Genomic DNA, 115,343 nt, shown 5'->3' with positions numbered 1-115,343 from the left:
TACCTTTGGTATCGGTGAAGCGCAGATCAACAAACTTCACTTCATGTTCGTTCAGCATCGTCAAAACGTGTTCAGCGGACATACTTAACTCTCCAGATTGGTCATTGTCGTCGTGGTAACGAAGTCTTCAAATTCTGTGTAAGGCAGGCGATGTTGCCCTTAGTTGCCGTATTTTTTATAAAGCGAAATCTGTGCCAACTTTTAAAACACCCCAAAAAGGCGCTATCATGCGCACCATAGTGCAAAAGGGCTGCACCATGATGGTTTTGTTGCACCAGTATAGTGCTTCAATGTGAACATTGAGCACCATATTGGTGCAATTTACGTTAAAGTGCCCTTTTACCGCTCCGTGAAAGCGATCACAAAGCATCTCTGCGATACTTGTTTGCGGGGGATGTTTGTGATCCTGTTTTGTAGTGCGATTAATCCGTGTACAATAACGCGCTATTTCTAAATGCCTGAGGCAAAGTTGTGATCGAAAATCTGCGTAATATCGCCATCATCGCGCACGTTGACCATGGTAAAACTACCCTGGTTGATAAGCTGCTGCAGCAATCCGGTACCTTCAGTAATGAGCGTGCTGAAGCCACCGAACGCGTGATGGACTCCAACGATTTGGAGAAAGAGCGTGGGATTACCATCCTCGCTAAAAACACCGCTATCAAATGGAATGACTACCGTATCAACATCGTTGATACCCCTGGGCACGCCGACTTCGGTGGTGAAGTTGAACGTGTAATGTCCATGGTAGACTCCGTTCTGCTGGTCGTTGACGCAATGGATGGCCCAATGCCGCAGACGCGCTTCGTAACCAAAAAGGCGTTTGCCCATGGTTTGAAGCCAATCGTGGTTATCAACAAAGTTGACCGTCCTGGCGCGCGTCCTGACTGGGTTGTGGATCAGGTCTTCGACCTGTTCGTTAACCTGGACGCAAGCGACGAGCAGCTCGATTTCCCAATCATCTATGCATCTGCATTGATGGGTATCGCGGGTAACGATCACACTGATATGGCGGAAGACATGACCCCGCTGTATCAGGCGATTGTTGACCACGTTAAAGCACCAACCGTTGACCTTGATGGTCCGTTCCAGATGCAGATCTCCCAGCTGGATTACAACAACTACGTTGGCGTAATCGGTATTGGTCGCATCAAACGCGGTAAAGTGAAGCCTAACCAGCAGATCACTGTTATCGACAGCGAAGGTAAAACACGTAACGGTAAAGTCGGTAAAGTACTGACTCACCTCGGTCTGGAGCGTATTGAATCCACCGAAGCCGAAGCGGGCGATATCATTGCTATCACCGGTCTGGGCGAACTGAACATCTCCGACACCCTTTGCGATCCGCAAAACGTCGAAGCGCTGCCAGCGCTGTCCGTTGATGAACCAACTGTAACCATGTTCTTCAACGTCAACACCTCTCCGTTCTGTGGCAAAGAAGGTAAATACGTTACCTCTCGTCAGATCCTTGACCGCCTGAACAAAGAGCTGGTGCACAACGTGGCACTGCGTGTTGAAGAAACCGAAGATGCGGACGCGTTCCGTGTATCCGGTCGTGGCGAGCTGCACTTGTCTGTACTGATCGAAAACATGCGTCGTGAAGGCTTCGAACTGGCTGTGTCCCGTCCGAAAGTTATCAACCGTATGATCGATGGCCGTATGCAAGAGCCGTTCGAGAACGTGACGCTGGATATCGAAGAACAGCACCAGGGTTCTGTGATGCAGGCAATGGGCGAGCGTAAGGGCGATGTCAAAGACATGATCCCTGACGGCAAAGGCCGTATTCGTCTGGATTACCTGATCCCGGCACGTGGCCTGATCGGCTTCCGTACCGAGTTCATGACCATGACTTCCGGTACTGGTCTGCTGTACTCCACCTTCAGCCACTATGATGACGTTAAGCCAGGTGAAATCGGCCAGCGCCAGAACGGCGTGCTGATCTCTAACGGCCAGGGTAAAGCGGTGGCATTCGCCCTGTTCAGCCTGCAGGATCGCGGTAAGCTGTTCCTGGGTCACGGTGCAGAAGTTTACGAAGGCCAGATCATCGGTATTCACAGTCGTTCTAACGACCTGACTGTAAACTGCCTGACCGGTAAAAAACTGACCAACATGCGTGCTTCCGGTACTGACGAAGCAACCACGCTGGTTCCGGCACAGAAAATGTCCCTCGAACAGGCTCTGGAATTTATCGATGACGACGAACTGGTAGAAGTTACTCCTACCTCCGTCCGTATCCGTAAACGTCACCTGACCGAGAACGACCGTAAACGTGCGGGCCGTGGTCCTCGCGACTAATACGGTTGCGTATGCCGGGTGAGCGTTATCGCCACCCGGAAAGCAAAAAGCCGCTGAGCGATCAGCGGCTTTTTTATTGGCAAAATTACGGTAAGACAACGGACGATACCTTCTCCTTATGCGCTTCTTCGGGCGCGCGGTACGCAGTACGCTTGCCCAACTCCGCGATAATAAACGCGAATCTGGCTTCATTAAGTTTATAAAACAGACCCATAACGATGGCCGCGATTATTGCCAGTGCGCAGGGCCAGAGGAAAATGAGTTGCCGCAGACCCAGCAGTGTTGTTGCGCTTTGTTCGATATGGGGCACATAGCCGATTTGCGTAAGCATTATCCCCGGCAGGAATCCGGCGAGGGCAGCGGAGATTTTACGGGAGAAGGTGTAGCCAGTATAAACCGACCCTTCGGCGCGAATACCGGTTTTCCACTCGCCGTAATCGACGGTATCGGGCACCAGTGCCCAGTTGAGGCTGTTCACAAACGCGGTACCGAAAAAGGCCATGCAGGAAAAGAGCACGAACAGCAGGGAGCTGGTGCCCCAGAAGAAGTTCATCACATCCCCCACGGCCCACAGGGCCAGCCCGCTGAGATAGACCGGCTTCTTGCCGAAACGCTTAACCGCGCCAGGCACCAGAAACACGCCCACCAGGATACAGCCCATACTGAAAAAACCCATCCACGACAGCAAATGCAGATCGTTCAGCACGTACTGGGTGTAGTAGACCTGAATGGCCAGCTTGATGTTAAAGGCCGCGAGGGTACAGAGATTGGCGATGCACAACACCAGCAGGGGCGGATTGCGGAAGATGGCACAAAAGGATTTCAGGATCCCAGGCTTATGATGATCGGGCGTGATCTCGACATAGCGCTCTTTCACACCGCTGTAGCACCACCACATGCAAAACAGGCCGCCGGTAACAAATATCAGCGCGGCTACCAGATAGCCGAGGGAGGGTTGATTCACGAACAATGCCTGAATGGGCATAAAGCCGACGGTGCAGAGCAACAGCCCCACCGTGGCGCCGCCCTGACGCCAGGCCGCAAGCTGCGCGCGCTCGTTCGGATTCTTGGTGATCGCCGGTACCATCGCCCCGTAAGAGCAGTTCATCAGGCTGTAGCAGAGGCCGAACATCATAAACAGCACGGTAGCAATGGCCGTTTTCACCGTCAGGCTAAAATCGTTGGCCATAAACTGGGCCGTGGCGACCAGGGCTACCGGAACGGAGGCATAGAGAATAAACGGCCTGAATTTCCCTCTGGAACCGATGCTGCGCCGGGAGTCCAGCAGCACGCCGGTCAGCATGTCGGTAAAGGCGGTGAAGAACTTCGCCACCAGGAAGATAATGCCGCCGTAAAACGCCGGCATGCCCAGCTCGTCAGTGTAAAATTTCAGCAGATACAGCGTGCCGATACAGAGCATCAAATTAGAGCCAAAATCGCCCATCCCGTAGGCGCACTTCTCGCGCAGGCTCAATTTCAGGGTTAACGGATCAGTATTGTGTGTCATGGTCGATCCTCATAGCGCCCCGCAGGGCGCTCGCTCAAGTCATTCATGCCGTACGTTTGCGCAGTTCAATCTCTTCCACAATGCGCACATACATTTTCTCGTTGAGGTTGTAGAAGCAGCCCATCGCCACGATGGTGATGACCGCCAACAGGCTCGGGTAGATAAAGATCAGCTGCCGCAGCCCCTCAACCGTGCCATTGGATTGCACCACGTTAGGCACATAGCCGATTTGCGTGAGCATGATCCCCGGGAAAAAGCCCGCCAGTGCCTGCGACACCTTGCGAAAGAAAGTAAACCCGGTATAGACCGTCCCTTCGGATCGCACCCCGGTGCGCCACTCGCCGTACTCCACGGTATCGGACACCAGCGCCCAGTTCAGGCTGTTCACAAAGGCGGAGCCAAAGAACGCCAGGCAGGAGAACGCTACAAAGCTCACCGACCCGCCGCCGAAGAAGTAGTTGAGCAGATCGCCTGCCACCCAAATCATCAGCCCGCTGATGTAGACCTTTTTCTTACCGAAGCGCCGCACCGCGCCGGGCATCATAAAGACGCCGATAAAAATACAGCCCATGCTGAAGAAGCCCATATATGACAGCAGAATCGGATCGTTGAGCACGTACTGCGTGTAGTAAACCTGTATGGCCAGTTTGACGTTAAACGCACCCAACGTGCACAGGTTGGCGATGCAGAGGATAAACAGCGGGCGGTTACCGGCAATGGCGCGAAACGACTGCAGCAGCCCGGGCTTATGCGTCGCACTGGCGGGCTGCACCTCAACGTAACGCTCGGTCACGCCTCTGTAGCACCACCACATAAAGAACAGTCCGAACAGCGAGAAGAGGGTGGCGGCAAAGATATAGCCCAGCTGGTCATTACCCTCAATCAGGTTCATCACCGGTACAAAGCCCACGGTACACAGCAGCAGGCCCAGCGTGGCACCACCCTGACGCCAGGCCGCCAGCGAAGCGCGTTCATCCGGGTTTTTAGTGATGGCGGGCACCATCGCGCCGTAAGAGCAGTTCATCATGCTGAAGAACAGGCCATACAGCATGAACAGCACCGTCGCCATCACCGTTTTTCCGGTCATCTCAAACGGTGTACCGACGAAATTCGCAATCGCCAGCAAGGTAACCGGGAACGCCGCGTACAGTACGAACGGGCGGAATTTCCCTTTGGGGCCGATCTTGCGCCGGGAGTCGAGCATGATCCCGGTACCCATATCGGTAAAGGCGGTGAAGAACTTGGCAATCAGGAAGATGATCCCACCGTAGGTGCCGGGCAGCCCCAGCACGTCGGTGTAGAACTTCAGCAGATACAGCGTGCCGATGTCCAGCAGGATGTTAGAGCCGAGATCGCCCATCCCGTAGGCGAGTTTTTCTTTAAACGGCAGGCGTAGGGTTGCCGGATCGGATGCGTGTTGACTCATTATTGTTCTCCGTCTGCCCGCAGGTCTCCCTGCGGGCGAGCCTTATCAGATATGACGTAAGGTGCCAAACAGGTCTGCCCATTCACTTTGCTGACGATAAAACACCGGTGGCTTGCCGATAGGGGCGGTGACGGTGATATCACCGCCCTGACAGGTTTCTCCCGTCCACGCATTTACCCAGCTGTCCTCTGGCAAATAAAGCGTCCAGTCATGACGACCCTCTTCGTGCACGGGCGCCACCAGCAGATCGCGGCCAAACAGATACTGATATTTCAGCGAGTAAGTCCGGGCGTCATCCTCGTAGTGCAGGAACAGCGGGCGCATCACCGGCAGGCCGCTTTTCGCGTTCTGCGCGACGGCATCTTTGATATAGGGTTTCAGGGTGGTGAAGACGGTGGTCATCCGCGCGAAGTGAGCGATCGTGTCGGCATCACCATCAAACTGCCAGTTATCACCCGGACGGTTGCCTTCATGGGTACGCATCATCGGGGTGAAGGCGCTAAAGTCGCACCAGCGCAGCAGCAGCTCTTTGCTGCGTTTCATCTCGAACAGGGTGGTGTACCCGCCGATGTCGCTGTGGTGCAGGCCATGCCCGGTCATCGCCAGCGAGAGCGCCGCCGGAACCACCGATGCCAGGCCGTCGTCCAGACTCCAGTCGACGTTTTGATCGCCCGCCCACATCATCACCGAGTGCTTCTGGCTGCCGGTGTAACCCGCACGCATAAAGAACAGGATCTCCCCAAGCTTGCCGGTCTCTTCCAGCGCCTCGTAGTTACATTTTGCCCACAGCGCAGGCCAGGCGTTATGCATGATCTCCGCGCTGACGCCGTTATGCAGGAAGGTGTCTGTCGGCAGATACTCACCGAAATCGGCCATCCAGCCGCTGCAGCCCAGCTCGATCAGGTTCTTTTTAATAACCTCTTTGTACCAGTCGTAAGCTTCCGGGTTGGTCAGGTCGATCACGCCCGCGTAGAACTCGCCGAACTCGACGTGGTAGTCCTGGCCGTCGGCGTTTTTGGTCAGATAGCCGCGCGACGAGGCCGCTTCGCACAAATCACGATCGCTGGCGACATAGGGGTTGATATAGGAGAGGAACTGCACCCCTTCCTGTTTCCACTGCGCAATTCGCTCATTAAGCTGTGGATAAAGCTCGCTGTTCCACTTCCAGTTCCACATCACCCGTTTGCCGAATGAGGTCATACGGATCCCGGACCAGTCCTGCGCCCAAATGCCGTTCACCTTCACGCCGCCGTTGCGCATGACATCGAGCTTTTGCTGGCACACGTCGGTGCCGCCCTGAATGCCCAGCGTCACGCCATCGTATACCCAGTCCGGCAGCTCGGGCTGACGGCCCAGCAAGCCGGTGAGTTTTTCCAGCAGATCGACATAGGTTTCGGCACAGTCGAAGCGCAGCGTGGCGTTATCTTCCCAGAACGCCAGCTCGTGGAAGTTCGGCGCACTGAAGTCGAAATTCATGTAGCAGCTGTTATCGACGTGGCAGTAGTACTTCTGGGTGCTGACGAAGGTCGGCTGCGGGAAGAAGGTCCAGTAGTAATCGCCGCCCGCGTTCTCTTTGCAGTCCGCCTGCCAGGTCACCAGGGTCTGCTTGTTACGGCCCACGCCCTGCTCGCTGGTCCACAGCGGGAACGGCTTGCCGCGCAGATCGAAGTACGAGAACTGCTCCCCGCAGCCGTAGATATGATCTTCAGGCTGAGCCGCCAGCCGCAGCCAGATACGGTTATGGCTGGTGGCATCATTTTTAAGCTTCAGCTCCAGACGGCCTTCCGTATCCACGCCCACCAGCAGCGTGGCGCTTACCGCATCGCCGCGGGTAAAGCGGATTGCCCAGCCCGAGGTTTGCTGCGTGACGGTGGCGTCCGTCAGGGCAATCTTTTCGTTAAGCTTGTCTTTAATGCTGAAATTGCCGCGGAACATCTCAATATCGGCCTCACCGGCGCCGATCCACAGGCAAGGGGCTCCGGCGGAGTGGGACAAAATCAGGCGGTCCTGCCAGCGCAGGGTGAAACCACTTTCGTTATTTTTCAGGTCAATATTGTGTAGGGTACGCATAAAAACTCCGACTTTATTATTTGGCCTGGCTATCCAGTAATCCGGCGGCAACGGCAGGGGCTAACCCCGGCGCCAGCGGCAATCGGGGGATCACCAGGCAGTGCAGCAGATGATAAATATCCTGCTTGCCGTCCCAGACCTTAGTGGTCACTTCGTTATTGGTATCCAGTTCCTGCCACCAGGAGCCATTTTCGTAATCCATCAGGTATTTGATGCAGTAATCCCACCACTTCTGATACCAGGCTTCGTACTGCGCCTCGCCGGTGACGGTATAGAGCGCCCAGGCTGTTCCCATCGCTTCGACGATCGGCCAGCGCACGCGTTCGCGGACGATCGGCTTGCCATCCCAGTCCACGGAGTAGACAAAACCATCTGCCCCGTCGGGCGCCCAGGCGTCACGAATGGTGGCGTGGAACAGCCCTTTGGCATCTTCCAGCAGCCATTCCGGCGGCGTTTCAAAGCGTGCTTCCAGCGCGGCGCGCAGGTGCAACATCAGGCGGCCCCACTCGATCCAGTGCCCCGGCGTACCGCCGTAAGCGCGGAAACGGTGCGCCGGGTTGTCGATGTTGTAGTCGCGGATCGGGTTCCAGTCGGTGTCGAAATGCTCGTTGACCCGATACTCACCTTTCCGGGCCACGTCGTGAATAATCACCGAGGCGATGCGCAGGGCACGGTCGAGCCATTTACGGTCGTGGGTCACGTCATAGACGATCAGGAAGGCTTCCACGGCGTGCATATTGGCGTTGCCCCCGCGGTAGTCTTCAGTTTTGCTGAAGGCTTCATCCCAGGACTCGAGGCACATCTGCTCCTGTTCGCTCCAGAAATAGCGCTCAATCACCTCGATGGCATCGTCCAGCAGCTTACGTGCCTGCGGATGACCGGTGGTGACGGCGCTCGCCGCCCCCAGCAGCACGAAGAAGTGCTGGTAGCCCTGCTTGGAGGCATCAATCACGCCTTCATCGTTGACGCAGGCGTACCAGCCCCCGTGTTGCTTATCGCGCAGCGGGCCATTCAGGGCGTTGATGCCGTGCTCCACCAGGGCGTAAGCGCCGGGGCGGCCCATGTTTGCGGCGACCGCATAGACGTGCAGCATGCGGGCGGTGATCCACAGATGGGTGCCCATATCGCTGCGGATCTGACCGTTGTTGCCCAGCCAGCCAAAACCGGTGGGGACTGCGGCGTTTTTGCCAAAATCGAGAATGCGGTCGGTCTCTTGTTCGAGCCAGCGGTTATGGCTCAGGGTATTAAACCATTTCATGTTCGGGTCCTTTCTTAACGGCGGGCCATCATTTCGTCGACGATCTCGCCCAGACGCTGCAATTTTGGTACGGAAATATCGCGGAGCATCAGGTCCGTGTCCGGCAGGCCAATCACCGATGACCAGACGGCGCGACCGGCTAAGAAGCCGGAGGCTCCCGCCTGCATCGCCACACTCACCGCGCGGGGGAACAATTTATCGTCCACCCCCGAGGAGAGGATCACCCACGGCATGGCGATGTTGTCGTTCAGCCTTTGTGAGGCGGCCAGCAGCGCCTGCTGCGTGCCTTTGCCGAACAGCGGCATCTCCACCTTATAGAGATCGGCCCCGCTGTCGCCCAGCTCTTTCGCCGCATCGATGATGGCCTGTTCGCGGTCAAAACCGGCACCGCGACGCGGCGGACGCACCACCGGCTCGATAATGCTGAGCAGCCCGTTGTCATGGCACAGCTGATTAAACGTCGACACCATCTCCAGACGCTGCTGCGGATCTTCATCGCTTCGCCACAGCACCAGCAGTTTCAGCGCTTTGCCACCATCGCGTCTGACCGCCCGGGCATCAATATTTTTATCAATCACCACGCTGTCGACGGGTATGCCGTTCCCGGGAATAAACTCATCAGCCGCCACAATCATCGCGCAGCTCCTGGCGACCGCCTGCTGCTCAACGATCTGGCGATAGCAGAACTGCTGGTCGACCAGGATAGCGGAGGCGTACGGCGACAGGATTTTGGCTGCGTTGACCTTAAAATCTGTCAGATGCTTATCGGTCACCGGCACTGGCGCACCTGCCGCAGCAAACATCAGGCGCATCGCTTCACGCTGGTCGACGGCCAGCATGGCAAAGCCGCCGGAAGGTCGAGTGATATCTTTCAGGGTGTACATCGTCATTCCTCAGTCCTTACTTATCTGTGTGATTATTCAGCCCGGCGGATGCGCGAACCTGTTCAAGAATGGCCGTCCAGTCTTCGCGTCCGCGTCCGGCGGCGCGCGCCTGGTTGTAGACTTCGCGGGAGGCAGCCCCCAGCGGCATCGGGACGTGGAGCTGGTTTGCCACGTCCAGTGCGATCCCCAGATCCTTATGCGCCAGATCGATCATAAAGGCCGGGGTAAGATCCCCTTTCAGGACCTTATTCGGCCAGGAGGTCGTGAAGTGGCCCTTACCTGCAGGGGTGCCGCTCATCACTTTCAGGGCCACATCAAAGGAGAGGCCGAGCGCTTCGCACAGGACGGCGGCTTCAGCAGAAAGTGCGTTCAGGGCGATACTCATATAGTTATTGATAAGCTTCACGCGGATACCCATCCCCGGTCCGCCAGCGTTAATCAGTTCATTGCCCATCGCCATTAAGACCGGTGTTGCACGCTCAACCTGTTGGGTCGTGCCGCCCGCCAGCAGAAGCAGCGTTCCGGCGATGGCATGGTCTGATGTGCGCCCGACAGGTACGTCCATCAGGCTGAAACCCTGCTTAGCCATGTCGCGGATCAGCGCGTCGGTCTGCAGCGGGTGGATGGTGGACATATCAATCGCCAGCGCGTCGCGGGATAGCCCCTCGCAAACGCCGTGCTCACCGAACAATACGGTGCGCACCAGGTCGCCGTTTGGCAGCATGGTGATGACAAACTCGGCATCGGTTGCCGCCTGCGCAGGGGTTGCCGCTGCCTGAGCGCCGCTGTCTGCCAGCGCCTGAACCGCCTGGGGGTTTACATCGAAGACGCGAAGCTGGTGGCCCTGTTTCAACAGATTCTTCGCCATTGGCGCGCCCATCTGTCCTAAACCGATAAAGGCAATTGCTGACATGCTTCTCTCCTGTCACATCGTGTCAATTATTGAGCGTTTGTGTTGTCTGTTTTTGATCGTATTTGTAATTTATAGTCAAAAAATTGACACGGGTCACTTTTTAAACATTTTGTGAAATTAAAATGAGAGCATCAGAAAACGCAGAAGGAATCACCATGACTCGCATTGTTTGTGTCGGCATTACCGTGCTGGATCGCATCTGGTATCTCGATGATTTACCGAAAGAAGGTGGAAAATATGTCGCAAAAGATTATACGGAAGTGGGCGGAGGCCCGGCGGCAACGGCGGCGGTGGCAGCTGCAAAACTGGGAGCGAAAGTGGATTTTATTGGCCGGGTGGGGGATGACGATACCGGCAGAAGATTACTCGCGGAGCTGGAATCCCTGGGGGTAAATACGCGTCACACCCTCGTCGTAAAAGGGGCCCGCTCGTCACAATCGGCCGTGCTGGTGGATGCAAGTGGTGAGCGTGTTATCGCGAATTACCCCAGCGCCGATCTTCCTGTGACGGCAGACTGGCTTAAGAATATCGACTTTTCGCAGTGGGATATGGTCTTAGCCGATGTACGCTGGCATGAGGGGGCCAGGCAGGCATTTACCCTTGCCCGTCAGCAGGGCGTGCCAACGTTGCTTGATGCAGATGTCACCCCGCAGGATATCGCTGAACTCGTTGTTCTGAGCGATCATGTGGCTTTTTCTGCACCGGGCCTGAAGCGTTTAACGCAGGTTGATGATCCACTCGACGCGTTAAAAAAAGCACAAACGCTCACAAATGGACATGTGTATGTCACCCAGGGCCGTGATGGCTGTTACTGGCTCGAGAATGGCGAGCTTCGCCATCAGCCCGGCTTTCCCGTTGACGTGGTTGATACGACGGGAGCCGGGGATGTTTTTCACGGCGCGCTGGCGGTGAGCCTGGCGCAACAAACCCCTTCAGCAGAGGCCGTGCGTTTTGCCAGTGCCGTCGCGGCACTGAAATGCACCAGGCCCGGTGGGCGCGCAGGTATACCCGACTGTGATCAAACCCGCTCTTTTTTGTCACTTTTTGTATAAAATGCGGGGCGTGATGGTTTTCAGAGGACAGCCCATGAGCCTTACCGAACTGACCGGCAACCCGCGGCACGATCAACTGCTGACGCTGATTGCCGATCGTGGCTATATGAACATTGATGAACTGGCGAATCTGCTGGATGTTTCCACGCAAACGGTGCGCCGGGATATCCGCAAACTGAGCGACCAGGGGCTGATAACACGTCATCATGGCGGTGCAGGCAGGGCTTCCAGCGTGGTTAACACGGCGTTTGAGCAGCGCGAAGTCTCCCTGACTGAAGAGAAGCGGGCGATAGCCGAGGCCATTGCTGACTATATTCCCGATGGCTCGACCCTGTTTATCACCATCGGCACGACGGTTGAACACGTTGCCCGGGCGCTGCTTAACCATAACCATCTGCGTATCATCACCAACAGCCTGCGGGTTGCGCATATTCTCTACAAAAATCCGCGCTTTGAGGTGATGGTGCCCGGCGGTACGCTGCGGCCACACAACGGGGGCATTATCGGGCCGGCGGCCACGGCATTTGTGTCTGGATTCCGGGCCGACTACCTGGTGACCAGCGTCGGGGCGATTGAACCCGACGGTGCGCTGATGGAATTTGATGTCAACGAAGCCAGCGTGGCGAAGACCATGATGGCCCACTCCCGGCATATTTTACTCGCGGCCGATCATACGAAGTATCACGCCTCTGCTGCGGTGGAGGTCGGTAACGTGGCGCAGGCCACGGCGCTCTTCACCGATAAACTTCCCGGCTCTGCCCTGCAAACGCATCTGAAATCCAGCAAGGTTGAGGTCGTTGAAGTGAATCCGGGTGATGAACAAGAGGCCGGTTAACGGTTTTTGCTTTCACGGCCTGCGGGCCGTGCCTTCCTTTCTCTAAGCTGGCGCTGGCGCATAGCCAAACATCTTCTTTCCCGCTACAGTTACTTTTCACGGCGAAAAGGAGAAACACATGCTCTATATCTTTGATTTAGGAAACGTAATCGTCGATATCGACTTCAATCGTGTGCTGGGAACATGGAGTGATTTCAGCCGCGTTCCGCTGGCGACGCTTAAGCAAAGTTTTACGATGGGCGACGCCTTCCATCAGCATGAGCGCGGTGAGATTTCGGATGAACAATTTGCCGAAAAGCTCTGCCATGAGATGGAACTCCCCCTCAGTTACGAACAGTTCTCCCACGGCTGGCAGGCGATTTTTGTCGGCATTCGTCCCGAGGTGATTGCCATCATGCACAAGCTGCGCGAGCAGGGGCATCGGGTGGTGGTGCTGTCCAATACCAACCGTCTGCACACGACTTTCTGGCCGGAAGAATATCCTGACGTGAAAGCGGCGGCGGACAAGATCTATCTGTCTCAGGAGATGGGGATGCGTAAACCGGAAGCGCGGATCTACCAGGCCGTTCTGCAGGCAGAAGGATTCTCTGCCGCCGACGCCATCTTTTTTGACGATAACGTCGATAATATAGAGGGAGCTAACCAGTTGGGTATCACGTCAATTCTGGTGACCGGAAAACAGACGATCCCCGACTACTTTGCGAAGCAGTTATGCTAAAAACCGTTCATCAAAAAGCCAGCCACCACACCCGACCGCTGCGTGCGTGGCTAAAACTCCTCTGGCACCGCATCGATGAGGACAACATGACCACGCTGGCAGGTAACCTCGCCTACGTGTCGTTGTTGTCGCTGGTGCCGCTGGTGGCCGTTATTTTTGCCCTTTTTGCCGCCTTTCCGATGTTTTCGGATGTCAGCCTGCAGCTCCGCCATTTTGTCTTTGCCAACTTCATGCCCGCCACCGGGGATGTGATTCAGAATTACATCGAGCAGTTTGTCGCTAACTCCAGCAAGATGACCGCGGTTGGGGCGTGTGGGCTTATTGTCACCGCGCTGCTGCTGATGTACGCCATTGATAGCGCGCTCAATACCATCTGGCGCAGCACCCGGGCACGCCCCAAAGTTTACTCGTTTGCGGTGTACTGGATGATCCTGACCCTGGGGCCGCTACTGGCCGGGGCCAGCCTGGCGATCAGCTCTTATCTGCTCTCGTTACGCTGGGCCAGCGAACTCAACAGTGTGATTGACGATGTGCTGCGTATCTTCCCGCTGCTCTTGTCCTGGCTCGCGTTCTGGTTGTTGTACAGCATTGTTCCTACCACGCGCGTACCTAACCGGGATGCGATGGTGGGGGCGATGGTGGCCGCTCTGCTTTTCGAACTGGGCAAGAAAGGCTTCGCGCTTTACATCACCATGTTCCCCTCCTATCAGCTGATTTATGGCGTGCTGGCAGTGATCCCCATTTTGTTCCTCTGGGTTTACTGGACGTGGTGTATCGTCTTGCTTGGCGCCGAGATTACTGTCACTCTCGGGGTATATCGCGAACTAAAAAAAGCGGCCGAAGCCGAAAAACGACGAGAAGCAGACCAACCATGATTGCATTAATCCAGCGCGTAACCCGTGCCAGCGTCACCGTGGAGGGAGAGGTGACGGGTGAAATTGGCCCAGGACTTTTAGTCTTGTTAGGTGTCGAAAGGGATGATGACGAGCAAAAGGCCAACCGCTTATGCGAGCGCGTGTTGGGGTACCGTGTCTTCAGCGATGCGGAAGGCAAAATGAACCTCAACGTGCAGCAGGCGGGGGGCAGCGTGCTGGTGGTGTCGCAGTTTACGCTGGCAGCCGATACCGAGCGCGGCATGCGCCCGGGCTTCTCAAAAGGAGCGGCGCCGGATCGGGCAGAAGCGTTATATGAATACTTTGTTGACCGTTGCCGTCAGCAAGAGATGCATACACAGACCGGACGATTCGCTGCAGATATGCAGGTCTCGCTGGTAAATGATGGCCCCGTCACGTTCTGGCTCCAGGTATGAGTGAGCTGATGGTACGGCCGCGGGTAACAAGAGAGAGTACAGCTATGTATCACCTTCGAGTACCGCAAACGGAAGAAGAGTTAGCGCTTTACTACCAGTTCCGCTGGGAGATGTTGCGTAAGCCCTTACATCAGCCGAAAGGGTCGGAACGCGACGCCTGGGACGCCATGGCGCATCACCAGATGGTGATGGATGAAGAGGGCAACCTGGTCGCCGTCGGGCGGCTGTACATCAATGCCGATAACGAAGCCTCCATCCGCTTTATGGCGGTGCACCCTTCTGTGCAGGACAAAGGTCTCGGCACGCTGATGGCGATGACGCTGGAGTCTGTTGCCCGTCAGGAGGGCGTGAAGCGCGTCACCTGTAGCGCGCGCGAAGATGCGGTGGAGTTCTTTGCCAAGCTGGGTTTTATCAACCAGGGCGAAATCACTACCCCGCAAACCACCCCGATTCGCCACTTTTTGATGATCAAACCCATCGCCTCGCTGGATGATATTCTGCATCGTGCCGACTGGTGTGGTCAGCTGCAGCAGGCCTGGTATCAGCACATCCCCCTGAGCGAAAAGATGGGGGTACGCATTCAACAGTATACCGGGCAAAAATTCATCACCACCATGCCGGAGAGCGGCAATCAGAATCCGCACCACACCCTGTTTGCCGGCAGCCTGTTCTCGCTGGCGACGCTCACCGGCTGGGGACTCATCTGGCTGATGCTGCGCGAGCGTCATCTTGGCGGCACTATCATCCTCGCCGATGCCCATATTCGTTACAGCCGTCCTATCAGCGGCAAGCCGAGCGCAGTGGCGGATTTAGGCTCGCTGAGCGGCGATCTCGACCGACTGGCCCGCGGCCGCAAAGCCCGCGTGCAGATGCTGGTGGAACTGTTCGGTGACGAGACGTCTGGCGCAGTATTTGAAGGAACCTATATCGTGCTACCCGCGAAGCCGTTTGGTGCGTATGAAGAGGGCGGTAACGAGGAAGAGTAGTGGTGCTAGCGGAAATGTCGTAAAGGGTCCATTTGCTGATGCAGGATGCGGATGACAAAAATAGCGTCATCCGCGTGCCGATAGAATATGGCATGCTGCCCGTAATCATGCCGACGCGCACCGTCAATCAGGTTTTGACAATCCCTTCCCATTAACGGATTTCTTGCCAGCAACTTCAGCAGTCCGTCCAGTTCATTTGTATATTTGTCGGCCTGTAACGGGCCGAAACGACGCCATGTGTATTCATAGATTGCTTCAAAATCTTCAGCTGCCAGATTAGAGAGTCTATACATTTAAGTTACGTTTTTTCCTTGCTGCTATCTCTTGTAACGTTAGCGAACTCTCTCCACTAAGCAGGCCCTCTTCAAGAGCTTCGCGGAGTTTACCGGTTCGCAATTCATGTTCTTCCAGCAAACGCAGTGCGGAGCGAACAACTTCGCTTGTCGAGCCATAACGTCCGCTTTCAATCATTCTGTTGATGAACTGGTCCAGGTTTTCGCCGAGGGTGATACTGGTTGTTCTGGGCATTGTGGTTTCCTGTTGTGTTATCTATTAACACAAAATAACACCAGCAGCGTAAAATGCGAATCCTTTTCCATAGGCTTATTTATGTCCTTTTTTCTGTATGAATATACAGCGTTATAGACTGGTTTTCGGCTGATGAAAACAGTGGGTTTTGTTGAGGATTCGAATCTGGAAAGCGGCTCGCAGAAACAAAATGTACTGAGCGGAACGAGTGGATTTGTCCACTTCAACTCAATAACGTAACAGGAGTGGGGTACGTCATTGACGTACATTTAACGTTTGATACTATAAGCCAATGGCGTACATTTAATGCTCTTCATTGAAACGGATATCTTTACCGAAGACGTCAAAGAATTACTGGATGACGACGAATACCATAAACTGCAGGTATTTCTGGCAACGCAGCCTGACTATGGCGATCTGATTCAGCACACGGGAGGCTTACGCAAGATTCGTTGGCTTGCCGGAGGGAAGGGAAAGCGTAGTGGTGTAAGAGTCATTTATTTTCATCGCTCGCGTGAGAATGAAATTCGATTGCTGCTCATCTATCGCAAAGGGATCAAAGATGACCTGTCAGCGAATGAGAAAGCAGTACTGAAAATGATTATTGAGAGGTGGTAAATGGATAAGGCGCTATTTGAGCGGTTAACCCAAAGCGTGGCTCAGATGAACGACATTGCCGAGGGCAAACGTGAGCCGTCGCGCACCTTTCAAATCGATGCCATGAAAATTAAAGAAATCCGTCAGGCATCCGGCCTTTCGCAGAGTAAATTCGCAAATTTAATCTCGGTGAGTGTCGATACACTGCGCAACTGGGAACAAGGCAGACGTTCACCTACAGGTCCGGCTAAGGCGCTACTACGTGCTATTGCTAACGATCCGCAGCATGTCATTCCTGCACTATCCCAGTAATTTAGCCCGGCAGCAAAATCTACCGGGCTAAAAGGGAATTACTCCCCTTCACCCGGGAACAGGAACGGGTTGATCGAGCTGCGGGCAAAGCCCTCCTGCTCCATTTTGGCGTCCAGGATCAGCGTGGCGAGATCGTCAGCGACGGCCTCCACTTTCGGGTCTTTTTCCTGATACAAAATCTTCAGGTAAGTGCCGCAGTCGCCACAGCTTTCGGCTTTCACCGCTGACTGCTCATTCTCCAGCGACCAGTAGTGCAGATCGCGGGTCTGCTCGCAGTTGCTGCATTTGATGCGCACCACGTGCCACTCGGTTTCGCACAGGTTGCAGTGCAGATAGCGCAGCCCCTGAGTGGTACCGATTTGCACCATGCTGGAGACCGGCATCGAACCGCACACCGGGCAGAACTGGCGTGCTTCACCGTATTCAGCGCGGGCTTTGCCTGGGATCAGACTGGCCATTTGCGCCCAGTAGAGCGACAGGGCGGCCCAGATAAATGGCGCTTTATCGCTACTGACTGAGGAAAAATCAGAGGCAAACAGCGCGCTCGCCATCTGCTCCAGCTCCTGCTCTGAGGCTTTCTCGAGATTCTCGATCACCGCCAGCGTAGGGCCGCTCATCTCAGGCTTCAGCTCGGCTATCAGCGAGTGCAGCAGTTTTTGCCAGTGCTTATCGCGCGGCAGGACGTGGATATCCAGCGGCGGCTTGCCCTGAACGTTCGCCTCTTTAATGCGCGCGGTCAGGTCCATCTGCAGCGGATGGTCGTACAGCACCACTTCCTGGGCATGAGCGATCAACCCGGCAAAGCGCAGATAGTCGCCAAGCGGGTTGTTCTCTGCCAGCTCACGCAGGCGTTCCGCGCGGCGGTTGTAGAGGTTTTTCAGTCTGGGGAACAGTAGCGGCGGAATCACTTCCGCCGTGCGTTTCTCGCTCGAACCCAGCTCATCTTGCGGGATTATGCGAATACTCATTCAGATGACTTTTCCTGTTTCTGGCGGACTTCACGGTACCAGCGCGGGTGATGTTTCTTCGCCCACGTCTTAGTGACCCAGCCTTCCACCATCGCGGTAATGGTGCCTTTCACCCAGAGGGCGGCGTAGATATGCACCATGATAACCACAATTAACGCCACTGCGGCAAATGAATGCAGCATTAACGCAAATCGGATCACCGGGATTGAGAAAGCAGGCGCAAAGTACGGACGCCAGATGATCACGCCACTTGCCAGCAACAGGACCAGGAAGATAATCGCCGCCCAGAATACGCATTTCTGGCCGAAGTTATAGCGTCCGGTATCACCCACTTCCTCGTTGACGACGATCTTACGAATATTCTTCGCCCAAAAGATATCATCCCGATTGATTAGGTTATGGTGCCAGTAGCGGAAAAACATGATGATGAACGAGGCGAACATCACCACCCCGACAAACGGGTGCAGGATGCGCGCCAGCTGCGGCGTACCGAGGATCTGCATCAGCCAGTTGAAGGAGGGGAAGAAGAACCCCAGCCCGCTTATCGCCGCCAGCATGAAGCAGAAGGCGGTGACCCAGTGGTTGATACGTTCCGGCGCCGTGTAGCGCACGATGGTGTCACGTCTTCTCATTTGCGCACCTCGTCTTTCTCTTCATGCAGGTTGTCATCTTCCTCTTCCGCGCGGTTCGGCCCGACCCCGACGTAGTGGAAGATGCTCGCGGCGAACGTCGCGGCAAACCCGACGGCGGCCAGCGGTTTCCAGATGCCTTTCCAGAATTTCACCGTGGCGCTGATCTCCGGGTTCTCCGGCAGGCCGTGATACAGGTTCGGCTTGTCGGCGTGGTGCAACACGTACATCACATGGGTACCGCCAACACCGGCCGGATCGTACAGGCCTGCGTTGTCGTAACCGCGGGTTTTCAGCTCGGATACGCGCTCGCCCGCCAGCGTTTTCATATCCTCTTTGGAGCCAAAATGAATGGCGCCGGTTGGACAGGTCTTCACGCAGGCCGGCTCCTGGCCGACATTCACACGGTCGACGCACAGCGTACATTTATAGACGCGGTTGTCTTCCGGGTTCAGGCGCGGCACATCGAACGGACAGCCCGCGATGCAGTAGCCGCAGCCGATGCACTGTTCGGACTGGAAGTCGACGATGCCGTTGGCATACTGAATGATCGCCCCTTCAGACGGGCAAGCCTTCAGGCAGCCCGGATCCGCGCAGTGCATACAGCCATCTTTGCGGATCAGCCATTCCAGTTTGTCGTTCTGCTCCACTTCCGAGAAGCGCATCACCGTCCAGGATTTGGCGGTCAGATCGGCGGGGTTGTCATACACCCCGACGTTGTGACCCACTTCATCACGGAGGTCGTTCCACTCCGAACAGGCCACCTGACAGGCTTTACAGCCGATACAGGTGGTCACGTCGATAAGCTTCGCCACTTCCTGCTGGTGGTCCCGCGCCTGAGGCGCGGGGGTGAAACTGTTAGTCGCGGAACGACGAATAATGTCTTGCGATTGATAAGCCATAAGTCGTCTCCGTTACACCTTTTCCACGTTCACAAGGAAGGCCTTGAACTCCGGCGTCTGCGTGTTCGCATCACCGACGAATGGCGTCAGGGTGTTGGCAATAAACCCTTTCTTCGCCACGCCCTCATAACCCCAGTGAATCGGAATACCGATAGTATCCACCTGCTGACCATGAACGTTCAGCGTGCGAATACGCTTGGTCACCACCGCCTTGGCCTTGATGTAGCCGCGGTTGGAGGAGACCTTGACGGTATCGCCCTGATTGATGCCGAGTTTATTCGCCAACTTCTCGCCGATCTCCACGAACTGTTCCGGCTGCGCGATGGCGTTAAGCCGCGCGTGCTTGGTCCAGTAGTGGAAGTGCTCGGTCAGACGGTAGGTGGTGCCGACATACGGGAACTTGTCTTTTTTACCCAGCGCCTCGAAATCGCCTTTAAAGATACGGGCGGCCGGGTTAGAGACCACATTCGGGTGCAGCGGGTTGGTGCCCAGCGGCGTCTCAAACGGCTCGTAGTGTTCCGGGAACGGGCCTTCCGCCATCTTATCGATAGCAAACAGACGTCCCATCCCTTCAGGCTGCATGATAAACGGCCCGACATCGCTGCCTGGTGCGGCAGTGCTATAGTCCGGAATATCCACGCCGCCCCATTTGGCGCCGTCCCACTTCAGCAGCTGACGCTTCGGATCCCACGGGTTTCCCTGCGGGTCAGCGGAGGCACGGTTATAGAGAATGCGGCGGTTCAGCGGCCACGCCCATGCCCAGCCCAGCGTATTGCCGAGACCTGACGGGTCGGCGTTGTCGCGGTTGGCCATCTGGTTGCCTTTCGGCGTCCAGCTCCCGGCAAAGATCCAGCAGCCACTTGAGGTGGTGCCGTCATCGCGCAGGTGCGCAAAGGTGCTGAGCTGATCGCCTTTCTTCGCCAGAACCACGCCGGTGGCCGGGTCGATAACATCCGCCAGCGCCTTACCGTTGCTCTCCATCGCCACTTCTTCCGGGGATGGGTTCTCCGGCGTCGAGTAGTTCCAGGTCATGTTCAGCACCGGTTCCGGGTTCGCGCCGCCTTCAGAGGCGTACATCTTACGCAGGCGTAAGAAGATGCCGGCCAGGATCTCGCCGTCGTTCATGGCGATGCCCGGGGCGTCCGCGCCTTTCCAGTGCCACTGCAGCCAGCGGCCGGAGTTGACGATAGAACCGTTCTCTTCCGCGAAGCAGGTGGACGGCAGACGGAACACTTCGGTCTGAATCTTCGATGGATCGACATCGTTCGATTCACCGTGGTTCTGCCAGAAGGTCGCCGTCTCGGTGTTGAGCGGGTCAATGGTCACCAGGAACTTCAGTTTCGACAGAGAGGCGACAACTTTGTTCTTGTTCGGGAACGACGCTACCGGGTTAAAGCCCTGGCAGATATAGCCGTTGACCTGACCCTGGTTCATCATCTCGAAGTACTGCAGAACGTCGTAACCCTTGTCCCACTTCGGCAGCCAGTCAAAGCCCCAGCTGTTTTCCGCCGTCGCTTTGTCACCATAGAAGGCCTTCATCATTGAGACGAAGAACTTCGGATAGTTGCCCCAGTAGTTCACCTGGCCTTCGAGCAGCGGTTTTGGTGTGCTGGCCGTCAGGTAGGTTTGCAGGTCGGTCTGTTTCTCGCTTGGCAGGTTCATATAACCCGTCAGGCTTTGCGACAGCAGACCGAGGTCAGTCAGACCCTGAATGTTGGAGTGACCGCGCAGGGCGTTGACGCCGCCGCCAGCCATCCCCATGTTGCCGAGCAGCAGCTGAACCATCGCCATGGTACGGATGTTCTGCGCACCGACAGAGTGCTGCGTCCAGCCAAGGGCATACAGGAACGAGGCGGTTTTATCGTGAGCGCTGGTTTCAGCGATCATCTCGCACACCTTCAGGAAGTCGGCCTTCGGCGTCCCACAGATGTTCTCCACCACGTCCGGCGTATAGCGGGAGACGTGCTCTTTCAGCAGGTTCCAGACGCAGCGCGGGTGTTGCAGGGTGGTATCGCGCTTCGCAAAGCCTTTCTCATCCAGCTCGTAGTTCCAGCTGGTTTTGTCGTACTTGCGTTTATCGGCGTCGTAACCGCTGAACAGGCCATCTTCGAAGTGATAATCCTCACGCACGATCAGGCTGGCGTTGGTATAGGCTTCGGTGTATTCGCGGTTATATTTTTCGTTGGTCAGCAGGTACAGCAGTACGCCTGACAGGAAAGTGATGTCAGTACCTGAACGAATCGGGGTGTAGAAATCCGCCACTGACGCAGTACGCGTAAAGCGGGGATCGATCACAATCAGTTTCGCACCGTTGTGGATTTTGGCTTCCATCGCCCAGCGGAACCCGACGGGGTGTGCTTCAGCGGCGTTACCGCCCATCACCACGATGAGGTTGGCGTTCTTGATGTCGACCCAGTGGTTGGTCATCGCACCGCGACCAAATGTTGGAGCAAGACTTGCTACCGTTGGTCCGTGTCAGACACGCGCCTGGTTGTCGACCGCGAGCATACCGAGTGCGCGCGTAAATTTCTGGGTTAAATAGCCGGTTTCGTTACTGGAGGCTGACGCACACAGCATGCCGGTGGAGAGCCAGCGGTTAACGGTGGTGCCTTCGGCGTTCTGCGCCATGAAGTTGGCATCGCGATCTTCTTTCATCAGCTTAGCGATGCGATCGAACGCTTCGTCCCAGCCAATTTGCTGCCATTTATCGGAGCCTGGCGCGCGATATTCCGGGAATTTCAGGCGGCTTTCTGAGTGGATGAAGTCCACCAGACCTGCCCCTTTCGGGCAGAGCGCACCGCGGTTGACCGGATGATCCGGGTCACCTTCGATATGGAAAATAGATGCTTTGGCGTTTTTTGCACCGTCACCGAGGCTATACATCAACAGCCCACAGCCGACAGAGCAGTACGTACAGGTGTTACGGGTTTCGCGGGTGCGCAGCAGTTTGTACTGCCGTGTTTCCGCCAGCGCTACGCCGGGCGCAAAGCCCAGTGCCGCCGCCGTGGTGCCTGCCATACCGCCAGCGCAGATCTTAAAGAACTGCCTTCTGCTGACCTGCATGGTCACTCCTTGTTTCGACATTGCTACCCTTCATTTCCTCGCGCCTGCGCGCGAATTATTGGGGGTAATTATTGTTTTACTTCACGGCTATTTTTTGACCGCAAAGTTGAAAATTTGCGTTAAACCCTCATTTCCACGAGGGGTATGCCAGAATACCACAATGTCGGTACGCTTGTTCCAACGGCGTTAAAACAAAGTGAACGTATTATCACGGTGATGATTATAAAATGTGATATTGATCACATGGTGCCCCGAAACTGTTACAAATCTGTTTCTCCCTCGGGTTTGAATCTCCGGTAAAGTTGCGCGGACAGGGCGGTAAAAATTGATCCATACTATGCGCCAGCCTGGAAAAGTATGGTGCAATAGCAGGCCTCCCCCGTGGTTGCTCAGGATATTCGTTGTGTTGAAACAAAATGGTGATACCCGCATTACGTCGCTACCTGTCGGCGTGGCAGAGCGCCGGGTACACAGACCCCCTCAGATTAGCCTCCCGACTCCCGATTTCCTGGCGGAAGAGGTGCCCGTCGCGCTGGTTTATAACGGTATCTCCCACGTGGTGATGATGGCCTCGCCGAAAGATCTGGAGCTCTTTGCCATCGGCTTTTCGCTGTCTGAAGGCATCATTGAGCACCCGCGTGAGATCTACGGCATGGAGGTGATATCCGTTTGCAATGGTCTCGAAGTGCAGATTGAACTCTCCAGCCGCCGCTTTATGGGATTAAAAGAACGTCGGCGGGCGCTGGCGGGGCGCACCGGCTGCGGCGTCTGCGGCGTGGAGCAGCTTAACGATATCGGCAAGCCCGTGGTGCCGCTGTCCTTCACCCAGCGTTTTAACCTTGCCCATCTCGATCGGGCGCTGGCGCATCTCAACGACGTGCAGCCCATCGGACAGCTGAGCGGCTGTACCCATGCCGCCGCCTGGGTAATGCCGTCGGGCGAGATCGCGGGCGGGCATGAAGATGTCGGACGCCATGTGGCGCTGGATAAACTGCTGGGTCGTCGGGCGGGAGAAAGTGACGCCTGGCAGCAGGGTGCCGCGCTGGTCTCCAGCCGGGCCAGCTATGAGATGGTGCAAAAGGCGGCGATGTGCGGGGTTGAGATTCTTTTTGCGGTCTCTGCAGCCACCACGCTGGCGGTTGAGGTGGCCGAGCGCTGTAACCTGACGCTGGTAGGGTTCTGCAAGCCAGGAAGAGCCACGATTTATACCCATCCGGAACGTCTGATTGTTGATCAATAATTTTGAATGTTGAGAGCAAATCCTTCCGCTATCAGTTAACGGTGATAAGGCCTATTATTTATCACATCAAGGCACAACGCCTTACAACAACAACTCATCGCAAGGATTTATATCATGAAAACCATCAAAACTTTTGTTGCAGTAATCGCTCTGGCTACCTCTTTCGGTTCTTTCGCTGCCCAGTCTGTTACCGCCTCCGCCAGCACCATTGATGGCGCAGAAGCGAAAATCGCGGCTCAGGCCGAGCAGGCAGGCGCATCGTCTTACACCATTACTCAGGCTTTCGCCGGTAACCGTGTACACATGACCGCTGAACTGAACAAATAACAGCACAGTATCTGTCGAAAGAGCGCCCCCGGGGCGCTTTTTTAGTTTATGCCTGCCAGGCGTAATAACGCCGTCACCACTGCCGCTGCGACGATCACGAAAATCAACGGCACCTTGCGCCAGGCGAGGAAAACCGCAAAGCCTACGCCCAGCACCCGCGCCATCCCGGCAAAATGTTCCCCTTCATAGAAGGTGGTCGCCAGCGCCACCGAAAACAACAGTACCGTTGCCGCATCCGACAGCAGCGCCTGGGAGCGTTCAGACAGCGCTAACCGGCTGCCCAGCTTCGCTCCGCCGAGACGCATCAGGTAGGTGCCCGCCGACAGCAGGGCGATGCCGAGAATAAAGACGGTCATGTTTTCCATTATTTCTTCCTCGTCGCGAGGCCAAGCAGGGAGAGCAGCACCGGCAGACCGACCGGGGCAAAGGGTACGGCGGCCAGGGACAGGGCCGCACCGCTGCAGGCGCGGATCAGCGTCGTGCGGTTCTTAAAGGCGGGCACAACCAACGCCAGTAGAATGGCCGGGAACACCGCATCCAGCCCGATGGTTTCCGGCTCTGGCAGCAGCTTGCCGACCATCGCCCCCAGCAGGGTGCCCAGCGGCCAGATAATTGCCACCCCCAGACCGCAGAGCCAGTAGGCGGCCTTGCGCTGCTCAGGTGTTTTTTGCGACAGGCCAAACACCACGCTTTCGTCATTCATAATGTGGCAGCCAAGGAAGCTGGCGCCGCGTTTTCCCACCAGCTCACGCACCGTCACGCCGAAGGGAACATGGCGGGCGTTGACCAGCAGCCCGGCCGCCGCTGCGGCAAGGGGATTGCCCCCGCTGGCGACGATGCCGATAAACATAAATTCCGAGGCGCCCGCCAGCACCGAAATCGAGAGCACAAAGGGTACCCACAGCGGGAAGCCATACGCCATCGCCAGCGAGCCGTAGGACATCCCCACCACGCCCACCGCCAGACACACGAGAATAATCGCCTTGATGGTGTCGCCTTTGAGACAAGAGAAAGACTGTTTCATACAATTTTAGCCATATCGAACGAGTATCCATTATAATGAACGCATCACATTCGTTTATCAAGATGAACGATTCGTTCGATTTATAGAACAAGAGACCGTTTTATGACGCAGCCAATCAGCGTAATCGCCAAAAGCCTGGTGCGGGAGCGCATGCGGACCGGGCTTTCACTGGCGGAGATCGCTCGCCGGGCCGGGATCGCCAAATCCACCCTCTCCCAACTGGAGTCCGGCAACGGCAATCCCAGCCTCGAAACCCTGTGGTCGCTCTGCGTGGCGCTGGATATTCCCTTTGCCCGTTTGCTGGAACCGCAACAGCCCACAACCCAGGTGATCCGCCGTGGCGAAGGGACTAAAGTCAGTGCCGAACAGGCTAACTATGAGGCCATTTTGCTGGCGACCTGCCCGCCGGGGGCCCGACGTGATATCTACATGCTGATGGCGCAGCCGGGTGCGGATCGTATATCTCATCCCCATCCGCCGGGTTCGGTTGAACACATTATTATTACTCAGGGCCGGGCGCTGGTCGGCCTCATCGATGCGCCGGAAGCGCTCGGGGAAGGGGACTATATTTGCTATCCTGCAGACCAGCCGCACATCTTCAAAGCCCTTGAGCCCGATACCTGGGCGCTCATGGTGGCAGAACAAAACTAACACCCAAAGACACGGATAATCATGTCGCTTAAAGCCATTGCCAAAGAACTGGGACTGTCGGTAACGACGGTGAGCCGCGCCCTCAACGGCTATTTTGACGTTTCCAGCGAGACGCGTGCCCGCGTGGAAGCCGAAGCGCAGCGCCGCGGCTATCGGCCGAATACCTTTGCCCGTCGTCTGAAGATGGGCAAAATCGACGCGGTAGGGCTGGTCTTCCCGGTGCATCCCGTTCCGCTCAATAATAGCGTCTTTATGGAGATGGTCGGCGAAATTAGCCACGAACTGGCGCAACATGAGATCGATCTATTATTGATTGCCGACGACGATCTGGCCGACAAGCACAGCTACATGCGCATGGTACAGAGCCGTCGCGTGGATGCGCTGATCGTGGCCCATACCCTGGATAACGATCCGCGTCTCGAGCAGCTGCAGGCCGCCGGGTTCCCGTTCCTCGCGCTGGGCCGCAGCCATTTGCCGAAGCCCTATGCCTGGTTTGACTTCGATAACTATGCGGGCACGTATAACGCGACCCGACGGTTAATCGGGCAGGGTCATCAGCGCATCGCGCTGCTGGGTGAGAGCAACAATCAGGCGTTTATTACCCAGCGCCGCCAGGGCTACCTTGATGCCCTGAACGAGGCGGGGCTCTCCAGCGAATGGCTGCGCACCATGCCACCTTCACGCCGGGCGGGTTACACCACCACTCAGGCGCTGCTGGCGCTGGATGTCGCTCCCACGGCGATCGTCACCGACTGCAACACCCATGGCGACGGGGCCGCGATGGCGCTGGCGCAGATGGGACGTTTAACCGGCGAGAATGGTGTGGCGCTGGTGGTGTACGACGGTCTGCCGCAGGACAGCATTGTCGATATCGACGTGGCGGCGGTGATCCAGTCCACCCGTCAGGGGGTGGGCAAGCAGATCGCCGATATGGTGCTACAGCTGATTAACGGCGACGATATCAGCCAGCTTCAGGTGCTGTGGCAGCCAGAATTCTCCCCGGGCCAGACGGCATAATTTTCCCCAATTTCTAAACCCGATCACAAATCCGAAACGTTTTGGTTTGTATCCGAAACGTTTCGAATCAACACTCAGGATATCCCGATGACAGGAGATGTCCGATGCAAGAGGCAATTTTACGACTCGCGAGCGAAACGGTGGATGTGATAATCAAAACCCACCCGTTCGCCGAAATTCTTTACTGGGGGCCGCACCTTCGCCACTTTTCGCCGCAGGATGCGGCCACGCTATCCCGCCCAATCGCCAACGGCAGACTGGACGTTGATTCCCCGATCACGCTGATGGCTGAACTTGCCCACGGGCTGTTCGGCGCCCCGGGCATTGAAGGCCACCGACAGGGGCTGGATGGCTCGCCGCGGTTTCGTACCGTCGCGGTAGCGCAGCAGGGACAATCCCTGACCCTCACCGCCGAAGATGATACCGCCGGCCTGCGTTTGACCAGCGAGATCGCCCTTGATGACAGCGGCGTGCTGGCGATTCGCCACGGCCTGACCAACCTTAAAAGCCAGCCGTGGCAGGTTGATCGCCTGGCCGTCACCCTGCCGCTGGCGGAACGTGCCCGCGAGGTGATGGCGTTTCATGGCCGCTGGATCCGCGAATTCCAGCCGCATCGCCTGCTGCTGGAGCACGACAGTTTCGTGATCGAAAATCGCCGGGGCCGCAGCTCCCACGAGCATTTCCCGGCCCTGATCGGCGGCACGCCGGGCTTCAGCGAAATGCACGGCGACGTCTGGGGCGTGCACCTGGGCTGGAGCGGCAACCATCGCCTGCGCGCGGAGGTCAAAACCGATGGGCGTCGTTACCTGCAGGCCGAAGCGCTTTATCTGCCGGGGGAAATGGCGGTGGCGGAGGGGGAAACCCTGTGGACGCCACGCCTCTACGCCAGTTACTCCTCCCAGGGGCTGAACGGCATGAGCCAGCAGTTCCACCGCTATCTGCGCAGCAACATCATCCGCTTCCCGGAGAACAAACCGCGCCCGGTGCACCTTAACACCTGGGAGGGGATCTACTTTAACCACGATCCTGAGTACATCATGCGGATGGCAGACGAAGCGGCCTCGCTGGGGGTGGAGCGCTTTATCATTGATGATGGCTGGTTTAAAGGGCGCAACGACGACCATGCTGCGCTGGGGGACTGGTATCTCGACGAGCAGAAATACCCCAACGGCTTAACGCCGGTGATCAACCACGTTAAAAGTCTCGGGATGGAGTTTGGTATCTGGGTCGAGCCGGAGATGATCAACCCCGACTCCGATCTGTATCGTGCCCACCCGGACTGGGTGCTGGCTCTGCCAGGTTATGAGCAGGCCACCGGTCGCCACCAGTGGGTACTGAACCTCAACATTCCTGCCGCCTTCAACTACCTGCTGGAGCGCATAAGCTGGCTGCTGGGCGAGCACGCGGTGGACTACGTGAAGTGGGACATGAACCGCGAGCTGGTGCAGCCGGGCCATAACGGCAAAGCCGCTGCCGACGCCCAGACCCGCCAGTTCTACCGTCTGCTGGACACCCTGGGCGAGCGCTTCCCGCACGTGGAGTTTGAATCCTGCTCCTCCGGCGGCGGGCGTATCGACTATGAAGTCCTGACCCGCTGCCATCGCTTCTGGGCGTCGGATAACAACGACGCGCTGGAACGTAATACTATCCAGCGTGGCATGAGCTACTTCTTCCCGCCGGAGGTGATGGGCGCGCATATCGGTCATCATAAATGCCATGCCACTTTCCGCCAGCACAGCATTGCCTTCCGGGGCCTGACGGCGCTGTTCGGCCATATGGGGCTGGAGCTGGATCCCCTCGCCGTGGATGAGCAGGAGCGCGAAGGCTACCGGCACTATGCGGCCCTGCATAAGCAGTGGCGGGAGGTGATCCACCACGGCACCCAGTGGCGGGTGGATATGCCCGACAGCACCACGCTGGCGCAGGGGATAGTGAGTCAGGATCAGCGCCAGGGGCTGTTTATTGTCAGCCAGTTGGCGATGCCGGATTACACCCTGATGATGCCGCTGCGCATGCCGGGCCTCGAAGCCAGCGCGCAGTACCGCATCACTCTGCTCGATCACCCCAATATCCGCCTGACTGGCGAAGGGGGACACACCATGCGCAAGCTGCCGGCGTGGATGGAGTCCCCGCAAACGGTGAGTGGCGAATGGCTGATGCAGGCGGGGCTTGCTCTGCCGGTGCTGGACCCGGAAACCGCCATCCTGATTGGCGTTGAACGCGTATAAGGGCAATGGGCCGGGCGACCGGCCCTGAGTTGAGGATAAAAATAATGAACACGACTGCCTGTACCCACAAAGACAACCCTAACTTCTGGATTTTCGGGTCGTTCTTCTTTCTCTACTTCTTCATCATGGCCACCTGCTTTCCGTTCCTGCCGATCTGGCTGTCGGATATCATCGGCCTTAATAAAACCCATACCGGGATCGTCTTCTCCTGCATCTCGCTGTTTGCCATCTCGTTCCAGCCGGTGCTGGGGATTGTGTCGGACAAACTGGGGCTGAAAAAACACCTGCTGTGGATCATCGCGGTGCTGCTGTTTTTGTTCGCGCCCTTTTTCCTCTACGTCTTCGCCCCGCTGCTGAAAACCAATATCTGGCTTGGGGCGCTGAGCGGTGGGATCTATATCGGCTTCGTCTTCTCGGCAGGGTCGGGCGCGATTGAGGCCTACATCGAACGCGTGAGCCGCAACAGCTTCTTTGAGTACGGCAAGGCGCGTATGTTTGGCTGTCTGGGCTGGGGGCTATGCGCCTCGACGGGCGGGGTGCTGTTCAGTATCGATCCCTCATATGTCTTCTGGATGGGGTCCGGGGCGGCGCTGATACTGATGCTGCTGCTGGTGGTTGCCAAACCGAAGCCCAACCAGACCGCGCAGGTGATGAACGCCCTCGGCGCTAACCAGCCGCAGATTACTGCCCGAACCGTCTTTAACCTGTTCCGCCAGCGCAAAATGTGGATGTTCATTTTGTACGTGATTGGCGTGGCCTGCGTGTATGACGTCTTCGATCAGCAGTTCGCCACCTTCTTTAAAACCTTCTTCGCCACGCCGGAGGAGGGGACGCGGGCGTTTGGTTTTGCGACCACCGCCGGGGAGATCTGCAACGCCATCATCATGTTCTGCTCCCCGTGGATCATTAACCGCATCGGCGCAAAAAATACGCTGCTGATTGCCGGGGTGATCATGGCGACGCGCATTATTGGTTCGTCATTTGCGACCACCGCCGTGGAAGTGGTGGCCCTGAAGATGCTGCACGCCCTGGAAGTGCCGTTCCTGCTGGTGGGCGCCTTCAAGTACATTACCGGCGTGTTCGATACCCGACTGTCTGCCACCATCTACCTGATTGGCTTCAACTTTGCCAAACAGCTGGCGGCGATTTTCCTCTCCGCCTTTGCCGGGAATATGTATGACCGGATCGGCTTCCAGGAGACCTACCTGATGCTGGGCTGTTTTGTGCTGGCGGTGACGGTGCTGTCGGCGTTTACGTTGAGCAATAAGCGGGATATCGCTGCCGCGAGCGCGGCAGCGTTGACCCATCAGGCCAGGTAAAACACCTCTCGCAGCCCGGTACTCACCGGGCTGTTGTCCGGGTTAGAGGGCATCACTTCCCCCATATAGTTCCACCAGCGCTGGCAGACATCGGTGTTTGCCACCGCGTTCCAGCGCTCTTCCGACTCGATCTCTACCGTGGCAAACAGCAGGTTACGGCTCTTATCCAGATAGATGGCGTAGTGGTGCGCGCCGTGGTCTTTCAGGACCGCCTCCAGCTCGGGCCAGATCGGGTTGTGGCGACGTTCGTACTCTTCGTGTGCGTCAGGGTTCACCTGCATTACAAAGGCTTTGCGGATCATAATGCCTCCAGATAGAGCTCGCGCACCTCGTCGCGGCTGGCAACGCGCGGGTTGCAGGGTGCACAGGGGTCGGCGAGGGCTTTGTCGAGCCAGCCTTCGATGTCGGCTTTGGTCACGCCCAGCGTGCTGAAGCCGGACGGAATGCCGACGCGGGTGCTCAGGTCACGAATCGCCTGAATGGCCGCCATGCTGGCCGCTTCGTCGCTCATCTCGCGGGTATCGACGCCCATCGCCTGCGCCACGCGGGCAAAGCGCGCCACGGCGTTCGGACGGTTAAAGTTTTCGATGATCGGCAGCAGGATGGCGTTACACACGCCGTGCGGCAGGTTGTGCGTGGCTCCCGGCTGGTGGGCCAGGGCGTGTACCAGCCCGAGTCCGGCGCTGTTGAAGGCCATCCCGGCCAGATACTGGCCGAAGGCCATCTGCTCGCGTGCCTCCAGGTTATGCCCGTTGTCCACCGCTTCCGGCAGCCAGCGGGCGATCAGGCGAATGGCCTCCAGCACGTTGGCGTCAGTCAATGGGTGAGCACCCACGGAGACATACGCTTCGATGGCGTGGGTCAGGGCATCCATCCCGGTGGCGGAGGCCGGAATGTCGAGCATCACGCTGGCATCATCCACGGCGATATCCGGAATAATGTTCGGGTCGATAATCACCTCTTTGACCTGACGCGCGGAGTCGATGATCACCGCATTGCTGGTCATCTCTGCCGCCGTGCCGGCGGTAGTGTTGATCGCCACCAGCGGCACCCCGGCGTTGATCACCTTGCCGACGCCGGAGTAAGCGGTAGACGGGCCCGGATTGGCGGTGAGAATTTTAATCGCTTTCGCGGTGTCGATTGGGCTGCCGCCGCCGAAGGCAATGATGTAATCACAGTGCGCGTCCTGATAAGCGGCATAGCCCTGCTGCACCAGCGCTTCGGTCGGGTTCGGGAAGACCGCATCGAACAGCTGATATGACATCTGCTGTTCGTCGAGGGCGGTAAACAGACTGTCGAGCAGGCCCATTTTTACCAGCTGACCATCGGTGACGATCAACGCCTTGCCCCACTGTTTGGTTGCCACCAGCTTAACCATATCGCCGATTGCGCCTGCGCCGTGCAGGCTGATTTTCGGCAGCGCCAACATAAAGCTCATGATAATTCTCCTTAATGGTGATTTTGCAAATCTGCGCCCCTCACCCTAACCCTCTCCCCGGAGGGGCGAGGGGACTGCTCCGTGCGGCCTTTCTCCCTCTCCCCTTTGGGGAGAGGGCAGGGGGGAGGGGATTAAATCCGTCTTCGCTGCATAATCCGGCGGGTGACGATCGGCAGGGAGATCACCACAATCAGCATCGCGCCGATAATCACCGACATCACGATGCCCGGCACGTTGAGCAGGCTCAGGCCGAAGGTGACCAGCCCCATCAGGAAGGCGGCGATAATCACGCCTACCATGCTGCCGGAACCGCCGAGAATATTGACCCCACCGAGTACCGCCATGGTCACCACCGCCAGCTCCCAGCCCATCGCAATGGTCGGACGGGTACTGCCCAGACGCGAGGTGAGCAGCACCGAGGCCAGTCCGGCCATCAGTCCCACCAGGGCAAAGAGGAGCAGGTTGTGACGCTTGACGTTGATGCCGGAATACCAGGCCCCGGTCGGGTTATTGCCGATGGCATAGGTGCGACGCCCGAAGTTGGTCTTGTGCAGCACGAAGGCAAACACGACCGCCAGCACGATAAACAGCGCGAACTCAAACGACAGCGCGCCCCAGACATACCCCTGACCAAACCACGCGAAGCTCTCCGGGTACGCATTCAGCGCCTGGTCGCCCAGCAGAATGTAGGTGATCCCGCGATAGAGGCTCATGGTGCCGATGGTGATCACAATCGACGACAGGTTAAAGCGGGTTACCAGCAGACCGTTGAACAGCCCGCACAACAGGCCCACCCCTAAGCCCACACAGACCAGCAGCGGCGTATCCAGCCCGGCCGCCGCACAAAAGCCCATCACCGTGGAACTCAGGGCGATGGTGGAGGCCACCGACAGGTCAATTTCCCGGGCGATAATCAGCATCGCCATCGGCAGGACGATGATCGCCTTTTCGGTGAAGTTGAACGTGGCGTCGGACAGGTTCCAGATATCAAGGAAGTACGGCGAGGCCAGGGCGTTACCCACAAAGACCGCCAGGGTGACCGCCAGCAGAAAACCTTCCCAGCACAGCAGGCGCTGGAAAATGCCTGCCGGGGCGGGGGTGTTTTTAATCTCTTCAGACGTCATTACTTTACTCATGATCTTACCGCCTGTTTCTGACGAGCCAGCGCCGCATCGCGCAGGATCAGCCGTCCTTTGCGTTTGTTGCCGCGCTCATTGAGCAGCACCGCAATCACGATCACCGTTCCGGAGATCGCCATCTGCCAGAACGGCGATACGCCAATCACCGGCAGGGCATTGTTGATCACCCCGAGGAACAGCGCCCCGCACAGGCAACCGAGCACCCGGCCGGTACCGCCCATGGTGCTGATGCCGCCGATGACGCAGGCCGCCACCACCTGGAGCTCAAAGCCGTTCGCCACGTCGACATAAGCCACCGCAAAGCGCGAGATCCACAGATAGCCGCAGAACCCGGCCAGCGCCCCGGAGAGGCAGAAGCTGACGAACTGCATCTTCCCGGCGTTGATCCCGGTGTAGTACGCCGCCGTCGCGTTGCCGCCCGCAGTGTAGAGCGCGCGTCCGGTGCGGCTGTAGCGCAGGAAATAGCCCACCAGCAGCAGGGCGGCAATGGCGCACCAGCTCAGTACCGGCAGGCCCAACACCGACGCACGCGGCAGGCCGAGGAAATCGGCCCCCATCTGATTGGAGTTGACCCAGCCGCCGCCGGAGAGCAGGAAGATAATCCCGCGGTAGATGCTCATGGTGCCGAGCGTCACCACAATCGCCGGAATGCCCATCTTCCACACCAGCAGGCCGTTGATGACGCCCATTACCAGGCCCAGCACGGTGGCGAGGATCAGCAGCGCCCAGACCGGTACCTCGGGATAGTTAAAGTTAATCAGGGCGACAATCATCCCGGTCAGCGCCAGGTTAGCCGCCATCGACAGGTCGATGCCCCTGGTGAGCAGCACCATCATCTGCCCGAGGGCCAGAATGATCAGAATGGAAGTGTCGTTAAACATCTCCACCAGGTTGCCCGGGGCAATAAATGACGGGACGCGAGTGCCGATGGCGATAATCATCAGGACGATCACCGCCGCCAGCAGCGCCTCGCGGTGTTTAAGCAGCTGTTGCACCATTATGCGGCCTCCTGTCTGGCACCGCTGGCGGCGCTGACGATGGTTTCTGCCGTCGCGCCCCCCGCCTGATATTCCGCCACCATCAGCCCTTCATGCATCACGATAATGCGGTCGGCCATGCCCATCACTTCCGGCAGTTCGGAGGAGACCATGATCACCGCCAGGCCCTGACTGACCAGCTCGGACATAAACTGATGCACCGCCGCTTTGGAGCCGATATCGATCCCTTTGGTCGGTTCATCGAGGATGATGACGTCCGGGTGGGTCGCCAGCCATTTGCCGATCACCACCTTCTGCTGGTTGCCGCCGGAGAGGGTTTCCACCGCCTGTTTCCAGCTAAAGGCTTTCACCTGCAGCCGTCTGGCGTATTCATCCGCCAGCTGCCACTCGCGATCGTCATGCAGCACCCCGTTGGGGTTGAGCTTGCTGAGCTGGGGCAGGCTAATGTTCTGCGCAATCGACAGCTCGATAATCGCCCCCTGCTTCTGGCGCTCTTCCGGCACGCAGACAATCCCGGCCCGGATGGCGTCCGCCGGCTGGCGGAAATGCTGTTCTTTACCGTTCAGCACGATGCTGCCGGAGGAGGGACGCGAGACGCCGGAGAGCGCCTGCATCAGCTCGGTGCGCCCGGCCCCCACCAGCCCGTAAAAGCCGAGGATCTCGCCTTTGCGCAGGGTGAAGGAGATGTTAGCGAACTCGGTGGGGTGGCAGAGATTTTTCACCTCCAGTACGGTGTCGCCTTTTTCGCACTCTACTTTCGGGAAGGTCTGAGTAATGGCGCGGCCCACCATCATCGCCACCATCCGCTCTTCGGTGATGTCGTTGATGGCCCCGGCACCGACAAACACGCCATCGCGCAGGATGGTGTAGTGATCCGCCAGCTCAAAAATCTCGTCGAACTTGTGTGAGATAAACAGGATCGCTTTCCCCTCCAGCTTCAGGCGTTCAACGATTTGATAGAACTCAAGAATTTCATGCTGCGACAGGGCGGCGGTGGGTTCATCGAGGATCACCACCTGCGCGTCAAACGACAGCGCCCGGGCAATCGCCACCATATGGCGCTGGGCGATGCTCAGGGTTTTCAGCGTCGCGCGCGGGTCAATCTGCACCTCAAGACGGGTAAGGATCGCCTGCGCCCGGCGGTGCATCTCCGGCCAGTCGAGCTTTTTGAAAAGGCCTTTATAGAGGTACTGACCGACAAAAATATTTTCGGTGACCGACAGCTCGTCGAACAGGACGGTCTCCTGGTGGATGGCGGTAATGCCCACCTTGTGCGCCGAATCCGGGGTCGGCAGGTTGATGGGAATGGCTTTGTAGAGGATCTCGCCCTCGTCGGGCTGGTAAATGCCGGTCATCACTTTGACCAGCGTTGATTTGCCCGCGCCGTTTTCACCGATCAGGGCGGTGACTTTGCCGGGCCAGAGTTCGAGCTGCACGTTCTCAAGGGCGCGCACACCGGGGAAAACCTTGGTGATGCCTTTAAGCTGAAGCAATGGGGTCATGATAGTTCTCCAGAAATTCCCCCTCACCCCAACCCCTCTCCCCATAGGGGCGAGGGGCTCGATCGGTTCCCTCTCCCCTTTGGGGAGAGGGTTAGGGTGAGGGGTGAAGTTGTTAGAAAATTTTCGAGAACTTATCAATATTGCTGGCATCGTAAACAAACGGCTCAGCCATCGCGCCGCTGCCGTCGGCATCCAGCTTCACTTTGCCCAGTTTGCCCATGCTGGCTTCGTCTTTGGTCGCCGTGCCTTTTACCAGGTCATCCGCTAAGTAGGTCGCGGCATACCCGAGGTCGATCGGGTTCCAGATGGCGAAACTTTTGCTGGCACCGGATTTCACCGCGCCGGCCATCTCAGACGGCAGGCCCAGGCCGGTCACATAGACTTTGCCGATCTTGCCCTGATCTTTCACCGCCTGCGCTGCGGCCACGATGCCGACCGACGACGGAGAGACGATCACCTTCAGATCCGGGTAGGTTTTCAGCAGGCCGACCGCTTCGCGGTAGCTCTTATCCGACAGATCGTCGCCATAGGCCACGGTCACCAGGTTGACGGACGGGTACTGCGGCAGCACCTTTTTCATCTCGGCAATCCAGGTGTTCTGGTTGGTGGAGGTTGGGGTGGCGCTCAGCACCGCCACATCGCCTTTCTCCACGTTCAGCGCTTTCAGCGCTTCGGCCGCCAGCTTGACGTTGGTCTCGCCAATCAGCGCGTTATTGGAAGGGTTGAGGTGGATCTGGCGTCCGGCTTTCGCCACACCGGAGTCCCATGACACCACTTTGATCCCGCGCTGCATCGCTTTTTTCAGCACCGGCACCACGGCATCAGGATCGTTGGCGGAGATGGCGATCGCATCCACTCCCTGAGCGATCAACCCGTTCAGCACTTCGATCTGCGCTTCGGCCGTGGTGGTGGTCGGCCCGGTATAGATCACTTTGACATCACCTAACTCTTTGGCTGCCTCCTGGGCACCCACGTTTGCCGCTTCGAAGAAGCCATTACCTAAGGATTTCGCCACCAGGGCGATTTTTACTTCCGCTAAAGCAGAACCGGACAACGCCAGGGCGGCAACGGTGAGGATCAAGCTTGTCTTTATTTTCATTGCTTTTACTCCACTTAATGAGGTGATTTTTGTAGGGTTTGCAGGTGTAGTTCGCCCCGTCTCGGTGAGCGGGGCGCGATGTTCTTATTTGTACAGATCTAACGCCGACTGCATAGGGGTGACGCCAAAGCGTTTGCCCAGCGCAATCAGCTCTTCCCGGGTGATGGTCTGCTTCATGCCACCCATCGAATAAACCTTTACCAGCACTTCAGCAGACTTCTCGGCGGTGTCGATCAGACCAAAGGTCTCATCCAGCGTCGGGCCGCTGCCGAACACGCCGTGGAACGGCCACAGCACCAGCGAATGTTTTTGCATCTCAATGGCGGTGGCTTCGCCGATCTCATCGGTGCCCGGCACCATCCACGGCAGAATGCCTACACCATCCGGGAACACCACCAGACACTCGGTGCTGCCTTCCCACAGCTGACGGGTGATAACGTCCGTGTTGTTCTCCAGCACGAAGGTCAGGGCGATCAGGTTGGTGGCATGGCAGTGCATGATCACGCGATCTTTCCCACTGGTGGCCTTGATACGCTCGCAGTGGGAGAGGAAGTGGGCCGGCAGCTCAGAGGTTGGCACCGCGTCGTCAGTCAGCCCCCAAAGAATGTGGTAGCCCGCGCCGTCGCTGTCCACTTTTACCACCCCTAAACTGGCGGTGGGATCGAGCTGCACGTTGCGGAAGAACTTGCCAGAACCGGTGACGATAAACGGCGTGTTGGCGAGCAGCGGCATCGGCTGGCTCAGGGCGATATAACGCGGCTTCTGATGGAAGTCGGCGGCAAAGGGTTCAATATCCGCGTCGTCCAGGCGCAGCGTCAGGTTGCCGCCGTTGCGCTCGTCCCAGCCTTTCAGCCAGGCGTCGGAGGTGGCTTTGATCATGCCCTGGACGAACCAGGATTGAGTGATGGTCTGCATTCTGTGTTTCCTTTGAAAATGCCGGGTGGCGCTGCGCTGACCCGGCCTACTTTTACCCGTAGGCCCGGCAAGCGAAGCGCCGCCGGGCAATGTCTTTACTTGCGATTAACTAATACGTCCTGCTCATACGCCCGCACGGTATCCAGCCACTGGCTGCCCGCCGGGGCGTCGTTGCGCTGGCAGTACATCTCCCATACCGCCTGCCACGGCAGGGATTTTTGCTCTTCGAGCAGCGCCAGACGCGCGGTGTAATCCCCTGCGGCTTCCAACGCGCGCAGTTCGGCGGTAGGCTCCAGCAGGGCGCGCAGCAGGGCTTTTTTCATGTTGCGGGTGCCGATAACCCAGGCCGCGATGCGGTTGATGGAGGCGTCGAAGAAGTCGAGGCCGATATGCACCCGGTCAAACAGATCATGGCGAATGATTTCGCTGGCGATGGCCTGGGTTTCGTCATCCAGCAACACCACGTGGTCGCTGTCCCAGCGTACCGGGCGGCTGACATGCAGCAGCAGGTGCGGCACATACAGCATCGCGGCGGAGATTTTGTCGGAGATCACTTCGGTCGGATGGAAGTGGCCCGCGTCCAGGCACAGGGCGGTCTGACGGCTGGTGGCGTAACCCATGTAGAACTCACTGGAGCCGACGGTGTAGCTTTCGGCGCCAATGCCGAACAGCTTGCTCTCCACGGCGTCGATGTGGTGCGCCGGGTTCAGCTTCTCGCTGATCACCTCATCCAGCGCCGCCAGCAGACGCTGACGCGGGGCGAGGCGGTCAACGGTGATGTCTTTCATCCCGTCCGGGATCCAGATGTTCATCACCGACGGGGTGCCCAGCTGTTCGCCAAAGTACGCCGACACGCGACGGCTGGCTTTGACGTGGTCGATCCAGAACTGACGAATTTCGTCGTCGGCGTGGGCGAGGGTAAAGCCGTCGGCGCTCAGCGGATGCGAGAAGCAGGAGGGGTTGAAATCCAGCCCCAGCTTGTTGGTTTTTGCCCATTCGACCCAGTTCTTAAAATGTTCCGGCTTGATGGCGTTGCGCTCCACCGGCTCGTCGGATTCCAGATAGATGGCGTGCAGGTTCAGGCGCTTTGGCCCCGGGATCAGGCTCAGGGCCAGCTCCAGATCCGCCCGCAGTTCGGCGGCGTTACGCGCCTTGCCCGGATAGTTACCGGTGGCCTGGATCCCGCCGGTCAGCGCGCCGCCCGGGTTCTCAAAACCAGCGACGTCATCGCCCTGCCAGCAGTGCATAGAGACGGGCAGACGGTCGAGCTGACGCAGAGCCTCCTCGACATCTACGCCCACGGCGGCGAAACGCTGTTTAGCCAGTTCCCAGGCTTGTTCAAGTTGAGTGGTCATGCGCAAAGCTCCTTTGTCGGTCGTTGTTGCTGAAACTGCGTGCGGTAGCGGGCAATTTCATGATCGGGATGAGGGGTAAAGGTGGTCAGGCCGTAGTTGCCGGTCACCACCTGACGGAATTGATCCACGTTGGTCAGCTCGTCGAGGGTCATCAGCTGAATGCCGATATTGCCGAGTGTCGATGCCTCAACCGGCCCGGCTAACACCGTGATACCGCAGGCGTTGGCGCAGAGTTGGTTCAGCAGCTGGTTCTGGCACCCGCCGCCGACAATGTGCAGCTGGCTGAAGGGCTTACCGCGCAGGGTCGCCAGCTCGTGCAGCACCTCGGCATACAGCAGGGCGAGGCTGTCAAAGATGCAGCGCGCCAGCTCGGCGGCATTCTCCGGCACCGGCTGGGCGCTGTCGCGGCAGGCGGCCTGGATCTCGGCGCTCATATTGGCCGGATTGATAAAGCGGTCGTCATTCGGGTTGATCAGGAAAGTACAGGCCGTCAGCTTTTCGGTTTCTGCGATAAGCTCCGGCAGGTTAGAGATGTTCTGCTCTTTCAGCACCCGCTGCAGCAGCCACAGGCCCATGATGTTTTTCAGCACCCGGTAGCGGCCCTCGGCCCCGCCTTCGTTAGTGATATTCGCTGCCAGCGCGTTATCGCTGGTGTAAGGGGTTTTGCTCTCAAAGCCCATCAGCGACCAGGTGCCGGAGGAGAGATACGCCGCATCCTTCGAGGCCAGCGGGGCGGCGATCACCGCGCTTGCGGTGTCGTGGCTGGCGACGGCCACCACGGAAATATGGTTGCCCTGCGGGCAGATCCAGTGGCCAATCACGTTGCCCGGATGGGTTGGGGTGCCAAACCAGTCGCGCGGCGCGCCGGTCCAGTTGAGCAGGTTCTCGTCCCAGGAGTCAGAATTGATGTTCACCAGCTGGGTGGTGGTGGCGTTGGTATATTCCCAGTTCATCTGGCCGGTGAGACGGTAGCTGAAGTAGTCCGGGATCAGCAGGGCATGCGCAACGTGCGCCACCAGTTCCGGCTGCTGTTCCACCAGGGCGCGCAGCTGATACAGAGTATTAAACGGCAGGAACTGGATGCCGCTCCGGCCATAGATCTCCGCTTTCCCGAGCTGTGCTAACGCATGCGCCATCACCCCGTCGGTGCGGCTATCGCGATAGGAGACCGGGAGGCCCACGCGCTCGCCGTTGCTGTCCAGCAGCACGTAATCCACGCCCCAGGTGTCAATCCCGATGCTGTCGATGTGAATGCCTTCTTCGCACACCTTATTCAGCCCGGTGCGGATCTCCGCTTCCAGGGTGTCGATATCCCAGCAGTCAAACCCGTCCTGCTTTTGCAGGCAGTTCACGAAACGGTGGATTTCGCGCAGGGAGAGGGTGCGCTGCTCGCGGTGGTAGCTCGCCAGCATTACGCGGCCGCTGGATGCGCCTAAATCGACAGCCACACAATGGCGAAAAGTCATGGTCCGGTCCTTCCTGAAGTCATTGCCGGACAGTGTAAAAAAGGGAAGCGTCAGTGACCTTCTTGCCACTGACAGCGCATTTCAGGCGCTGGCAAGAAAGCAAAGATGAACGTGAGAGAGTTCACATTTCCCGCCAATTGCCGGGATTTCGGGGGATGTGACGGTGGGCGCATTTCCGGATCTTTCCCGCCGTTTCTTGAAAAAGCGACAGGCTTTGCGCCATTTGCTGTCGAAAATTTAAGGTGAGCCGGGAAACCCTAAATTACTATTTTGAGAACATTTATCATCTGGTGAACCGTTATGACCGTACTGCACAGCGTGGATTTTTTCCCTTCAGGCCACTCGCCTGTGGCGATTGAGCCGCGGCTGCCCCAGGCTGCCTTTCCGGAACATCATCATGATTTCCATGAGATTGTGATCGTTGAGCACGGAACGGGTATCCATGTCTTCAACGGGCAGCCCTACACCATCAGCGGCGGCACGGTGTGCTTTGTCCGCGATCATGATCGGCATATGTATGAACATACCGACAACCTGTGCCTGACCAACGTGCTCTATCGCTCTCCGGAAGCGTTCCAGTTTTTGTCAGGACTGAACCAGCTCCTGCCCCAGGAGCAGGATGGCCACTACCCGTCGCACTGGCGGGTGAATCAGTCCACGCTGCAGCAGGTGCGCCAGCTGGTCAGCCAGATGGAGCAGTCCGAAGAGGGACAGACCACCCACGCCCTCGCCAGCCGCGAGATCCTGTTTATGCAACTGCTGGTGCTGCTGCGACGGGGTAGCCTGGTGGAAGGGGCGGCGGATAACGATGCCCGGCTCAATCAGCTGATGGCCTGGCTGGAAGATCACTTTGCGGAGGATGTCTGCTGGGAGACGCTGGCGGATAACTTTTCCCTCTCGCTACGCACCCTGCATCGCCAGCTGAAGCAGCACACCGGGCAGACGCCGCAGCGTTACCTGAACCGTCTGCGGTTGATCAAAGCGCGCCATCTGCTGCGTCATACCGACGATAGCGTCACGGATATCGCCTATCGCTGCGGTTTCGGCGACAGTAACCACTTTTCGACTCTGTTTCGCCGGGAGTTTTCCTGGTCCCCGCGCGACATTCGCCAGGGCCGGGATGCCTCGCTTCAGTAACGCGAGGAAAATCACCGTTTTATTGCCGCAAACCGGGTAATAATGGCAGGTTGTTCCCGGGTGAGGTTGTGATGTGGCAGGACAGTTGATTCTTCGCAGAGCCGATTTTTTTGCATCCGCCGCCCAGGCCGTCGCGGTGGCGGACCGCTATCCGCAAAATGTCTTTGCTGAGCACACCCACGACTTCTGCGAGCTGGTGCTGGTGTGGCGCGGCAATGGCCTGCATATCCTCAACGATCGCCCGTACCGCATCACCCGCGGCGACCTGTTTTACATCCGCGCGGAAGACAAACACTCCTACGCCTCGGTTAACGATCTGGTGCTGCAGAACATCATCTACTGCCCCGACCGGCTGAAGCTCAACGTGGACTGGGCGGCGAATATTCCCGGTTTTCTCAGGGCCGGCAGCACTCCGCACTGGCGGCTGGGCAGCAACGGCATGGCGCAGGTGCGCCCGGTGATCGCCCAGCTGGAGCAGGAGAGCCTGAAGAACGATCCCAACGCGTTCGACATGGCCGAGCTGCTGTTTGCCCAGCTGACGATCATGCTCAAACGCTACCGTTATGCCCCGGATAACCCGGCGGCCAGCGAACCGGAAGCGCTGCTGGATAAGCTGATCACCGCTCTGGCCGGTAGCCTGAACCGCAGCTTTGTGCTGGAGAAGTTTTGCGAGCAGGAGCAGTGCAGCGAGCGTGCCCTGCGCCAGCAGTTCCGTACCCAGACCGGGATGACGGTAAACCACTACCTGCGCCAGCTGAGGATCTGCCACGCGCAGTATCTGCTCCAGCACACCGAATTGATGGTCAGCGAAGTCGCCATGCAGTGCGGCTTTGAGGACAGTAACTATTTCTCGGTGGTGTTTAACCGCGAAGTGGGGATGACCCCGGTTCAGTGGCGTCACCGCAGCCATAACGCGGCGTAATAGAATATCTGCTCACCCCTGAGTGCCACCACACGCCCCGCCAGATCAGTGACATAACTAAAAGTTATAACCTTATTAAAACTACGGCATTGATAAACATTTTCAATATCATTTAATTAACTATAATGAACCAACTGCTTACGCGGCATTAACACGTTTGCCGCCCGACAATAATGGAGATGATTATGAGCTATACCCTGCCATCCCTGCCGTACGCTTACGACGCCCTTGAGCCGCATTTCGACAAGCAGACGATGGAGATCCATCACACCAAACACCACCAGACTTACGTTAACAACGCCAACGCGGCGCTGGAAAGCCTGCCAGAATTTGCCAGCCTGCCTGCTGAAGAGCTGATCACCAAACTGGATCAACTGCCGGCTGACAAGAAAACCGTACTGCGTAACAACGCGGGCGGCCACGCTAACCACAGCTTCTTCTGGAAAGGCCTGAAAACCGGTACCACCCTGCAGGGTGACCTGAAATCCGCTATCGAGCGCGACTTCGGCTCCGTTGACAACTTCAAAGCTGAGTTTGAAAAAGCCGCTGCGACCCGTTTCGGCTCTGGCTGGGCGTGGCTGGTCCTGAAAGGCGACAAACTGGCTGTGGTTTCAACTGCAAACCAGGACTCCCCGCTGATGGGTGAAGCTATCTCTGGCGCATCCGGTTTCCCAATCGTGGGCCTGGACGTGTGGGAACACGCTTACTACCTGAAATTCCAGAACCGTCGCCCGGACTACATCAAAGCCTTCTGGGACGTGGTGAACTGGGACGAAGCAGCAGCACGTTTCGCCGCTAAAAAATAAGGTTGCAAAGCCGTCTGTGAGAAGCGAGTCTGATGACTCGCTTTTTTTATACCCACAATCTGCGTAAGGAGCCGCGATGGACTATCCAGCTAACGTATTTATTGGAAAAATAAAGGATTATGACGGCAGTCGCCCGAGCGCGATTGCTAAAGTGCAGGTTGACGGCGAACTCACCCTCACCGAAAAGGGGCTGGTGGGCGATCAGCAGGCGGAGAAGAAAATCCACGGCGGGCCGGATCGCGCGCTGTGCCACTATCCACGCGAGCATTATGCGTACTGGGCAAGCGAATACCCTGACCAGGCCGGGCTTTTTGTCGCCCCGGCGTTTGGCGAAAACCTCTCTACTGAGGGACTAACCGAGAAGAACGTCTTTATCGGCGATATCTTTCGCTGGGGTGACGCCCTGATCCAGGTGACCCAGCCGCGCTCCCCGTGCTTCAAACTCAATTTCCACTTCGGGATCACCGATATCGCCACGCAAATGCAAAATGCCGGGATAACCGGCTGGTTATATCGGGTGATTGTCGCGGGTAAAGTTTCGGCGGATGCGCCCCTGACGCTGGTTTCCCGCCTGAGCGATGTCTCGGTGCATGACGCCTGCGCCATCGCCTGGCATATGCCCTTTGATGATGAGCAGTATCACCGACTGCTGTCGGCGGCGGGGTTATCGATCAGCTGGACCCGAACCATGCAGAAGCGGCGACTTAGCCACAAGATCGAAGACAATGCGCGGAGATTGTGGGGAAGATAATCTATCCTCTCCCCGTTGGGGAGAGGATAATTACGAACGCTTATACAACGGCAGCCAGAGCGTTAAACGCAATCCCCCCAGCGGGCTGTCGTCCGCTTTCACCCAGCCGCGGTGCTGCTGAATGGCGGTCTCGACAATCGCCAGACCCAGCCCGGTACCGCCTGATTCACGGTCACGCGCCTCGTCGGTGCGATAGAAGGGACGGAAAATCTGCTCGCGATCTTCCGGGCTGACGCCAGGACCATCATCATCGACGTTGATGGTGATACCGTCTTTGTCCACCGAGAACGCCACCTCGATTTTGGTATGCGAATAGCGCAGGGCGTTACGCACGATATTCTCCAGCGCGCTCTCCAGCGTGTTGGGGTTACCGTACAGCGGCCATGGCCCCGGCGGGAAGTTGACGGTGAAGGATTTCCCCATCTGCTCCGCTTCGAATGCCGCGTTATCCAGCACCTCATGCCACAGATGATTGGCTTTCACCGTTTCGCTGACCAGCGCGTTTTTCTGCTGATTGCGGGACATCACCAGCAGGTCGTTGATCATGCTGTCCAGACGATGCGCTTCGGTTTCGATACGCTCCAGCTCTTTGCTTTCTCCGCTCCGGCGGCGCAGCAGGGCGGTGCCCAGTTGCAGACGCGTCAGCGGTGTGCGCAGTTCGTGGGAGATATCAGACAATAGCCGTTGCTGGGTGGTCATCATCCGCTCCAGCGCGGTCACCATCTGGTTGAAGCTGGCACCCGCCGCCAGGAACTCCTGCGGCCCGGCTTCCAGTTCCGGGTGCTGTCGCAGGTTGCCCTGCGCCACTTCATCCGCAGCGTTTTTCAACTTACGCGCCGGTTTCGCCAGGCTCCATGCCAGCCACAGCAGCAGCGGTGAACTCACCAGCATCGTGACAATCAGTAGCAGCAGCGGGCGGTCGAACAGCAGGTTGATAAAGTCGGACTGAGAGTTGCTCGCCGGACGAATCAGGTAGAGCTGATAGTTATCTTCCCCGTCATTGACGGAGAATGGCCCCACCATCTCTACCCGACCATATTTTTTCTTTTGCGGATGATCGGCGTTATCCGCCTGGCCAATGAAGTTGCGGATGATCTGCATTTCATTGCGATCGGCCCCAATCACGCGGCCTTCGCTGGTGACCAGCAGCAGGCGTTGTCCGGGCGGCGCCCATTTTTCGATAGCGCGAAACAGCCTGCGCCACCACATCAAATCATTGGGCGGATCGATGGCCAGCTCTGCTTCCACGTGCTGCTCGATCATCACACCCTGACGTTGCTCGCTGTCGAGGAGCTCCGTCATCTGGCGTGAGTCGAGTTTAGGTAACATCAAAACCAGCATTAAAACGAGTGCCAGCGTCAGCCAGAAGATGGCAAAGATGCGGGCGGTTAAACTGCCTATCATGAAGCGGACACCATCAGATAGCCGCGTCCACGCAGGGTTTTAAACCATGGGTGACCATCCTTGCGCTCCGGTAATTTGCGGCGCAGGTTGGAGATGTGCATATCAATTGCACGGTCGAACGGCGTCAGGCGTTTACCCAGCACTTCCTGGCTCAGATGTTCACGCGATACCACCTGGCCCAGATGCTGCGCCAGCAGATAAAGCAGGGTGAATTCGGTGCCGGTGAGTTCCAGCGCCTGGCCATCGAAGCTGGCTTCCTGGCGGCCCGGATTGAGGCTCAGGGAGTCGACTTCCAGCGTCGGCGAGCCGTTGTCGGTGTTCTGCTGCTGCTCGCTCCAGTGAGAACGGCGCAGGATCGCCCGAATACGCGCCACAAGTTCACGGTCGTTAAAAGGTTTAGGCAGATAGTCATCGGCACCCAGCTCAAGGCCCAGTACACGATCGAGTTCGCTGCCGCGCGCGGTCAGCATAATGACTGGGGTCTGGTGCGTCTGGCGCAGCTCTTTAAGGGTGTCGATACCGTTTTTCTTCGGCATCATGACGTCGAGCAAAAGCAAGTCGATGCTATCGTCGAGCTGACTCAGCGCCTGCTCCCCGTCGTGGGCCACCGACACGTCAAAGCCTTCCATGTCGAGCAACTCCTTTAAAAGGGATGTCAGCTCTCGGTCATCATCAACTAACAGGATTTTATTCATTGTTTAAATACCTCCGAGGCAGAAATTACGTCATCAAGGCTATCTAATCCATGACTTTACGTTGTTTTACACCCCCTGACGCATGTTTGCAGCCTGAATCGTAGACTGTCTCTCGTTGAATCGCGACACGAAAGATTTTGGGAGTAAGTGATGCGCAAAGTTACCGCTGCCGTCATGGCCTCAACGCTGGCGTTTAGTGCATTTAGCCAGGCTGCTGGAGTCATCACCGGCGATAACCGCTCCTCAACGGAGGGCATCGCGCAGCAGAGTGGCCAGGGCCATATGTTCGACGGCATAAGTTTAACCGAACATCAGCGTCAACAGATGCGAGATCTGATGCAGCGGGCTCGTCATGACCAGCCCCCTGTTAATGTTAGCGAAATGGAGACAATGCACCGCCTTGTCACCGCAGAAAATTTTGACGAAAGCGCTGTGCGCGCTCAGGCAGATAAAATGGCGCAGGAGCAGGTTGCCCGACAGGTCGAAATGGCCAAGGTCCGCAACCAGATGTTTCACCTGCTAACGCCCGAGCAGCAAGCGGTTTTGAACCAGAAACACCAGCAACGGATGGATCAATTGCGGGAGGTTGCACGGATGCAAAAGAACGCTGAATCGACGCTTTTTAGTAGCAATACCCGTAGTAACCAGTAGACCCTGTTTTCCTTGCCATAGACACCATCCCTGTCTTCCCCCTCATGATGAGGGGGTTTTTTTTGCCCATCATTCAAACGTCGTAACTGTTTATTCATCTTAATGCCTCCTCTGCATCCGTTATACTAGCGGCATAGCATGACAGGAGTGTTTATGAATCAATCCTATGGGCGGCTGGTAAGCCGGGCCGCAATCGCTGCGACGATCATGGCGTCGTGCCTGTTAGTGATTAAAATTTTCGCATGGTGGTATACCGGTTCAGTCAGTATTCTGGCGGCGCTGGTCGATTCTCTGGTGGATATTGCCGCCTCGGTCACTAACCTGTGGGTAGTGCGCTACTCCCTGCAGCCAGCGGATGAAGAACATACGTTTGGTCACGGCAAAGCGGAATCGCTGGCGGCGCTGGCGCAAAGCATGTTTATTTCCGGTTCGGCGCTGTTCCTCTTTTTAACCGGTATTCAGCACCTGTATACCCCATCGCCGATGAAAGATCCCGGGGTCGGCGTGGTAGTGACGGTTATTGCACTTATTAGCACATTGGTTCTGGTAACGTTCCAGCGCTGGGTTGTGCGTAAAACACAAAGTCAGGCGGTACGGGCCGATATGCTTCATTATCAGTCTGATGTTATGATGAACGGCGCGATCCTGGTTGCGCTCGGTCTGGCCTGGTATGGCTGGCACCGGGCCGATGCACTATTTGCATTAGGGATTGGCTTTTATATTTTATACAGTGCGTTGCGCATGGGGTACGAGGCGGTGCAATCGCTTCTCGATCGCGCCTTGCCAGACGCAGAACGGCATGAAATCTTTGAAATTGTGACCTCCTGGCCAGGCGTCAGCGGTGCTCACGATCTTCGCACGCGGCAGTCAGGGCCGACCCGCTTTATTCAGATTCATTTAGAAATGGAAGATAACCTGCCGCTGGTTCAGGCGCATCTGGTGGCTGAGCAGGTGGAGCAGGCGATTTTGCAGCGTTTCCCGGGGTCAGACGTCATTATTCACCAGGATCCCTGCTCAGTCGTACCTAAGCCAGGCAATGGACATTTGAGCTTTCGTAATTCGTTGTAAAAAAGTGAACCAGGCCAGCATTTTGTGGAAAAATAACCGCCATATGGCCTGACCTGAATCAATTCAGCTGGAAGTGATTGATATACTATTTGCAGTATTCGTTGGTCGTCAGAAGTCTTCCGGCAACAGATTTCATTTTTGCATTCCTAAGTTCAGAGGTAGTCATGATTAAGAAAATCGGTGTGTTGACAAGCGGCGGTGATGCGCCCGGCATGAACGCAGCAATTCGTGGCGTAGTTCGTGCTGCGTTGACGGAAGGTCTGGAAGTTTTTGGTATCTATGACGGTTATCTGGGCCTGTATGAAGATCGCATGGTGCAGCTCGACCGCTACAGTGTCTCCGACATGATTAACCGCGGCGGTACCTTCCTCGGTTCCGCGCGTTTCCCGGAATTCCGCGAAGAGCGCATCCGTGAAGTGGCTATCGAGAACATGAAAAAACGCGGCCTCGACGCGCTGGTGGTTATCGGTGGTGACGGCTCCTATATGGGCGCAAAACGCCTGACCGAAATGGGCTTCCCATGCATCGGTCTGCCAGGCACCATCGACAACGACATCAAGGGCACCGACTACACCATCGGTTTCTTCACTGCTCTGGGCACCGTGGTTGAAGCGATTGACCGTCTGCGCGACACCTCTTCTTCTCACCAGCGTATCTCCATCGTGGAAGTGATGGGCCGCTACTGTGGCGACCTGACCCTGGCAGCAGCTATTGCTGGCGGCTGTGAGTTCGTGGTGGTGCCGGAAGTCGAATTCAGCCGTGAAGACCTGGTCGCGGAAATCAAAGCCGGGATCGCCAAAGGTAAAAAACACGCCATCGTGGCGATCACCGAGCACATCTGCGACATCGAAGAGCTGGCACGCTACATCGAAACCGAAACCAAACGCGAAACCCGCGCCACGGTTCTCGGCCACATCCAGCGCGGCGGCTCCCCGGGTCCTTACGACCGTATCCTGGCCTCCCGTATGGGCGCGTACTCTATTGAGTTGCTGCAGCAGGGCTTCGGCGGCCGTTGCGTCGGGATTCAGAACGAAAAACTGGTTCACCATGACATCATCGACGCCATCGAAAGCATGAAGCGTCCGTTCAAAGGTGACTGGCTGGACTGCGCAAAAAAACTTTACTAATCAATGATTTGTTGCCGGGTGGCGGCCTACTGGATTTGTGCAGTCTGATGCCCTCACCCCAACCCTCTCCCACGGGAGAGGGTGAAAACACTAAAAACGGTAACCCTGGGTTACCGTTTTGCTTTTACCTTGAAGCCGCCACCCGGCTTTTTTACACCCATCGCCTGATTTTTATTCCTCTACGTTATAGCCAATCTTTTTTTATTCTTTAATCATTGGTTCGCTTTCTGGCACGCTGCACTCATCAAACACAATATTAAGAGAGTGGGACGATGAACAAATGGGGCGTGGGGTTAACTTTACTGCTGGCATCGACCAGCGTTCTGGCAAAGGATATCCAGTTACTGAACGTGTCTTACGATCCGACACGTGAGCTGTACGACCAGTACAACAAGGCGTTCGCCGCTCACTGGAAACAGGAAACCGGCGATAACGTGGTGATCCGCCAGTCGCATGGTGGCTCCGGTAAGCAGGCGACCTCGGTCATCAACGGTATCGAAGCCGATGTGGTGACCCTGGCGCTGGCATACGACGTGGACGCTATCGCGGAACGCGGTCGTATTGATAAAAACTGGATCAAACGTCTGCCAGACAACTCTGCGCCATACACCTCCACCATCGTTTTCCTCGTGCGTAAAGGCAACCCGAAACAGATCCACGACTGGAACGACCTGGTTAAACCGGGCGTGTCGGTGATCACCCCGAACCCGAAAAGCTCCGGCGGCGCACGCTGGAACTATCTGGCCGCCTGGGGTTACGCTCTGCACCAGAACAATGGCGACCAGGCTAAAGCCCAGGATTTCGTGAAGTCGCTGTTTAAAAACGTTGAAGTGCTGGACTCCGGCGCGCGCGGTTCTACCAACACCTTCGTGGAACGCGGTATTGGCGATGTGCTGATTGCGTGGGAAAACGAGGCGCTGCTGGCGACCAACGAGCTGGGTAAAGACAAGTTTGAAATCGTGACCCCAAGCGAATCGATTCTGGCTGAGCCGACCGTCTCTGTGGTCGACAAAGTGGCGGACAAGAAAGGCACCAGGGCCGTGGCGGAAGCCTACCTGAAGTATCTCTACACCCCGGAAGGCCAGGAGATCGCCGCGAAGAATTTCTACCGTCCACGTGATGAAGCGGTGGCGAAGAAGTATGAGAACGAATTCCCGAAACTGAAGCTGTTCACCATCGATCAGGTGTTCGGCGGCTGGACCAAAGCGCAGAAAGATCACTTCTCGAATGGCGGTACTTTCGATGAGATCAGCAAGCGTTAATCATCCATAGCGTTTGAAAGCCCGGCAGAATCATACTGTCGGGCTTTTTTGTTTGTCATTAAAGTGCGTTACTCTTTTGGTTCAACCGAAAACAGGGAACGCGTCATGAAAAAAGCCGTTTTACTCCTCCTGGCGCTGGTGGTGGTGACGAGTGTCATCGTCGGTGTCTGGCTCAAGACCGCCGGTCATCCTGATGCGTTACGCCATATTGTTCTCGACCAGTGTCTGCCCGGACAGCTGCAACACCGCAATCCCGCCCCCTGTGCCCAGGTAAAGCCGGATGCAGGCTACGTGGTCTTCAAGGATCGCAACGGCCCGCTGCAGTATCTGCTGATGCCAACGTACCGGATCAATGGCAGCGAAAGCCCCCTGCTGACGAAGGCGCAGACCCCCAATTTCTTCTGGCTGGCATGGCAGGCGCGCAGTTTTATGCGTCTGAAGCACGGCGCGGAGATACCCAACAGCGCGGTATCGCTGGCCATTAATTCGCGGATCGGGCGCACGCAAAATCATTTTCATATCCATATCTCCTGCCTGCGCCCGGACGTGCGCGAGAAGCTCAATGTTAATCAGGGGAAAATCAGTACCCAATGGCTGCCGTTCCCCGGCGGGCTGGAAGGGCACGAGTATCTGGCGCGTCGGGTAACGGAAGCGGAGCTGGTGAAACGCAGCCCATTCATGATGCTGGCCGAAGAGGTTCCTGATGCGCGCAAGCATATGGGGCGCTACGGTATGGCGATGGCCCAGCAGGCGGATGGGTCGTTTATCCTGCTGGCAACCGAGCGCAATCTGCTGACGTTTAACCTCGCCTCGGCTGAGGAATTGCAGGATCATCAATGCGATATCCTGCAGTGACCCCACCATAAATAGCGTTTACTCCCGCAGCCTGCCGCCGTAGACTTGCTGAAAAATTCTACAGGAGACAGGCATGTCGCTCTGGTTCACTCACCCGCTGTTTCTGCCCTCGCTGATTATCGTCGTCACCATCATCCTGTGGGCAACCTCCCTGCTGCCGGAATTTCTCACCGCGCTGCTGTTCTTTACCGCGGCGATGATCGCTAAAATTGCGCCGCCGGAGGTGATCTTCGGCGGCTTTGCCTCGTCGGCATTCTGGCTGGTGTTCAGCGGATTTGTGCTGGGGGTGGCGATCCGCAAAACCGGGCTGGCGGACAGGGCGGCGCGGGCGCTGTCGTCCAGGCTCACCGACTCCTGGCCGCTGATGGTAGCCAGCGTGGTGTTGCTCACCTATGCGCTGGCATTTGTAATGCCCTCTAACATGGGGCGCATCGCGCTGCTGATGCCGATTGTGGCGGCGATGGCGAAGCGGGCCGGCATAGCCGACGGCTCCCGGGCGTGGTTTGGTCTGGCGCTGGCGGTGGGCTTTGGCACCTTCCAGCTGTCGGCCACTATCCTCCCGGCCAACGTGCCCAACCTGGTGATGAGCGGGGCGGCGGAAGGCTCGTATGGTATTCATCTCAACTATGTCCCATACCTGCTGCTGCACACGCCGGTGCTGGGCATTCTTAAGGGCCTGATTCTGATCGGCCTGATCTGCTGGCTGTTCCCTGGCGCCCCAAAACCGGTGAAGGATCTGACGCCGCCGGCGCCCATGGGTCGCGATGAAAAGCGTCTCGCCTGGCTGCTGGCGGTGGTGCTGGTGATGTGGGTAACGGAGAGTTGGCACGGGATTGGTCCAGCGTGGACCGGGCTTGCGGCGTCGCTGGTGGTGATGCTGCCGCGGATCGGTTTTATCACCGGGGAGGAGTTCTCGGCCGGGGTGAACATGCGCACCTGTATTTACGTGGCGGGCATCCTCGGACTGGCGATCACCGTAACACAGACCGGGATCGGCAGTGCGGTGGGCGAGGCGCTGATGCGGGTGATGCCGCTGGATGCCGATGCGCCGTTCACCAGTTTCCTCGCGCTGACCGGCATTACCACCGCGCTGAATTTCATTATGACCGCCAACGGGGTTCCGGCGCTGTACACTACCCTGGCGCAAAGCTTCTCGGACGCCACCGGCTTCCCGTTATTATCGGTAATTATGATTCAAGTACTGGGGTACTCCACGCCGCTGCTGCCGTATCAGGCGTCACCGATTGTGGTGGCGATGGGGCTGGGGAGGGTGCCTGCCCGGGCGGGGATGCTGCTCTGTCTGGCGCTGGCGGTGGCAACCTGGCTGGTGCTGGTGCCGCTGGACTATCTGTGGTTTAGTGTTCTGGGGAAATTGTAGTTAAGTGCGGTCTGTTCCCCTCACCCTTGCCCTCTCCCCATAGGGGAGAGGGATGAAGGCGATTACGCCTGTTTAGCGGCTTCTGCTGCTTTAACGATCACCGCGAAAGCGTCTGCTTTCAGGGATGCGCCGCCAACCAGCGCGCCGTCGATGTCCGGCTGGGTGAACAGCTCAGCGGCGTTCGCTGCGTTTACGGAACCGCCGTACTGGATGATCACTTGCTCAGCTACTTTCGCGTCTGCTTTAGCAATGTGATCACGGATGAATTTGTGTACTGCCTGAGCCTGCGCTGGGGTGGCAGATTTGCCGGTACCGATCGCCCATACTGGCTCGTAAGCAATAACCGCGCCTTCAAACGCGCTCGCGCCCTGAGTGGTCAGCACGGCGTCGATCTGACGTGCGCAGACTTCTTCAGTTTTGCCCGCTTCGTTTTCGGCTTCGGTTTCACCGATGCACAGAACCGGGATCAGACCCTGCTCTTTCAGCACAGCGAATTTTTTAGCGATGAATTCGTCGGACTCTTTGTGGTAAGTACGACGCTCAGAGTGGCCGATGATGATGTATTTCGCGCCGATATCTTTCAGCATTTCAGCGGAAGTTTCACCGGTGAACGCGCCAGACAGGTTTACGTCAACGTTCTGTGCACCCAGAACGATGTGGCTGCCGTCAGCGGCATGTTTAGCCATATCCAGGTACATGTCCGGCGGAGCGATCGCAACAGCACAGCCCGTCACGCCAGTCAGCTCTTTACGCAGGTTCGCTACCAGCTCGTTTACCATGTGGCGGCTGCCGTTCAGTTTCCAGTTACCCATCACTAAAGGATGTCGCATTTCAATTCTCCACGCTCAAGAGCGAATTAAGGAATATGGCCACCCGGCTGGGCAGCATGGTCTGTGAATCAGTATAGAGATTTTCCCTCGAAAGGCTTTGCTTTTTGTCATTAATTCGCCCCGCCGAGGGTCTCAGATAACGCCAGCTTAATCGGTTCAACAGCGAAGGTCAGCCCCTTTTCGCCGTTATCTGCCACTACATAGCGAACCGCGCCTTCCGTTTCGGCGTAGTACCGTTTGTTTTTACCGGCAGCCAGCAGCTTTTGCAGCTTTTGCTGGCTTTGTGATTTGGTCAACGCCGGGGTAAACGCCCGTAAAATGGCGCTCATGTACTCCAGCGCTTTGGCTTTGGCGGCTTTCTGCTCAGGCCCCTGGATCGGCAACCAGGTGATCTGCATGCTCTTGATTTTGAGCGTTCCGCGTTCCAGCGCCGTTGAAGCGTACAAATTCTCATTAATTTTGCTGGCGGCGCGGGTCAGATTGGGGGTATCGCGGGCGCCATCTATGGCGCGAAACTCATTCAGCGACAGGGTAGGGTTATCGCTGTTGAAGCCCTCGCGGAACAGGCTAATGGATTGATCAAACGACGGCGCGCCCGGCATCACGTAGGGAGCGGTTGCCGGTGCGGATGTCTCGGCAGCGCGCAGAGAAACGCTCGCGCACGACAGTGTTAAACCCAGCCAAATAAGGTGAAACCACATCTTCATCAATAAAGTCTCTGAATGTTACTGTGACGATTAAAACGATATCTGGCTGGCTTGTCAAAAGGATGCGACTCCAGGGTAAACTACGCTCCGCAATGATAATAAGGAACCTGGCATGACCATACAGCAGTGGTTGTTTTCATTCAAAGGGCGTATTGGACGCCGTGATTTCTGGATCTGGATTGGCGTATGGATTGTCGCCATGCTGGGTCTGTTTATTCTTGCCAATAACGCGTGGCTAAATACCCAGACGGCGGCATTCGCGCTGGTTTCGCTGCTGTGGCCGACCGCAGCGGTATTAGTGAAACGTCTGCACGATCGGGGTCGCTCGGGGCTGTGGGCGCTGCTGGTGGTGCTGGCGTGGATGCTACTGGCGGGCAACTGGTCGATGCTGCCTTCCATGCTGCCGTGGGTGGTTGGCAGGCTGATCCCGACTATTATTTTTGTGATGATTATTGTCGACCTGGGCGCGTTTGTGGGCACCCAGGGCGAGAACAAATACGGCAAAGATACGATCGACGTAAAGTACCGTTAATTACCAGTAGTGCTCTGCGGTCATATGGCCCGGCCGACGGCGTAGATGCTTGGTCATCTGCCGGGTCTCTTTCAGCAGCTGTTGGGTGTCGCGCACCATCTGCGGGTTGCCGCACAGCATCACATGGCTGGTCTCGGCGGTCATCGGCAGGCCAACAGCGGCTTCCAGTTCACCGTTTTCAATCAGCGCCGGTACGCGTCCGGTCAGGGAACCTGGCACCGTTTCGCGGCTCACCACCGTCTGAATTTTCACTTTCCCTTCATAGCGCTTCTGCAGTTCCAGCATCTGTGGCAGATAGCTCAGGTCAGCGGCATAGCGCGCGGCATGTACCAGCACGATGTTTTTGAAGCGTTCCAGGTCTTTCCCGTATTGCAGGATCGACAGATACGGGCCAATGGCGGTACCGGTCGCCAGCATCCACAGGGTGTCGCAGTCCGGAACTTCCTCAAGCACGAAGAAACCAGCGGCTTCGCTGACGATCTGGATCTCATCGTCTGGTTTGAGGGCCGCCAGGCGCGGGCTGAGTTTGCCATCAGGGACGGTGACGAGATAGAACTCGAGATCCGGGTTATCCGGCGCGTTGACATAGGAGTAGGCGCGCTGCACGCGTTCGCCGTCGATTTCCAGCCCCAGCTTGGCAAATTGCCCGGCCGTAAAGGGATGAATGGGCGCATGGACGGTGAGACTAAATAGCGCATCGGTCCAGAACTCTACCTTTTTGACTTTACCTGTTACCCAGTCTGCCATGATGTTCTCCTGTGCTGATCTCGGGTTCTATCTTCCTTACCTGAGAGGGAGATTTCCAGCCCGTGGGGGCCGGAAAGCTCAATTGATCAAATGGTTTTACAGAATGTGGGTCTGCACGTCGGGATCTTTGCGGTCGAGATAGTGAATCGACTGAATGCGGCGAATAGTGCGTGATTTACCGCGGATCAGCAGCGTTTCGGTGGTGGCCATATTGCCTTTGCGGGTGATGCCGTCCAGCAGGTCGCCTTTGGTGATGCCAGTGGCCGAGAAGATGACGTTATCGTTGCGCGCCATATCATCGAGACGCAGCACGGTATTGGCCTCGATGCCCATTGCGGCACAGCGGGCCAGCTCCTGCTCACCGATACGGCGGTTCTCTTCGCTGTCGCCTTTCACGTCGTGACGGGCCAGCAGACGCCCCTGCATATCGCCGTCGAGAGCACGGATCACCGCGGCGGAAACCACCCCTTCCGGCGCGCCACCGATGCCATACAGCACGTCGACTTCGCTGTCCGGCATGCAGGTGAGGATAGAGGCCGCCACGTCACCATCGGGAATAGCAAAGACGCGCACACCCAGCTGCTGCATGTGGGCAATCGTTACATCATGACGCGGTTTTGCCAGGATGGTGACCGTCAGTTCGCTAAGCGGTTTATTGAGCGCGGCGGCGATATTGCGCAGGTTATCCGCCAGCGGCAGATTGAGATCGATAACCCCTTTGGCGCCCGGCCCGACAATCAGCTTCTCCATATACATATCAGGCGCATTGAGGAAGGTGCCTTTATCGCCGACGGCCAGCACGGCCAGGGCGTTAGCCTGCCCCATGGCGGTCATGCGGGTGCCTTCAATCGGGTCGACGGCAATATCCACCGCGTCGCCGTTGCCGGTTCCGACTTTCTCACCGATAAACAGCATTGGTGCTTCGTCGATTTCGCCTTCGCCAATCACGATGGTGCCGTCGATGTTGACCTGGTTAAGCACAATGCGCATGGCATGGACGGCGGCACCGTCGGCGATATTTTTGTCGCCACGGCCAAGCCACTTGTAGCCTGCCAGAGCGGCAGCTTCGGTCACGCGGGAAAATTCGATAGCAAGTTCACGTTTCATGGGGTACTCGTGCGGTCAAAAGGAATTGCACGAAGTTTATCACAGAGTGGGGTGGGGTGCGGGCTGGGGACCCGCGAGGGTGTTCCAATTCCCTCTCCCCTTTGGGGAGAGGGTTAGGGTGAGGGGAACTATTAGGACTCGTCGTGCTCTTCCCACGCCAGCGCGCGTTTCACGGCTTTCTTCCAGCCGCTGTAACGGTAGTTGCGCTCGGTAGTTTCGATGCCCGGGCGGAATTCACGCTCGATGACCGCTTTCTCCTGCAGCTCATCCAGGTTCTGCCAGAAGCCGACCGCCAGACCGGCAAGGTAAGCCGCCCCCAGCGCCGTGACTTCACGCACTTCCGGGCGCTCCACGCGGGTGCCCAGAATGTCAGACTGGAACTGCATCAGGAAGTTGTTAGCCACCGCGCCGCCGTCGACACGCAGGGCGTGCAGACGAATGCCGGAGTCAGCCTGCATCGCTTCCAGTACGTCACGGGTCTGATAGGCAATCGACTCCAGCGTGGCGCGGATGATGTGGTTAGAGTTCACCCCACGCGTCAGGCCGAAAATCGCCCCGCGGGCATACGGGTCCCAGTATGGTGCGCCCAGACCGGTAAAGGCCGGCACCACATATACGCCGTTAGTATCTTTCACCTTGGTGGCGAAATACTCCGAGTCGAAGGCATCGCTGATAAGCTTCATCTCGTCGCGCAGCCACTGAATCGAGGCCCCGGCCATAAATACCGCGCCTTCGAGAGCGTAGTTCACCTCCCCGCGGGGGCCGCAGGCGATGGTGGTCAGCAGGCCATGCTCTGATTTCACCGCCTTCTCGCCGGTATTCATCAGCATGAAGCAGCCGGTGCCGTAGGTATTTTTCGCCATCCCTTCTTTGACGCACAGCTGGCCAAACAGCGCCGCCTGCTGGTCACCGGCGATCCCGGCAATCGGAATACGGGTGCCGCCTTTACCGCCGATGTTGGTCTGGCCGTACACTTCAGACGATTTACGCACCTGCGGCAGCATGGCGCGCGGGATGTCCAGCGCGTCCAGCATTTTGTCATCCCAGTCCAGATCGTGGATGTTGAACAGCATGGTGCGTGAGGCGTTGGTGTAATCAGTGACGTGAACGCGCCCCTGGGTCATCTTCCAGATAAGCCAGGTGTCCACGGTGCCGAACAGCAGTTCGCCGCGTTTGGCACGCTCACGGGAGCCTTCAACGTGGTCAAGGATCCACTTCACCTTGGTGCCGGAGAAGTACGGGTCCACCACCAGGCCGGTGGCGCTGCGCACGTACTCTTCCATGCCGTCTCGCTTGAGTTTCTCGCAGATATCCGCGGTACGGCGGCACTGCCAGACGATGGCGTTATAAATCGGCTTACCGGTTTCGCGTTCCCAGACAATGGCGGTTTCACGCTGGTTGGTGATGCCAATTGCCGCAATCTCGTCGGAACTGATATCGGCTTTCGCCAGCACTTCAACCAGCGTTGAACTTTGCGATGCCCAGATCTCCATCGGGTCGTGTTCAACCCAGCCTGGCTTAGGATAGATTTGCTCGAATTCGCGCTGTGACACGCTGACGATGTTCGCGTCATGATCCATAACGACAGCGCGGGAGCTGGTCGTGCCCTGGTCGAGCGCAACGATATATTTTTTGTCAGTCATTTTATAAGTCCCGTAGTCAGATTACAGCGAAGCTTTTGATTCAGTCGGGGAGAGGCTTTTCTTCTCCTCAACCACACAGGTGTCGCACGGCAGATGGCGTCCAATTAGCTTACGATAGCCGAATGCGCCCAGCGATGCCCCAACGATCGGGCCGAACAGCGGCACCAGGAAGTAGGGAATATCTTTCGCACCGGTAAAGGCCACATCGCCCCAGCCCGCGAAGAAGGCAAAGGTCTTCGGCCCCAGGTCACGCGCCGGGTTCATGGCGAAGCCCGTCAGCGGCCCCATTGACGCACCGATCACCGCAATCAGTAAACCGATCAGCAGCGGTGCCAGCGGCCCGCGCGGAATGCCGTTGCCATCATCACCCAGCGCCATGATGACGCCCATCAGAATAGCGGTGATCACCATCTCTACTGCGAAGGCCTGCACAAAGTTAATGTGCGGATTCGGATAGGTTGAGAAGATACCCGCCAGGTCAAGGCTCTCGACGCTGCCGCGTACCATATGGTGTGTCTGTTCAAAGTCAGCAAACAGATTGTAATAGAGCCCGTAAACTAACGCTGCGGCGCAAAAGGCACCGGCAAACTGCGCCACAATAAAGGGAACAACCTTGCGTTTGTCGAAGCAGGCAAACAGCCACAGCGCGATGGTTACCGCAGGGTTGAGATGGGCACCTGAAACACCTGCCGTCAGGTAGATGGCCATCGCCACCCCCAGACCCCAGATGATGCTGATCTCCCACTGACCGAAGCTGGCGCCCGCCACTTTGAGCGCCGCCACGCATCCTACGCCAAAGAAAATCAACAACCCAGTGCCCAGGAACTCTGCGATGCACTGGCCTTTTAAGGTTGATGTTTCACTCATAATCGGATCCTGAAAGAATAATAATGGTTATTGTCATCGCGCCAATCGTCACAATCGCCACGATGTCCTGTAGTCACAGTGTTAATTTATCGTTAACGAGCAAAAACGAGAAATATCGAACTTAAAATGTGTGTGACGCGTCAACAAAATGAGCGATAACGCGCCATTAAGTGTGCGTTAGCGTTTACAGGCCAGGATGGGACGAAGCATTCCATTAACTAAAGTGTTAACAATTTAGGGGTATATGACGCGAACGCACCAGGAGGAGGCTGAAAAGTGTTGCAAACCGCAATCTGCGCGGTCTGCCGCTGGACAGGGAGGGCGGGGCTCCATACAATCGACACCAGGTGTTGTGCGCGTTTATGTCAAGCGTCGCCTTGCAAATTCAGGAGAGGTAGCATTATGTCGTTAGAAGTGTTTGAGAAACTGGAATCGAAAGTACAGCAGGCGATTGATACCATCACCCTGCTGCAGATGGAAATCGAAGAGCTGAAAGAAAAAAACAACGCGCTGTCGCAGGAAATTCAGACTGCCCAGCACGGTCGCGAAGAGCTGGAGCGTGAAAACCACCACCTGCGCGAACAGCAGACTGGCTGGCAGGATCGTCTGCATGCTCTGCTGGGACGTATGGAAGAGGTCTAGTTCCCGTCGTCTTTCACGTCGTAGCGGCGTTGGCTGCACGCATTCACCCCAGTCACATAGATATCTATGTTTCTGGGGATTCATTTGCTTGCCGCCTTGCTACATCGCGAAAGCTATAGGGAATAAGCAGAATTTGTAGGCCGGGTAAGGCGAAGCCGCCACCCGGCTTTTTATTACTCGATATCCAGCGGATCTTCAGACAGGATAATGCCGGTGTTATCGGCATACAGATGGTCGCCGGAGAAGAACGTCACCCCGCCGAAATTGACGCGCACGTCGCTTTCGCCAATGCCATCACCTGCGGCACCCACCGGAATAGCGGCAATGGCCTGAATGCCGATGTCCAGCTCTTCGAGGTCATCTACCTGGCGCACCGCGCCATAGACCACCATGCCTTCCCATTCGTTTTGCGTGGCGAGACGGGCAAGTTCTGCATCGATTAATGCGCGACGCACGGAGCCGCCGCCGTCGATCAGCAGGATGCGACCACGGCCGTTCTGTTCGAACAGATCGTACAGCAACCCGTTGTCCTCAAAACATTTCACCGTGATGATCTGTCCGCCAAACGACGACCGTCCTCCAAAGTTGGAAAACAGCGGTTCTACGACGTTAACATCTTCCTGGTAGATGTCACAAAGCTCAGAGGTATCGTATTTCATAGGCTTAAGGTTCAGTTGCTGCGAGTGATTTCAGTATATCGCGCGAAACGCATTGTTGGCAAAATCATCAATTGTTAATTGATATTTGTCAGCTAACGTAGCGTCTGGCTAAGCACAATCCCAATCACGAACAACAGGTTAGTCAGTAACGCCCCTTTTACCGTGCGTTCCAGCATTGGCGGCATCGCCGAGGCGCTCTGCTCGCGCATGACGAAACGCGCCTGTTTGACCAGCAGCGGCGTGGCAAGCACAAACAGCCAGCCCCAGACGCTGTGCAGCGATATCAGGTTAAACAGCGCCAGACAGAGCAAGGCGCCCATCAGCAGGCAGGCGTGATAGCGGCGCGCATTCACCGGCCCCAGACGCACCGCCAGGGTGTTTTTCCCGTTCAGCCGATCGCTGTCGATATCGCGCAGGTTGTTAATATTCAGCACCGCCGTCGCCAGCATGCCGCAGGCGGTGGCCGGCAGGACCAGAGCAGGGATCAGCGTATGCGCCTGCAGATACCAGCTGCCCATCACGCTCAGCCAGCCGAAGAATACCAGCACCGAAATATCGCCCAGCCCGATGTAACCGTAAGGGCGAGTGCCGACGGTATAGGTGATCGCCGCGATAATCGCCAGCAGACCCAACACCAGGAAGCCAACCGCATCCGCCGGGGTTTTACAGGCCACCAGCACCAGCGCAATCCCGGAAAGACAAATCAGCACCACGGTGATAATCAGCGCTTTCTTCATCTGCGCCTGGGTGATCACCCCTTTCTGCATCCCGCGCAAGGGCCCGATACGGTCGGGCTTATCGCTACCTTTGACGGCATCGCCATAATCGTTGGCAAGATTGGAGAGGATTTGCAGTAGCCCGGCGGTGATCAGCGCCAGCGCCGCCACAAGGGGATCGAAATGTCCCTGCCACCACGCGAGGGCCGTACCCACCACAATGGCGGCGAAGGCGAGAGGAAGGGTTTTAGGACGCAGGCTTTCCAGCCAGGCACGCGTACGGCTGATTTCTGTCATAGGATTATTAGCCAATAAAAATGGGGCTTTTCAGCCCCATCATCAGTGATGAAAATGCAATGACCGCGATTATAAGATAAAACGGCTCAGATCTTCATCTGCTACTAAAGCATCAAGGTGCTTACTCACATAGTCAGCATCGATGGTAATGCTTTGACCATTCAGGTCGCTCGCATCATAAGAGATGTCTTCCATCAGGCGTTCCAGCACGGTGTGCAGACGACGCGCACCGATGTTTTCGGTGGTTTCGTTAACCTGCCATGCCGCCTGGGCGATACGCTTGATACCGTCTTCGGTGAACTCAATGTTCACGCCTTCAGTGGCCATCAGCGCTTTGTACTGCACGGTGATAGAGGCGTTTGGCTCGGTCAGGATGCGCTCGAAGTCTTCGGTAGTCAGCGCCTGCAGCTCAACGCGAATTGGCAGACGACCCTGCAGCTCCGGGATCAGATCAGACGGCTTCGCCACCTGGAATGCACCAGAAGCGATAAACAGGATGTGGTCGGTTTTCACCATGCCATGCTTGGTGGAGACGGTGCAGCCTTCAACCAGCGGCAGCAGGTCACGCTGTACGCCTTCACGGGAGACATCCGGACCGTTGGATTCACCGCGCTTACAGATTTTATCGATCTCATCGATAAACACGATACCGTGCTGTTCAACGGCGTCGATGGCGTCCTGCTTCAGCTCTTCCGGGTTCACCAGTTTCGCCGCTTCTTCTTCAATCAGCAGCTTCATCGCGTCTTTGATTTTCAGCTTACGCGGCTTCTGCTTCTGCCCGCCCAGGTTCTGGAACATGGACTGCAGCTGGCTGGTCATCTCTTCCATGCCCGGAGGTGACATGATTTCCACGCCCATCGGCGCAGCGGCGAGATCGATCTCAATCTCTTTGTCATCCAGCTGGCCTTCACGCAGTTTTTTGCGGAACGCCTGGCGTGCAGCGGACGGCTCAGCAGGTTGTTCGTTCTGGCCCCAGTTATTTTTCGCCGGTGGGATCAGCACATCCAGGATGCGCTCTTCCGCCATCTCTTCGGCGCGATAGCGGTTTTTCTCGATGGACTGGACGCGCACCATTTTAATCGCAGAATCGGTCAGATCGCGGATGATAGAGTCCACTTCTTTACCGACATAACCTACTTCGGTGAACTTGGTCGCTTCGACTTTGATGAACGGCGCATTAGCCAGTTTCGCCAGACGACGGGCGATCTCGGTTTTACCGACACCGGTCGGGCCGATCATCAGAATGTTTTTCGGTGTGACTTCGTGGCGCAGCAATTCATCCAGCTGCATACGACGCCAGCGGTTACGCAGGGCAATTGCCACCGAACGCTTGGCGTTATCCTGGCCGATAATGTGTTTGTTCAGTTCGCTGACAATTTCGCGTGGGGTCATTTCAGACATGGGAGATCCTTACGCTTTTGAGTTCAATTCTTCGATGGTATGGAAGTGGTTGGTGTAGATGCAGATATCGCCTGCAATACCCAACGCCTTCTCGGCAATTTCACGAGCGCTCAGCTCGGTGTTTTCCAGTAACGCGCGCGCAGCGGCCTGGGCGTACGGGCCGCCGGAGCCGATCGCAATCAGATCGTTTTCTGGCTGCACCACGTCACCGTTACCGGTGATGATCAGCGAGGCATTTTCATCGGCCACCGCCAGCAGCGCTTCAAGCTTGCGCAGCATACGGTCGGTACGCCAGTCTTTCGCCAGCTCAACGGCGGCTTTCACCAGATGGCCCTGATGCATTTCCAGTTTGCGTTCAAACAGTTCAAACAGCGTGAAGGCGTCAGCAGTACCGCCTGCAAAACCGGCGATCACTTTGTCGTTATACAGACGACGCACTTTTTTCACGTTGCCTTTCATGACGGTATTACCCAGTGTGGCCTGGCCATCACCGGCAATCACCACCTGGCCGTTACGGCGTACACTTACTATTGTTGTCACGAGCAGACCCCCTGGTTACAAAATCGGGAAACAGAAGCCCTGAGCCAGTGCTCAGGGCTGAATAGAATGATAGATGGGGGGGATTTTGGGGGTTTCAACCCCCGGAGGCGAGTCGAATGCAGTTTGTGTGACCTGCCATCTTCAGACGAGAGATGGTGCCATCGGCATTGTCTTTGCCTTTGACCGGGCCAATCACCACGCGATTCCAGCCGTTGTTGGTGGTGATGCGTGAATCAAAACCTTCGAAAGCCAGCTGCGCACGCACGGTTTCTGCCTGCTCTGCGCCTTTGAAGGAGCCGCACTGCACCATCCAGCGGCGTTCGTCTTTCTTCTCAGCCGTCGGCTTTGGCGCCTCGGTCTCTCTGGTGATCGGCGCGGCCTGCTGCGTTTTCGGCGCCTGGGCGGTGGTATGCGCCGGGGTCTGCAACAGATCCTGATACGGCTGATTTTGCTTAGACGGCTGCGCTTTTGGCTGCTGAACCGGCTGAGTCTGGGCGGTACGCGATTGTTCCGTCACGCGCGGTTGCGTTTTCGGCTGCTGTACCGTCTGGCTCTGCGCCCACTGCTGTTGTTGTTGCTGTTGCTGTTGCTGCTGAGCTTGTTGCTGTGCCTGGCGCTGACGCTGTAACTGCAGCGTTTGCTGGCGCTGTGCTGGCGTCTGCTCATTCCACGGCACTTCGTTGAGCTGGGTAGGCTGCTGGCGCATATCGGCCTGCATCTGTGCCAGCAGCTGACGCTGTTCGTTGGTTAACTGGGTAGGATCTTTCACCTCGCCACCGGCAGACGGTTCTGTCGGCGCACGCACGCCCGGCTGGCGGCTCTCAAGCTCTTTAATATAGCGCCAGCGCTCTTCCGGTTTCGGCGGTAAGCCATTGCCGACAACTTTATTGCCCTGCAGCGCTTCTGCTTCTTCTTTTTTATGGTGCGTAATGAACCAGAGGCCGCCGATGAATGCCACCAGTACTGCCGCCGCAATCGCGACCATGGCAGGCGAGACCGCAGGCATGCTGCGTTGCGGTTTCCGTGAGCTACTCTTTTTGCGTCGCGAAGGTGCCGGCTGGCCGCGACGTACATAATCTCGTTGTGCCACTATCGTTTCGCTGTATTTATTCGTTTGTCAGCCCGTCATGTTACTTAAGCGACGGGCCTTTGACCAGATGAGGACGTCTGAAAGGCGGCGGCTTTACGTTAGCGCCTGGGTTGAACCGCGAACAATCAATTCACAGTCCAGTAAACGGGAGCCGCTGCTGACCGTTTGACCGTTCAGTTGATCCAGCAACAACAGCATCGCTTCCCGGCCAATCTCATAGCGCGGCTGCGCCACGGTCGTGAGCGGTGGATCGCAAAACTCAGACAGGGAAATGTTATCGAAGCCAATGATGGAGAGATCTTTCGGCACATTCAGGCCATGGCGCTTGGCATACGAGAGCGCGCCCAACGCCATCACGTCGCTGTGACAGAACACTGCGGTTGGCGGCTGTGGCAGCGAGAGCAGTTTTTCCAGCGCCAGCCCGCCTGCGGCATAGGTAAAATCGCCCCGGGCTATGTAGTGCGGATCGACCGTCGCCCCGGTACGGCGCAGCGCCTGAACGTAACCCTGCAGGCGATAATGGCACAGCGGCATCTCTTCCGGCCCGGCGATACAGCCGATGCGCTTATGGCCCAGCTCCTGCAGATAGTTCACGGCATTAAACGCGGCGGTGAGGTTGTCGATGTGAACGGTAGGCAGTTCCAGCTCAGGGGCGAATTCGTTGGCCATCACCATCGGCGGCAGATTGCGCTGCTCTTCAATGCTGGCATCGAAGGGCAGACGTGAGCCGAGCAGCAGCATGCCGTCGATCTGCTTGGTAATAATCAGGTCGATGAAGGTTTTTTCCTGCTGATTCTGGTGCGCGCAGTCGCCAATCAGCACCAGGTAGCCCTGTGCCGCGGCGGTCACTTCGATGCCGCGGATAATTTCGCTGAAAAAGGGATCGCAGATGTCGGGCACAATGACCAGGATGGTGCGGGATTCGTTACGTTTGACGTTACGTCCCATCGCCTGGGGCAGATAACCGACCTCCAGTGCAGCCTGCTCAACACGATTACGTGTGGTCTGAGAGACTTTATCGGGATTCATTAAGGCTCGGGATACCGTTGCCGTTGAGACTTTTGCTTTCAGGGCAACATCTTTCATGGTCGCTGAGGCGACCTCTTTCCTGGACTTCAACCTCTTCTCCTCGCCGGCGTATCACCGCTCTTCTGACTGAGTCAGTTTTATCAGATTGCGAATGGAAGCGGTTACAGAATTTTCATAAAAAGTGTGAGGCATGTTTAATTTTTCGATCCGCCTCCCACCATTTTTTAGCTTTCGATAGGATCGACGTCCAGCACCCACTTCACTTTGCGCGCTTCTGGCAGCGTGTTAATTAACGCTAACGTTCCGCTGACGATATGCTGCAGGCGGATTCGGGAAGGGTGTTGCAGCAGAATTTGCCAGCGATAGCGCCCGCCACGTTTCGGGGCCAGCGCCGGAACCGGACCTAAAATCCACAGCTGATTATCCACCAGCGGGCTGGCCTGCAGCAGGTTGCGCAGCTGCTGGAGGAACAGCGGGGCCTGCTGGTTGTTGTGATCCTCGGCGCGGATAATCACATGGCTGGTCCACGGCGGGAGCTGCAGAGTCTGGCGTTCGGCCAGCGCCTGCTCGGCAAAGGCGTCGTAGCCTTTATGCAGTAGGGTTTGCAACAGCGGGTGTTCGGGATGGTGGGTTTGCAGCACCACCTCGCCCTGCTTACCTGCACGCCCGGCGCGGCCTGCCACCTGGGTGTAGAGCTGGGCAAAGCGCTCTGCGGAACGGAAATCCGCCGAGAACAGCGCGCCGTCAACGTCCAGCAGCGCCACCAGGGTGACATCCGGAAAGTGATGCCCTTTCGCCAGCATCTGGGTGCCAATCAGAATGCGCGCGCCGCCGCGATGGACTTCTGCCAGCTGCTGCTCAAGTGCCCCCTTGCGGCTGGTGGTGTCGCGGTCGATACGCGAGATCGCCACGCCGGGGAAGAAGGGTGTTAACGCCTGTTCCAGCTGCTCGGTGCCCAGCCCGACCGGCACCATATGCGTCGAGCCGCAGGAGGGACACTGACGTGGGATCGGGCGCTGGCTGTCGCAGTGGTGGCAGCGCAGGTGGTGCTGGGCCTGATGCAGGGTGTAGTAGTGATCGCAGCGCGGGCATTCGGCTATCCAGCCGCAGTCATGGCACAGCAGCGCCGGGGCAAAGCCGCGACGGTTGAGAAACAGGATCACCTGGTTGTTGGCCTGCAGATGCTGACGCATGCGGGTAATCAACGCCGGGGCTAATCCCGCCTGCACCTGCTGACCTTTCAGATCCAACACATGCTGCACGGCGGGACGCGCATTCCCCGCCCGGCGCGTCAGGCGCAGCATATGGTATTTGCGCTGGCGCACGTTGTGCAGCGTCTCCAGCGCCGGGGTAGCCGAGCCGAGAATAATCGGGATCTGCTCGCTGTGGGCGCGGTACACCGCCAGGTCGCGGGCGTGATAGCGCCAGCCTTCCTGCTGTTTATAGGAGCTGTCGTGCTCTTCGTCGATAACGATCACGCCCAGATTCTTAAACGGGGTGAACAGGGAGGACCGGGTGCCAATCACAATCGCCGCTTCGCCGTTTCGGGCTTTCAGCCAGGCGCTGAGGCGCTCGCTGTCGTTTAAACCGGAGTGCAGCACCTCCACCGGGGCGTTAAACCGCTCGCGAAAACGGGCGATGGTCTGTGGGGTGAGGCCGATTTCCGGGACCATCACCAGGGCCTGCTTCCCCTGCGCCAGCACGTTTTCCAGCACGCTCAGATAAACTTCGGTCTTACCGGAGCCGGTAACGCCCGCCAGCAGCCAGGCCGAGAAGCGATCGGACGCGCTGTGGATCGCCCCGACGGCGGTGGCCTGTTCGGTATTGAGACGCAGGCGGTCACCCGCCACGCTAAAGCCGTCGCGCCAGTCGACCAGGGCCGGGGCTTCGCAGGCCAGCTCGCTCAGCCCCTTTTTGCGCAAGCTCTGCAGCGCCGCGTCGTTAAAATCGAGGCTCTCGACCTGATGACGCCAGATCCGGCCCTGGCGTAATGCCGCCAGGGCTTGCTGCTGTTTCGGGGAGCGTTTCAGGTTGTTGATATCCACCGCCTGGCCCTGCTCGGTGGCAAACCAGTACCACATCGGCGCGTGGCTGGCGTTTTTGCCCTGCCGCAGCAGAATGGGTAAGGCGTGGAACAGCACGTCGCCAATGGGATGGTGATAGTAGTCGGCGGCCCACAGCAGCAGGCGCCAGACGCTGGAGGAGAAGACCGGCTCGTCGTCCAGCACCTCCACCACGCTTTTCAGTTCCGCGAGGGGCAGCTCACTTTGCTGGCTCACGGAAACCACAATGCCTATCCGCTGCTGTTTGCCAAACGGCACCGTCACGCGACAGCCCGCTTTGGCCTGCATGTTATCTGGCAGCAGGTAATCAAAGGTACGGGGAAGCGGAACGGGCAGGGCAACGTGAGCAACGGGCATCGAATCTTCCTGACTTGAAAAGTGGCGCGTTAGTATACACATTAGTGAAAGGCGGCGGGCGGATCAGTTTGCATACCCTGGTTAAATTCTGTATGATTCGCCGCCTTTGGTGCACTTTGCATCAAAGAACTTACATTCAACATCGCGTGGTGTCTGGCGTTAGGGCTGGAAGAGCGACGCGGCCTTAACTGAGGTTCTCCCCATGAAAAAAGATATCCATCCTAAATACGAAATGATTACTGCTAACTGTTCTTGCGGTAACTCTATCCAGATCCGCTCCACCGTGGGTCACGATCTGAACCTGGACGTGTGCGGCAAATGCCACCCGTTCTACACTGGTAAGCAGCGTGATGTTGCAACCGGTGGCCGTGTTGACCGCTTCAACAAGCGTTTCAGCATCCCGGGCGCGAAATAAGCATCCCGAAAAAAAAGCGCCGCAAGGCGCTTTTTTTATATCTGTAAATCAGTATTCCCACGTATCCGGGTCGATACCCAGCTCACGCATGATCACCTTCGCCTCTTCCGGAATTTCATCACTACGCTCTTTGCGCAGGTCTTCATCGTTCGGCAACGGTTGACCGGTAAACGCGTGCAGGAACGCTTCGCACAGCAGTTCGCTGTTGGTAGCGTGACGCAGGTTATTCACCTGACGACGCGTGCGTTCATCGGTGAGGATCTTTAACACCTTCAGAGGAATGGAAACCGTAATTTTCTTTACTTGTTCACTCTTCTTACCGTGCTCAGCGTATGGGCTGATATATTCGCCGCTCCATTCAGCCATGAGATACCTTTAATCCTCTCTGTCATTAATATGAGGCCGACACCGCAGCGGTTCGCCGGGTTTCGCGCCATAATCTTGCGTAGTTTACCGTAGAGACGCCACCGTGACACGGATATTGCCTCTGGGTTATGCGCTAAAGCATGTAATTTTAACGGCTATTTGCGTATTGCTCAATCTATACGCAAAGAAGTTTAGATGTCCAGATGTATTGACGTCCATATAATCAATGTTTACTCTGGGGCCTGACTTTTCATCCATTAAGCCAGGAAGCCTTCACCATGACGCGTAAACAGGCCACCATCGCAGTGCGTAGCGGATTGAATGATGACGAACAGTACGGCTGCGTTGTCCCGCCGATTCATCTCTCCAGTACCTATAACTTCACCGGATTTAATGAACCACGCGCCCATGACTACTCGCGCCGTGGCAACCCGACGCGTGATGTCACCCAGCGTGCGCTGGCGGAACTGGAAGGTGGCGCAGGCGCGGTGATGACCAATACCGGCATGTCGGCCATTCATCTGGTGACCACCGTGTTCCTGAAGCCTGGCGATCTGCTGGTGGCCCCGCACGACTGCTATGGCGGCAGCTACCGTCTGTTCGACAGCCTGGCGAAGCGCGGTTGCTATCGCGTGCTGTTTGTCGATCAGGGTGATGAGCAGGCGCTGAAACAGGCGCTGGCAGAAAAACCGAAGCTGGTTTTAGTCGAAAGTCCAAGCAATCCACTGCTGCGCGTGGTGGACATTGCAAAAATTTGTCAGCTTTCGAGGGATGCGGGAGCGATAAGTGTAGTGGATAATACCTTCCTCAGTCCGGCGCTGCAGAACCCGTTGGCACTGGGAGCCGATCTGGTATTGCATTCATGCACCAAATACCTGAACGGCCACTCCGACGTGGTGGCCGGGGTGGTGATTGCCAAAGATCCGGCGCTTGTCACCGAACTGGCATGGTGGGCGAATAATATCGGCGTCACCGGCAGCGCGTTTGACAGCTACCTGCTGCTGCGCGGGCTGCGTACCCTGTCGCCGCGTATGGATGTGGCGCAGCGTAACGCCCAGGCGATTGTCGATTTCCTGAAGACCCAGCCGCTGGTGAAAAAGCTCTATCACCCGTCGCTGCCGGAGAATCAGGGGCACGAGATTGCCGCGCGTCAACAAAAGGGTTTTGGCGCGATGTTAAGTTTTGAACTGGATGGCGATGAGCAGACGCTGCGTCGCTTCCTGAGCGGGTTGTCACTGTTTACGCTGGCGGAATCATTAGGGGGAGTCGAAAGCTTAATCTCCCACGCCGCAACAATGACCCACGCGGGCATGGCGCCAGAAGCGCGTGCCGCCGCCGGGATCTCTGAGACGCTGTTACGCATCTCAACCGGTATTGAAGATGGTGAAGATTTAATTGCCGATCTGGAAAATGGCTTCCGGGTCGCAACCAAGGGGTAATCATGAGTGTGATAGCGCAGGCAGGGGCGAAGGGTCGCCAGCTGCACAAGTTTGGTGGTAGTAGTCTGGCTGATGTGAAATGTTACCTGCGGGTCGCGGGGATCATGTCAGAGTATTCGATGCCGGGGGACATGATGGTTGTCTCCGCCGCGGGCAGCACCACCAACCAGTTGATTAGCTGGCTGAAGTTAAGCCAGACCGATCGTCTCTCTGCGCATCAGGTTCAACAAGCGTTACGCCGTTACCAGAGTGAACTGATCGCCGGCTTATTGCCTGCCGACGTGGCCGATGGCCTGATCAGCACCTTTATCCAGGATCTGGAGCGCCTGGCCGGGTTACTCGACAGCGGCGTGACCGACGCGGTCTATGCCGAAGTGGTGGGCCACGGTGAAGTGTGGTCGGCCCGGCTGATGGCGGCGGTCCTGCAACAGCAGGGCCTGGACGCAGCCTGGCTCGACGCGCGGGACTTCCTGCGTGCCGAGCGTGGCGCCCAGCCGCAGGTGGATGAAGGTCTCTCTTATCCGCTGCTCCAGCAGCTGCTGGTGCAGCATCCAAATAAACGTATTGTGGTGACCGGCTTTATCAGCCGCAGCAACGCGGGTGAAACCGTGCTGCTGGGACGTAACGGTTCCGACTACTCTGCAACGCAGATTGGTGCCCTGGCGGGCGTATCCCGCGTCACCATCTGGAGCGACGTGGCCGGTGTCTACAGCGCCGACCCGCGCAAGGTGAAAGATGCATGCCTGCTGCCGCTGCTGCGCCTCGACGAAGCCAGCGAGCTGGCCCGTCTGGCGGCCCCGGTGCTGCACGCCCGCACCCTGCAGCCGGTCTCCGGCAGCGATATCGATCTGCAGCTGCGCTGCAGCTACACGCCGGACCAGGGCTCGACCCGCATTGAGCGCGTGCTGGCGTCCGGCACGGGGGCGCGTATCGTCACCAGCCATGACGATATCTGCCTGATCGAATTCCTCGTGCCTGCCGGACATGATTTCAAACAGACGCATAAAGAGATCGACCTGATCCTGAAGCGCGCCCAGGTGCGCCCGCTCGCCGTGGGGGTGCACACTGACCGTCATCTGCTGCAGTTCTGCTACACCGCAGAAGTGGCCGACAGCGCGCTGAAAATTCTCGATGAAGCGGGCCTGCCGGGCGAGCTTCGTCTGCGTCAGGGGCTGGCGCTGATCGCGATGGTCGGGGCGGGCGTCACCCGTAACCCGCTGCACTGCCACCGCTTCTGGCAGCAGTTGAAAGGTCAGCCGGTAGAGTTTACCTGGCAGTCGGAAGAGGGCATCAGCCTGGTGGCGGTCATGCGCACCGGGCCAACCGAGAGCCTGATTCAGGGTCTGCACCAGTCGCTGTTCCGCGCTGAAAAACGTATCGGTCTGGTACTGTTCGGGAAAGGCAACATCGGTTCCCGCTGGCTGGAGCTGTTTGCCCGCGAGCAGACCACGCTCTCGGCGCGTACCGGCTTTGAGTTTGTGCTGGCAGGCGTTGTCGACAGTCGCCGCAGCCTGCTCAGCTATGAAGGGCTGGACGCCAGCCGCGCGCTGGCCTTCTTTAACGATGAAGCCATTGAGCAGGATGAAGAGTCGCTGTTCCTGTGGATGCGTGCCCACCCGTACGATGACCTGGTGGTGCTGGATGTGACCGCCAGCGAACAGCTCGCCAATCAGTATCTCGATTTCGCCAGCCACGGTTTCCACGTTATCAGCGCCAACAAACTGGCGGGCGCCAGCAATACCCGCAACTATCGCCAGATCCACGACGCCTTTGAAAAAACGGGCCGTCACTGGCTGTATAACGCCACCGTCGGGGCCGGTTTACCAGTGAACCACACCGTGCGCGATCTGATCGAAAGCGGCGACAGCATTCTGGCCATCAGCGGTATCTTCTCCGGCACCCTGTCGTGGCTGTTCCTGCAGTTTGATGGCACCGTGCCGTTTACCGACCTGGTGGACCAGGCGTGGCAGCAGGGGCTGACCGAGCCCGACCCGCGCGTTGACCTCTCCGGTAAAGACGTGATGCGTAAGCTGGTGATTGTGGCGCGTGAAGCGGGCTACGATATCGAGCCGGGTCAGGTGCGCGTGGAGTCGCTGGTGCCGACGGACTGTGAAGAGGGGTCTGTGGATTACTTCTTTGAGAACGGTGATGCCCTGAACGAGCAGATGCTACAGCGCCTGGAAGCGGCCCGCGAAATGGGCCTGGTTCTGCGCTACGTGGCGCGTTTCGATGCCAATGGCAAAGCCCGCGTCGGGGTTGAAGCCGTCCGCCCGGAACATCCGCTGGCGGCGCTGCTGCCGTGCGATAACGTCTTCGCCATCGAAAGCCGCTGGTATCGCGATAACCCGCTGGTGATCCGTGGTCCAGGTGCGGGCCGTGACGTCACCGCCGGGGCAATCCAGTCAGATATCAACCGTCTGGCACAGCTGCTGTAATCCATATGTTTTCCCCCTCTCCCCACAGGGGAGAGGGAATAGTCGCCTCATCCTGAACCTTTTTCATCTTCCCTGAGCATTCCTCACCGTCAATGATGATATTTTCAGTTGACGCCAGTCGGCTTTTCCGTCATTTTTACATCTGGACGTCTAAACGTATAGAAGTTCGAACACAACAAAACAACGACACGCGATTGATGAGGTAAGGTATGAGCTTTTTTCACGCCAACCAGCGGGAAGCCCTGAATCAGAGCCTGGCTGAAGTAAACGGCCAGATTAACGTCTCTTTTGAATTTTTCCCGCCGCGCACCAGTGAAATGGAGCAGACCCTGTGGGCCTCTATCGATCGCCTGAGCAGCCTGAAGCCGAAATTCGTTTCGGTGACCTACGGTGCCAACTCCGGCGAGCGCGACCGTACGCACAGCATCATTAAAGGCATTAAGGATCGTACCGGTCTGGAAGCCGCGCCGCATCTGACCTGTATCGATGCCACCCGCGACGAACTGCGCACCATTGCCCAGGATTACTGGAACAACGGCATCCGCCATATCGTGGCCCTGCGTGGCGACCTGCCGCCGGGCAGCGGTAAGCCGGATATGTACGCGACCGATCTGGTGGCGCTGCTGAAAGAGGTGGGGGACTTCGACATCTCCGTGGCGGCTTACCCGGAAGTGCATCCGGAAGCGAAAAGCGCCCAGGCGGATCTGCTCAACCTGAAACGTAAAGTGGATGCCGGTGCCAACCGTGCCATCACCCAGTTCTTCTTTGATGTCGAAAGCTACCTGCGCTTCCGTGACCGCTGCGTCTCCGCCGGTATCGATGTTGAAATTATTCCGGGTATTCTGCCGGTCTCCAACTTCAAGCAGGCGAAGAAATTTGCCGACATGACCAACGTGCGCATCCCGCTGTGGATGGCGAAGATGTATGAAGGTCTGGACGATGACGCCGAAACCCGCAAGCTGGTGGGGGCCAATATTGCCATGGACATGGTGAAGATTTTAAGCCGCGAAGGGGTGAAAGATTTCCATTTCTATACCCTTAACCGCGCCGAAATGAGCTACGCGATCTGCCATACGCTGGGGGTTCGCCCGGGTCTGTAACGATGAAGCCCTCACAATGATGAGGGCTTTTATATTTCAGGCAGATATCGACGGTATTAACTATCAAATCTGTGGATGGTTTCAATTATCTCTTGTTGCCGGTGGTGTATATCCTAACGATAAAACCATAGAGGGAGCAGAGCGATGAGTACGTCCGACGAGAACCAAACTTCAGGTAAGTGTCCTTTCCATCAGGGCAGTTATGACAAGAGCGCAGGTGCCGGCACCAACAGCCGGGACTGGTGGCCCAAACAGCTTCGTATCGACCTTCTCAACCAGCATTCCGAACGTTCCAACCCGCTAGGCAAAGATTTTAACTACCGCAAAGAATTCAGCAAGTTAGATTACTCTGCTCTGAAAGGCGATCTGAAAGCCCTGCTGACCGATTCCCAGCCGTGGTGGCCTGCAGACTGGGGTAGCTACGCCGGTCTGTTCATCCGTATGGCGTGGCACGGCGCCGGGACCTATCGCTCCGTAGACGGGCGTGGCGGTGCGGGCCGGGGCCAACAGCGTTTCTCTCCCCTTAACTCCTGGCCGGATAACGTCAGCCTCGATAAGGCGCGTCGTCTGCTGTGGCCGATCAAACAAAAATATGGCCAGAAAATCTCCTGGGCCGACCTGTTTATTCTTGCCGGTAACGTGGCGCTGGAGAACTCTGGCTTCCGTACCTTTGGCTTTGGTGCCGGGCGTGAAGATGTCTGGGAACCGGATCTCGATGTGAACTGGGGTGATGAGAAAGCCTGGCTTGAGCACCGCCATCCGGAAAGCCTGGCGAAAAGTGCCGTTGGTGCCACCGAGATGGGGCTGATCTACGTCAACCCGGAAGGGCCAAATGCCAGCGGTGAACCACTGTCTGCGGCGGCGGCGATCCGCGCCACCTTCGGCAACATGGGGATGAACGATGAAGAGACCGTCGCGCTGATCGCCGGGGGTCATACGCTGGGTAAAACCCACGGTGCCGGGGAAGCGACCCATGTGGGTATCGATCCGGAAGGCGGCCCGCTTGAAGCGCAGGGCCTGGGCTGGGCCAGCACCCACGGCAGCGGTTTTGGTGCCGACGCCATTACCTCCGGTCTGGAAGTGATCTGGTCCCAGACGCCGACCCAGTGGAGCAACTACTTCTTTGAGAACCTGTACAAATACGACTGGGTGCAAACCCGCAGTCCGGCAGGTGCTATCCAGTTCGAAGCCTCGAATGCGCCGGAAATCATGCCCGACCCGTTTGACCCGTCGAAGAAACGCAAACCGACCATGCTGGTTACCGACCTGACGCTGCGTTTCGATCCGGAGTTCGACAAGATTTCCCGTCGTTTCCTCAACGATCCGCAGGCCTTTAACGAAGCCTTCGCCCGGGCGTGGTTCAAACTGACCCACCGCGATATGGGGCCAATTGCGCGTTATATCGGGCCAGAAGTACCGAAAGAAGAGCTGATTTGGCAGGATCCGCTGCCACAGCCGTTCTTCCACCCGACCGCGGAAGATATTCAAAGCCTGAAAGCGGATATTGCGGCTTCCGGGCTGTCGGTCAGCGAGCTGGTGTCGGTGGCATGGGCCTCGGCGTCCACCTTCCGCGGTGGCGATAAGCGTGGCGGGGCCAACGGCGCCCGTCTGGCGCTGGCGCCGCAGCGCAGCTGGGATGTCAACGCCGTGGCCGCGCGCGTGCTGCCGGTGCTGGAAGACATCTATAAATCGGCGCATAAAGCGTCACTGGCGGATATCATCGTGCTGGCGGGTGTGGTGGGCGTTGAGCAGGCGGCCAAAGCCGCTGGTGTGAACATCACCGTGCCGTTTACGCCGGGCCGGGTTGACGCGCGCCAGGATCAGACCGATATCGGCATGTTTACGCTGCTGCAGCCAGTTGCTGATGGTTTCCGTAACTACCGGGCGGCGATCGACGTCTCGACTACCGAATCGCTGCTGATTGATAAAGCGCAGCAACTGACCCTGACCGCGCCAGAGATGACGGTGCTGCTGGGCGGGCTGCGCGTGCTGGGCGCTAACTTCGATGGTGGTAAGAGCGGGGTCTTTACCGATCGCGTGGGCGTACTCAGTACGGACTTCTTCGTCAACCTGCTGGATATGGGCACGCAGTGGAAGGCTACCGATGAATCCAGCGAGCTGTTTGAAGGCCGCGACCGCGTGAGCGGAGACGTGAAGTATCTGGCGAGCCGTGCCGACCTGGTGTTTGGTTCCAACTCCGTGCTGCGCGCCCTGGCCGAGGTTTACGCCAGCAGCGATGCCCACGAGAAGTTCGTGACGGACTTTGTCGCGGCATGGGTGAAAGTGATGAACCTCGACCGGTTTGATCTGCTGTAAACAGGAAAATCCCCGCGCTGGCGGGGATTTTTTTGCCGGGTGGCGGCTTCGCCTTACCCGGCCTACGGATTGTAGGCCCGTGCAAGCGCAGCGCCGCCGGGCATGAAGGTTACTCCCATTCCTGTAAAAAACGCTGGCCGTACTGGTCGGCAACCACCAGGGCCGCATACACCTGCTCCGGTGTCGCACCGCCCGGCATATTGTGGATGGTTTCATCTTTCGCACATGACGCGGCCGCCACTAAGCGCATTTTGGCGGGGATATCGGCAGTAATAGCCAGCTGCGCCAGGGTAATCGGCAGCCCCACGCTGTGGCACAGCGCCGCCACGGTTTCGATCTCTTCCACCGGCGCATTCTCCAGCACCAGTTGGGTCAGGGTGCCAAACGCCACTTTCTCGCCGTGATAATAATGATGGGCATCCGGGATGGCGGTCAGACCGTTGTGAATGGCGTGCGCCGCCGCCAGGCCGCCGCTTTCAAAACCGACTCCGCTGAGATAGGTGTTGGCTTCAATCACCCGCTCAAGGGCCGGGGTCACCACATGCTGCTCCGCTGCCAGCATCGCTTTTTCACCCTCTTCCACCAGTGTGTTGTAGCACAGCTCAGCCAGCGCCAGCGCGGCCTGGGTGCACTTGCCGCCCGCCATGGTAGTCGCGCCGCTGCGGGAGCAGGCCCGGGCTTCAAACCAGGTCGCCAGCGCATCGCCAATCCCGGCAGCCAACAGGCGGGCAGGGGCCCGCGCCACCACCTGGGTATCCACAATGACGATGTTCGGGTTGTGCGGCAGCATCAGATAGCGATCGAATTCGCCGCTGTCGGTATAGATAACGGAAAGCGCGCTGCAGGGCGCATCGGTTGAGGCGATGGTCGGCGCGATAGCGACCGGGACGTCCATAAAGTGCGCCAGCGCTTTGGCGGTGTCCAGCGTCTTACCGCCGCCGATGCCGAGGATCGCCTGACAATCGGCACCTTTGGCCAGCTCACGCAGGCGATCGATCTCGTTCTGTGAACACTCGCCGCCGAAGGGCGCAATTTCGACATAGAGTTCGGCCTGTTCAAAGCTCTGACGCAGCGTCTCTTCGGCAAAGCCCAGCACAAACTTATCGCCTACCACCAGCCAGCGTGCTGCCAGCGGCTTGAGATAATCGCCGAGGCGGGTGAGCACATCGGCACCCTGAATGTATTTACCGGGTGATTGAATAATACGGTCCATAACATGTCTCCCTTAGAGATTGAGGCTACCAAACGCGTTTTTCCAGTCCTGCTCGAACTTGTCGATAGCTGACTCTACCGCGGGGGTATTGAGCATTTGCTGTGCGACATCGATGGGCAGGGTGATGGCTTCACAGCCGGCGAGCAGGCAGTCCAGCTCCTGACGGGGTGTTTTGAAGCTGGCGGCCAGCACCATGCTCTCTGGCGCGTGCAGTTCCAGCAGACTTTGCAGCTCCTGCACCGTGCGGATCCCGTCTCCGCCCTGGGCATCCACGCGATTAACGTACGGCGCGATGTACTTCGCTCCCGCCAGGGCGGCCAGCAAGCCCTGAGCGGCGCTGTACACCGCGGTACCGAGGGTGGTGATGCCCTCTTTTTTAAGGGCTTTGATGGCGACCAGACCTTCTGCGGTGACCGGGATCTTGACCACGATGTCCGGGAAAGAAGCGCTCAGTCGTCTGGCCTCGGCAACCATCCCGTCGGCATCACGGCTCATGGTCTGGGCAAACAGAGTGCCTTCCGGACCAACGATCTTCTGCAGGCGCGGGAGAACATCCCACACGGATTCACCGCTGGCGGCAATAATGCTCGGGTTAGTGGTCACGCCGGCAATAGGAAAGATGCGGGCAAGGCGTTCGACGTCCGCCACACTGGCGGTATCCAGATAGAGTTCCATTATTTTTCCTTAAGTCTTCAGGTCTGAATTAAGGATACGGCGGGCCAGGCGGGGTGAGCCAGAGGTCAATTTTGCTAAATACTGGACAAATGTAAGGTCCTTAGCGAAGTGAGAGGGGGATCACAATGCTAGTTTTTGGCGGTAAGCTGGCTGTGATACTGGCGGCGGTATTCCGACGGCGAGCGCTCGGTGTGCTTGCGAAACAGGCGGCAGAAATAGTTGCTGTCCGTAAAGCCGCAGCGCGTGGCGATATCTTTAATTTTCAGATCGTAGCCTCTGAGCAGCTGTCGGGCATGCTCGAGACGGGTTCGGGTCAGGTATTCATTGAACCCCACGCTGCCGATCTTTTGAAACAGATGCGAAAGGTAATTCGGTGAAATGTAAAACGCCTGCGCCACCGACTCGCGGGTAAGGGCTGATGCATGATGTTCTTCGATATACGTCCGAATGGCTTCAAACAGCGCCCGGCTGCGGGAGGCGGTGTGGATATCGCTGCCCAGCAGATCGCGACAGTGGCTGAGCAAACTTAATACCACCAGCCTGGCCGTCTCCTGCTCATCCGGTTGCATCTGCAACTCAGCGAGCGTTTGCAGCAGAAAAGCACCCGTTCTCGGCCCGCGCCTGGCAACCTGCTGCTGATGCAAAACGGTGGCGTCACGCTGGAGCTGGATCGTCAGCTGCTGTTTGCCGAAGGTGATGCTAAGACAGGTTGTGGGTGGCAAAGGATGATGCCTGGATGACGAGAACACCACGTCATGGGTTTGGCCCTCAAGCATAATCACCAGACGAGGGGAGGCGTGGGTGACCTGTTCGGCCGGAGAAACAAAATGCACCTGATGCAGGGGCGATGTGCCGTTGATCAGGTCAGTGAGGAGGGAGGTGATATCGTGTTGCATAGTGAGACTACCGAAATGTGCCGGGTGGCGCTAACGCTTACCCGGCCTACTTATCGTAGGCCCGTGCAAGCGTAGCGCCGCCGGGCATAAAGCCTTAGCCGGTGTTACGCATCCCCGCCGCAACGCCCGCGATGGTGACCATCAGCGCTTGTTCCACGCGTGGATCCGGCTCCAGACCCTCTTCTTCCGCTTTACGCGAGCGGTACAGCAGCTCTGCCTGCAGCACGTTCAGTGGGTCAGTGTAGATGTTACGCAGCTGGATGGACTCGGCAATCCACGGCAGATCGGCCATCAGATGGGAGTCGTTGGCGATATCCAGCACCACTTTGATGTCATCTTCCAGCAGCGCACGCAGTTCGCTACCCAGCGCCCACAGCTCCGGTTTCACCAGACGCTGATCGTAGTATTCCGCCAGCCACAGGTCGGCTTTCGAGAACACCATCTCCAGCATACCGAGGCGGGTGGAGAAGAACGGCCAGTCGCGACACATGGATTCCAGCTCGTTCTGCTTGCCGTCTTCCACCACTTTTTGCAGTGCGGCACCGGCACCCAGCCAGGCCGGGAGCATCAGACGGTTCTGCGTCCAGGCGAAGATCCACGGGATAGCACGCAGGGACTCCACGCCGCCGGTTGGGCGACGTTTTGCCGGACGTGAACCCAGCGGCAGTTTGCCCAGCTCCTGCTCCGGCGTGGCCGAGCGGAAGTAAGGCACGAAATCTTTGTTTTCGCGCACATAGCCGCGATACATATCGCAGGAGATATCCGACAGCTCGTCCATGATATGGCGCCAGGCGTCTTTTGGCTCCGGCGGTGGCAGCAGGTTTGCTTCGAGGATCGCGCTGGTGTAGAGCGACAGGCTGCTGATGGTTACTTCCGGCAGACCGTACTTGAAGCGGATCATCTCGCCCTGTTCGGTCACACGCAGGCCGCCTTTCAGGCTGCCCGGCGGTTGGGAGAGCAGGGCCGCATGAGCAGGGGCACCGCCACGGCCAATCGAGCCGCCGCGACCGTGGAACAGGGTCAGTTCAATCCCGGCTTTTTCACAGGTTTTGATCAGCGCATCCTGAGCCTGATATTGCGCCCAGGAGGCGGCCATCACGCCCGCATCTTTTGCAGAGTCGGAATAGCCAATCATCACCATCTGCTTGCCCTGGATAAAGCCGCGATACCAGTCGATGTTCAGCAGCTGGGTCATCACGTCGTTGGCGTTATTCAGGTCGTCGAGGGTTTCAAACAGCGGCGCAACCGGCAGGGCGAAGGTAATGCCTGCTTCTTTCAACAGCAGGTGAACCGCCAGCACGTCGGACGGGGTTTTGGCCATCGAGATCACATAGGCCGCCACCGATCCTTTCGGCGCATCGACGATCGCTTTGCAGGTGTCGAGCACTTCGCGGGTCTCTTCGCTTGGCGCCCAGCTCCGTGGCAGCAGAGGGCGTTTGGAATTCAGCTCGCGGATCAGGAAGGCCTGTTTGTCAGCTTCTGACCAGCTTTCGTAGTCGCCAATGCCGAGATAGCGGGTCAGTTCGCCCAGCGCCTCGGTGTGGCGGGTGCTCTCCTGACGCACGTCGATACGCACCAGCGGCACGCCGAAGCACTTCACGCGGCGCAGGGTATCGAGCAGCTCGCCGTTGGCGATGATGCCCATTCCGCAGGCCTGTAGTGATTGATAACAGGCGTACAGCGGCTCCCACAGCTGCTCGTTCTGGCTCAGCAGACCGGCAGGTTTCGGCAGGCGTTGGCCCTTGAGGCGCGCTTCGAGCCAGGCCTGCGTGGCCAGCAGCTGGCCACGCAGATTTTTGAGCAGGAAGCGGTAAGGTTCGGTTGCACCGGCTTCACCCACCAGCTCAAGCAGTTCTGGCGTGGCTTCGACCATTGAGAGCTCTGAAATCAGAATCTGAATATCTTTCAGGAACAGGTCGGTAGCTTTCCAGCGGCTCAGCAGCAGGACGTGACGGGTAATTTCTGCGGTGACGTTCGGGTTGCCGTCGCGGTCGCCGCCCATCCAGGAGGTGAAACGCACCGGCACAAAATCCACCGGCAGGCGATAGCCGAGGTTCTCTTCCAGCTGTTCATTCAGCTCGCGCAGGTAGTTAGGTACCCCTTCCCACAGGCTGTTTTCCACCACCGCAAAGCCCCATTTGGCTTCATCAACCGGGCTTGGGCGGTGCTTACGAATTTCATCGGTGTGCCAGGACTGGGCAATCAGCTGGCGCAGACGGCGCATCAGCTGGTTACGTTCATAGTCGGCAATCTCTTTGTTATCCAGCTGCTTGAGGCAGTTGTTCACTTCACCCATCTTGTGGATCAAGGTGCGGCGGGTGATCTCGGTCGGGTGGGCGGTTAACACCAGCTCCAGGGACAGAGACTCGACGGCCTTTTTGATTGTCGCTTCGTTGAGTTCGGGCTGGTCCTTGAGTTTTCTGAGCGTGCGGGCAATCACTTCCGGGTTGCTGGCCCCTTCGCCATTCGGCGAAATGCTGTGGTACTGCTCGGCGGTGTTCGCCAGGTTAAGGAACTGGCTGAAGGCACGGGCAACGGGCAGCAGCTCGTCGTTGGAGAGGTTCTGCAGCGTAGTGAGCAGCTCCTGACGATTGGCTTCGTTACCGGCACGGGAAGATTTAGACAGTTTACGGATTGTTTCAACGCGATCGAGAATGTTCTCGCCCAACGCATCCTTGATGGTATCTCCCAGCACCTTGCCGAGCATACTGACATTACTACGCAACGCGGAATATTGTTCGTTCATAAAAACCCAGTCACCCCATCATTTTTGTTTATGCCCGGCCAGACATCTAACGGACATTATTTTGTCATCTCCCTTTATAAAGCCACGTAAAACCCCCGTCGTCAATTGCTGCGAAAACGGTTCAGCAAACGAATAAATGCGGGCAATTTACGAAATTTAATTGGCTTTGCGTCAGATAAGAGATGCTTATGAGAGTGTGACGAAGATCATGAGATTTTTCCCCTCTCGTGAGAGAGGGGAGCAGTCATTAATGCCAGCAGAAGTGATGCACAACCTGAGTAATTAACTCACGGGTTGGTTTGATAAAGCGCGTTTCCAGGTACTCATCCGGTTGGTGGGCCTGGTTGATGGAGCCCGGGCCGAGGACCAGCGTCGGACAGAGAGTCTGAATAAACGGCGCTTCGGTGCAGTAGTTCACCACGTCGGTTTTCTCGCCGAGCAGTTTTTCCACCACTTCCACCAGCTGATGGTCCGGCGGGCACTCGTAGCCCGGGATCGGCGGATGCAGTTCAGAGACCGTCAGACGGCCCGGCCAGCGTTCGCTCACCGGGGCCAGGGCTTCGTTCAGCAAGCCGTCGAGATCGCTCAGCGTCATGCCCGGCAGCGGGCGAATGTCCATATGCAGTTCGCAGCAGGCGCAGATGCGGTTGGAGGCATCGCCGCCGTGCAGGCTGCCGAGGTTCAGCGTTGGATACGGCACGGTGAAGGCTTCGTAGTGATAACGCTCTTTTAGCTCGTCGCGCAGCAGCATGATGCGGCCAATGGCGTCGTGCATCAGTTCGATGGCGTTGACGCCGCGCGCCGGATCGCTGGAGTGGCCGGACTGGCCCAGCACGCGCACCGCCGTAGAGATATGACCTTTGTGCGCGCGGATTGGCTGCAGGGAAGTCGGCTCGCCGATAATGGCGCAATCCGGGCGAATCGAGGTGTTTTCAGAGAAGTAGCGCGCGCCCGCCATGCTGGTCTCTTCGTCGGCGGTCGCCAGAATATAGAGCGGCTTTTTCAGCGTTTTCACGTCCACGTCACGCAACGCGTCGAGGATAAAGGCGAAGAAGCCTTTCATGTCGGCGGTGCCCAGCCCGTAGAGCTTGTTGTCGTGCTCGGTCAGGGTGAAGGGATCGCGGGTCCAGCGCCCATCGTCAAAGGGGACGGTATCGGTATGTCCCGCCAGCAGCAGACCGCCGGCACCCTGGCCGGTACTGGCGAGCAGGTTAAATTTATTTCGGGTTCCCGGGACCGGCTGAACCTCCACCTTAAAGCCGAGATCGCTGAACCATCCCGCCAGCAGATTGATTAAAGTCTCATTACTCTGATCCAGCGCTTCTTCCGTTGCGCTGATGGACGGCGTGGCAATCAGGGCGCGGTAGATCTCGATAAATGGCGGTAAATTCATTTTCATTGTTGACACACCTTAGGTCGTGATAGTATCAATATTCATGCAATAAATGTGAATAAAAATACATTAACGTTGAGCATAAAGGAACCCGATGTTGAATACGCTGATTGTAGGCGCCAGCGGTTATGCGGGCGCAGAGCTTGTAAGCTACGTGAATCGCCATCCTCATATGACCATAACCGCTTTGACTGTCTCAGCGCAAAGCAATGATGCAGGAAAGTTAATTTCCGATTTACATCCGCAACTTAAAGGGATTGTCGATCTGCCATTGCAGCCAATGTCGGATATCAGCGAGTTTACCGACGGCGTGGACGTGGTGTTTTTGGCTACCGCCCACGAAGTCAGCCACGACCTGGCGCCGCAGTTCCTGGCCGCCGGTTGCGTGGTGTTCGATCTCTCCGGTGCGTTCCGGGTGAACGACGCCGCGTTCTATGAAAAATACTATGGCTTTACCCATCAGCACCCGGAGCTGCTTGAAAAGGCAGTGTATGGTCTGGCGGAGTGGAGCGCCGATGCGCTGAAAGAAGCGAACCTGATTGCCGTACCGGGTTGCTACCCGACGGCGGCACAGCTCTCCCTGAAGCCGTTGATCGACGCAAACCTGTTGGATCTGAATCAGTGGCCGGTGATCAACGCCACCAGCGGCGTGAGCGGAGCCGGGCGCAAAGCGGCAATCTCCAACAGCTTCTGCGAAGTGAGCCTGCAGCCGTATGGCGTATTCAATCACCGTCATCACCCGGAAATCACTACCCACCTGGGGACGGACGTCATCTTTACGCCGCATCTGGGCAGCTTCCCGCGCGGGATCCTCGAAACCATCACCTGCCGCCTGAAACCGGGCGTGACCAAAGACCAGGTGAATGCGGTCTTTATTCAGGCCTATGCGGATAAACCCCTGGTGCGTCTGTACGACAAAGGCGTCCCGGCGCTGAAAAACGTGGTGGGTCTGCCGTTCTGCGATATCGGCTTTGCCGTGCAGGGTGAGCACCTGATTGTGGTGGCCGCAGAGGATAACCTGCTGAAAGGCGCTGCCGCTCAGGCAATCCAGTGCGCAAATATTCGTTTTGGCTATGCTGAAACGCAGTCTCTTATTTAAGGTGTGATGATGAACCCATTAATTATCAAGCTTGGTGGTGTCCTGCTGGACAGCGAAGAGGCGCTGGAGCGTCTGTTTACCGCGCTGGTTAACTATCGCGAATCCCATCAACGCCCGCTGGTGATTGTTCACGGCGGCGGCTGCGTGGTCGATGAATTAATGAAAGGCCTGAACCTGCCGGTGAAAAAGAAGAATGGCCTGCGCGTTACGCCTGCCGACCAGATCGACATTATTACCGGTGCCCTGGCGGGGACTGCCAACAAAACCCTGCTGGCGTGGGCGAAGAAACACCATATCGCCTCCGTGGGTCTCTATCTTGGCGATGGCGACAGCGTCAAAGTGACCCAGCTCGACGAAGAGCTTGGCCACGTAGGGCTGGCGCAGCCGGGTTCACCAAAACTGATTAATACGCTACTGGAAGGCGGTTTCCTGCCAGTGGTCAGCTCTATCGGCGTCACCGAAGAGGGCGATCTGATGAACGTCAACGCTGACCAGGCGGCAACCGCGCTGGCGGCGACGCTGGGCGCAGACCTGATCCTGCTCTCTGACGTGAGCGGCATTCTGGACGGCAAAGGCCAGCGCATTGCGGAAATGACCGCTGAGAAAGCTGAGCAGCTGATCGAGCAGGGCATTATTACCGACGGCATGATTGTGAAGGTGAACGCGGCGCTGGATGCCGCCCGCACGCTCGGTCGTCCGGTAGATATCGCCTCCTGGCGCCACGCCGAGCAACTGCCAGCGCTGTTTAACGGCACGCCGATTGGTACGCGTATTCTGGCTTAAGATTTACTGCCCGGCGGCGCTCTGCTTGCCGGGCCTACAAGACCGTAGGCCGGGTAAGCGTAGCGCCACCCGGCGGAACTAACGAATAAAGGAAGCATGTTATGGCACTTTGGGGTGGGCGTTTTACACAGGCAGCGGATCAACGGTTCAAACAGTTCAACGACTCTTTGCGCTTCGACTACCGCCTGGCCGAACAGGATATCGTCGGCTCTGTGGCCTGGTCCAAAGCGCTGGTGACCGTAGGCGTGCTGACCGCAGACGAACAGGTGCAGCTGGAAGAGGCGCTGAACAACCTGCTGGAAGAGGTGCGTCTGAACCCGCAGCAGATCCTCGAGAGCGACGCCGAAGATATTCACAGCTGGGTAGAAGGCAAGCTGATCGACAAAGTCGGCCAGTTAGGTAAAAAGCTGCACACCGGCCGGAGCCGTAACGACCAGGTGGCGACCGACCTCAAGCTGTGGTGTAAAGACACTGTGGTGGAACTGCTGGCCGCGAATCGTCAGCTGCAGAGCGCGCTGGTGGAAACCGCGCACAACAATCAGGATGCGGTGATGCCGGGTTATACCCACCTGCAGCGTGCCCAGCCTGTCACCTTTGCGCACTGGTCGCTGGCCTACGTTGAGATGCTGGCCCGTGATGAGAGCCGCCTGCAGGATACTTTGAAGCGCCTCGACGTAAGCCCGCTGGGCAGCGGCGCGCTGGCGGGTACCGCCTACGAAATCGACCGTGAACAGCTGGCCGGCTGGCTGGGCTTTGCTTCCGCCACCCGCAACAGCCTGGACAGCGTCTCCGACCGTGACCACGTGCTGGAGCTGCTCTCCAATGCCTCTATCGGTATGGTGCACCTGTCGCGCTTTGCCGAAGACCTGATCTTCTTCAACTCTGGCGAAGCCGGTTTTGTTGAACTGTCGGACCGTGTGACCTCTGGCTCATCCCTGATGCCGCAGAAGAAAAACCCGGATGCGCTGGAGCTGATCCGCGGCAAGTGTGGCCGTGTGCAGGGTGCGCTGACCGGCATGATGATGACCCTCAAAGGGCTCCCGCTGGCCTACAACAAAGATATGCAGGAAGACAAGGAAGGGCTCTTCGACGCGCTCGACACCTGGCTGGACTGTTTGCATATGGCGGCGCTGGTGCTGGACGGCATTCAGGTGAAACGTCCGCGTTGCCAGGAAGCGGCCCAGCAGGGCTACGCTAACTCCACCGAGCTGGCGGATTACCTGGTCGCCAAAGGTGTGCCGTTCCGTGAAGCGCACCATATCGTCGGCGAAGCGGTGGTAGAAGCCATTCGTCAGGGCAAACCGCTGGAAGATCTGCCGCTGGCCGACCTGCAGAAATTCAGCAGCGTGATTGGCGAGGATGTCTATCCGATCCTGGCGCTGCAATCCTGTCTGGATAAGCGTGCGGCCAAAGGTGGCGTGTCGCCGAGGCAAGTGGCGCAGGCGATTGCGGATGCGAAAAACCGCCTGGTATGACGGTTTATACGCCGGGTGGCGCTTCGCTTACCCGGCCTACGTACTGAAGCCCAGCCCCGAGCTGGGTTTTTTTACGCAAAAAAAAGGCGGACCACGGGGTCCGCAAAAGTTCACGTTGGCTTTAGTTGTTCGAGTTTTGAGAGAAACTCGTCAGACGGGACAGGACTTCAAGGGTAATCAGTGCCGCCTCGTCTCTGTGATGCATTATTCAACAGAACGCTTGATAGGGATAATCGTTCGTTGCTATGCTATCTATCGCCATGAACTATCGTGGCGACGGAGGATGAATAATGAATATTCGTGATCTTGAATACCTGGTGGCGTTAGCCGAGCACCGCCATTTTCGCCGCGCGGCAGACTCCTGCCACGTCAGTCAGCCTACGCTTAGCGGACAGATCCGCAAGCTGGAGGATGAGCTTGGCGTGATGCTGCTGGAGCGCACCAGTCGTAAAGTGCTGTTCACCCAGGCGGGCCTGCTGCTGGTGGATCAGGCGCGCACCGTGCTGCGCGAGGTCAAAGTGCTCAAGGAAATGGCGAGCCAGCAGGGGGAGACGATGTCCGGCCCGCTGCATATTGGCCTGATCCCAACCGTTGGCCCGTACCTGCTGCCGCAAATTATTCCGATGCTGCACCAGACCTTCCCGAAACTCGAAATGTATCTGCACGAAGCGCAAACCCATCAGCTGCTGGCGCAGCTGGACAGCGGTAAGCTCGATTGCGCAATCCTCGCGCTGGTCAAAGAGAGTGAAGCTTTTATCGAAGTGCCGCTGTTTGACGAGCCGATGATGCTGGCGATCTATGAGGATCACCCGTGGGCGAACCGCGATCGCGTGCCGATGGCCGATCTGGCCGGAGAAAAGCTGCTGATGCTGGAAGATGGCCACTGTCTGCGCGATCAGGCGATGGGCTTCTGCTTTGAAGCGGGTGCCGATGAAGATACCCACTTCCGTGCAACCAGCCTGGAAACGCTGCGTAACATGGTGGCGGCAGGAAGTGGTATTACGCTGCTGCCCGCGCTGTCAGTCCCGCCGGAACGTCGTCGCGACGGGGTGGTCTATCTGCCATGCATCAAGCCGGAGCCGCGCCGTACCATTGGCCTGGTTTATCGTCCGGGATCGCCGCTGCGCAGCCGCTATGAGCAGCTGGCAGAGGCCATCCGCAGTTCGATGGAAGGCCGTTTCGACAGTGCGTTAAAACAGGCGGTTTAAGCCGTTCAGCGCCGCTACCCGATAAGCTTCTGCCATGGTCGGGTAGTTAAAGGTGGTATTAACAAAGTATTCGATGGTGTTACCGCCACCTTTTTGCTCCATGATCGCCTGGCCGATGTGAATGATTTCCGCCGCACGCTCGCCGAAGCAGTGTATGCCGAGGATCTCTTTCGTCTCGCGATGGAACAGGATCTTCAGCGTTCCCACGCTCATCCCGACGATTTGCGCCCGCGCCAGATGTTTAAACTGGGCACGACCCACCTCGTAAGGCACCTTCATGGCTGTCAGCTGCTGCTCGGTTTTGCCGACAGAACTAATTTCCGGAATGGTGTAAATGCCGGTCGGGATATCTTCGATAAGATGCGCTGTCGCTTCGCCTTTCACCAGCGCCTGAGCCGCAATGCGCCCTTGGTCATACGCCGCTGATGCCAGGCTTGGATAACCAATCACGTCACCGACAGCATAGATATGCGGCAGGGCGGTCTGGTACATGCTGTTGACCTTGAGCAGCCCACGGCTGTCGGTGGTTAAACCGATGTTTTCCAGCGCCAGCGAGTCGGTGTTACCGGTACGACCGTTAGCGTAAAGCAGGCAGTCGGCTTTCAGCTTTTTACCCGATTTCAGATGCATGATCACGCCATCGTCACAGCCTTCGATCTTCTCGTACTCTTCGTTGTGACGAATCACCACGCCGCTGTTCCAGAAGTGGTACGACAGTGAATCGGACATCTCCTGATCGAGGAACGCCAGCAGGCGGTCGCGAGTGTTAATTAGGTCAACTTTGACGTTCATGCCGCGGAAGATGGAGGCATATTCACAGCCGATCACCCCGGCACCGTAGATCAGCACGTGGCGTGGCTCATGATGCAGGCTCAGAATGGAGTCGCTGTCGTAAACCCTTGGATGGGAAAAATCCACATCTGCCGGATGGTACGGGCGTGAGCCACAGGCGATCACAAACTTCTCGGCGGTAATGGTCTCGACCGAACCATCATGGCACTCCAGCGCCAGCGTATGTTCATCAACGAAATGGGCGTTACCCTGCAAAATTTCGCAGTGATTGCGCTCATAAAAGCCCTGACGCATACGCGTCTGCTGATTAATAACGTTATCAGCATGGTTCAGGATGTCGGCAAAAGAAGAGCGGAGAAGACGGGAGTGATCGCTGTAAAGAGGGTTCTGGTTGAATTCAATGATGCGGCTGACAGCGTGGCGGAGAGCTTTGGAAGGGATGGTGCCCCAGTGGGTGCAACCGCCGCCAACATTATGGTAGCGCTCAATAACCGCTACTCTGGCTCCTTGCTTAACCAGTCCCATAGCAGCGCCTTCGCCGCCGGGGCCGGAACCAATAACTATTGCGTCGTAATCGTAGGAATGTGACATGGTAAGGCTTACCTGTTCTTATACATAAAAGCAACAGAATAGTAACATCATTGGCGGGATAACCCAATTATCGTTGTGCTCTTTTCGCGTGGTGGAGCACAAACAACAGGGAAACCCTCATTCTGTAAGCCAGGTAAACCGATTAATTTTATTCTCTGGTATAGTGCCAGCGGGCCTTTGGAAGGATTCAACTATCGTGATGGGCGTAAGAGCACAACAAAAAGAGAAAACCCGGCGTTCGCTGGTAGAAGCGGCATTCAGTCAACTGAGTGCCGAGCGAAGTTTTGCCAGTCTGAGCCTGCGCGAAGTCGCACGCGAAGCCGGGATTGCGCCTACCTCTTTCTATCGTCATTTCCGTGACGTAGATGAACTGGGTCTGACCATGGTGGATGAAAGCGGGCTGATGCTCCGCCAGCTGATGCGCCAGGCGCGTCAGCGTATCGCCAAAGGGGGCAGCGTGATCCGCACCTCCGTTTCCACCTTTATGGAGTTTATCGGCAACAACCCTAACGCGTTTCGTTTACTGTTGCGGGAACGCTCTGGTACCTCGGCCGCGTTTCGCGCCGCCGTGGCGCGTGAGATTCAGCATTTTATTGCGGAACTTGCCGACTATCTTGAACTCGAAAACCATATGCCGCGCGCCTTCACTGAAGCGCAGGCCGAGGCGATGGTAACCATAGTCTTCAGTGCGGGCGCCGAAGCACTGGATGTGAGCGTTGAACAACGCAAGCAACTCGAAGAGCGACTGGTATTGCAACTGCGGATGATCTCTAAAGGGGCTTATTACTGGTATCGCCGTGAACAAGAAAAACTGGCGCATCAATCCGATGAGTGAAAGGTGAGTAATGAAACAGACAGGACAGGATAAAGGAACATTATTGCTGGCATTGATCGCTGGCTTATCCATTAACGGTACCTTTGCAGCGATGTTTAGCTCCATTGTACCGTTTTCGGTTTTCCCGATGATCTCTCTGGTGCTGACGGTGTACTGTCTGCATCAGCGTTATCAGAATCGCACCATGCCGGTGGGGTTACCGGCATTGTCGGCGGCGTTCTTTGTGCTGGGTGTCCTGCTGTATAGCACCGTGGTGCGCGCAGAGTATCCGGATATTGGCTCTAACTTCCTGCCTGCCGTACTGTCGGTGGCGCTGGTGTTCTGGATCGGCATTAAAATGCGTAACCGTAAACAGCAGCTGCCAGAGTAATCTGTCCCACGCCGGGTAAGCGCAGCGCCACCCGGCGATAACGGTTTACCGGGCCGTCAGTAACACGCCGCACTCCATATGGTGCGTATACGGGAACTGATCGAACAACGCCAGACGTTCAACCTTGTGCGTCTGGCTTAATGTTTCCAGGTTCTTGCATAAGGTTTCCGGGTTGCAGGAGATATAAAGAATACGCGGGTACGCCTGCACCATCTTCTCAGTTTCGCTGTCCAGCCCGCTGCGCGGCGGATCGACGAAAATCGTCTCACACTGGTAGCTCTTCAGATCAATCCCCTGCAGACGGTTAAATTCCCGCACGCCGTTCATCGCCTGAGTAAATTCTTCTGCCGACATGCGAATGATCTGCACATTATCAATGTGGTTCGCCGCGATGTTGTACTGAGCGGAAGCCACCGACGGTTTGGCGATTTCGGTAGCCAGTACGCGATTGAAGTTACGCGCCAGCGCCAGCGAGAAGTTGCCGTTACCGCAGTAGAGCTCCAGCAGATCGCCGGTTGAACCTTCGGTGGCATTCAGCGCCCACTCCAGCATCTGCACGTTCATCGCCGCGTTCGGCTGAGTAAAGCTGTTCTCCACCTGGCGATAAATCATCTCTTTACCCGCCACCGGCAGGCGCTCGTCGATGAAATCCTGATCCAGCGCGATTTTGGTTTTTGTCGCACGGCCAATCAGATGGACGTTGATGTTCTGCGCGCGCAGCGCATCACGCAGGGCTTCTGCAGCCTGGCGCCACTCGTCATTCAGCGCTTTATGGTACAGGAGGGAGACGATGGCCTGATTGCTTTGGGTGGTCAGGTAGTCAATCTGGAACAGCTTATGGCGCAGCAGCGGATTATTGCGCACGCCATCCATCATCAGGGTCATCAACTGGTTAATCATCTCGCTGGCCGCCGGGAAGCTGTCCACGCGGATACGGCTTTTGGTCTGCTGATCGAAAATGATGTGATACAGGTCGTCACCGTCGTGCCAGATACGGAATTCAGCACGCATACGGTAGTGACTGACCGGGGAGCGGAACACCTCAGGCGCAGGCGCAGCAAAAGGCGTCATCATACTTTGCAGACGGACGACTTTCTCTGCCAGTTGCGCGTCGTACTGTTCTGTCGGGAGGTGTTCGGGGGTCATGATGCTTCCTGATTGATGATGAATTACGCGGGGATTGTAGGGATTGTGCAGGGGATGTCCAGCCTTAATGGTTAACGGCAGTCTGGACATCTATACGTGTCTAAATGTAGCATTATGTTTCCGGTCTCTTGTGAGTGAAAAGGGAATCCAGTGCAAATCTGGAGCTGACGCGCAGCGGTAAAGACTGGCGGGATGAGCGCTGTAGACACTGTGAAAATGGGAAGTCTTCATCCTTATAAAGCCACCTAGCCCGAAGACCTGCCGGGATCACGTCGCATTTGGTTTCATCATCGCGTGCTATGGGTGAGGCCTGCGGCATCCTTCTTATATTGTGGATGCTTTAACAATGATTAAAAAAGTATCGCTGTTGACGGCGCTTTCCGTCACGGCATTTTCGGGCTGGGCGCAGGATGGCGCAGACGCGTTGGTCGTAACGGCGAACCGTGTTGCACAACCTGCCAATACCGTTCTGGCCCCCAGCTCCGTTGTTACCCGGGAAGATATTGAACGCTGGCAGGCAAAAAGCGTCGTTGAGGTCATGTCACGCTTACCGGGTGTGGATATCGCCCAGAGCGGCGGGATGGGCGCTAACTCCTCTACCTTTATTCGCGGGACCGAATCCCGCCATGTGCTGGTGCTGATTGACGGCATTCCACTGAATAACGCCGGGATCAGTAACTCACCGGATCTCAGCCAGATTCCCGTGTCGCTCATTCAGCGTGTCGAATACATTCGTGGCCCGCGCTCGGCCCTGTATGGTTCGGATGCGATTGGCGGTGTGATTAACATTATTACGGGTCGGGACAAGCCTGGGGCGGAAATTACCGCCAGCGTCGGCTCGAAAGGCTATCAATCCTATGATGGCGCCTTCCAGCAGGTGCTGGATAAAACCAAAATCACCCTCGGCGGTAACTATACCTACACCCGTGGCTTTGATATCGATGCGGCAGATGCGCCACGCCAGCCCGATCGCGACGGCTTTATGAGCAAGTCGCTGTTTGGCTCGGTTGAGCAGCAGATCACCGACAACCTGAGCGGCTTTGTGCGTGGGCTCGGCTATGACAACCGCACGGCGTATGACGGCTATGAGCATTATGACGACAGCTTTATGGTCGATGGCCTGCCGGATACGCGTCAGCTGTATAGCCAGAACTGGGACACCGGCCTGCGCTATAACCAGGGGATCTACCAGACCCAACTGGTGGGTGGTTACGGTCGCAGCAAAGATCAGAACTATGACCCGAGCAAAGGCCGCTATGCTTCGTCTGCCACTACGGATGACGTCAAGCAATACACCGCCCAGTGGATGAACACCGTCACGGTGGGCCACGGCAATATCGGCGCGGGTCTGGACTGGCAGAAGCAAAAAACCCAGGCGGGAACCGGTTATCTGGATAAAGGCTACGAGCAACGCAACACCGGGGTCTTCCTGTCCGCCATGCAGCAGTTCGATAGCGTCACCCTGGAAGCCGCCGCGCGTAATGACGATAACTCTAACTTTGGCAACCATAACACCTGGCAGACCAGCGCCGGATGGGAGTTTATCGAAGGTTACCGGATCATCGGTTCCTACGGTACGGCCTACAAAGCACCGACCATGAGCCAGATCCACAGTGCGAGCTACGGCAACCCGAACCTGAAGCCGGAAGAGAGCAAGCAGTGGGAAGGTGGTTTTGAGGGGCTGACCGGACCGGTGACCTGGCGCGTATCGGGTTATCGCAACGATATCGATAACCTGATCAGCAGCGACCCGCGTACGTTCCGCTACTACAACGTGGATAAAGCACGCATCAAAGGTATTGAAGCCACGGCGCAGTTCGATACGGGTCCGGTGGGGCATCAGATTTCTTATGACTATGTTGATCCGCGTAATGCCAAAACCAACGAAGTGCTGGCCCGCCGTTCGAAGCAGCAGGTGAAGTACCAGCTGGATGCGCAGGTATGGGATCTCGACTGGAATCTGGCCTACCGCTATCTGGGCACCCGCTATGACGTGGCGTACGATCCGAATACGTTCACCTCAGAGCGAGTAAAGATGGGTGGGGTAAGTTTGTGGGATCTCGCCGTTTCATATCCTGTCACCTCTCACCTTACAGTTCGTGGTAAAATCGCCAACCTGTTCGATAAAGACTACGAGACAGTTTATGGCTACGAAACTGCAGGACGGGAATACACCTTGTCTGGCAGCTACACCTTCTGACCCACGTCCCACCGTCCTGGTGTTTGACTCCGGTGTCGGTGGGCTTTCAGTCTATGATGAGATTCGGCATCTGCTGCCGGATCTTCATTACATCTATGCATTCGATAACGTGGCTTTTCCTTATGGGGAGAAGAGCGAAGCGTTTATTGTCGAACGCGTCGTTGAAATCGTTACCGCCGTACAACAACATTATCCTCTCGCCCTGGCGGTGATTGCCTGTAATACGGCGAGTACGGTTTCCCTTCCCGCTTTACGTGAAAAATTCCCGTTCCCGGTTGTCGGCGTGGTGCCAGCGATTAAACCTGCGGCGCGTCTGACGGCAAATGGCGTGGTGGGACTGCTTGCAACGCGCGGTACGGTTAAGCGTCCTTATACCCGCGAGCTGATCGAACGCTTTGCCAATGAATGCAAGATTGCCATGTTAGGGTCTGCCGAGCTGGTAGAGATGGCGGAAGCGAAGCTGCATGGTCAGGCAGTATCCCTGGATGAGTTGAGCCGTATTTTGCGTCCATGGCTGAAAATGTCGGAACCGCCCGATACGGTTGTGCTGGGCTGCACGCACTTTCCTCTATTACAGGAGGAGTTGCTTGCCGTTCTGCCAGAAGGGACCCGGCTGGTGGATTCCGGTGCGGCTATTGCCCGTCGCACCGCCTGGCTGCTTGAACATGAAGCGCCAGATGCAAAATCTGCCGACAACAATATTGCGTATTGCATGGCATTGACCGCTGAGACTGAGCAACTTTTACCCGTTTTACGCCGTTACGGCTTTGAAACGCTCGAAAAACTAGCGCTGTAGCACGTTTTTGAGCAAAAAAAAGACGGTTGAAAGATTTTTTTAAATTAGCTCTTGTCACTGCCGAAGAACTCCCTATAATGCGCCTCCACTGACACGGAACAACGGATTACAAACCGCCGTGACAGCAGGCTTCAGAGATGAACGCCGACGGAGAAAAGCGAAAATAATTGCTTGACTCTGAATGAGGAAAACGTATTATACGGGACCTCGCAACGGTGAGCGAAAGCCGCGTTGCACTGCTCTTTAACAATTTATCAGACAATCTGTGTGGGCACTCAAAGTGACATGGATTCTTAATGTCTCCGGACACTAAATGAATACCAAAGTCTCTGAGTGAACATACGTAATTCATTACGAAGTTTAATTCACGAGCATCAAACTTAAATTGAAGAGTTTGATCATGGCTCAGATTGAACGCTGGCGGCAGGCCTAACACATGCAAGTCGAACGGTAGCACAGAGAGCTTGCTCTCGGGTGACGAGTGGCGGACGGGTGAGTAATGTCTGGGAAACTGCCTGATGGAGGGGGATAACTACTGGAAACGGTAGCTAATACCGCATAACGTCGCAAGACCAAAGAGGGGGACCTTCGGGCCTCTTGCCATCAGATGTGCCCAGATGGGATTAGCTAGTAGGTGGGGTAATGGCTCACCTAGGCGACGATCCCTAGCTGGTCTGAGAGGATGACCAGCCACACTGGAACTGAGACACGGTCCAGACTCCTACGGGAGGCAGCAGTGGGGAATATTGCACAATGGGCGCAAGCCTGATGCAGCCATGCCGCGTGTATGAAGAAGGCCTTCGGGTTGTAAAGTACTTTCAGCGAGGAGGAAGGCGGTGAGGTTAATAACCTCATCGATTGACGTTACTCGCAGAAGAAGCACCGGCTAACTCCGTGCCAGCAGCCGCGGTAATACGGAGGGTGCAAGCGTTAATCGGAATTACTGGGCGTAAAGCGCACGCAGGCGGTCTGTCAAGTCGGATGTGAAATCCCCGGGCTCAACCTGGGAACTGCATTCGAAACTGGCAGGCTAGAGTCTTGTAGAGGGGGGTAGAATTCCAGGTGTAGCGGTGAAATGCGTAGAGATCTGGAGGAATACCGGTGGCGAAGGCGGCCCCCTGGACAAAGACTGACGCTCAGGTGCGAAAGCGTGGGGAGCAAACAGGATTAGATACCCTGGTAGTCCACGCCGTAAACGATGTCGACTTGGAGGTTGTTCCCTTGAGGAGTGGCTTCCGGAGCTAACGCGTTAAGTCGACCGCCTGGGGAGTACGGCCGCAAGGTTAAAACTCAAATGAATTGACGGGGGCCCGCACAAGCGGTGGAGCATGTGGTTTAATTCGATGCAACGCGAAGAACCTTACCTACTCTTGACATCCAGAGAACTTTCCAGAGATGGATTGGTGCCTTCGGGAACTCTGAGACAGGTGCTGCATGGCTGTCGTCAGCTCGTGTTGTGAAATGTTGGGTTAAGTCCCGCAACGAGCGCAACCCTTATCCTTTGTTGCCAGCGGTCCGGCCGGGAACTCAAAGGAGACTGCCAGTGATAAACTGGAGGAAGGTGGGGATGACGTCAAGTCATCATGGCCCTTACGAGTAGGGCTACACACGTGCTACAATGGCGCATACAAAGAGAAGCGACCTCGCGAGAGCAAGCGGACCTCATAAAGTGCGTCGTAGTCCGGATTGGAGTCTGCAACTCGACTCCATGAAGTCGGAATCGCTAGTAATCGTAGATCAGAATGCTACGGTGAATACGTTCCCGGGCCTTGTACACACCGCCCGTCACACCATGGGAGTGGGTTGCAAAAGAAGTAGGTAGCTTAACCTTCGGGAGGGCGCTTACCACTTTGTGATTCATGACTGGGGTGAAGTCGTAACAAGGTAACCGTAGGGGAACCTGCGGTTGGATCACCTCCTTACCTTAAAGAACCTGCCTTTGTAGTGTCCACACAGATTGTCTGATGAAAAGTAAGCAGTAAAAAATCTCTGCAGGCTTGTAGCTCAGGTGGTTAGAGCGCACCCCTGATAAGGGTGAGGTCGGTGGTTCAAGTCCACTCAGGCCTACCAAATTTGCGACGCAAATTTGAAGAGATTTAACTACGATGGGGCTATAGCTCAGCTGGGAGAGCGCCTGCCTTGCACGCAGGAGGTCTGCGGTTCGATCCCGCATAGCTCCACCATCCTTTTACTGCGACAACACAAAAACTTCAGAGTGTACCTGCGAAGGTGCGCTGCGAAGTTTTGCTCTTTAAAAATCTGGATCAAGCTGAAAATTGAAACGACACACTGTGTCTGCTCTCCGTAATAAGGGCAGATGAAGGTGTGTTCGAGTCTCTCAAATTTTCGCAAAACGATGATGGATCGAAAGAGACATCTTCGGGTTGTGAGGTTAAGCGACTAAGCGTACACGGTGGATGCCTAGGCAGTCAGAGGCGATGAAGGACGTGCTAATCTGCGATAAGCGTCGGTAAGGTGATATGAACCGTTATAGCCGACGATTTCCGAATGGGGAAACCCAGTGCAATCCGTTGCACTATCGTTAAGTGAATACATAGCTTAACGAAGCGAACCAGGGGAACTGAAACATCTAAGTACCCTGAGGAAAAGAAATCAACCGAGATTCCCCCAGTAGCGGCGAGCGAACGGGGAGCAGCCCAGAGTCTGAATCAGCATGTGTGTCAGTGGAAGCGTCTGGAAAGTCGCAGGGTACAGGGTGATACTCCCGTACACGAAGATGCATGTGCTGTGAACTCGAAGAGTAGGGCGGGACACGTGGTATCCTGTCTGAATATGGGGGGACCATCCTCCAAGGCTAAATACTCCTGACTGACCGATAGTGAACCAGTACCGTGAGGGAAAGGCGAAAAGAACCCCGGCGAGGGGAGTGAAAAAGAACCTGAAACCGTGTACGTACAAGCAGTGGGAGCCTACTTGTTAGGTGACTGCGTACCTTTTGTATAATGGGTCAGCGACTTATATTCTGTAGCAAGGTTAACCGTATAGGGGAGCCGAAGGGAAACCGAGTCTTAACTGGGCGTTAAGTTGCAGGGTATAGACCCGAAACCCGGTGATCTAGCCATGGGCAGGTTGAAGGTTGGGTAACACTAACTGGAGGACCGAACCGACTAATGTTGAAAAATTAGCGGATGACTTGTGGCTGGGGGTGAAAGGCCAATCAAACCGGGAGATAGCTGGTTCTCCCCGAAAGCTATTTAGGTAGCGCCTCGTGAACTCATCTCCGGGGGTAGAGCACTGTTTCGGCTAGGGGGCCATCCCGGCTTACCAACCCGATGCAAACTGCGAATACCGGAGAATGTTATCACGGGAGACACACGGCGGGTGCTAACGTCCGTCGTGAAGAGGGAAACAACCCAGACCGCCAGCTAAGGTCCCAAAGTCATGGTTAAGTGGGAAACGATGTGGGAAGGCACAGACAGCCAGGATGTTGGCTTAGAAGCAGCCATCATTTAAAGAAAGCGTAATAGCTCACTGGTCGAGTCGGCCTGCGCGGAAGATGTAACGGGGCTAAACCATGCACCGAAGCTGCGGCAGCGACACTATGTGTTGTTGGGTAGGGGAGCGTTCTGTAAGCCGTCGAAGGTGGACTGTGAGGTCTGCTGGAGGTATCAGAAGTGCGAATGCTGACATAAGTAACGATAAAGCGGGTGAAAAACCCGCTCGCCGGAAGACCAAGGGTTCCTGTCCAACGTTAATCGGGGCAGGGTGAGTCGACCCCTAAGGCGAGGCCGAAAGGCGTAGTCGATGGGAAACAGGTTAATATTCCTGTACTCGGTGTTACTGCGAAGGGGGGACGGAGAAGGCTATGTTGGCCGGGCGACGGTTGTCCCGGTTTAAGCATGTAGGCGGAGGTTCCAGGTAAATCCGGAACCTTATTCAACGCTGAGGTGTGATGACGAGGCACTACGGTGCTGAAGCAACAAATGCCCTGCTTCCAGGAAAAGCCTCTAAGCATCAGGTAACATCAAATCGTACCCCAAACCGACACAGGTGGTCAGGTAGAGAATACCAAGGCGCTTGAGAGAACTCGGGTGAAGGAACTAGGCAAAATGGTGCCGTAACTTCGGGAGAAGGCACGCTGATGGTAAGTGAAGCGACTTGCTCGTGGAGCTGAAATCAGTCGAAGATACCAGCTGGCTGCAACTGTTTATTAAAAACACAGCACTGTGCAAACACGAAAGTGGACGTATACGGTGTGACGCCTGCCCGGTGCCGGAAGGTTAATTGATGGGGTTAGCGGCAACGCGAAGCTCTTGATCGAAGCCCCGGTAAACGGCGGCCGTAACTATAACGGTCCTAAGGTAGCGAAATTCCTTGTCGGGTAAGTTCCGACCTGCACGAATGGCGTAATGATGGCCAGGCTGTCTCCACCCGAGACTCAGTGAAATTGAAATCGCTGTGAAGATGCAGTGTACCCGCGGCAAGACGGAAAGACCCCGTGAACCTTTACTATAGCTTGACACTGAACACTGGTCCTTGATGTGTAGGATAGGTGGGAGGCTTTGAAGCGTGGACGCCAGTCTGCGTGGAGCCAACCTTGAAATACCACCCTTTAATGGCTGGTGTTCTAACGTGGACCCGTAATCCGGGTTGCGGACAGTGTCTGGTGGGTAGTTTGACTGGGGCGGTCTCCTCCTAAAGAGTAACGGAGGAGCACGAAGGTTAGCTAATCCTGGTCGGACATCAGGAGGTTAGTGCAATGGCATAAGCTAGCTTGACTGCGAGAGTGACGGCTCGAGCAGGTGCGAAAGCAGGTCATAGTGATCCGGTGGTTCTGTATGGAAGGGCCATCGCTCAACGGATAAAAGGTACTCCGGGGATAACAGGCTGATACCGCCCAAGAGTTCATATCGACGGCGGTGTTTGGCACCTCGATGTCGGCTCATCACATCCTGGGGCTGAAGTAGGTCCCAAGGGTACGGCTGTTCGCCGTTTAAAGTGGTACGCGAGCTGGGTTTAGAACGTCGTGAGACAGTTCGGTCCCTATCTGCCGTGGGCGCTGGAGAATTGAGGGGGGCTGCTCCTAGTACGAGAGGACCGGAGTGGACGCATCACTGGTGTTCGGGTTGTCATGCCAATGGCACTGCCCGGTAGCTAAATGCGGAAAAGATAAGTGCTGAAAGCATCTAAGCACGAAACTTGCCCCGAGATGAGTTCTCCCTGACCCTTTAAGGGTCCTGAAGGAACGTTGAAGACGACGACGTTGATAGGTCGGGTGTGTAAGCGCAGCGATGCGTTGAGCTAACCGATACTAATGAACCGTGAGGCTTAACCTTACAACGCCGAAGCTGTTTCGGCGGATTTGAAAGACGATTTTCAGCTGATACAGATTAATCACTGCGCCTGAGGGCGGGGTGAACAACAGAATTTGCCTGGCGGCTGTAGCGCGGTGGTCCCACCTGACCCCATGCCGAACTCAGAAGTGAAACGCCGTAGCGCCGATGGTAGTGTGGGGTCTCCCCATGCGAGAGTAGGGAACTGCCAGGCATCAAATTACGTAGTGAACCGGGGCATTAATCCGGTGGTTACAGAAGTATTCGGTGGAGCGGTAGTTCAGTCGGTTAGAATACCTGCCTGTCACGCAGGGGGTCGCGGGTTCGAGTCCCGTCCGTTCCGCCACCTATTAAAACTAAGCCTGCTAATGTAGCAGGCTTAGTAGTAAGAAATTTAGGGGCGTAGCTCAGTTGGTAGAGCACCGGTCTCCAAAACCGGGTGTCGCGAGTTCGAGTCTCTCCGCCCCTGCCATATAAAGAATCCTTTGCTTCGGCAAAGGATTTTTTTTGCCTGTAAGAAAGCAAAACCTGCCTCTTTCACGTCTTTACGTTGCGTCCTTGCAACGTATCCTTTAATCCATCACATTGATTTTAAGCAGATCTTTGATTTGGCCTTGCTTATCGCTGTTTTGCAACCAGATGGCATACAGTGGCCTCTGAAGGGTGGCAGAATCCGTCACCGTATGTAATCCCGGTTTATTACTGGCCCAGCGTTGCGGCAACCAGGTGCAACCTTTTAACGATGCGAGCTGCTGGCAGGCTATTTCAGCGGAACTGGTGGTCAGGACCGGCACATCGTCAATGGCAATCAAACCGGCTTCATGCGGTTGGAAATCGGGGCCCCACTCGAGTCGCAGATAGTTCAGGTCGCTTTTCATGGCTGAAGGTTCAGCTGCATAAAGCGCCAGGGTGAACTGTCCGAGGATCTGACTGCTAAATTCATCCATTTTCGGCGCTTCGGTGGTGATCAGCAGATCCAGCTGGCGTTCATGTAACTGCTTCACCAGCGACTGCCGCTGCGCAATGCGGGCCTCAAACTGCAGCTGTCCGTGAGAGCGATATAATCGGCTAAGCCAGGGGCTTAGCATGCACTCCCATAAAGAGGCGCTGGCACCGATAGAAAACTCATTATGCTTTGAGGTATGGGCAACCTCTTTACGCGCGGCTTGCCAGGTATTCATCAGGGTTTCTGCATAAGGCAGAAGCTTTTCACCTGCGGGCGTTAAGCGAATGTTATTGCGATGACGGGTAAAAAGATTCACCCCAAGCTGATTTTCAAGCTGACGAATACGAAAGCTTACCGCCGACTGAGTCAGATAAAGCGCTTCTGCGGCGCGCCCAAAGTGGCGAGTTCTGCTCACTTCGAGGAAAGTTTTTAGCAATTCCGTATCCACGGTTTTCTCCGCAAAATAATTTGTCGTTATGATTTAAATGTTTTGTTGGACGCTCTGTCAAGCGTAACTAATACTCCGCGCCATAAATAGCTCGGCCAAAGATATAGGAGCGTGTAGGATGGCGGAAAGCTTTACGACGACTAATCGTTTTTTCGACAATAAAAATTATCCACGCGGATTTTCTCGCCATGGTGATTTCACCATCAAAGAGGCACAACTGCTTGAGCGCCACGGTTATGCTTTCAATGAACTGGACTTGGGAAAACGTGAACCGACCACTGATGACGAAAAATCGTTTGTTGCCGTCTGCCGTGGCGAGCGTGAGCCGGTAACGGAAGCGGAGCGCGTATGGATCAAGTATATGGGGCGTATCAAGCGTCCAAAGCGGTTCCATACTCTGTCTGGTGGTAAACCACAGATGGAAGGTGCAGAAGACTACACCGAATCAGACGATTAAGAAGAAGGGGCTCCGGCCCCTTTTTTCATGCCAGCATTTTTTGCAGATGCAGTAGCAAGCGATCGATAGCGCGATAGCTCAAGGCCTCCTGCAGGTGTCTGCGTTCAATCTTTTCACTCTCCTCCAGATCGGCAATCGTACGGGCCACCTTCAGCAGCCGCTGCCAGGCACGTACCGACAGGCCGAACCGGGTAAGGGTCTCTTCCAGCCACTGGGCATCTTCTGCCGTGAGTGGGCAAAACCTGCGGATCTCCGCATTATCCAGATGGGCATTGAGTTTATTTTGCCGCACCAGCTGTCGCTCCTGCGCGGCGATCACTCTGTTTCGCACGGTAATGCTGGATTCTCCCATGGTATGCGTCTGGCTTAGTAACCCTGGCGGCGGTAGCGGGATCTCCAGGGATAAGTCGAAGCGGTCGAGAAACGGTCCCGACAGACGCCCCAGATAGCGAAGCGTCTGTTCTGGTGAACAGCGATTATGATTGCCTTGATAGTGCCCCGTTGGGCTGGGATTCATGGCGGCGATAAGCTGGAAGCGAGCCGGATAACTGATCTTTGCGCGGGTACGGGAGATATTGATCTGCCCGGATTCAATAGGCTCGCGTAAAGCATCCAGCACGCGTCGTTCAAACTCGGGTAACTCGTCCAGAAAGAGAATGCCGTTATGCGCCAGCGAAATCTCTCCCGGCGCAGGGATAGCACCCCCGCCCACCATGGCCACGAGCGAGGCGCTGTGATGAGGTGCGCGAAAGGGACGCTGACGCCACTGCTTATACATCGATGTGGCGTTGACCAGACTTACGACTGCCGCACTCTCCAGCGCCTCATGGTTGCTGAGTGGCGGCAGCAGGCCATTAAGCCGGCTCGCGAGCATGGTTTTGCCGGTGCCAGGTGGGCCAATCAGCAGCAGATTGTGCGCGCCAGCCGCGGTGATTTCCAGCGCCCGTTTACCCTGCTCCTGACCGATGATATCGCTGATATCACGATCGTCATTGCCTGGCACAAAAGGCTCTCCAGCGGGTGCAGTCAGCTCGTGTTGGCCCTCCAGAAAGGCGCATACTTCCTGCAAGTGCTCTGCCACCAGACAGCCTTTTTGTTCGATAAGGCTGACTTCGGCAGCGTTATCGTTGGCGACGATAATCTCTCTGCCAGCCTGTATGGCCGCCAGGGCGCCAGATATCGCGCCGGGAACCCCTCTTAATGCGCCTGTGAGCGCCAGCTCACCCACGAACTCGTATGCGCTTAGCCTGGAAGAGGAGAGCTGCTCAGAGGCAGCGAGAAGCGCAATGGCGATAGGTAAATCATATCTTCCGCCTTCCTTAGGTAAATCGGCCGGTGCCAGATTGATGGTGATCTTTTTGGCCGGAAAGGTATAACCGCTATTGATGATTGCGCTGCGTACCCGATCTCTGGCCTCTTTGACGGTGGTTTCCGGCAGGCCGACCAGCGTTAAGCCCGGGAGGCCATTACTGAGGTGAACTTCTACGGAAATGAGCGGCGCTTTAACGCCTAACGCAGCGCGGGTATAAACAACCGACAGTGACATAACGAGCCTCCTTGTAGCGCCACTATGTCACTTTGTGGTCCCCGTATTTATCGCCAAATCGCGTTTTTACGCAGCCTGTTCCGCAATATTTCCCCGGAATTGTAACCTTTTCATTGTTATGGAAGCCTGCTCGCAAAACGCAATATGTTTTCCTTATCGGCCTTGATTGAGTTACAAAAAATGAAAATAATTCATTTTCTATTTTTGTCATAAAAAACAATGATTTTTATCTAAACTATTAGCATCATAAGAAAGTGAATTATAAAAAAAAGTTGTGCTCGGTTCGATATCTGTGATAACTCTTTAGGTATTCCTTCGAACAAGATGCAAAAAGAACAGAAAATGACAGCCCTTCTACGAGTGATTAGCCTGGTAGTGATTAGCGTGGTGGTGATTATTATCCCACCGTGCGGGGCTGCACTTGGACGAGGAAAGGCTTAGTAATCAAGCCTTAACGAACTAAGACCCCCGCACCGAAAGGTCCGGGGGTTTTTTTATGACCTTAAAACATAAACGAGGAGCAGACGATGAGTAGTAGCATAAAATTCTGTTTCTCACGATTTACGACGGGGAAGTAACTATGAATGGCGCACAGTGGGTAGTACATGCGTTGCGAGCGCAGGGAGTCGATACCATCTTCGGTTACCCGGGTGGCGCAATTATGCCGATTTACGATGCGTTGTATGACGGCGGCGTGGAACACCTGTTGTGCCGACACGAGCAGGGTGCGGCGATGGCGGCCATTGGTTATGCCCGTGCAACCGGGAAAACAGGTGTCTGCATGGCGACCTCCGGCCCAGGCGCTACCAACCTGATCACCGGCCTGGCTGACGCGCTGCTTGATTCCGTTCCGGTTGTGGCGATCACCGGCCAGGTCGCTTCTCCTTTGATCGGCACCGACGCTTTCCAGGAAGTGGACGTTCTCGGTTTGTCACTGGCTTGTACGAAACACAGCTTCCTCGTGCAATCCCTGGAAGAGCTGCCGCGCGTGATGGCGGAAGCCTTTGAGGTGGCAAACTCAGGCCGTCCTGGCCCGGTTCTGGTTGATATCCCGAAAGATATCCAAATTGCCCTTGGCGAGCTGGAGCCGCACTTCTCCACCGTTGAGAATGAGGATGCGTTCCCGTTTGCCGAAGTCAGCGAGGCCAGCCAGATGTTAGCCCACGCGCAAAAGCCGATCCTGTATGTGGGCGGCGGCGTGGGGATGGCGCAGGCGGTGCCGGCCCTGCGCGAATTTATCGCCACCACCCGGATGCCAGCGGCCTGCACTTTAAAAGGCCTGGGTGCGGTGGAGGCTGACTACCCGTACTATCTCGGCATGCTGGGGATGCACGGCACCAAAGCCGCCAACCTCGCCGTGCAGGAGTGTGACCTGCTGATCGCCGTGGGGGCGCGTTTTGATGACCGCGTAACCGGCAAGCTGAATACCTTCGCTCCGAATGCCAAAGTCATTCATATGGATATCGACCCGGCAGAGATGAACAAGCTCCGTCAGGCGCACGTGGCCCTGCAGGGTGACCTCAACGCACTGCTTCCTGCGTTACAGCAGCCTTTGGCGATCGACGCGTGGCGTCAGCATGCGGCAGAGATGCGCCGCGAGCACGCCTGGCGCTACGACCATCCTGGTGAAGCGATCTATGCCCCGTTGCTGCTCAAGCAGCTGTCGGATCGCAAACCGGCCGACAGCGTGGTGACCACCGACGTGGGCCAGCATCAGATGTGGTCCGCCCAGCACATGACCTACACGCGGCCGGAAAACTTCATCACCTCCAGCGGCTTAGGCACCATGGGCTTCGGCTTGCCAGCTGCCGTAGGTGCCCAGGTGGCGCGCCCGGAGGATACGGTGATCTGTATCTCCGGTGATGGCTCCTTCATGATGAATGTTCAGGAACTGGGCACCATCAAGCGTAAGCAGCTGCCGGTGAAAATCGTACTGCTGGATAACCAACGTTTAGGCATGGTGCGCCAGTGGCAGCAGCTCTTTTTCCAGGAGCGTTACAGCGAAACCACCCTGACCGATAACCCTGATTTCCTCGTTCTGGCCAGCGCCTTTGGCATCCCCGGCCAGCACATCACCCGTAAAGACCAGGTTGAAGCGGCACTTGATGAAATGCTGTCAAGCAAGGGGCCTTACCTGCTTCATGTCTCAATCGACGAGCTTGAGAATGTCTGGCCGTTGGTGCCGCCCGGCGCCAGTAACTCACAAATGCTGGAGAAATTATCATGATGCAACATCAGGTCGCCGTGCAGGCTCGCTTCAACCCGGAAACATTAGAACGTGTGTTGCGCGTGGTGCGCCATCGTGGGTTCCAGATATGTTCCATGAACATTGAAACCGCCACCGACGCGCAGAACATAAATATCGAATTGACCGTTGCCAGCCAGCGCCCCGTCGAATTACTGTTTAGCCAGTTGAGCAAACTGGTCGACGTCGCACGGGTCGATATCCAGCAGCGTGCCGCTACATCGCAAACACAACAAATTCGCGCCTGAGCGCAAAGGAAGAAAAATGACGACGAAGAAAGCTGATTTCATTTGGTCCAATGGTGAGATGATTCGCTGGGAGGACGCTAAAGTCCACGTGATGTCCCACGCGCTTCACTACGGTACGTCTGTTTTTGAAGGCATCCGTTGCTACGACTCACACAAAGGCCCGGTGGTGTTCCGCCATCGCGAACACATGCAACGTCTGCGTGATTCAGCCAAAATTTATCGTTTCCCGGTTTCCCAGAGCGTTGACGAGCTGATGGAAGCTTGTCGCGCCGTCCTGCGCAAAAACAACCTGACCAGCGCCTATATTCGTCCTCTGGTGTTCGTGGGCGATGTGGGTATGGGCGTTAACCCGCCAGCCGGTTACACCACCGATGTGATCATCGCCGCGTTCCCGTGGGGAGCCTACCTCGGCGCAGAAGCGCTGGAGCAGGGGATCGACGCGATGGTTTCCTCCTGGAACCGTGTGGCACCAAACACTATCCCGACCGCAGCCAAAGCGGGCGGTAACTACCTCTCCTCCCTGCTGGTTGGTAGCGAAGCACGTCGCCATGGCTATCAGGAAGGTATCGCCCTGGATGTGAACGGCTATATCTCTGAAGGTGCAGGTGAGAACCTGTTTGAAGTGAAAGATGGCATTCTGTTCACCCCGCCATTCACCTCTTCAGCCCTGCCGGGCATCACCCGTGACGCCATCATCAAGCTGGCGCAGGATCTGGGTATCGAAGTGCGCGAGCAGGTTCTGTCCCGCGAATCGCTGTACCTGGCTGATGAAATCTTCATGTCCGGTACCGCTGCAGAGATCACCCCGGTACGCAGCGTTGACGGCATCCAGGTAGGCGAAGGTCGCCGTGGTCCGGTCACCAAACGTATCCAGGACGCCTTCTTTGGCCTCTTTACCGGTGAAACCGAAGATAAATGGGGTTGGTTGGATCAGGTTAATCAATAAGCATAAATATGGGACGGCACGCACCGTCCCATTTACCAGATAGACGGGAGTAAAAAACGCATGCCTAAGTACCGTTCCGCCACCACCACTCACGGCCGCAACATGGCCGGCGCCCGCGCGCTGTGGCGCGCCACTGGGATGACCGACGCCGATTTCGGCAAACCGATAATCGCCGTAGTCAACTCGTTCACCCAGTTCGTCCCGGGTCACGTTCATCTTCGCGATCTCGGGAAGCTGGTTGCCGAGCAGATTGAAGCCTCCGGCGGCGTGGCGAAAGAGTTCAACACCATCGCCGTGGATGACGGGATCGCGATGGGGCACGGGGGCATGCTTTATTCACTGCCGTCGCGCGAGCTGATCGCCGATTCGGTGGAGTACATGGTTAATGCCCACTGTGCCGATGCGATGGTCTGCATCTCCAACTGCGACAAAATCACCCCGGGGATGCTGATGGCCTCCCTGCGCCTGAACATTCCGGTGATCTTCGTCTCCGGTGGCCCAATGGAAGCGGGTAAAACCAAGCTGTCCGATAAAATCATCAAGCTCGACCTGGTCGACGCGATGATTCAGGGTGCCGACCCGAAAGTCTCCGACGAGCAGAGCGATCAGGTTGAGCGTTCGGCCTGTCCGACCTGCGGCTCCTGTTCCGGTATGTTCACTGCCAACTCGATGAACTGTCTGACCGAAGCGCTGGGCCTGTCTCAGCCGGGTAACGGCTCGCTGCTGGCGACCCACGCCGATCGTAAAGAGCTGTTCCTCAACGCTGGTAAACGCATTGTTGAACTGACCAAACGTTACTACGAGCAGGACGATGCCAGCGCACTGCCGCGCAATATCGCCAGCAAAGCGGCGTTTGAAAACGCCATGACCCTGGATATCGCCATGGGCGGTTCGACCAACACCGTTCTGCACCTGCTCGCCGCGGCTCAGGAAGCGGAAATTGATTTCACCATGACCGACATCGACCAGCTGTCCCGCAAGGTGCCGCAGCTGTGTAAGGTTGCGCCAAGCACCCCTAAATATCACATGGAAGATGTTCACCGTGCCGGTGGCGTGCTGGGGATTCTGGGCGAGCTGGATCGCGCCGGGCTGCTGAACCGTGAGGTGAAAAACATTCTCGGCCTGACGTTGCCACAAACACTGGATCAGTACGATGTGATGCTGACCAAAGACGACGCGGTAAAAAGCATGTTCCGCGCCGGCCCGGCCGGTATTCGTACCACCCAGGCGTTCTCGCAGAACTGTCGCTGGGACACCCTGGATGACGATCGCGCCGAAGGCTGCATTCGCTCGCTGGAAAACGCCTACAGCAAAGATGGCGGCCTGGCGGTTCTGTACGGTAACTTCGCGGAAAACGGCTGTATCGTCAAAACCGCGGGCGTGGACGACAGCATCCTGAAGTTTACCGGACCGGCGAAGGTGTACGAAAGCCAGGACGACGCGGTTGAAGCTATTCTCGGCGGTAAAGTCGTGGCTGGCGATGTTGTTGTCATCCGCTATGAAGGACCAAAAGGTGGGCCGGGAATGCAGGAGATGCTCTACCCGACTACTTTCCTGAAATCTATGGGCCTCGGTAAAGCCTGTGCGCTGATCACCGACGGTCGTTTCTCCGGCGGTACTTCCGGTCTCTCCATCGGACACGTTTCGCCGGAAGCAGCCAGCGGCGGCAACATTGCGATTATCGAAGATGGCGACCTGATCGAAATCGACATTCCGAATCGCGGTATTCAACTGCAGCTGAGCCCGCAGGAAATCGCTGCCCGCCGTGAAGCACAGGATGCGCGTGGCGATAAAGCCTGGACGCCGAAAGATCGTCAGCGTGAAGTCTCCTTCGCCCTGCGTGCCTACGCCACCCTTGCTACCAGTGCGGATAAAGGCGCGGTACGCGATAAATCCAAGCTTGGGGGCTAATGATGGCCGAATCCCAACCCTTATCGTCTGCCCCTGAGGGGGCGGAATATCTCCGGGCAGTGCTGCGTGCGCCGGTCTATGAAGCGGTGCAGGTCACGCCGCTGCAGAAAATGGACAAGCTGTCGTCGCGGCTGGATAACGTCATTCTGGTGAAGCGCGAAGACCGCCAGCCAGTGCACAGCTTCAAGCTGCGCGGCGCCTACGCGATGATGGCCGGGCTGACCGACGAGCAAAAAGCGCGTGGCGTGATCACCGCTTCGGCGGGCAACCATGCCCAGGGCGTGGCGTTCTCTGCCGCGCGACTGGGGCTGAAAGCCCTGATCGTCATGCCTGTGGCAACCGCAGATATTAAAGTCGATGCGGTGCGGGGATTTGGCGGCGAAGTGCTGCTCCATGGTGCCAATTTTGACGAGGCGAAGGCCAAAGCCATCGATCTGGCGCAGCAGCAGGGCTTTACCTGGGTGCCGCCGTTTGATCACCCGATGGTGATTGCCGGCCAGGGCACCCTTGCGCTGGAGCTGTTGCAGCAGGATGCCCATCTCGACCGCGTATTCGTACCGGTTGGCGGCGGCGGGTTAGCTGCGGGCGTGGCGGTGCTGATCAAACAGCTGATGCCGCAGATCAAAGTCATCGCCGTTGAAGCCGAGGATTCTGCCTGCCTGAAGGCGGCGCTGGATGCTGGTCATCCGGTGGACTTACCACGCGTCGGGCTGTTTGCCGAAGGCGTGGCGGTGAAACGCATCGGGGATGAAACCTTCCGCGTCTGCCAGGAGTATCTCGACGACATCATCACCGTCGACAGCGATGCGATCTGCGCGGCGATGAAGGATCTGTTCGAGGATGTGCGTGCAGTGGCAGAACCGTCCGGCGCGCTGGCGCTGGCGGGGATGAAAAAATACATCGCTCAGCACAACATCCGCGGCGAGCGTCTGGCCCATGTGCTCTCTGGGGCTAACGTTAACTTCCACGGTCTGCGCTATGTTTCTGAACGTTGCGAGCTGGGAGAACAGCGTGAAGCGCTGCTGGCGGTGACCATTCCGGAAGAGAAGGGCAGTTTCCTTAAGTTCTGCCAGCTGCTGGGCGGTCGTTCGGTGACGGAGTTCAACTACCGGTTTGCCGATGCCAAAGACGCCTGCATTTTTGTCGGCGTGCGTCTGAGCCGTGGCCTGGAAGAGCGTAAAGAGATCCTCAACCTGCTGCACCAGGGTGGCTACAGCGTGGTGGATCTCTCCGATGATGAAATGGCGAAGCTGCACGTTCGCTATATGGTCGGGGGGCGTCCGTCGAAGCCGTTACAGGAGCGTCTGTTCAGCTTCGAGTTCCCGGAATCGCCAGGTGCATTGCTGAAGTTTCTGCATACGCTGGGCACACACTGGAACATCTCTCTGTTTCACTACCGCAGTCACGGTACTGACTACGGTCGTGTGCTGGCGGCATTCGAACTGGGCGAGCACGAACCGGATTTTGAAACGCGGCTGAATGAGCTGGGTTACGACTGTCATGACGAAACCCACAACCCGGCGTTCAGGTTCTTCCTGGCGGGTTAATGGTTCGGCAATATCTTCCAGAACGCATCAATAAGCGGCTCATGCAGCCGCTTTTTTTGTGCACAGACGCCAAGCTCAAACGGTGTTTTCTCGTCGCTGCGCTCCAGAATCATCACGCGATTGCGCACCGGCTCCGGGCTGTTCTCCAGCACCACTTCCGGCAGCAGCGCCACGCCGCAGCCGAGCGCCACCATCGAGACCATCGCCTCGTGGCCGCCGACCGTGGCATAAATTGACGGATTACTGATCTTCTGGCGACGGAACCACAGCTCGATGCGGCGACGTACCGGCCCCTGATCGGCCATGATAAAGGGCACCGTGGACCAGTCGGGTTTTTCCACCGAGACCTGGTTACGCACCGGGCAGGGCAGCGCCGGAGCGATCAGCACCACCGCCAGATTTTCCAGCATTGAAAATGCCACCGCCCCCGGCAGAGTTTCCGGTTTACCGGCAATCGCCAGATCCGCTTCTCCCGTCACCACCTTCTCCATCGCGTCGGCGGCATCGCCGGTGGTGAGTTTGATCTCCACCGACGGATGTTCGGCCCGGAAGCGATCGAGGATGGGCGGCAGATGGCTATAGGCGGCGGTCACCGAGCAGAAGATATGCAGTTCCCCGGAAAGCGATGGCCCCTGCTGGTCGATGGTGTGGCGCAGCTGCTGATACTGCAACAAGGTTTGCTGGGCAAACGTCCGCAACTCTTCTCCGGCTTCGGTGAGGGTGACCGTGCGGTTGTCGCGTATAAACAGCGGTTGGCCGAGGTCCTCTTCCAGGCGCTGGATCTGGCGGGAAAGCGTAGAGGGGCTGACGTGCATCGCCCGCGCGCTGCGGCCAAAATGACGGCTTTCCGCCAGATGCAGGAACAATTTTAAATCGCGTAAATCCACCGATTCCACTCCCGGGTTTTATATTGCAGAAATTGCAACGTGACGTTGTGAATATATCAATTTCCGCAATAAATTTCCTGTTGTAATGTGGGTACATTCTCGCTGAAAAGCGAACCGAACAATAAGACGCACAACATCACGAGGTATCACCCATGGCTAACTACTTTAATACACTGAACTTGCGCCAGCAGCTGGCGCAGCTGGGCAAATGCCGCTTTATGGCGCGCGACGAATTTGCTGATGGCGCGAGCTACCTTCAGGGTAAAAAAGTGGTCATCGTCGGCTGTGGCGCACAGGGTCTGAACCAGGGCCTGAACATGCGTGACTCCGGTCTGGATATCTCTTATGCCCTGCGTAAAGAAGCGATTGCTGAGAAGCGTGCTTCCTGGCGCAAAGCGACCGAAAACGGCTTCAAAGTCGGTACCTACGAAGAGCTGGTTCCGCAGGCGGATCTGGTGGTTAACCTGACCCCGGACAAACAGCACTCTGACGTTGTGCGTTCCGTACAGCCGCTGATGAAAGACGGCGCGGCGCTGGGTTACTCCCACGGCTTCAACATCGTTGAAGTGGGCGAGCAGATCCGTAAAGACATCACCGTCGTGATGGTGGCACCGAAGTGCCCGGGTACCGAAGTGCGTGAAGAGTACAAACGTGGTTTCGGCGTGCCGACGCTGATCGCGGTTCACCCGGAAAACGATCCGAAAGGCGAAGGCATGGCAATTGCCAAAGCATGGGCAGCGGCCACCGGCGGCCACCGTGCGGGCGTGCTGGAATCTTCCTTCGTTGCGGAAGTGAAATCTGACCTGATGGGTGAGCAGACTATCCTGTGCGGTATGCTGCAGGCCGGCTCCCTGCTGTGTTTCGACAAGCTGGTGGAAGAGGGTACCGACCCGGCATACGCAGAGAAACTGATTCAGTTCGGCTGGGAAACCATCACCGAAGCGTTGAAGCAGGGCGGTATCACCCTGATGATGGACCGTCTGTCTAACCCGGCTAAACTGCGTGCCTTCGCGCTGTCCGAGCAGCTGAAAACCATCATGGCTCCGCTGTTCCAGAAACACATGGACGACATCATCTCCGGTGAGTTCTCTTCCGGTATGATGGCTGACTGGGCGAATGACGACAAAAACCTGCTGACCTGGCGTGAAGAGACCGGCAAAACCGCGTTCGAAACCGCAGCGCAGTTCGATGGCAAAATCAGCGAGCAGGAGTACTTCGATAAAGGCGTTCTGATGATTGCGATGGTGAAAGCGGGCGTTGAGCTGGCCTTCGAAACCATGGTGGATTCCGGCATCATCGAAGAGTCTGCGTACTATGAATCACTGCACGAGCTGCCGCTGATCGCGAACACCATCGCCCGTAAGCGTCTGTACGAAATGAACGTGGTGATCTCCGATACCGCTGAGTACGGTAACTACCTGTTCTCTTACGCTTGCGTACCGCTGCTGAAAGAGTTCATGACCACTCTGCAGACCGGCGATCTGGGTAAAGCGATCAACGAAGGCGCGGTAGATAATGCCCAGCTGCGTGACGTGAACGAAGCAATTCGCAGCCACGAGATCGAGAAAGTAGGCCAGAAGCTGCGTGGCTACATGACCGATATGAAACGTATTGCCGTAGCGGGTTAAATAAATTGTCGGGTGGCGGCTACGCCTTACCCGACCTACAAAGTGCAAAAGTAGGCCCGGTAAGCGTTATCGCCACCGGGCTTTTTTATTAGTTGCGGTACAGCACCTTAATGATGTGGTAACCGAACTGGGTGTGCAGTGGGCCAGTTGGCTCCAGCACCGGGCAGGAGAACACCACTTTATCGAACGCCGGAACCATCTGGCCCTGACGGAATTCACCCAGGTGACCGCCTTTTTTACCTGATGGGCAGGTGGAGTGCTTTTTCGCCAGCTTCTCGAAGTCGCCGCCGTTCTTGATCTGCTCCAGAAGCTCCAGAGCCAGTTTCTCTTCTTTTACCAGGATGTGCATTGCTGCCGCTGTTTTCGCCATGATCGTGCCTTGAAGGGTTGAGTAAAATCGGGGCGCAATATACCACGCGTTAGCTGCGGTACAGCACCTTAATGATATGGTAGCCAAATTTGGTTTTCACCGGGCCGTAAGGCTTCAGTAGCGGACAGCTGAAGACCGCCTGATCGAAAGGGCCCACCATGGCACCCTGCTTAAATTCACCTAAATCGCCGCCGTTACGCCCGGACGGGCATTTCGAGTAGCGCTTCGCCAGATGATCAAAGCTGATGCCGCGTTCCAGTTTGGCGAGGATCTCCTGCGCCAGTTTCTCTTCTTTTACCAGAATGTGCAGGGCCGCTGCGGTCTTTTTCATGGTTCTGCTCTCGGGGTTCAACGCGTTTTCTTCACTTTATCATTAGCCGGTAAATCTGCGCCCGGCTTTCTGCTACAATCCCCACCCCGTTCGAAGATTGAGCAATATTCCCATGCGTTTAAACCCTGGACAACAACAAGCGGTCGAATTCGTTACTGGACCATGCCTGGTGCTGGCAGGGGCGGGTTCCGGTAAAACCCGCGTGATCACCAACAAGATCGCCCACCTGATCCGCGGCTGCGGCTATCAGGCACGCCATATCGCGGCGGTAACCTTTACCAACAAAGCGGCGCGCGAAATGAAAGAGCGTGTCGGCCAGACGTTAGGGCGTAAAGAGGCGCGCGGCCTGATGATCTCCACCTTCCATACCCTGGGGCTGGATATCATTAAGCGCGAATACGCGGCGTTGGGCATGAAGTCGAACTTCTCCCTGTTTGACGATACCGATCAGGTGGCACTGCTGAAAGAGCTGACCGAAGGGCTGATCGAAGACGACAAAACGGTGTTGCAGCAGTTGATCTCTACGATCTCCAACTGGAAAAACGATCTGATGGACCCAGCCCAGGCCGCTGCAAGCGCCAAAGGAGAGCGGGATCGGATCTTCGCCCACTGCTACAGCCTGTACAACGATCATCTCAAAGCCTGCAACGTGCTGGACTTTGACGATCTGATCCTGCTGCCGACGCTGCTGCTTCAGCGTAATGAAGAGGTGCGCGAGCGCTGGCAGAACAAGATCCGCTACCTGCTGGTGGATGAATATCAGGACACTAATACCAGCCAGTACGAGCTGGTGAAACTGCTGGTGGGCCAGCGGGCGCGTTTTACCGTAGTGGGCGATGACGATCAGTCGATCTACTCCTGGCGTGGCGCCCGTCCGCAAAACCTGGTCCTGCTGAGCAAAGATTTCCCGGCGCTGCAGGTGATCAAGCTGGAGCAGAACTACCGCTCATCCGGTCGTATTCTGAAGGCGGCAAACATCCTGATCGCCAATAACCCGCACGTCTTCGAAAAGCGTCTCTTTTCCGAGCTGGGCTATGGCACTGAGCTAAAGGTGCTGAGCGCTAATAACGACGATCACGAAGCCGAACGCGTGGCGGGGGAGCTGATTGCTCATCACTTTGTGAATAAGACCAACTACAAAGATTACGCCATCCTCTATCGCGGAAATCACCAGTCGCGCGTCTTTGAAAAGATGCTGATGCAGAACCGCATTCCGTACAAAATTTCGGGTGGGACGTCGTTCTTCTCGCGCCCGGAAATTAAGGATCTGCTCGCCTACCTGCGCGTACTCACCAACCCGGATGATGACAGCGCTTTCCTGCGGATCGTGAATACGCCGAAGCGTGAGATTGGCCCGGCGACGCTGCAAAAACTGGGCGAGTGGGCGATGACCCGTAATAAGAGCCTGCTGACCGCCAGCTTCGATATGGGCCTGAGCCAGAGCTTAACCGGGCGTGGTTATGAATCGCTGACCCGCTTCACTCATTGGCTGCGCGAGATCCAGCAGCTGAGCGAACGGGAGCCGATCGCAGCGGTGCGCGATCTGATCCGCGGGATCGATTATGAATCCTGGCTGTATGAAACCTCCGCCAGCCCGAAAGCGGCGGAGATGCGGATGAAGAACGTCAATACGCTTTTCACCTGGATGACCGAGATGCTGGAAGGTTCTGACATCGACGAGCCGATGACTCTGACCCAGGTCGTCACCCGCTTTACCCTGCGTGACATGATGGAGCGCGGCGAAAGCGAAGAAGAGGCAGATCAGGTGCAGCTCATGACCCTGCACGCCTCGAAAGGGCTGGAGTTCCCCTATGTCTACCTGGTGGGGATGGAAGAGGGCATCCTGCCGCACCAGAGCAGCATCGATGAAGATAACGTTGATGAAGAGCGCCGTCTGGCCTACGTGGGCATTACGCGAGCGCAAAAAGAGCTGACCTTTACGCTGTGTAAAGAGCGCCGTCAGTACGGGGAACTGGTGCGTCCTGAGCCGAGCCGCTTCCTGCTGGAATTACCGCAGGATGATGTGCTCTGGGAGCAGGAGCGCAAAGTGATTACCGCCGAAGAGCGGATGCATAAAGGCCAGGCCAGTATCGCCAATATTCGCGCGATGATGGAGAAGGCAAAAAACCGCTAGTTTGAGTGCCCGGTAAGCGTAGTGTCGCCGGGCTTTTAATCGGGATTATTGAGCTTCAAGCACCCAGTGGACATAGCTCTGCCACTGACACTCCTGCACCAGCATTTCTGCACCCAGCGGATGGGTATCCAGCCAGTTTTCCGGCAGGTTCAGCGTCAACTTCTCGCTTTCAGCCATCAGGGTGATGGCTGGCAGCAAATCGTCGCGCCGACGGCTGGCAAAAAGGATCGCCAGACGCAACAGGCGGCAGAGATGCTCCGCCACGCGCGGCGGCACCGCATTTTGCTGGTGGAGCGAAGAGAGGTCGACGGGGTTGGTCTGGTTTAACAGCAGCGTGGCCAACAGCTTCTTTTGCGCCGGGGTGTAGCCAGGCAGATCGAGATTGCGTACCAGGTAGGCACCATGTAGCGGCGCCTGTTTGAAATCAACGCTCAGGCCGATCTCGTGCAGTTGGCACGCACTCACCAGCAGTTCGCGGCTGACAGGATCCAGATGCCACTCGTTTTCGACCTGATCGAGGAAACTGACCGCCAGGTTCGCCACCCGATGCGCCTGTTCGATATCCACCATAAACCGGCGCTGGATATTGCGCAGCGTATGGTTGCGAATGTCCTGATCGACGGCCAGATGCAGCATGCCGTAAACCAGACCTTCCCGTAGCGCACCGCCCGCAAGGGTCATGCACTGAATATTCAGTTCGGTGAAAATGGCAATCAGGATCGCCAGGCCGCTGGGGAAGACCAGGGCACGTTCAAGGGTAAGCCCTTCGATTTCGAGCTCTTCCAGACGACCACAGTGGATGGCGCGCTGCTTTAACTGCTGCAGTTTCGCCAGCGTGATGCGCTCATCCATCCCCTGCGCCA

General features: G+C 57.0%; 103 protein-coding genes, 4 tRNA genes, 3 rRNA genes and 1 riboswitch (2 of these 111 running past the window's edge). Of the genes, 57 read left to right on the top strand and 53 right to left on the bottom strand.

The features are described 5' to 3' along the window. A protein-coding gene (glnA, locus tag G7090_RS23300) for a glutamate--ammonia ligase (RefSeq protein WP_166184960.1) crosses the window boundary here: on the bottom strand, nt 1–82 show its beginning. Its footprint begins 1,328 nt before the window's first position; 82 of the gene's 1,410 nt are visible here — the first part of the coding sequence; it begins with the start codon at nt 80–82; the stop codon falls past the left edge of the window. 389 nt (nt 83–471) lie between these two features. Here glnA and typA point away from each other — a divergent pair, with 389 nt between their 5' ends. Beyond that, a complete protein-coding gene (gene typA, locus G7090_RS23295; RefSeq protein ID WP_106995737.1) occupies nt 472–2,295 on the top strand; it encodes a ribosome-dependent GTPase TypA in 1,824 nt (607 codons plus the stop codon). 85 nt (nt 2,296–2,380) lie between these two features. On the opposite strand, the gene G7090_RS23290 is transcribed toward typA, so the two are convergent. From G7090_RS23290 to yihU, 6 genes are read right to left on the bottom strand one after another with little or no spacing between them, the layout of a single operon-like run. Continuing rightward, nucleotides 2,381–3,802 carry an MFS transporter gene (locus G7090_RS23290; protein ID WP_166184956.1) on the bottom strand — a complete coding sequence of 474 codons (1,422 nt, stop codon included), beginning with the start codon at nt 3,800–3,802 and terminating at the stop codon, nt 2,381–2,383. Nucleotides 3,803–3,845: 43 nt separating this feature from the next. After that, nucleotides 3,846–5,228 carry an MFS transporter gene (locus tag G7090_RS23285; protein ID WP_166184952.1) on the bottom strand — a complete coding sequence of 461 codons (1,383 nt, stop codon included), beginning with the start codon at nt 5,226–5,228 and terminating at the stop codon, nt 3,846–3,848. 45 nt (nt 5,229–5,273) lie between these two features. Further along, entirely contained in the window at nt 5,274–7,298 is a 2,025-nt protein-coding gene (locus G7090_RS23280) for an alpha-glucosidase (protein ID WP_166184949.1), read from the bottom strand. 16 nt (nt 7,299–7,314) lie between these two features. After that, nucleotides 7,315–8,556, bottom strand: a complete 1,242-nt coding sequence (gene yihS / locus G7090_RS23275) for a sulfoquinovose isomerase (RefSeq protein WP_166184946.1) — start codon at nt 8,554–8,556, stop codon at nt 7,315–7,317. A 14-nt stretch (nt 8,557–8,570) separates the two neighbouring features. Beyond that, the gene (yihT, locus tag G7090_RS23270) at nt 8,571–9,446 is read right to left on the bottom strand and encodes a sulfofructosephosphate aldolase (protein ID WP_166184944.1); all 876 of its coding nucleotides are present in this window, start codon (nt 9,444–9,446) and stop codon (nt 8,571–8,573) included. 10 nt (nt 9,447–9,456) lie between these two features. Continuing rightward, entirely contained in the window at nt 9,457–10,353 is an 897-nt protein-coding gene (yihU, locus tag G7090_RS23265) for a sulfolactaldehyde 3-reductase (protein WP_166184941.1), read from the bottom strand. A gap of 155 nt (nt 10,354–10,508) precedes the next feature. On the opposite strand from yihU, the gene G7090_RS23260 reads away from it, so the two are divergent. From G7090_RS23260 to fabY, 6 genes are all read left to right on the top strand, one after another. Beyond that, nucleotides 10,509–11,405, top strand: coding sequence for a sugar kinase (locus tag G7090_RS23260; protein ID WP_166184938.1), 897 nt, complete (start codon nt 10,509–10,511; stop codon nt 11,403–11,405). 34 nt (nt 11,406–11,439) lie between these two features. Then, nucleotides 11,440–12,240, top strand: coding sequence for a DeoR/GlpR family DNA-binding transcription regulator (locus tag G7090_RS23255; protein WP_166184935.1), 801 nt, complete (start codon nt 11,440–11,442; stop codon nt 12,238–12,240). A gap of 118 nt (nt 12,241–12,358) precedes the next feature. After that, a complete protein-coding gene (gene yihX / locus G7090_RS23250) occupies nt 12,359–12,958 on the top strand; it encodes a glucose-1-phosphatase (protein WP_106995738.1) in 600 nt (199 codons plus the stop codon). Beyond that, entirely contained in the window at nt 12,952–13,833 is an 882-nt protein-coding gene (locus G7090_RS23245) for a virulence factor BrkB family protein (RefSeq protein WP_106995739.1), read from the top strand. Before yihX ends, G7090_RS23245 begins: the two co-directional genes overlap by 7 nt. Next, the gene (gene dtd, locus G7090_RS23240; RefSeq protein ID WP_106995740.1) at nt 13,830–14,267 is read left to right on the top strand and encodes a D-aminoacyl-tRNA deacylase; all 438 of its coding nucleotides are present in this window, start codon (nt 13,830–13,832) and stop codon (nt 14,265–14,267) included. The genes G7090_RS23245 and dtd overlap by 4 nt, the downstream gene beginning before the upstream one ends. Before the next feature lie 44 nt (nt 14,268–14,311). After that, nucleotides 14,312–15,253: a fatty acid biosynthesis protein FabY gene (gene fabY, locus G7090_RS23235; protein WP_166184932.1), complete on the top strand. Its 942-nt coding sequence runs from the start codon at nt 14,312–14,314 to the stop codon at nt 15,251–15,253. 5 nt (nt 15,254–15,258) lie between these two features. Here the strand turns inward: fabY and G7090_RS23230 are convergent, their stop codons facing one another. After that, nucleotides 15,259–15,546 (bottom strand): type II toxin-antitoxin system RelE/ParE family toxin, encoded by a 288-nt coding sequence (locus tag G7090_RS23230; protein WP_166184929.1) that lies wholly within the window; start codon nt 15,544–15,546, stop codon nt 15,259–15,261. Then, nucleotides 15,539–15,781, bottom strand: a complete 243-nt coding sequence (locus G7090_RS23225; RefSeq protein ID WP_106995743.1) for a type II toxin-antitoxin system ParD family antitoxin — start codon at nt 15,779–15,781, stop codon at nt 15,539–15,541. The genes G7090_RS23230 and G7090_RS23225 overlap by 8 nt, the downstream gene beginning before the upstream one ends. A 306-nt stretch (nt 15,782–16,087) precedes the next feature. Between G7090_RS23225 and G7090_RS23220 the strand changes: the two genes are divergently transcribed. Together G7090_RS23220 and nadS are read left to right on the top strand one after the other, a co-directional pair. Beyond that, entirely contained in the window at nt 16,088–16,399 is a 312-nt protein-coding gene (locus G7090_RS23220; protein WP_106995744.1) for a toxin HigB-2, read from the top strand. Then, nucleotides 16,400–16,690 (top strand): NadS family protein, encoded by a 291-nt coding sequence (gene nadS / locus G7090_RS23215; RefSeq protein ID WP_166184926.1) that lies wholly within the window; start codon nt 16,400–16,402, stop codon nt 16,688–16,690. 38 nt (nt 16,691–16,728) lie between these two features. Here the strand turns inward: nadS and fdhE are convergent, their stop codons facing one another. The 4 genes from fdhE to fdnG are packed head-to-tail and all read right to left on the bottom strand — an operon-like array spanning nt 16,729 to nt 22,252. Next, entirely contained in the window at nt 16,729–17,658 is a 930-nt protein-coding gene (gene fdhE, locus G7090_RS23210) for a formate dehydrogenase accessory protein FdhE (protein WP_166184923.1), read from the bottom strand. Beyond that, a complete protein-coding gene (gene fdoI, locus G7090_RS23205) occupies nt 17,655–18,290 on the bottom strand; it encodes a formate dehydrogenase cytochrome b556 subunit (protein ID WP_106995746.1) in 636 nt (211 codons plus the stop codon). The genes fdhE and fdoI overlap by 4 nt, the downstream gene beginning before the upstream one ends. Further along, on the bottom strand, nt 18,287–19,189 hold the full coding sequence (gene fdxH / locus G7090_RS23200; protein WP_106995747.1) for a formate dehydrogenase subunit beta: 903 nt from the start codon (nt 19,187–19,189) through the stop codon (nt 18,287–18,289). The genes fdoI and fdxH overlap by 4 nt, the downstream gene beginning before the upstream one ends. 12 nt (nt 19,190–19,201) lie before the next feature. Continuing rightward, nucleotides 19,202–22,252, bottom strand: coding sequence for a formate dehydrogenase-N subunit alpha (gene fdnG, locus G7090_RS23195; protein ID WP_166185549.1), 3,051 nt, complete (start codon nt 22,250–22,252; stop codon nt 19,202–19,204). 403 nt (nt 22,253–22,655) lie between these two features. Here fdnG and fdhD point away from each other — a divergent pair, with 403 nt between their 5' ends. After that, a complete protein-coding gene (gene fdhD / locus G7090_RS23190) occupies nt 22,656–23,492 on the top strand; it encodes a formate dehydrogenase accessory sulfurtransferase FdhD (RefSeq protein ID WP_166184920.1) in 837 nt (278 codons plus the stop codon). Between the two features lie 114 nt (nt 23,493–23,606). Beyond that, nucleotides 23,607–23,819 carry a DUF1471 domain-containing protein gene (locus G7090_RS23185; RefSeq protein ID WP_106995750.1) on the top strand — a complete coding sequence of 71 codons (213 nt, stop codon included), beginning with the start codon at nt 23,607–23,609 and terminating at the stop codon, nt 23,817–23,819. 41 nt (nt 23,820–23,860) lie between these two features. On the opposite strand, the gene G7090_RS23180 is transcribed toward G7090_RS23185, so the two are convergent. Together G7090_RS23180 and G7090_RS23175 are read right to left on the bottom strand one after the other, a co-directional pair. Next, nucleotides 23,861–24,184: an AzlD domain-containing protein gene (locus G7090_RS23180; protein ID WP_166184917.1), complete on the bottom strand. Its 324-nt coding sequence runs from the start codon at nt 24,182–24,184 to the stop codon at nt 23,861–23,863. Next, on the bottom strand, nt 24,184–24,843 hold the full coding sequence (locus G7090_RS23175) for an AzlC family ABC transporter permease (protein ID WP_166184914.1): 660 nt from the start codon (nt 24,841–24,843) through the stop codon (nt 24,184–24,186). The genes G7090_RS23180 and G7090_RS23175 overlap by 1 nt, the downstream gene beginning before the upstream one ends. A 102-nt stretch (nt 24,844–24,945) precedes the next feature. Between G7090_RS23175 and G7090_RS23170 the strand changes: the two genes are divergently transcribed. From G7090_RS23170 to G7090_RS23155, 4 genes are all read left to right on the top strand, one after another. Beyond that, nucleotides 24,946–25,494, top strand: a complete 549-nt coding sequence (locus G7090_RS23170) for a helix-turn-helix domain-containing protein (protein WP_106995753.1) — start codon at nt 24,946–24,948, stop codon at nt 25,492–25,494. Between the two features lie 21 nt (nt 25,495–25,515). Beyond that, a complete protein-coding gene (locus G7090_RS23165; protein WP_166184910.1) occupies nt 25,516–26,511 on the top strand; it encodes a LacI family DNA-binding transcriptional regulator in 996 nt (331 codons plus the stop codon). 104 nt (nt 26,512–26,615) lie between these two features. Continuing rightward, nucleotides 26,616–28,739, top strand: a complete 2,124-nt coding sequence (locus G7090_RS23160; RefSeq protein WP_166184905.1) for an alpha-galactosidase — start codon at nt 26,616–26,618, stop codon at nt 28,737–28,739. 44 nt (nt 28,740–28,783) lie between these two features. Then, a complete protein-coding gene (locus G7090_RS23155) occupies nt 28,784–30,058 on the top strand; it encodes an MFS transporter (RefSeq protein WP_166184902.1) in 1,275 nt (424 codons plus the stop codon). Here the strand turns inward: G7090_RS23155 and rhaM are convergent. The 9 genes from rhaM to rhaB form a co-directional block, all read right to left on the bottom strand. Beyond that, nucleotides 30,046–30,360, bottom strand: a complete 315-nt coding sequence (gene rhaM, locus G7090_RS23150) for an L-rhamnose mutarotase (RefSeq protein WP_106995757.1) — start codon at nt 30,358–30,360, stop codon at nt 30,046–30,048. The two genes, G7090_RS23155 and rhaM, sit on opposite strands and share 13 nt — an antisense overlap. Further along, nucleotides 30,357–31,496, bottom strand: coding sequence for a lactaldehyde reductase (fucO, locus tag G7090_RS23145; protein WP_166184898.1), 1,140 nt, complete (start codon nt 31,494–31,496; stop codon nt 30,357–30,359). The genes rhaM and fucO overlap by 4 nt, the downstream gene beginning before the upstream one ends. 131 nt (nt 31,497–31,627) lie before the next feature. Then, nucleotides 31,628–32,632, bottom strand: coding sequence for an ABC transporter permease (locus tag G7090_RS23140; RefSeq protein WP_106995759.1), 1,005 nt, complete (start codon nt 32,630–32,632; stop codon nt 31,628–31,630). Then, nucleotides 32,629–33,633: an ABC transporter permease gene (locus G7090_RS23135; protein WP_166184894.1), complete on the bottom strand. Its 1,005-nt coding sequence runs from the start codon at nt 33,631–33,633 to the stop codon at nt 32,629–32,631. The genes G7090_RS23140 and G7090_RS23135 overlap by 4 nt, the downstream gene beginning before the upstream one ends. Continuing rightward, entirely contained in the window at nt 33,633–35,135 is a 1,503-nt protein-coding gene (locus tag G7090_RS23130; protein WP_166184891.1) for a sugar ABC transporter ATP-binding protein, read from the bottom strand. The genes G7090_RS23135 and G7090_RS23130 overlap by 1 nt, the downstream gene beginning before the upstream one ends. Nucleotides 35,136–35,247: 112 nt before the next feature. Beyond that, a complete protein-coding gene (rhaS, locus tag G7090_RS23125) occupies nt 35,248–36,234 on the bottom strand; it encodes a rhamnose ABC transporter substrate-binding protein (protein WP_106995762.1) in 987 nt (328 codons plus the stop codon). Between the two features lie 84 nt (nt 36,235–36,318). After that, nucleotides 36,319–37,149: a rhamnulose-1-phosphate aldolase gene (gene rhaD, locus G7090_RS23120; RefSeq protein WP_166184888.1), complete on the bottom strand. Its 831-nt coding sequence runs from the start codon at nt 37,147–37,149 to the stop codon at nt 36,319–36,321. A gap of 95 nt (nt 37,150–37,244) precedes the next feature. Next, nucleotides 37,245–38,504 carry an L-rhamnose isomerase gene (gene rhaA, locus G7090_RS23115; protein ID WP_166184885.1) on the bottom strand — a complete coding sequence of 420 codons (1,260 nt, stop codon included), beginning with the start codon at nt 38,502–38,504 and terminating at the stop codon, nt 37,245–37,247. Continuing rightward, nucleotides 38,501–39,970 carry a rhamnulokinase gene (gene rhaB, locus G7090_RS23110; RefSeq protein ID WP_166184878.1) on the bottom strand — a complete coding sequence of 490 codons (1,470 nt, stop codon included), beginning with the start codon at nt 39,968–39,970 and terminating at the stop codon, nt 38,501–38,503. Before rhaB ends, rhaA begins: the two co-directional genes overlap by 4 nt. Before the next feature lie 300 nt (nt 39,971–40,270). Here rhaB and rhaS (G7090_RS23105) point away from each other — a divergent pair, with 300 nt between their 5' ends. From rhaS (G7090_RS23105) to yiiM, 4 genes are all read left to right on the top strand, one after another. Next, nucleotides 40,271–41,107: an HTH-type transcriptional activator RhaS gene (gene rhaS / locus G7090_RS23105; RefSeq protein WP_106995766.1), complete on the top strand. Its 837-nt coding sequence runs from the start codon at nt 40,271–40,273 to the stop codon at nt 41,105–41,107. Nucleotides 41,108–41,180: 73 nt separating this feature from the next. Beyond that, nucleotides 41,181–42,029 carry an HTH-type transcriptional activator RhaR gene (gene rhaR / locus G7090_RS23100; protein ID WP_166184872.1) on the top strand — a complete coding sequence of 283 codons (849 nt, stop codon included), beginning with the start codon at nt 41,181–41,183 and terminating at the stop codon, nt 42,027–42,029. Between the two features lie 185 nt (nt 42,030–42,214). Beyond that, nucleotides 42,215–42,835, top strand: a complete 621-nt coding sequence (sodA, locus tag G7090_RS23095) for a superoxide dismutase [Mn] (protein ID WP_106995768.1) — start codon at nt 42,215–42,217, stop codon at nt 42,833–42,835. A 76-nt stretch (nt 42,836–42,911) separates the two neighbouring features. Then, nucleotides 42,912–43,586: a 6-hydroxyaminopurine reductase gene (gene yiiM / locus G7090_RS23090; RefSeq protein WP_166184869.1), complete on the top strand. Its 675-nt coding sequence runs from the start codon at nt 42,912–42,914 to the stop codon at nt 43,584–43,586. Nucleotides 43,587–43,616: 30 nt separating this feature from the next. Here the strand turns inward: yiiM and cpxA are convergent, their stop codons facing one another. After that, nucleotides 43,617–44,990 (bottom strand): envelope stress sensor histidine kinase CpxA, encoded by a 1,374-nt coding sequence (cpxA, locus tag G7090_RS23085; RefSeq protein ID WP_106995770.1) that lies wholly within the window; start codon nt 44,988–44,990, stop codon nt 43,617–43,619. After that, nucleotides 44,987–45,685 carry an envelope stress response regulator transcription factor CpxR gene (cpxR, locus tag G7090_RS23080; RefSeq protein WP_106995771.1) on the bottom strand — a complete coding sequence of 233 codons (699 nt, stop codon included), beginning with the start codon at nt 45,683–45,685 and terminating at the stop codon, nt 44,987–44,989. Before cpxR ends, cpxA begins: the two co-directional genes overlap by 4 nt. A 150-nt stretch (nt 45,686–45,835) precedes the next feature. Between cpxR and cpxP the strand changes: the two genes are divergently transcribed. The 6 genes from cpxP (at nt 45,836) to G7090_RS23050 (ending at nt 52,026) form a co-directional block, all read left to right on the top strand. Beyond that, complete coding sequence (gene cpxP, locus G7090_RS23075) at nt 45,836–46,336, top strand: cell-envelope stress modulator CpxP (RefSeq protein ID WP_166184866.1); 501 nt, start codon at nt 45,836–45,838, stop codon at nt 46,334–46,336. A gap of 153 nt (nt 46,337–46,489) precedes the next feature. Beyond that, nucleotides 46,490–47,404 carry a CDF family cation-efflux transporter FieF gene (gene fieF / locus G7090_RS23070; RefSeq protein ID WP_106995773.1) on the top strand — a complete coding sequence of 305 codons (915 nt, stop codon included), beginning with the start codon at nt 46,490–46,492 and terminating at the stop codon, nt 47,402–47,404. Between the two features lie 164 nt (nt 47,405–47,568). Further along, nucleotides 47,569–48,531 carry a 6-phosphofructokinase gene (pfkA, locus tag G7090_RS23065; RefSeq protein ID WP_106995774.1) on the top strand — a complete coding sequence of 321 codons (963 nt, stop codon included), beginning with the start codon at nt 47,569–47,571 and terminating at the stop codon, nt 48,529–48,531. 272 nt (nt 48,532–48,803) lie between these two features. Continuing rightward, on the top strand, nt 48,804–49,793 hold the full coding sequence (locus G7090_RS23060) for a sulfate ABC transporter substrate-binding protein (protein ID WP_166184862.1): 990 nt from the start codon (nt 48,804–48,806) through the stop codon (nt 49,791–49,793). Between the two features lie 105 nt (nt 49,794–49,898). Continuing rightward, nucleotides 49,899–50,648, top strand: a complete 750-nt coding sequence (locus G7090_RS23055; RefSeq protein ID WP_166184857.1) for a CDP-diacylglycerol diphosphatase — start codon at nt 49,899–49,901, stop codon at nt 50,646–50,648. Nucleotides 50,649–50,721: 73 nt separating this feature from the next. Beyond that, a complete protein-coding gene (locus G7090_RS23050) occupies nt 50,722–52,026 on the top strand; it encodes an SLC13 family permease (protein WP_166184851.1) in 1,305 nt (434 codons plus the stop codon). 62 nt (nt 52,027–52,088) lie between these two features. Here the strand turns inward: G7090_RS23050 and tpiA are convergent, their stop codons facing one another. Next, nucleotides 52,089–52,856: a triose-phosphate isomerase gene (gene tpiA, locus G7090_RS23045; protein WP_166184848.1), complete on the bottom strand. Its 768-nt coding sequence runs from the start codon at nt 52,854–52,856 to the stop codon at nt 52,089–52,091. Between the two features lie 110 nt (nt 52,857–52,966). After that, the gene (locus tag G7090_RS23040; protein WP_166184843.1) at nt 52,967–53,563 is read right to left on the bottom strand and encodes a DUF1454 family protein; all 597 of its coding nucleotides are present in this window, start codon (nt 53,561–53,563) and stop codon (nt 52,967–52,969) included. Nucleotides 53,564–53,675: 112 nt separating this feature from the next. Here G7090_RS23040 and G7090_RS23035 point away from each other — a divergent pair, with 112 nt between their 5' ends. Next, nucleotides 53,676–54,095 (top strand): DUF805 domain-containing protein, encoded by a 420-nt coding sequence (locus tag G7090_RS23035; RefSeq protein ID WP_106995780.1) that lies wholly within the window; start codon nt 53,676–53,678, stop codon nt 54,093–54,095. On the opposite strand, the gene fpr is transcribed toward G7090_RS23035, so the two are convergent. The 4 genes from fpr to G7090_RS23015 all read right to left on the bottom strand — a co-directional run bounded on the left by fpr (nt 54,096) and on the right by G7090_RS23015 (nt 58,459). Then, nucleotides 54,096–54,842: a ferredoxin--NADP(+) reductase gene (fpr, locus tag G7090_RS23030; RefSeq protein ID WP_106995781.1), complete on the bottom strand. Its 747-nt coding sequence runs from the start codon at nt 54,840–54,842 to the stop codon at nt 54,096–54,098. A gap of 96 nt (nt 54,843–54,938) precedes the next feature. Further along, entirely contained in the window at nt 54,939–55,949 is a 1,011-nt protein-coding gene (glpX, locus tag G7090_RS23025) for a class II fructose-bisphosphatase (RefSeq protein ID WP_166184839.1), read from the bottom strand. A gap of 131 nt (nt 55,950–56,080) precedes the next feature. Further along, complete coding sequence (gene glpK, locus G7090_RS23020) at nt 56,081–57,592, bottom strand: glycerol kinase GlpK (RefSeq protein WP_166184836.1); 1,512 nt, start codon at nt 57,590–57,592, stop codon at nt 56,081–56,083. Between the two features lie 21 nt (nt 57,593–57,613). After that, on the bottom strand, nt 57,614–58,459 hold the full coding sequence (locus G7090_RS23015; protein ID WP_106995784.1) for an MIP/aquaporin family protein: 846 nt from the start codon (nt 58,457–58,459) through the stop codon (nt 57,614–57,616). 402 nt (nt 58,460–58,861) lie between these two features. Here G7090_RS23015 and zapB point away from each other — a divergent pair, with 402 nt between their 5' ends. Next, on the top strand, nt 58,862–59,101 hold the full coding sequence (gene zapB, locus G7090_RS23010; protein WP_106995785.1) for a septal ring assembly protein ZapB: 240 nt from the start codon (nt 58,862–58,864) through the stop codon (nt 59,099–59,101). Nucleotides 59,102–59,274: 173 nt separating this feature from the next. Here the strand turns inward: zapB and rraA are convergent, their stop codons facing one another. The 7 genes from rraA to priA form a co-directional block, all read right to left on the bottom strand. Further along, a complete protein-coding gene (gene rraA, locus G7090_RS23005; protein ID WP_106995786.1) occupies nt 59,275–59,760 on the bottom strand; it encodes a ribonuclease E activity regulator RraA in 486 nt (161 codons plus the stop codon). Nucleotides 59,761–59,852: 92 nt separating this feature from the next. Beyond that, on the bottom strand, nt 59,853–60,773 hold the full coding sequence (gene menA / locus G7090_RS23000) for a 1,4-dihydroxy-2-naphthoate polyprenyltransferase (RefSeq protein ID WP_166184833.1): 921 nt from the start codon (nt 60,771–60,773) through the stop codon (nt 59,853–59,855). 69 nt (nt 60,774–60,842) lie between these two features. Beyond that, entirely contained in the window at nt 60,843–62,174 is a 1,332-nt protein-coding gene (gene hslU / locus G7090_RS22995) for an HslU--HslV peptidase ATPase subunit (RefSeq protein ID WP_106995788.1), read from the bottom strand. A 9-nt stretch (nt 62,175–62,183) separates the two neighbouring features. Further along, nucleotides 62,184–62,714 (bottom strand): ATP-dependent protease subunit HslV, encoded by a 531-nt coding sequence (gene hslV, locus G7090_RS22990; protein ID WP_090465309.1) that lies wholly within the window; start codon nt 62,712–62,714, stop codon nt 62,184–62,186. Nucleotides 62,715–62,808: 94 nt separating this feature from the next. Further along, entirely contained in the window at nt 62,809–63,804 is a 996-nt protein-coding gene (gene ftsN / locus G7090_RS22985; RefSeq protein ID WP_166184830.1) for a cell division protein FtsN, read from the bottom strand. Between the two features lie 93 nt (nt 63,805–63,897). Then, nucleotides 63,898–64,923, bottom strand: coding sequence for a DNA-binding transcriptional regulator CytR (gene cytR, locus G7090_RS22980; RefSeq protein WP_106995790.1), 1,026 nt, complete (start codon nt 64,921–64,923; stop codon nt 63,898–63,900). 134 nt (nt 64,924–65,057) lie between these two features. After that, nucleotides 65,058–67,253, bottom strand: coding sequence for a primosomal protein N' (gene priA / locus G7090_RS22975; RefSeq protein ID WP_166184827.1), 2,196 nt, complete (start codon nt 67,251–67,253; stop codon nt 65,058–65,060). A gap of 202 nt (nt 67,254–67,455) precedes the next feature. On the opposite strand from priA, the gene rpmE reads away from it, so the two are divergent. Further along, nucleotides 67,456–67,668 carry a 50S ribosomal protein L31 gene (rpmE, locus tag G7090_RS22970; RefSeq protein ID WP_003862040.1) on the top strand — a complete coding sequence of 71 codons (213 nt, stop codon included), beginning with the start codon at nt 67,456–67,458 and terminating at the stop codon, nt 67,666–67,668. A 48-nt stretch (nt 67,669–67,716) separates the two neighbouring features. Here the strand turns inward: rpmE and metJ are convergent, their stop codons facing one another. Further along, on the bottom strand, nt 67,717–68,034 hold the full coding sequence (gene metJ / locus G7090_RS22965; RefSeq protein WP_007369220.1) for a met regulon transcriptional regulator MetJ: 318 nt from the start codon (nt 68,032–68,034) through the stop codon (nt 67,717–67,719). A 278-nt stretch (nt 68,035–68,312) separates the two neighbouring features. Here metJ and metB point away from each other — a divergent pair, with 278 nt between their 5' ends. From metB to katG, 4 genes are all read left to right on the top strand, one after another. Continuing rightward, a complete protein-coding gene (metB, locus tag G7090_RS22960) occupies nt 68,313–69,473 on the top strand; it encodes a cystathionine gamma-synthase (protein WP_166184824.1) in 1,161 nt (386 codons plus the stop codon). A 2-nt stretch (nt 69,474–69,475) separates the two neighbouring features. Further along, nucleotides 69,476–71,908, top strand: coding sequence for a bifunctional aspartate kinase/homoserine dehydrogenase II (locus G7090_RS22955; protein WP_166184821.1), 2,433 nt, complete (start codon nt 69,476–69,478; stop codon nt 71,906–71,908). A 209-nt stretch (nt 71,909–72,117) separates the two neighbouring features. Then, the gene (gene metF / locus G7090_RS22950; RefSeq protein WP_106995794.1) at nt 72,118–73,008 is read left to right on the top strand and encodes a methylenetetrahydrofolate reductase; all 891 of its coding nucleotides are present in this window, start codon (nt 72,118–72,120) and stop codon (nt 73,006–73,008) included. Between the two features lie 144 nt (nt 73,009–73,152). After that, a complete protein-coding gene (gene katG, locus G7090_RS22945; RefSeq protein WP_166184818.1) occupies nt 73,153–75,324 on the top strand; it encodes a catalase/peroxidase HPI in 2,172 nt (723 codons plus the stop codon). Between the two features lie 109 nt (nt 75,325–75,433). On the opposite strand, the gene G7090_RS22940 is transcribed toward katG, so the two are convergent. The 5 genes from G7090_RS22940 to argE all read right to left on the bottom strand — a co-directional run bounded on the left by G7090_RS22940 (nt 75,434) and on the right by argE (nt 82,253). Beyond that, a complete protein-coding gene (locus tag G7090_RS22940; protein ID WP_106995796.1) occupies nt 75,434–76,537 on the bottom strand; it encodes a glycerol dehydrogenase in 1,104 nt (367 codons plus the stop codon). Nucleotides 76,538–76,549: 12 nt separating this feature from the next. Continuing rightward, nucleotides 76,550–77,212 (bottom strand): fructose-6-phosphate aldolase, encoded by a 663-nt coding sequence (fsa, locus tag G7090_RS22935; protein WP_166184815.1) that lies wholly within the window; start codon nt 77,210–77,212, stop codon nt 76,550–76,552. Between the two features lie 128 nt (nt 77,213–77,340). Further along, nucleotides 77,341–78,108, bottom strand: a complete 768-nt coding sequence (locus G7090_RS22930) for an AraC family transcriptional regulator (RefSeq protein ID WP_166184811.1) — start codon at nt 78,106–78,108, stop codon at nt 77,341–77,343. A 94-nt stretch (nt 78,109–78,202) separates the two neighbouring features. After that, nucleotides 78,203–80,854, bottom strand: a complete 2,652-nt coding sequence (gene ppc, locus G7090_RS22925) for a phosphoenolpyruvate carboxylase (RefSeq protein ID WP_166184808.1) — start codon at nt 80,852–80,854, stop codon at nt 78,203–78,205. A gap of 247 nt (nt 80,855–81,101) precedes the next feature. Then, complete coding sequence (gene argE, locus G7090_RS22920; protein ID WP_166184805.1) at nt 81,102–82,253, bottom strand: acetylornithine deacetylase; 1,152 nt, start codon at nt 82,251–82,253, stop codon at nt 81,102–81,104. An 88-nt stretch (nt 82,254–82,341) separates the two neighbouring features. Here argE and argC point away from each other — a divergent pair, with 88 nt between their 5' ends. The 4 genes from argC (at nt 82,342) to oxyR (ending at nt 86,812) form a co-directional block, all read left to right on the top strand. Beyond that, nucleotides 82,342–83,346, top strand: a complete 1,005-nt coding sequence (gene argC / locus G7090_RS22915; protein ID WP_166184802.1) for an N-acetyl-gamma-glutamyl-phosphate reductase — start codon at nt 82,342–82,344, stop codon at nt 83,344–83,346. Between the two features lie 6 nt (nt 83,347–83,352). Further along, the gene (gene argB, locus G7090_RS22910) at nt 83,353–84,129 is read left to right on the top strand and encodes an acetylglutamate kinase (RefSeq protein WP_166184799.1); all 777 of its coding nucleotides are present in this window, start codon (nt 83,353–83,355) and stop codon (nt 84,127–84,129) included. A gap of 101 nt (nt 84,130–84,230) precedes the next feature. Further along, nucleotides 84,231–85,604, top strand: coding sequence for an argininosuccinate lyase (gene argH / locus G7090_RS22905; protein ID WP_166184796.1), 1,374 nt, complete (start codon nt 84,231–84,233; stop codon nt 85,602–85,604). 290 nt (nt 85,605–85,894) lie between these two features. Further along, nucleotides 85,895–86,812, top strand: coding sequence for a DNA-binding transcriptional regulator OxyR (gene oxyR, locus G7090_RS22900; RefSeq protein WP_106995804.1), 918 nt, complete (start codon nt 85,895–85,897; stop codon nt 86,810–86,812). On the opposite strand, the gene sthA is transcribed toward oxyR, so the two are convergent. After that, a complete protein-coding gene (gene sthA, locus G7090_RS22895) occupies nt 86,795–88,195 on the bottom strand; it encodes a Si-specific NAD(P)(+) transhydrogenase (RefSeq protein ID WP_106995805.1) in 1,401 nt (466 codons plus the stop codon). The genes oxyR and sthA overlap by 18 nt on opposite strands. A gap of 196 nt (nt 88,196–88,391) precedes the next feature. Between sthA and fabR the strand changes: the two genes are divergently transcribed. Both fabR and G7090_RS22885 read left to right on the top strand, forming a co-directional pair. After that, entirely contained in the window at nt 88,392–89,030 is a 639-nt protein-coding gene (fabR, locus tag G7090_RS22890) for an HTH-type transcriptional repressor FabR (protein ID WP_032615233.1), read from the top strand. Between the two features lie 10 nt (nt 89,031–89,040). Continuing rightward, nucleotides 89,041–89,400 carry a YijD family membrane protein gene (locus tag G7090_RS22885; protein WP_166184793.1) on the top strand — a complete coding sequence of 120 codons (360 nt, stop codon included), beginning with the start codon at nt 89,041–89,043 and terminating at the stop codon, nt 89,398–89,400. Nucleotides 89,401–89,445: 45 nt separating this feature from the next. Here G7090_RS22885 and trmA read toward each other — a convergent pair whose 3' ends face one another. Further along, nucleotides 89,446–90,546, bottom strand: a complete 1,101-nt coding sequence (gene trmA / locus G7090_RS22880) for a tRNA (uridine(54)-C5)-methyltransferase TrmA (protein WP_166184790.1) — start codon at nt 90,544–90,546, stop codon at nt 89,446–89,448. 104 nt (nt 90,547–90,650) lie between these two features. Further along, nucleotides 90,651–90,827: riboswitch (cobalamin riboswitch) on the top strand. A 65-nt stretch (nt 90,828–90,892) separates the two neighbouring features. Here trmA and btuB point away from each other — a divergent pair. From btuB to G7090_RS22835, 9 genes are all read left to right on the top strand, one after another. Continuing rightward, entirely contained in the window at nt 90,893–92,746 is a 1,854-nt protein-coding gene (btuB, locus tag G7090_RS22875; RefSeq protein ID WP_166184787.1) for a TonB-dependent vitamin B12 receptor BtuB, read from the top strand. Further along, nucleotides 92,691–93,542 (top strand): glutamate racemase, encoded by an 852-nt coding sequence (gene murI, locus G7090_RS22870; RefSeq protein ID WP_166184784.1) that lies wholly within the window; start codon nt 92,691–92,693, stop codon nt 93,540–93,542. Before btuB ends, murI begins: the two co-directional genes overlap by 56 nt. A 382-nt stretch (nt 93,543–93,924) precedes the next feature. Further along, nucleotides 93,925–95,464: ribosomal RNA gene (locus G7090_RS22865) — 16S ribosomal RNA — on the top strand. Nucleotides 95,465–95,535: 71 nt separating this feature from the next. After that, nucleotides 95,536–95,612: transfer RNA gene (locus G7090_RS22860), tRNA-Ile, on the top strand. A 37-nt stretch (nt 95,613–95,649) separates the two neighbouring features. Further along, nucleotides 95,650–95,725 (top strand) — tRNA-Ala (locus tag G7090_RS22855). 207 nt (nt 95,726–95,932) lie between these two features. Continuing rightward, nucleotides 95,933–98,839, top strand: a 23S ribosomal RNA gene (locus tag G7090_RS22850). 95 nt (nt 98,840–98,934) lie between these two features. After that, nucleotides 98,935–99,050, top strand: a 5S ribosomal RNA gene (gene rrf, locus G7090_RS22845). Together the 16S, 23S and 5S rRNA genes with 4 tRNA genes alongside form the textbook arrangement of a ribosomal RNA operon. A 55-nt stretch (nt 99,051–99,105) precedes the next feature. Further along, a tRNA-Asp gene (locus G7090_RS22840) sits at nt 99,106–99,182 on the top strand. Between the two features lie 50 nt (nt 99,183–99,232). Next, a tRNA-Trp gene (locus G7090_RS22835) sits at nt 99,233–99,308 on the top strand. Nucleotides 99,309–99,408: 100 nt separating this feature from the next. Here the strand turns inward: G7090_RS22835 and hdfR are convergent. Beyond that, complete coding sequence (gene hdfR, locus G7090_RS22830; protein WP_166184781.1) at nt 99,409–100,230, bottom strand: HTH-type transcriptional regulator HdfR; 822 nt, start codon at nt 100,228–100,230, stop codon at nt 99,409–99,411. Nucleotides 100,231–100,348: 118 nt separating this feature from the next. Here hdfR and G7090_RS22825 point away from each other — a divergent pair, with 118 nt between their 5' ends. Beyond that, complete coding sequence (locus G7090_RS22825; RefSeq protein ID WP_106995960.1) at nt 100,349–100,687, top strand: DUF413 domain-containing protein; 339 nt, start codon at nt 100,349–100,351, stop codon at nt 100,685–100,687. 25 nt (nt 100,688–100,712) lie between these two features. Here G7090_RS22825 and G7090_RS22820 read toward each other — a convergent pair whose 3' ends face one another. Then, on the bottom strand, nt 100,713–102,233 hold the full coding sequence (locus G7090_RS22820; RefSeq protein WP_166184778.1) for a YifB family Mg chelatase-like AAA ATPase: 1,521 nt from the start codon (nt 102,231–102,233) through the stop codon (nt 100,713–100,715). 342 nt (nt 102,234–102,575) lie between these two features. Here G7090_RS22820 and ilvL point away from each other — a divergent pair, with 342 nt between their 5' ends. From ilvL to ilvA, 7 genes are all read left to right on the top strand, one after another. After that, on the top strand, nt 102,576–102,674 hold the full coding sequence (ilvL, locus tag G7090_RS22815; RefSeq protein ID WP_001311244.1) for an ilv operon leader peptide: 99 nt from the start codon (nt 102,576–102,578) through the stop codon (nt 102,672–102,674). A gap of 86 nt (nt 102,675–102,760) precedes the next feature. Further along, nucleotides 102,761–102,811, top strand: coding sequence for a peptide IlvX (gene ilvX, locus G7090_RS23990; RefSeq protein ID WP_207630130.1), 51 nt, complete (start codon nt 102,761–102,763; stop codon nt 102,809–102,811). Between the two features lie 2 nt (nt 102,812–102,813). Then, a complete protein-coding gene (gene ilvG, locus G7090_RS22810; protein WP_166184775.1) occupies nt 102,814–104,460 on the top strand; it encodes an acetolactate synthase 2 catalytic subunit in 1,647 nt (548 codons plus the stop codon). Continuing rightward, complete coding sequence (gene ilvM / locus G7090_RS22805) at nt 104,457–104,726, top strand: acetolactate synthase 2 small subunit (protein ID WP_166184772.1); 270 nt, start codon at nt 104,457–104,459, stop codon at nt 104,724–104,726. The genes ilvG and ilvM overlap by 4 nt, the downstream gene beginning before the upstream one ends. A 16-nt stretch (nt 104,727–104,742) precedes the next feature. Then, the gene (gene ilvE, locus G7090_RS22800) at nt 104,743–105,672 is read left to right on the top strand and encodes a branched-chain-amino-acid transaminase (RefSeq protein WP_166184769.1); all 930 of its coding nucleotides are present in this window, start codon (nt 104,743–104,745) and stop codon (nt 105,670–105,672) included. 60 nt (nt 105,673–105,732) lie between these two features. Further along, a complete protein-coding gene (gene ilvD, locus G7090_RS22795) occupies nt 105,733–107,583 on the top strand; it encodes a dihydroxy-acid dehydratase (protein ID WP_166184765.1) in 1,851 nt (616 codons plus the stop codon). Between the two features lie 2 nt (nt 107,584–107,585). Continuing rightward, on the top strand, nt 107,586–109,130 hold the full coding sequence (gene ilvA / locus G7090_RS22790; protein ID WP_156265197.1) for a threonine ammonia-lyase, biosynthetic: 1,545 nt from the start codon (nt 107,586–107,588) through the stop codon (nt 109,128–109,130). On the opposite strand, the gene ilvY is transcribed toward ilvA, so the two are convergent. Then, nucleotides 109,127–110,017, bottom strand: a complete 891-nt coding sequence (ilvY, locus tag G7090_RS22785) for an HTH-type transcriptional activator IlvY (RefSeq protein ID WP_106995955.1) — start codon at nt 110,015–110,017, stop codon at nt 109,127–109,129. The genes ilvA and ilvY overlap by 4 nt on opposite strands. 152 nt (nt 110,018–110,169) lie before the next feature. On the opposite strand from ilvY, the gene ilvC reads away from it, so the two are divergent. Continuing rightward, nucleotides 110,170–111,645 (top strand): ketol-acid reductoisomerase, encoded by a 1,476-nt coding sequence (gene ilvC / locus G7090_RS22780; RefSeq protein WP_106995954.1) that lies wholly within the window; start codon nt 110,170–110,172, stop codon nt 111,643–111,645. Nucleotides 111,646–111,733: 88 nt separating this feature from the next. On the opposite strand, the gene ppiC (G7090_RS22775) is transcribed toward ilvC, so the two are convergent. After that, nucleotides 111,734–112,015, bottom strand: coding sequence for a peptidylprolyl isomerase PpiC (gene ppiC / locus G7090_RS22775; RefSeq protein WP_032615193.1), 282 nt, complete (start codon nt 112,013–112,015; stop codon nt 111,734–111,736). Nucleotides 112,016–112,064: 49 nt separating this feature from the next. Next, nucleotides 112,065–112,346, bottom strand: coding sequence for a peptidylprolyl isomerase PpiC (gene ppiC, locus G7090_RS22770; protein WP_106995953.1), 282 nt, complete (start codon nt 112,344–112,346; stop codon nt 112,065–112,067). Nucleotides 112,347–112,458: 112 nt separating this feature from the next. On the opposite strand from ppiC (G7090_RS22770), the gene rep reads away from it, so the two are divergent. After that, nucleotides 112,459–114,480, top strand: a complete 2,022-nt coding sequence (gene rep, locus G7090_RS22765) for a DNA helicase Rep (RefSeq protein WP_106995952.1) — start codon at nt 112,459–112,461, stop codon at nt 114,478–114,480. 45 nt (nt 114,481–114,525) lie between these two features. Here rep and gppA read toward each other — a convergent pair whose 3' ends face one another. Continuing rightward, on the bottom strand, nt 114,526–115,343 hold the 3' portion of the coding sequence (gppA, locus tag G7090_RS22760) for a guanosine-5'-triphosphate,3'-diphosphate diphosphatase (RefSeq protein ID WP_166184762.1). It continues 667 nt past the right edge of the window; 818 of the gene's 1,485 nt are visible here — the last part of the coding sequence; its start codon lies beyond the right edge, outside the window; the stop codon is at nt 114,526–114,528.

The sequence above is a fragment of the Leclercia sp. 29361 genome (genome assembly GCF_011290365.1).
GTDB lineage: Bacteria > Pseudomonadota > Gammaproteobacteria > Enterobacterales > Enterobacteriaceae > Enterobacter > Enterobacter tamurae.
This window is presented reverse-complemented; position numbering and strand designations above follow the sequence as displayed.

Excerpts from the sequence above, each read along its gene's own strand:
- ilvE (WP_166184769.1), top strand. The coding sequence starts at position 104,743 with ATGACGACGAAGAAAGCTGATTTCATTTGGTCCAATGGTGAGATGATT.
- tpiA (WP_166184848.1), bottom strand. The coding sequence starts at position 52,856 with ATGCGACATCCTTTAGTGATGGGTAACTGGAAACTGAACGGCAGCCGC.
- rhaM (WP_106995757.1), bottom strand. The coding sequence starts at position 30,360 with ATGATCCGCAAAGCCTTTGTAATGCAGGTGAACCCTGACGCACACGAA.
- argB (WP_166184799.1), top strand. The coding sequence starts at position 83,353 with ATGATGAACCCATTAATTATCAAGCTTGGTGGTGTCCTGCTGGACAGC.
- G7090_RS22940 (WP_106995796.1), bottom strand. The coding sequence starts at position 76,537 with ATGGACCGTATTATTCAATCACCCGGTAAATACATTCAGGGTGCCGAT.
- rep (WP_106995952.1), top strand. The coding sequence starts at position 112,459 with ATGCGTTTAAACCCTGGACAACAACAAGCGGTCGAATTCGTTACTGGA.
- hslU (WP_106995788.1), bottom strand. The coding sequence starts at position 62,174 with ATGTCTGAAATGACCCCACGCGAAATTGTCAGCGAACTGAACAAACAC.
- yihT (WP_166184944.1), bottom strand. The coding sequence starts at position 9,446 with ATGACGATGTACACCCTGAAAGATATCACTCGACCTTCCGGCGGCTTT.
- ilvD (WP_166184765.1), top strand. The coding sequence starts at position 105,733 with ATGCCTAAGTACCGTTCCGCCACCACCACTCACGGCCGCAACATGGCC.
- trmA (WP_166184790.1), bottom strand. The coding sequence starts at position 90,546 with ATGACCCCCGAACACCTCCCGACAGAACAGTACGACGCGCAACTGGCA.
- yihS (WP_166184946.1), bottom strand. The coding sequence starts at position 8,556 with ATGAAATGGTTTAATACCCTGAGCCATAACCGCTGGCTCGAACAAGAG.
- G7090_RS23050 (WP_166184851.1), top strand. The coding sequence starts at position 50,722 with ATGTCGCTCTGGTTCACTCACCCGCTGTTTCTGCCCTCGCTGATTATC.
- cpxR (WP_106995771.1), bottom strand. The coding sequence starts at position 45,685 with ATGAATAAAATCCTGTTAGTTGATGATGACCGAGAGCTGACATCCCTT.
- fabY (WP_166184932.1), top strand. The coding sequence starts at position 14,312 with ATGTATCACCTTCGAGTACCGCAAACGGAAGAAGAGTTAGCGCTTTAC.
- G7090_RS22885 (WP_166184793.1), top strand. The coding sequence starts at position 89,041 with ATGAAACAGACAGGACAGGATAAAGGAACATTATTGCTGGCATTGATC.
- pfkA (WP_106995774.1), top strand. The coding sequence starts at position 47,569 with ATGATTAAGAAAATCGGTGTGTTGACAAGCGGCGGTGATGCGCCCGGC.
- G7090_RS23225 (WP_106995743.1), bottom strand. The coding sequence starts at position 15,781 with ATGCCCAGAACAACCAGTATCACCCTCGGCGAAAACCTGGACCAGTTC.
- G7090_RS23185 (WP_106995750.1), top strand. The coding sequence starts at position 23,607 with ATGAAAACCATCAAAACTTTTGTTGCAGTAATCGCTCTGGCTACCTCT.
- G7090_RS23015 (WP_106995784.1), bottom strand. The coding sequence starts at position 58,459 with ATGAGTGAAACATCAACCTTAAAAGGCCAGTGCATCGCAGAGTTCCTG.
- ilvG (WP_166184775.1), top strand. The coding sequence starts at position 102,814 with ATGAATGGCGCACAGTGGGTAGTACATGCGTTGCGAGCGCAGGGAGTC.
- G7090_RS23255 (WP_166184935.1), top strand. The coding sequence starts at position 11,440 with ATGAGCCTTACCGAACTGACCGGCAACCCGCGGCACGATCAACTGCTG.
- G7090_RS23220 (WP_106995744.1), top strand. The coding sequence starts at position 16,088 with ATGCTCTTCATTGAAACGGATATCTTTACCGAAGACGTCAAAGAATTA.
- rraA (WP_106995786.1), bottom strand. The coding sequence starts at position 59,760 with ATGAAATACGATACCTCTGAGCTTTGTGACATCTACCAGGAAGATGTT.
- fieF (WP_106995773.1), top strand. The coding sequence starts at position 46,490 with ATGAATCAATCCTATGGGCGGCTGGTAAGCCGGGCCGCAATCGCTGCG.
- yihU (WP_166184941.1), bottom strand. The coding sequence starts at position 10,353 with ATGTCAGCAATTGCCTTTATCGGTTTAGGACAGATGGGCGCGCCAATG.
- menA (WP_166184833.1), bottom strand. The coding sequence starts at position 60,773 with ATGACAGAAATCAGCCGTACGCGTGCCTGGCTGGAAAGCCTGCGTCCT.
- murI (WP_166184784.1), top strand. The coding sequence starts at position 92,691 with ATGGCTACGAAACTGCAGGACGGGAATACACCTTGTCTGGCAGCTACA.
- G7090_RS23290 (WP_166184956.1), bottom strand. The coding sequence starts at position 3,802 with ATGACACACAATACTGATCCGTTAACCCTGAAATTGAGCCTGCGCGAG.
- G7090_RS23140 (WP_106995759.1), bottom strand. The coding sequence starts at position 32,632 with ATGAGTAAAGTAATGACGTCTGAAGAGATTAAAAACACCCCCGCCCCG.
- glpX (WP_166184839.1), bottom strand. The coding sequence starts at position 55,949 with ATGAAACGTGAACTTGCTATCGAATTTTCCCGCGTGACCGAAGCTGCC.
- G7090_RS22825 (WP_106995960.1), top strand. The coding sequence starts at position 100,349 with ATGGCGGAAAGCTTTACGACGACTAATCGTTTTTTCGACAATAAAAAT.
- G7090_RS23170 (WP_106995753.1), top strand. The coding sequence starts at position 24,946 with ATGACGCAGCCAATCAGCGTAATCGCCAAAAGCCTGGTGCGGGAGCGC.
- G7090_RS23160 (WP_166184905.1), top strand. The coding sequence starts at position 26,616 with ATGCAAGAGGCAATTTTACGACTCGCGAGCGAAACGGTGGATGTGATA.
- ilvL (WP_001311244.1), top strand. The coding sequence starts at position 102,576 with ATGACAGCCCTTCTACGAGTGATTAGCCTGGTAGTGATTAGCGTGGTG.
- G7090_RS23245 (WP_106995739.1), top strand. The coding sequence starts at position 12,952 with ATGCTAAAAACCGTTCATCAAAAAGCCAGCCACCACACCCGACCGCTG.
- zapB (WP_106995785.1), top strand. The coding sequence starts at position 58,862 with ATGTCGTTAGAAGTGTTTGAGAAACTGGAATCGAAAGTACAGCAGGCG.
- fsa (WP_166184815.1), bottom strand. The coding sequence starts at position 77,212 with ATGGAACTCTATCTGGATACCGCCAGTGTGGCGGACGTCGAACGCCTT.
- G7090_RS23055 (WP_166184857.1), top strand. The coding sequence starts at position 49,899 with ATGAAAAAAGCCGTTTTACTCCTCCTGGCGCTGGTGGTGGTGACGAGT.
- G7090_RS23285 (WP_166184952.1), bottom strand. The coding sequence starts at position 5,228 with ATGAGTCAACACGCATCCGATCCGGCAACCCTACGCCTGCCGTTTAAA.
- G7090_RS23165 (WP_166184910.1), top strand. The coding sequence starts at position 25,516 with ATGTCGCTTAAAGCCATTGCCAAAGAACTGGGACTGTCGGTAACGACG.
- metB (WP_166184824.1), top strand. The coding sequence starts at position 68,313 with ATGACGCGTAAACAGGCCACCATCGCAGTGCGTAGCGGATTGAATGAT.
- rhaS (WP_106995766.1), top strand. The coding sequence starts at position 40,271 with ATGACCGTACTGCACAGCGTGGATTTTTTCCCTTCAGGCCACTCGCCT.
- argH (WP_166184796.1), top strand. The coding sequence starts at position 84,231 with ATGGCACTTTGGGGTGGGCGTTTTACACAGGCAGCGGATCAACGGTTC.
- G7090_RS23040 (WP_166184843.1), bottom strand. The coding sequence starts at position 53,563 with ATGAAGATGTGGTTTCACCTTATTTGGCTGGGTTTAACACTGTCGTGC.
- cpxP (WP_166184866.1), top strand. The coding sequence starts at position 45,836 with ATGCGCAAAGTTACCGCTGCCGTCATGGCCTCAACGCTGGCGTTTAGT.
- rhaD (WP_166184888.1), bottom strand. The coding sequence starts at position 37,149 with ATGCAGACCATCACTCAATCCTGGTTCGTCCAGGGCATGATCAAAGCC.
- rhaB (WP_166184878.1), bottom strand. The coding sequence starts at position 39,970 with ATGACTTTTCGCCATTGTGTGGCTGTCGATTTAGGCGCATCCAGCGGC.
- fucO (WP_166184898.1), bottom strand. The coding sequence starts at position 31,496 with ATGAGCTTTATGTTGGCGCTGCCGAAAATCAGCCTGCACGGCGCAGGC.
- fdoI (WP_106995746.1), bottom strand. The coding sequence starts at position 18,290 with ATGAGAAGACGTGACACCATCGTGCGCTACACGGCGCCGGAACGTATC.
- G7090_RS23230 (WP_166184929.1), bottom strand. The coding sequence starts at position 15,546 with ATGTATAGACTCTCTAATCTGGCAGCTGAAGATTTTGAAGCAATCTAT.
- argE (WP_166184805.1), bottom strand. The coding sequence starts at position 82,253 with ATGAAAATGAATTTACCGCCATTTATCGAGATCTACCGCGCCCTGATT.
- yihX (WP_106995738.1), top strand. The coding sequence starts at position 12,359 with ATGCTCTATATCTTTGATTTAGGAAACGTAATCGTCGATATCGACTTC.
- G7090_RS23135 (WP_166184894.1), bottom strand. The coding sequence starts at position 33,633 with ATGGTGCAACAGCTGCTTAAACACCGCGAGGCGCTGCTGGCGGCGGTG.
- G7090_RS23060 (WP_166184862.1), top strand. The coding sequence starts at position 48,804 with ATGAACAAATGGGGCGTGGGGTTAACTTTACTGCTGGCATCGACCAGC.
- fdhE (WP_166184923.1), bottom strand. The coding sequence starts at position 17,658 with ATGAGTATTCGCATAATCCCGCAAGATGAGCTGGGTTCGAGCGAGAAA.
- ppiC (WP_032615193.1), bottom strand. The coding sequence starts at position 112,015 with ATGGCGAAAACAGCGGCAGCAATGCACATCCTGGTAAAAGAAGAGAAA.
- G7090_RS23260 (WP_166184938.1), top strand. The coding sequence starts at position 10,509 with ATGACTCGCATTGTTTGTGTCGGCATTACCGTGCTGGATCGCATCTGG.
- sodA (WP_106995768.1), top strand. The coding sequence starts at position 42,215 with ATGAGCTATACCCTGCCATCCCTGCCGTACGCTTACGACGCCCTTGAG.
- oxyR (WP_106995804.1), top strand. The coding sequence starts at position 85,895 with ATGAATATTCGTGATCTTGAATACCTGGTGGCGTTAGCCGAGCACCGC.
- priA (WP_166184827.1), bottom strand. The coding sequence starts at position 67,253 with ATGCCCGTTGCTCACGTTGCCCTGCCCGTTCCGCTTCCCCGTACCTTT.
- argC (WP_166184802.1), top strand. The coding sequence starts at position 82,342 with ATGTTGAATACGCTGATTGTAGGCGCCAGCGGTTATGCGGGCGCAGAG.
- btuB (WP_166184787.1), top strand. The coding sequence starts at position 90,893 with ATGATTAAAAAAGTATCGCTGTTGACGGCGCTTTCCGTCACGGCATTT.
- cpxA (WP_106995770.1), bottom strand. The coding sequence starts at position 44,990 with ATGATAGGCAGTTTAACCGCCCGCATCTTTGCCATCTTCTGGCTGACG.
- G7090_RS23180 (WP_166184917.1), bottom strand. The coding sequence starts at position 24,184 with ATGGAAAACATGACCGTCTTTATTCTCGGCATCGCCCTGCTGTCGGCG.
- ppc (WP_166184808.1), bottom strand. The coding sequence starts at position 80,854 with ATGAACGAACAATATTCCGCGTTGCGTAGTAATGTCAGTATGCTCGGC.
- sthA (WP_106995805.1), bottom strand. The coding sequence starts at position 88,195 with ATGTCACATTCCTACGATTACGACGCAATAGTTATTGGTTCCGGCCCC.
- metF (WP_106995794.1), top strand. The coding sequence starts at position 72,118 with ATGAGCTTTTTTCACGCCAACCAGCGGGAAGCCCTGAATCAGAGCCTG.
- rpmE (WP_003862040.1), top strand. The coding sequence starts at position 67,456 with ATGAAAAAAGATATCCATCCTAAATACGAAATGATTACTGCTAACTGT.
- G7090_RS23035 (WP_106995780.1), top strand. The coding sequence starts at position 53,676 with ATGACCATACAGCAGTGGTTGTTTTCATTCAAAGGGCGTATTGGACGC.
- ilvC (WP_106995954.1), top strand. The coding sequence starts at position 110,170 with ATGGCTAACTACTTTAATACACTGAACTTGCGCCAGCAGCTGGCGCAG.
- ilvM (WP_166184772.1), top strand. The coding sequence starts at position 104,457 with ATGATGCAACATCAGGTCGCCGTGCAGGCTCGCTTCAACCCGGAAACA.
- dtd (WP_106995740.1), top strand. The coding sequence starts at position 13,830 with ATGATTGCATTAATCCAGCGCGTAACCCGTGCCAGCGTCACCGTGGAG.
- G7090_RS23155 (WP_166184902.1), top strand. The coding sequence starts at position 28,784 with ATGAACACGACTGCCTGTACCCACAAAGACAACCCTAACTTCTGGATT.
- fpr (WP_106995781.1), bottom strand. The coding sequence starts at position 54,842 with ATGGCAGACTGGGTAACAGGTAAAGTCAAAAAGGTAGAGTTCTGGACC.
- nadS (WP_166184926.1), top strand. The coding sequence starts at position 16,400 with ATGGATAAGGCGCTATTTGAGCGGTTAACCCAAAGCGTGGCTCAGATG.
- katG (WP_166184818.1), top strand. The coding sequence starts at position 73,153 with ATGAGTACGTCCGACGAGAACCAAACTTCAGGTAAGTGTCCTTTCCAT.
- rhaA (WP_166184885.1), bottom strand. The coding sequence starts at position 38,504 with ATGACCACTCAACTTGAACAAGCCTGGGAACTGGCTAAACAGCGTTTC.
- G7090_RS22930 (WP_166184811.1), bottom strand. The coding sequence starts at position 78,108 with ATGCAACACGATATCACCTCCCTCCTCACTGACCTGATCAACGGCACA.
- yiiM (WP_166184869.1), top strand. The coding sequence starts at position 42,912 with ATGGACTATCCAGCTAACGTATTTATTGGAAAAATAAAGGATTATGAC.
- G7090_RS23280 (WP_166184949.1), bottom strand. The coding sequence starts at position 7,298 with ATGCGTACCCTACACAATATTGACCTGAAAAATAACGAAAGTGGTTTC.
- fdxH (WP_106995747.1), bottom strand. The coding sequence starts at position 19,189 with ATGGCTTATCAATCGCAAGACATTATTCGTCGTTCCGCGACTAACAGT.
- ilvA (WP_156265197.1), top strand. The coding sequence starts at position 107,586 with ATGGCCGAATCCCAACCCTTATCGTCTGCCCCTGAGGGGGCGGAATAT.
- rhaS (WP_106995762.1), bottom strand. The coding sequence starts at position 36,234 with ATGAAAATAAAGACAAGCTTGATCCTCACCGTTGCCGCCCTGGCGTTG.
- metJ (WP_007369220.1), bottom strand. The coding sequence starts at position 68,034 with ATGGCTGAATGGAGCGGCGAATATATCAGCCCATACGCTGAGCACGGT.
- G7090_RS22820 (WP_166184778.1), bottom strand. The coding sequence starts at position 102,233 with ATGTCACTGTCGGTTGTTTATACCCGCGCTGCGTTAGGCGTTAAAGCG.
- G7090_RS22955 (WP_166184821.1), top strand. The coding sequence starts at position 69,476 with ATGAGTGTGATAGCGCAGGCAGGGGCGAAGGGTCGCCAGCTGCACAAG.
- glpK (WP_166184836.1), bottom strand. The coding sequence starts at position 57,592 with ATGACTGACAAAAAATATATCGTTGCGCTCGACCAGGGCACGACCAGC.
- G7090_RS23130 (WP_166184891.1), bottom strand. The coding sequence starts at position 35,135 with ATGACCCCATTGCTTCAGCTTAAAGGCATCACCAAGGTTTTCCCCGGT.
- ppiC (WP_106995953.1), bottom strand. The coding sequence starts at position 112,346 with ATGAAAAAGACCGCAGCGGCCCTGCACATTCTGGTAAAAGAAGAGAAA.
- G7090_RS23175 (WP_166184914.1), bottom strand. The coding sequence starts at position 24,843 with ATGAAACAGTCTTTCTCTTGTCTCAAAGGCGACACCATCAAGGCGATT.